This is a genomic window from Dechloromonas agitata is5 (genome assembly GCF_000519045.1).
In the GTDB taxonomy this organism is placed as follows: domain Bacteria; phylum Pseudomonadota; class Gammaproteobacteria; order Burkholderiales; family Rhodocyclaceae; genus Azonexus; species Azonexus agitatus.
Genome location: NZ_KI912532.1, coordinates 1,804,322 through 1,919,664, shown reverse-complemented (window position 1 = coordinate 1,919,664; position 115,343 = coordinate 1,804,322). Strand labels below are relative to the sequence as shown.

101 protein-coding genes, 2 tRNA genes and 1 other RNA gene (1 of these 104 cut by a window edge) are annotated in these 115,343 nt (G+C 61.0%); 37 read left to right on the top strand and 67 right to left on the bottom strand.

The window, feature by feature from the left end:
* From K420_RS0109465 to K420_RS18560, 7 genes are all read left to right on the top strand, one after another.
* Positions 1-410, top strand: the 3' portion of a protein-coding gene (locus K420_RS0109465; RefSeq protein ID WP_027457847.1) for a GTP-binding protein. It extends 235 nt beyond the left edge of the window; only the last 410 of its 645 coding nucleotides appear in the window; its start codon lies beyond the left edge, outside the window; its stop codon occupies positions 408-410.
* Positions 407-1,612: a sensor histidine kinase gene (locus K420_RS0109460; RefSeq protein WP_027457846.1), complete on the top strand. Its 1,206-nt coding sequence runs from the start codon at positions 407-409 to the stop codon at positions 1,610-1,612. The genes K420_RS0109465 and K420_RS0109460 overlap by 4 nt, the downstream gene beginning before the upstream one ends.
* Positions 1,609-3,849, top strand: coding sequence for an ATPase, T2SS/T4P/T4SS family (locus tag K420_RS0109455; RefSeq protein ID WP_027457845.1), 2,241 nt, complete (start codon positions 1,609-1,611; stop codon positions 3,847-3,849). The genes K420_RS0109460 and K420_RS0109455 overlap by 4 nt, the downstream gene beginning before the upstream one ends.
* A 5-nt stretch (positions 3,850-3,854) precedes the next feature.
* Positions 3,855-5,900 carry a bacteriohemerythrin gene (locus K420_RS0109450; protein ID WP_157275054.1) on the top strand — a complete coding sequence of 682 codons (2,046 nt, stop codon included), beginning with the start codon at positions 3,855-3,857 and terminating at the stop codon, positions 5,898-5,900.
* Positions 5,901-6,160: 260 nt separating this feature from the next.
* Positions 6,161-7,399, top strand: coding sequence for a tyrosine-type recombinase/integrase (locus K420_RS20135; RefSeq protein ID WP_084019753.1), 1,239 nt, complete (start codon positions 6,161-6,163; stop codon positions 7,397-7,399).
* A 301-nt stretch (positions 7,400-7,700) separates the two neighbouring features.
* Positions 7,701-7,961, top strand: coding sequence for a helix-turn-helix transcriptional regulator (locus tag K420_RS20130; RefSeq protein WP_084019609.1), 261 nt, complete (start codon positions 7,701-7,703; stop codon positions 7,959-7,961).
* Between the two features lie 2 nt (positions 7,962-7,963).
* Positions 7,964-9,922, top strand: a complete 1,959-nt coding sequence (locus tag K420_RS18560) for an AAA family ATPase (RefSeq protein ID WP_084019608.1) — start codon at positions 7,964-7,966, stop codon at positions 9,920-9,922.
* 142 nt (positions 9,923-10,064) lie between these two features.
* Here the strand turns inward: K420_RS18560 and K420_RS20470 are convergent, their stop codons facing one another.
* Positions 10,065-10,484 (bottom strand): hypothetical protein, encoded by a 420-nt coding sequence (locus K420_RS20470; protein WP_157275053.1) that lies wholly within the window; start codon positions 10,482-10,484, stop codon positions 10,065-10,067.
* Between the two features lie 264 nt (positions 10,485-10,748).
* Here K420_RS20470 and K420_RS0109430 point away from each other — a divergent pair, with 264 nt between their 5' ends.
* Positions 10,749-11,204, top strand: coding sequence for a DUF5681 domain-containing protein (locus tag K420_RS0109430; protein WP_027457842.1), 456 nt, complete (start codon positions 10,749-10,751; stop codon positions 11,202-11,204).
* A gap of 2 nt (positions 11,205-11,206) precedes the next feature.
* The gene (locus tag K420_RS20465) at positions 11,207-11,584 is read left to right on the top strand and encodes a hypothetical protein (protein ID WP_157275052.1); all 378 of its coding nucleotides are present in this window, start codon (positions 11,207-11,209) and stop codon (positions 11,582-11,584) included.
* Positions 11,585-11,792: 208 nt separating this feature from the next.
* On the opposite strand, the gene K420_RS20460 is transcribed toward K420_RS20465, so the two are convergent.
* Complete coding sequence (locus K420_RS20460) at positions 11,793-12,272, bottom strand: hypothetical protein (RefSeq protein WP_157275051.1); 480 nt, start codon at positions 12,270-12,272, stop codon at positions 11,793-11,795.
* A gap of 129 nt (positions 12,273-12,401) precedes the next feature.
* Here K420_RS20460 and K420_RS21160 point away from each other — a divergent pair, with 129 nt between their 5' ends.
* Both K420_RS21160 and K420_RS20125 read left to right on the top strand, forming a co-directional pair.
* Positions 12,402-12,656: a helix-turn-helix domain-containing protein gene (locus K420_RS21160; protein WP_051453040.1), complete on the top strand. Its 255-nt coding sequence runs from the start codon at positions 12,402-12,404 to the stop codon at positions 12,654-12,656.
* A 242-nt stretch (positions 12,657-12,898) separates the two neighbouring features.
* Positions 12,899-14,155, top strand: a complete 1,257-nt coding sequence (locus K420_RS20125; RefSeq protein WP_084019607.1) for an N-6 DNA methylase — start codon at positions 12,899-12,901, stop codon at positions 14,153-14,155.
* A gap of 5 nt (positions 14,156-14,160) precedes the next feature.
* Here the strand turns inward: K420_RS20125 and K420_RS20455 are convergent, their stop codons facing one another.
* The 5 genes from K420_RS20455 to K420_RS0109400 form a co-directional block, all read right to left on the bottom strand.
* Positions 14,161-15,075, bottom strand: a complete 915-nt coding sequence (locus K420_RS20455; RefSeq protein WP_157275050.1) for a hypothetical protein — start codon at positions 15,073-15,075, stop codon at positions 14,161-14,163.
* Entirely contained in the window at positions 15,072-17,030 is a 1,959-nt protein-coding gene (locus K420_RS0109415; RefSeq protein WP_035854670.1) for an ORC-CDC6 family AAA ATPase, read from the bottom strand. The genes K420_RS20455 and K420_RS0109415 overlap by 4 nt, the downstream gene beginning before the upstream one ends.
* Positions 17,031-17,033: 3 nt before the next feature.
* Entirely contained in the window at positions 17,034-17,834 is an 801-nt protein-coding gene (locus K420_RS20450) for a phosphoribosyltransferase-like protein (RefSeq protein WP_456297582.1), read from the bottom strand.
* Positions 17,835-18,114: 280 nt separating this feature from the next.
* Positions 18,115-18,402, bottom strand: coding sequence for a hypothetical protein (locus K420_RS20700; protein ID WP_198293825.1), 288 nt, complete (start codon positions 18,400-18,402; stop codon positions 18,115-18,117).
* Positions 18,403-18,834: 432 nt separating this feature from the next.
* A tRNA-Ser gene (locus K420_RS0109400) sits at positions 18,835-18,922 on the bottom strand.
* A 219-nt stretch (positions 18,923-19,141) separates the two neighbouring features.
* On the opposite strand from K420_RS0109400, the gene K420_RS0109395 reads away from it, so the two are divergent.
* On the top strand, positions 19,142-19,834 hold the full coding sequence (locus K420_RS0109395; protein ID WP_027457839.1) for a Bax inhibitor-1/YccA family protein: 693 nt from the start codon (positions 19,142-19,144) through the stop codon (positions 19,832-19,834).
* A 68-nt stretch (positions 19,835-19,902) separates the two neighbouring features.
* On the opposite strand, the gene rlmD is transcribed toward K420_RS0109395, so the two are convergent.
* Positions 19,903-21,201, bottom strand: coding sequence for a 23S rRNA (uracil(1939)-C(5))-methyltransferase RlmD (gene rlmD / locus K420_RS0109390; RefSeq protein ID WP_027457838.1), 1,299 nt, complete (start codon positions 21,199-21,201; stop codon positions 19,903-19,905).
* 52 nt (positions 21,202-21,253) lie between these two features.
* Here rlmD and K420_RS0109385 point away from each other — a divergent pair, with 52 nt between their 5' ends.
* Together K420_RS0109385 and K420_RS0109380 are read left to right on the top strand one after the other, a co-directional pair.
* Complete coding sequence (locus K420_RS0109385) at positions 21,254-21,730, top strand: DUF7931 domain-containing protein (RefSeq protein ID WP_027457837.1); 477 nt, start codon at positions 21,254-21,256, stop codon at positions 21,728-21,730.
* Between the two features lie 245 nt (positions 21,731-21,975).
* Positions 21,976-22,251: a hypothetical protein gene (locus K420_RS0109380; protein ID WP_027457836.1), complete on the top strand. Its 276-nt coding sequence runs from the start codon at positions 21,976-21,978 to the stop codon at positions 22,249-22,251.
* A 61-nt stretch (positions 22,252-22,312) separates the two neighbouring features.
* Here the strand turns inward: K420_RS0109380 and K420_RS0109375 are convergent, their stop codons facing one another.
* From K420_RS0109375 to K420_RS0109350, 6 genes are all read right to left on the bottom strand, one after another.
* Complete coding sequence (locus tag K420_RS0109375) at positions 22,313-23,077, bottom strand: MBL fold metallo-hydrolase (RefSeq protein WP_027457835.1); 765 nt, start codon at positions 23,075-23,077, stop codon at positions 22,313-22,315.
* On the bottom strand, positions 23,077-24,204 hold the full coding sequence (bamC, locus tag K420_RS0109370; RefSeq protein ID WP_027457834.1) for an outer membrane protein assembly factor BamC: 1,128 nt from the start codon (positions 24,202-24,204) through the stop codon (positions 23,077-23,079). Before bamC ends, K420_RS0109375 begins: the two co-directional genes overlap by 1 nt.
* A 17-nt stretch (positions 24,205-24,221) precedes the next feature.
* Positions 24,222-25,100 carry a 4-hydroxy-tetrahydrodipicolinate synthase gene (gene dapA / locus K420_RS0109365; protein ID WP_027457833.1) on the bottom strand — a complete coding sequence of 293 codons (879 nt, stop codon included), beginning with the start codon at positions 25,098-25,100 and terminating at the stop codon, positions 24,222-24,224.
* A gap of 78 nt (positions 25,101-25,178) precedes the next feature.
* A complete protein-coding gene (tilS, locus tag K420_RS18550; RefSeq protein WP_051453039.1) occupies positions 25,179-26,063 on the bottom strand; it encodes a tRNA lysidine(34) synthetase TilS in 885 nt (294 codons plus the stop codon).
* Between the two features lie 55 nt (positions 26,064-26,118).
* Positions 26,119-27,087, bottom strand: a complete 969-nt coding sequence (locus K420_RS0109355; protein WP_027457832.1) for an acetyl-CoA carboxylase carboxyltransferase subunit alpha — start codon at positions 27,085-27,087, stop codon at positions 26,119-26,121.
* Between the two features lie 59 nt (positions 27,088-27,146).
* Positions 27,147-27,764 (bottom strand): DNA-3-methyladenine glycosylase family protein, encoded by a 618-nt coding sequence (locus tag K420_RS0109350; protein WP_027457831.1) that lies wholly within the window; start codon positions 27,762-27,764, stop codon positions 27,147-27,149.
* Between the two features lie 133 nt (positions 27,765-27,897).
* Here K420_RS0109350 and K420_RS19690 point away from each other — a divergent pair, with 133 nt between their 5' ends.
* On the top strand, positions 27,898-29,076 hold the full coding sequence (locus tag K420_RS19690; RefSeq protein WP_051453038.1) for an EAL and HDOD domain-containing protein: 1,179 nt from the start codon (positions 27,898-27,900) through the stop codon (positions 29,074-29,076).
* Here the strand turns inward: K420_RS19690 and K420_RS0109340 are convergent, their stop codons facing one another.
* Complete coding sequence (locus K420_RS0109340; RefSeq protein ID WP_027457830.1) at positions 29,077-29,718, bottom strand: MBL fold metallo-hydrolase; 642 nt, start codon at positions 29,716-29,718, stop codon at positions 29,077-29,079.
* A gap of 118 nt (positions 29,719-29,836) precedes the next feature.
* Between K420_RS0109340 and K420_RS0109335 the strand changes: the two genes are divergently transcribed.
* Positions 29,837-30,691 carry an HDOD domain-containing protein gene (locus K420_RS0109335; RefSeq protein WP_027457829.1) on the top strand — a complete coding sequence of 285 codons (855 nt, stop codon included), beginning with the start codon at positions 29,837-29,839 and terminating at the stop codon, positions 30,689-30,691.
* On the opposite strand, the gene K420_RS0109330 is transcribed toward K420_RS0109335, so the two are convergent.
* Together K420_RS0109330 and K420_RS19685 are read right to left on the bottom strand one after the other, a co-directional pair.
* A complete protein-coding gene (locus K420_RS0109330) occupies positions 30,692-32,608 on the bottom strand; it encodes an ATP-binding cassette domain-containing protein (RefSeq protein ID WP_027457828.1) in 1,917 nt (638 codons plus the stop codon).
* Positions 32,609-32,680: 72 nt separating this feature from the next.
* Positions 32,681-34,723: a methyl-accepting chemotaxis protein gene (locus K420_RS19685; protein WP_051453037.1), complete on the bottom strand. Its 2,043-nt coding sequence runs from the start codon at positions 34,721-34,723 to the stop codon at positions 32,681-32,683.
* An 84-nt stretch (positions 34,724-34,807) separates the two neighbouring features.
* Between K420_RS19685 and K420_RS0109320 the strand changes: the two genes are divergently transcribed.
* Both K420_RS0109320 and K420_RS0109315 read left to right on the top strand, forming a co-directional pair.
* Positions 34,808-34,882 (top strand) — tRNA-Arg (locus K420_RS0109320).
* Positions 34,883-35,091: 209 nt separating this feature from the next.
* Positions 35,092-36,327, top strand: a complete 1,236-nt coding sequence (locus tag K420_RS0109315; RefSeq protein WP_027457827.1) for a tyrosine-type recombinase/integrase — start codon at positions 35,092-35,094, stop codon at positions 36,325-36,327.
* 150 nt (positions 36,328-36,477) lie between these two features.
* Here the strand turns inward: K420_RS0109315 and K420_RS0109310 are convergent, their stop codons facing one another.
* Positions 36,478-37,704 (bottom strand): IS256 family transposase, encoded by a 1,227-nt coding sequence (locus tag K420_RS0109310; RefSeq protein ID WP_027457826.1) that lies wholly within the window; start codon positions 37,702-37,704, stop codon positions 36,478-36,480.
* Between the two features lie 127 nt (positions 37,705-37,831).
* On the opposite strand from K420_RS0109310, the gene K420_RS0109305 reads away from it, so the two are divergent.
* From K420_RS0109305 to K420_RS0109290, 5 genes are all read left to right on the top strand, one after another.
* Positions 37,832-38,407 (top strand): hypothetical protein, encoded by a 576-nt coding sequence (locus K420_RS0109305; protein WP_027457825.1) that lies wholly within the window; start codon positions 37,832-37,834, stop codon positions 38,405-38,407.
* A 662-nt stretch (positions 38,408-39,069) separates the two neighbouring features.
* Complete coding sequence (locus tag K420_RS21060) at positions 39,070-39,195, top strand: hypothetical protein (RefSeq protein ID WP_269746426.1); 126 nt, start codon at positions 39,070-39,072, stop codon at positions 39,193-39,195.
* 2 nt (positions 39,196-39,197) lie between these two features.
* Positions 39,198-39,920 carry an MgtC/SapB family protein gene (locus K420_RS0109300; protein ID WP_027457824.1) on the top strand — a complete coding sequence of 241 codons (723 nt, stop codon included), beginning with the start codon at positions 39,198-39,200 and terminating at the stop codon, positions 39,918-39,920.
* 78 nt (positions 39,921-39,998) lie between these two features.
* The gene (mgtA, locus tag K420_RS0109295; RefSeq protein WP_027457823.1) at positions 39,999-42,764 is read left to right on the top strand and encodes a magnesium-translocating P-type ATPase; all 2,766 of its coding nucleotides are present in this window, start codon (positions 39,999-40,001) and stop codon (positions 42,762-42,764) included.
* Positions 42,765-42,774: 10 nt separating this feature from the next.
* Positions 42,775-43,677, top strand: coding sequence for a cation diffusion facilitator family transporter (locus tag K420_RS0109290; protein WP_027457822.1), 903 nt, complete (start codon positions 42,775-42,777; stop codon positions 43,675-43,677).
* Positions 43,678-43,679: 2 nt separating this feature from the next.
* Here the strand turns inward: K420_RS0109290 and K420_RS0109285 are convergent.
* A protein-coding gene (locus tag K420_RS0109285) for an IS3 family transposase (RefSeq protein ID WP_198293824.1) occupies positions 43,680-44,767 on the bottom strand; the annotation gives its coding sequence in 2 pieces (ribosomal slippage) (positions 43,680-44,515 and positions 44,515-44,767; 1,089 coding nt in all).
* Positions 44,768-44,879: 112 nt separating this feature from the next.
* On the opposite strand from K420_RS0109285, the gene K420_RS0109275 reads away from it, so the two are divergent.
* The 8 genes from K420_RS0109275 to K420_RS18530 all read left to right on the top strand — a co-directional run bounded on the left by K420_RS0109275 (position 44,880) and on the right by K420_RS18530 (position 52,108).
* The gene (locus K420_RS0109275; protein ID WP_198293823.1) at positions 44,880-45,875 is read left to right on the top strand and encodes a YagK/YfjJ domain-containing protein; all 996 of its coding nucleotides are present in this window, start codon (positions 44,880-44,882) and stop codon (positions 45,873-45,875) included.
* Positions 45,876-46,142: 267 nt separating this feature from the next.
* Positions 46,143-46,550 (top strand): DUF1924 domain-containing protein, encoded by a 408-nt coding sequence (locus tag K420_RS0109270; RefSeq protein ID WP_027457819.1) that lies wholly within the window; start codon positions 46,143-46,145, stop codon positions 46,548-46,550.
* An 11-nt stretch (positions 46,551-46,561) separates the two neighbouring features.
* Complete coding sequence (locus K420_RS0109265; RefSeq protein WP_027457818.1) at positions 46,562-47,056, top strand: diheme cytochrome c; 495 nt, start codon at positions 46,562-46,564, stop codon at positions 47,054-47,056.
* Positions 47,057-47,068: 12 nt separating this feature from the next.
* Positions 47,069-47,773, top strand: a complete 705-nt coding sequence (locus K420_RS18535) for a cytochrome b/b6 domain-containing protein (RefSeq protein ID WP_198293822.1) — start codon at positions 47,069-47,071, stop codon at positions 47,771-47,773.
* 11 nt (positions 47,774-47,784) lie between these two features.
* Positions 47,785-48,453 carry a response regulator gene (locus K420_RS0109255; RefSeq protein WP_027457817.1) on the top strand — a complete coding sequence of 223 codons (669 nt, stop codon included), beginning with the start codon at positions 47,785-47,787 and terminating at the stop codon, positions 48,451-48,453.
* A gap of 7 nt (positions 48,454-48,460) precedes the next feature.
* Positions 48,461-49,861 (top strand): ATP-binding protein, encoded by a 1,401-nt coding sequence (locus K420_RS0109250; RefSeq protein ID WP_027457816.1) that lies wholly within the window; start codon positions 48,461-48,463, stop codon positions 49,859-49,861.
* A 52-nt stretch (positions 49,862-49,913) separates the two neighbouring features.
* On the top strand, positions 49,914-51,164 hold the full coding sequence (locus tag K420_RS0109245) for an HD-GYP domain-containing protein (protein ID WP_027457815.1): 1,251 nt from the start codon (positions 49,914-49,916) through the stop codon (positions 51,162-51,164).
* Positions 51,164-52,108 carry a cation diffusion facilitator family transporter gene (locus tag K420_RS18530; protein ID WP_051453035.1) on the top strand — a complete coding sequence of 315 codons (945 nt, stop codon included), beginning with the start codon at positions 51,164-51,166 and terminating at the stop codon, positions 52,106-52,108. The genes K420_RS0109245 and K420_RS18530 overlap by 1 nt, the downstream gene beginning before the upstream one ends.
* 43 nt (positions 52,109-52,151) lie before the next feature.
* On the opposite strand, the gene K420_RS21155 is transcribed toward K420_RS18530, so the two are convergent.
* Entirely contained in the window at positions 52,152-53,012 is an 861-nt protein-coding gene (locus tag K420_RS21155; protein WP_084019605.1) for an AlpA family transcriptional regulator, read from the bottom strand.
* Between the two features lie 255 nt (positions 53,013-53,267).
* Here K420_RS21155 and K420_RS0109230 point away from each other — a divergent pair, with 255 nt between their 5' ends.
* Both K420_RS0109230 and K420_RS0109225 read left to right on the top strand, forming a co-directional pair.
* A complete protein-coding gene (locus tag K420_RS0109230; RefSeq protein WP_027457813.1) occupies positions 53,268-54,044 on the top strand; it encodes a spermine/spermidine synthase domain-containing protein in 777 nt (258 codons plus the stop codon).
* Positions 54,045-54,073: 29 nt separating this feature from the next.
* The gene (locus K420_RS0109225) at positions 54,074-54,469 is read left to right on the top strand and encodes a hypothetical protein (RefSeq protein WP_232422755.1); all 396 of its coding nucleotides are present in this window, start codon (positions 54,074-54,076) and stop codon (positions 54,467-54,469) included.
* Between the two features lie 88 nt (positions 54,470-54,557).
* On the opposite strand, the gene K420_RS0109220 is transcribed toward K420_RS0109225, so the two are convergent.
* The 32 genes from K420_RS0109220 to K420_RS18525 all read right to left on the bottom strand — a co-directional run bounded on the left by K420_RS0109220 (position 54,558) and on the right by K420_RS18525 (position 92,080).
* A complete protein-coding gene (locus K420_RS0109220; RefSeq protein WP_027457811.1) occupies positions 54,558-55,217 on the bottom strand; it encodes a response regulator in 660 nt (219 codons plus the stop codon).
* A gap of 1 nt (position 55,218) precedes the next feature.
* Positions 55,219-57,153 (bottom strand): type IV pili methyl-accepting chemotaxis transducer N-terminal domain-containing protein, encoded by a 1,935-nt coding sequence (locus tag K420_RS0109215; RefSeq protein WP_027457810.1) that lies wholly within the window; start codon positions 57,151-57,153, stop codon positions 55,219-55,221.
* 147 nt (positions 57,154-57,300) lie between these two features.
* The gene (locus K420_RS0109210) at positions 57,301-58,101 is read right to left on the bottom strand and encodes an ABC transporter ATP-binding protein (protein WP_027457809.1); all 801 of its coding nucleotides are present in this window, start codon (positions 58,099-58,101) and stop codon (positions 57,301-57,303) included.
* Between the two features lie 12 nt (positions 58,102-58,113).
* Positions 58,114-59,043: a nitrate ABC transporter permease gene (gene ntrB / locus K420_RS0109205; RefSeq protein ID WP_027457808.1), complete on the bottom strand. Its 930-nt coding sequence runs from the start codon at positions 59,041-59,043 to the stop codon at positions 58,114-58,116.
* 60 nt (positions 59,044-59,103) lie between these two features.
* Positions 59,104-60,285 carry a CmpA/NrtA family ABC transporter substrate-binding protein gene (locus K420_RS0109200; RefSeq protein WP_232422754.1) on the bottom strand — a complete coding sequence of 394 codons (1,182 nt, stop codon included), beginning with the start codon at positions 60,283-60,285 and terminating at the stop codon, positions 59,104-59,106.
* A 377-nt stretch (positions 60,286-60,662) separates the two neighbouring features.
* Entirely contained in the window at positions 60,663-61,238 is a 576-nt protein-coding gene (locus tag K420_RS0109195) for an ANTAR domain-containing response regulator (RefSeq protein ID WP_027457806.1), read from the bottom strand.
* Between the two features lie 17 nt (positions 61,239-61,255).
* Positions 61,256-61,627, bottom strand: coding sequence for a sirohydrochlorin chelatase (locus tag K420_RS0109190; RefSeq protein ID WP_027457805.1), 372 nt, complete (start codon positions 61,625-61,627; stop codon positions 61,256-61,258).
* 52 nt (positions 61,628-61,679) lie between these two features.
* Positions 61,680-62,876, bottom strand: a complete 1,197-nt coding sequence (locus K420_RS0109185; protein ID WP_027457804.1) for a PDDEXK-like family protein — start codon at positions 62,874-62,876, stop codon at positions 61,680-61,682.
* A complete protein-coding gene (locus K420_RS0109180) occupies positions 62,873-63,874 on the bottom strand; it encodes a helix-turn-helix transcriptional regulator (protein WP_027457803.1) in 1,002 nt (333 codons plus the stop codon). Before K420_RS0109180 ends, K420_RS0109185 begins: the two co-directional genes overlap by 4 nt.
* Positions 63,874-65,376, bottom strand: a complete 1,503-nt coding sequence (locus tag K420_RS0109175) for a DUF2779 domain-containing protein (protein ID WP_027457802.1) — start codon at positions 65,374-65,376, stop codon at positions 63,874-63,876. The genes K420_RS0109180 and K420_RS0109175 overlap by 1 nt, the downstream gene beginning before the upstream one ends.
* 78 nt (positions 65,377-65,454) lie before the next feature.
* Positions 65,455-66,516: an FtsZ/tubulin family protein gene (locus K420_RS0109170; protein WP_157275047.1), complete on the bottom strand. Its 1,062-nt coding sequence runs from the start codon at positions 66,514-66,516 to the stop codon at positions 65,455-65,457.
* A gap of 149 nt (positions 66,517-66,665) precedes the next feature.
* Positions 66,666-68,393: a bifunctional protein-serine/threonine kinase/phosphatase gene (locus tag K420_RS0109165; protein WP_027457800.1), complete on the bottom strand. Its 1,728-nt coding sequence runs from the start codon at positions 68,391-68,393 to the stop codon at positions 66,666-66,668.
* A 79-nt stretch (positions 68,394-68,472) separates the two neighbouring features.
* The gene (locus K420_RS0109160) at positions 68,473-69,285 is read right to left on the bottom strand and encodes a formate/nitrite transporter family protein (RefSeq protein WP_027457799.1); all 813 of its coding nucleotides are present in this window, start codon (positions 69,283-69,285) and stop codon (positions 68,473-68,475) included.
* A gap of 91 nt (positions 69,286-69,376) precedes the next feature.
* Complete coding sequence (nirD, locus tag K420_RS0109155) at positions 69,377-69,685, bottom strand: nitrite reductase small subunit NirD (protein ID WP_027457798.1); 309 nt, start codon at positions 69,683-69,685, stop codon at positions 69,377-69,379.
* Positions 69,686-69,771: 86 nt separating this feature from the next.
* The gene (nirB, locus tag K420_RS0109150) at positions 69,772-72,216 is read right to left on the bottom strand and encodes a nitrite reductase large subunit NirB (protein ID WP_027457797.1); all 2,445 of its coding nucleotides are present in this window, start codon (positions 72,214-72,216) and stop codon (positions 69,772-69,774) included.
* Between the two features lie 436 nt (positions 72,217-72,652).
* On the bottom strand, positions 72,653-73,642 hold the full coding sequence (gene ybiB, locus K420_RS0109145) for a DNA-binding protein YbiB (protein WP_027457796.1): 990 nt from the start codon (positions 73,640-73,642) through the stop codon (positions 72,653-72,655).
* Positions 73,643-73,660: 18 nt separating this feature from the next.
* Positions 73,661-76,381 (bottom strand): nitrate reductase, encoded by a 2,721-nt coding sequence (locus K420_RS0109140; RefSeq protein ID WP_027457795.1) that lies wholly within the window; start codon positions 76,379-76,381, stop codon positions 73,661-73,663.
* 128 nt (positions 76,382-76,509) lie between these two features.
* Positions 76,510-76,929 (bottom strand): ClpXP protease specificity-enhancing factor, encoded by a 420-nt coding sequence (locus K420_RS0109135; protein WP_027457794.1) that lies wholly within the window; start codon positions 76,927-76,929, stop codon positions 76,510-76,512.
* 2 nt (positions 76,930-76,931) lie between these two features.
* Entirely contained in the window at positions 76,932-77,528 is a 597-nt protein-coding gene (locus tag K420_RS0109130; RefSeq protein WP_027457793.1) for a glutathione S-transferase N-terminal domain-containing protein, read from the bottom strand.
* A gap of 83 nt (positions 77,529-77,611) precedes the next feature.
* Positions 77,612-78,331 (bottom strand): cytochrome c1, encoded by a 720-nt coding sequence (locus K420_RS0109125; RefSeq protein ID WP_027457792.1) that lies wholly within the window; start codon positions 78,329-78,331, stop codon positions 77,612-77,614.
* A gap of 13 nt (positions 78,332-78,344) precedes the next feature.
* Complete coding sequence (locus tag K420_RS0109120) at positions 78,345-79,646, bottom strand: cytochrome b (RefSeq protein WP_027457791.1); 1,302 nt, start codon at positions 79,644-79,646, stop codon at positions 78,345-78,347.
* A 3-nt stretch (positions 79,647-79,649) separates the two neighbouring features.
* Entirely contained in the window at positions 79,650-80,246 is a 597-nt protein-coding gene (gene petA / locus K420_RS0109115) for a ubiquinol-cytochrome c reductase iron-sulfur subunit (RefSeq protein ID WP_027457790.1), read from the bottom strand.
* Positions 80,247-80,331: 85 nt separating this feature from the next.
* A complete protein-coding gene (gene recR, locus K420_RS0109110; RefSeq protein WP_027457789.1) occupies positions 80,332-80,931 on the bottom strand; it encodes a recombination mediator RecR in 600 nt (199 codons plus the stop codon).
* Positions 80,932-80,935: 4 nt separating this feature from the next.
* The gene (locus K420_RS0109105; RefSeq protein ID WP_027457788.1) at positions 80,936-81,259 is read right to left on the bottom strand and encodes a YbaB/EbfC family nucleoid-associated protein; all 324 of its coding nucleotides are present in this window, start codon (positions 81,257-81,259) and stop codon (positions 80,936-80,938) included.
* Positions 81,260-81,272: 13 nt separating this feature from the next.
* Positions 81,273-82,910: a DNA polymerase III subunit gamma/tau gene (gene dnaX, locus K420_RS0109100; RefSeq protein ID WP_027457787.1), complete on the bottom strand. Its 1,638-nt coding sequence runs from the start codon at positions 82,908-82,910 to the stop codon at positions 81,273-81,275.
* 29 nt (positions 82,911-82,939) lie between these two features.
* Positions 82,940-83,038: signal recognition particle sRNA small type (ffs, locus tag K420_RS20115), an RNA gene on the bottom strand.
* Positions 83,039-83,127: 89 nt separating this feature from the next.
* Positions 83,128-84,231, bottom strand: coding sequence for a 3-deoxy-7-phosphoheptulonate synthase AroG (aroG, locus tag K420_RS0109095; protein ID WP_269746425.1), 1,104 nt, complete (start codon positions 84,229-84,231; stop codon positions 83,128-83,130).
* A 161-nt stretch (positions 84,232-84,392) separates the two neighbouring features.
* Positions 84,393-85,175, bottom strand: coding sequence for a type IV pili methyl-accepting chemotaxis transducer N-terminal domain-containing protein (locus K420_RS0109090; RefSeq protein ID WP_051453277.1), 783 nt, complete (start codon positions 85,173-85,175; stop codon positions 84,393-84,395).
* Between the two features lie 101 nt (positions 85,176-85,276).
* A complete protein-coding gene (locus tag K420_RS0109085) occupies positions 85,277-85,810 on the bottom strand; it encodes a c-type cytochrome (RefSeq protein ID WP_232422830.1) in 534 nt (177 codons plus the stop codon).
* Positions 85,811-85,925: 115 nt separating this feature from the next.
* Entirely contained in the window at positions 85,926-87,371 is a 1,446-nt protein-coding gene (gene tldD / locus K420_RS0109080; RefSeq protein WP_027457783.1) for a metalloprotease TldD, read from the bottom strand.
* Positions 87,372-87,380: 9 nt separating this feature from the next.
* Positions 87,381-88,190 (bottom strand): carbon-nitrogen hydrolase family protein, encoded by an 810-nt coding sequence (locus K420_RS0109075; protein ID WP_027457782.1) that lies wholly within the window; start codon positions 88,188-88,190, stop codon positions 87,381-87,383.
* Positions 88,187-92,080, bottom strand: a complete 3,894-nt coding sequence (locus K420_RS18525; protein WP_198293821.1) for a YhdP family protein — start codon at positions 92,078-92,080, stop codon at positions 88,187-88,189. The genes K420_RS0109075 and K420_RS18525 overlap by 4 nt, the downstream gene beginning before the upstream one ends.
* A 102-nt stretch (positions 92,081-92,182) precedes the next feature.
* Here K420_RS18525 and glnE point away from each other — a divergent pair, with 102 nt between their 5' ends.
* Positions 92,183-94,897 carry a bifunctional [glutamate--ammonia ligase]-adenylyl-L-tyrosine phosphorylase/[glutamate--ammonia-ligase] adenylyltransferase gene (gene glnE, locus K420_RS0109065; protein ID WP_027457781.1) on the top strand — a complete coding sequence of 905 codons (2,715 nt, stop codon included), beginning with the start codon at positions 92,183-92,185 and terminating at the stop codon, positions 94,895-94,897.
* A 6-nt stretch (positions 94,898-94,903) separates the two neighbouring features.
* Here glnE and K420_RS20110 read toward each other — a convergent pair whose 3' ends face one another.
* The 5 genes from K420_RS20110 to ybaL all read right to left on the bottom strand — a co-directional run bounded on the left by K420_RS20110 (position 94,904) and on the right by ybaL (position 100,059).
* Positions 94,904-95,524 carry a YXWGXW repeat-containing protein gene (locus K420_RS20110; protein ID WP_084019602.1) on the bottom strand — a complete coding sequence of 207 codons (621 nt, stop codon included), beginning with the start codon at positions 95,522-95,524 and terminating at the stop codon, positions 94,904-94,906.
* Positions 95,525-95,691: 167 nt separating this feature from the next.
* Entirely contained in the window at positions 95,692-96,123 is a 432-nt protein-coding gene (gene mscL / locus K420_RS0109055) for a large conductance mechanosensitive channel protein MscL (RefSeq protein ID WP_027457780.1), read from the bottom strand.
* Between the two features lie 97 nt (positions 96,124-96,220).
* A complete protein-coding gene (locus K420_RS0109050; RefSeq protein ID WP_027457779.1) occupies positions 96,221-97,378 on the bottom strand; it encodes a pyridoxal phosphate-dependent aminotransferase in 1,158 nt (385 codons plus the stop codon).
* Positions 97,379-97,427: 49 nt separating this feature from the next.
* Entirely contained in the window at positions 97,428-98,312 is an 885-nt protein-coding gene (locus K420_RS0109045) for a universal stress protein (protein WP_027457778.1), read from the bottom strand.
* 40 nt (positions 98,313-98,352) lie between these two features.
* Positions 98,353-100,059, bottom strand: coding sequence for a YbaL family putative K(+) efflux transporter (ybaL, locus tag K420_RS0109040; RefSeq protein WP_027457777.1), 1,707 nt, complete (start codon positions 100,057-100,059; stop codon positions 98,353-98,355).
* 212 nt (positions 100,060-100,271) lie between these two features.
* Here ybaL and mtnA point away from each other — a divergent pair, with 212 nt between their 5' ends.
* The 3 genes from mtnA to dmeF are packed head-to-tail and all read left to right on the top strand — an operon-like array spanning position 100,272 to position 102,929.
* On the top strand, positions 100,272-101,360 hold the full coding sequence (mtnA, locus tag K420_RS0109035; RefSeq protein ID WP_027457776.1) for an S-methyl-5-thioribose-1-phosphate isomerase: 1,089 nt from the start codon (positions 100,272-100,274) through the stop codon (positions 101,358-101,360).
* Complete coding sequence (locus tag K420_RS0109030; protein WP_027457775.1) at positions 101,353-101,982, top strand: class II aldolase/adducin family protein; 630 nt, start codon at positions 101,353-101,355, stop codon at positions 101,980-101,982. The genes mtnA and K420_RS0109030 overlap by 8 nt, the downstream gene beginning before the upstream one ends.
* A gap of 5 nt (positions 101,983-101,987) precedes the next feature.
* The gene (gene dmeF, locus K420_RS0109025) at positions 101,988-102,929 is read left to right on the top strand and encodes a CDF family Co(II)/Ni(II) efflux transporter DmeF (protein WP_027457774.1); all 942 of its coding nucleotides are present in this window, start codon (positions 101,988-101,990) and stop codon (positions 102,927-102,929) included.
* Between the two features lie 111 nt (positions 102,930-103,040).
* Here the strand turns inward: dmeF and K420_RS0109020 are convergent, their stop codons facing one another.
* From K420_RS0109020 to K420_RS0108970, 10 genes are all read right to left on the bottom strand, one after another.
* Positions 103,041-103,781: a flagellar brake protein gene (locus tag K420_RS0109020; protein WP_027457773.1), complete on the bottom strand. Its 741-nt coding sequence runs from the start codon at positions 103,779-103,781 to the stop codon at positions 103,041-103,043.
* Entirely contained in the window at positions 103,778-104,632 is an 855-nt protein-coding gene (locus tag K420_RS0109015) for an NAD(P)-dependent oxidoreductase (protein WP_027457772.1), read from the bottom strand. Before K420_RS0109015 ends, K420_RS0109020 begins: the two co-directional genes overlap by 4 nt.
* Positions 104,629-105,495, bottom strand: a complete 867-nt coding sequence (locus tag K420_RS0109010) for an NAD(P)-dependent oxidoreductase (protein WP_027457771.1) — start codon at positions 105,493-105,495, stop codon at positions 104,629-104,631. Before K420_RS0109010 ends, K420_RS0109015 begins: the two co-directional genes overlap by 4 nt.
* Before the next feature lie 104 nt (positions 105,496-105,599).
* Positions 105,600-107,525, bottom strand: a complete 1,926-nt coding sequence (locus K420_RS18515; RefSeq protein ID WP_051453031.1) for a putative bifunctional diguanylate cyclase/phosphodiesterase — start codon at positions 107,523-107,525, stop codon at positions 105,600-105,602.
* A 164-nt stretch (positions 107,526-107,689) separates the two neighbouring features.
* Positions 107,690-107,917: a YgaP family membrane protein gene (locus K420_RS0108995; RefSeq protein WP_027457770.1), complete on the bottom strand. Its 228-nt coding sequence runs from the start codon at positions 107,915-107,917 to the stop codon at positions 107,690-107,692.
* Complete coding sequence (locus tag K420_RS0108990; protein ID WP_027457769.1) at positions 107,914-111,129, bottom strand: efflux RND transporter permease subunit; 3,216 nt, start codon at positions 111,127-111,129, stop codon at positions 107,914-107,916. The genes K420_RS0108995 and K420_RS0108990 overlap by 4 nt, the downstream gene beginning before the upstream one ends.
* Positions 111,130-111,132: 3 nt before the next feature.
* Positions 111,133-112,131, bottom strand: a complete 999-nt coding sequence (locus tag K420_RS0108985) for an efflux RND transporter periplasmic adaptor subunit (RefSeq protein WP_035854654.1) — start codon at positions 112,129-112,131, stop codon at positions 111,133-111,135.
* Between the two features lie 92 nt (positions 112,132-112,223).
* On the bottom strand, positions 112,224-113,507 hold the full coding sequence (locus K420_RS0108980) for an MFS transporter (RefSeq protein WP_027457767.1): 1,284 nt from the start codon (positions 113,505-113,507) through the stop codon (positions 112,224-112,226).
* Between the two features lie 105 nt (positions 113,508-113,612).
* Positions 113,613-114,671 (bottom strand): potassium channel family protein, encoded by a 1,059-nt coding sequence (locus tag K420_RS0108975; protein ID WP_027457766.1) that lies wholly within the window; start codon positions 114,669-114,671, stop codon positions 113,613-113,615.
* Positions 114,668-115,165 carry a DUF3124 domain-containing protein gene (locus K420_RS0108970; protein ID WP_027457765.1) on the bottom strand — a complete coding sequence of 166 codons (498 nt, stop codon included), beginning with the start codon at positions 115,163-115,165 and terminating at the stop codon, positions 114,668-114,670. Before K420_RS0108970 ends, K420_RS0108975 begins: the two co-directional genes overlap by 4 nt.
* Positions 115,166-115,343: the final 178 nt, after the last annotated feature.

The window sequence follows — 115,343 nt, the reverse complement described above, 5'->3', positions numbered from 1 at the left end:
GCCAGGTCGCCCATGACGGCACCCGCAAGGCCGTGCTGTCGCGGGCCGACGGTGTCGTCTTCGTCGCCGATTCCGACCGCTCGCAGGAAACCAACAACGCCGAGTCGTTCAAGAGCATGACCGAGAACTGCCACCGCGTCGGCCTCGATTTCGAGCACCTGCCACTGGTCGTCCAGTTCAACAAGTGCGACCTGCCGGGCGCCGTGCCGGAAGCGGAAATCCGCCAGCGCTGGGGCGCCGCGCCCTGGCCGCTGGTCTTTGCCGTGGCGCTCGACGGGCGCGGTGTCGAGGACACCTTCCGCGCCCTGCTCGCCACCCTCTATCGCCGCCATGCCGACGATCTTGGCCTGGCGGCGGAACACGGCCTGGACGAGGCGGCCTTCATCGCCGGCGGCCTGGGGCGAGCATGAGCGACACCGGCTTCGACCGCGAGTGGCGCCTGGCCGAGTTGCTCGACCCGGCCCAGCTCGAACGACTCGGCCCGCCGCTGCGCCAACTGCTCGGCGGCGACGCAGCCATCCTCGATGCCGACGGGCATACCCTGTGGGGCCTGCTCGCCGGTGACGCCCGGCGCCAGGCACTGATTCTCGAACTGGAACCCCTCGGCTACCTGGCCAGCAACAGCGGCAGCGAACCGGCCCTGGCCGCGGCTACCCGGCTGCTGACCCAGCTGTTGCGCAGCCAGGCCCGTTTCAGGATGGCCTCCAGCCTGCATCTGGAAGCAGTGGCGGAGGATTTCGAAACCCTGAAGCGCGAGCATGCCCGCCTGGTCGAGTCCGAAAACCGCTACAAGAAACTGGCCGGCGAACTGGAAAGCCGCGTCCAGGCCCAGGTGGCGCAACTGGAGGAGCGCCAGCAGATGCTCTACCAAGCCGAAAAACTTGCCTCCGTCGGCCAGCTGGCGGCCGGCATGGCCCACGAGATCAACAATCCGCTCGGCTTCGCACGCAGCAACCTGAGCACCTTCGGCGCCTACCTGCAAAAGCTCGCGACGCTGAAAACCCGCCTGGCCGACGCCCCGGCCGCCTGGCACGAGCTGGACATGGATTTCGTACTCGAAGACGGCCTCGACCTGCTCGGCGAGACGGCCGTCGGTCTGGAGCGCATCGCCCGCATCGTCGCCGATCTCAAGAGCTTTTCCAACGTCGACCGCGCCACCGAGGAGCTGGCCGACCTCAACGACAGCATCCGTCAGGCAGCTGGCATCGTCGAGCGGCAGTTGCCACCAGACATCAGCCTGCATCTGGAACTAGGCGAACTACCCCGCCTCGTCTGCCTGCCCGGCCACCTGAACCAGCTGTTCCATAACCTGATCCGCAACGCGGTGCAGGCCATCCAGGATGCCGGCCGGCCCGGGGTGGTGCGGGTCACGAGCCAGGCCGGGCCGGAAGGGATCAGCGTCCGCATCGCCGACGACGGCGTCGGCATGACACCCGAGCAGCGCGAACGCGCTTTCGAGCCCTTCTTCACCACCCGCCCGGTCGGCAAGGGCGCCGGGCTGGGCCTGAGCACAGCGCGCAACATCGTCCTCGCCCACAGCGGCCGGATCGCCATCGACAGCGAACCGGGCCGCGGCACGACCCTCAACCTCAGTTTCCCGACCGCACCATGACCGACTATTCGGCGCTCTTCACCGGCCAAAGCAGCACGCCACAAGCTCCGGCCACCCACCTGACGCCGGCCAAATACCGCCTGCTCATCGTTGACGACGAGGTCGGCATCGTCAAGGCGCTGACCCGCGTCTTCCGTCAGGAAAACTACGACGTGGTGACCGCCGGCAGCGGCAGCGAAGGCTTGCAACGCCTGGCCGAAGGCACTTTCCACCTGGTCATCAGCGATTTCATGATGCCGGGCATGAACGGCGCCCAGTTCCTGCACGAGGTGAAACAGCGCTCGCCGGACACCATCCGCATCATGCTCACCGGCCATGCCAATACCGATGCCGTGATGGGCGCCATCAACGACGGGGCGGTCTACAAGTTCATCCTCAAGCCGTGGAACGACGACGACCTGCGCGTCACCGTCGCGCTGGCCCTTGAGCAATTCGACCTGATCGCCCGCAACCGCGCCCTGAAGACGGAAAACGAGAAGAAGTCCAAGGAAATTTCCGCCCTCAGCCGGCTGGCCGTCACCCACCGCAGCCGGCTGGGCATCATGCTGCACAAGAAGAACCTGCTCAACGCGGCGCAACTGCAGGAGCTGACCCTGCTCCAGGAGCGGCGCAAGGAGCCGCTGATCAGCGTGCTGCTCGAAAAGGGCTGGGTCGGCGAGCGGCAGATTCGCGACCTGCTCAAGTCGGAAATGCTGATCGACGAGGTACAGTTGCCGGAATTCCGCATCGATCCGGCGCTGGCCGAACTCATCCCGCACAGCTTCTGCCTGCGCCAGCTGGTCGTGCCGCTGCGCCTCGATGGCCGCCGCCTGCTGCTGGCCGTGGCCGACCCGCTCGACGAGGGCCTGATCGACGAGGTGCGGTTCACCGCCGGCCTCGACCTGAAGATCGTCACCGCCGATGCCGAGGCCATCCGCAAGAAGATCGCCGAACTGTACGGCGACGGCGGCGTCGATTTCAAGGAACTGGAAACCCTGGTTGGCGGCCCGGATCCCTACGAAGGGATCGAGATCGTCATCGAGGACGAGGATGCCGCCCAGCTCGAAGACCTGCTGCGCCAGACCGAGGCGCCGCCGGCCATCCGCCTGGCCAACGCAATCATCCTCGAAGCCATCCGTCTCGGCGCTTCCGACATCCACATCCAGCCCCGCATCAAGAGCGTCATCGTCCGCTACCGCATCGACGGCGTGCTGACCGACAAGATCCACATTCCTCACCACCTGCACCAGTCGCTGGTGTCGCGCCTGAAGATCATGTCCGAGCTCGACATTTCCGAGCGCCGTCGACCGCAGGATGGCCGCATCACGGTCAAGACACCGATGCGCATGGTCGACCTGCGCATCTCCACCCTGCCGACGATCAATGGCGAAAAGGTGGTGATGCGTATCCTCGACCGCAATTCGACGGTGCATACGCTCGACCACCTCGGCTTCTCGGCCGCCGACCTGCCGCGCGTCGCCGACATGGTCGCCAAACCGCAAGGTATCATCCTGGCCACCGGCCCGACCGGCAGCGGCAAGACGACGACGCTCTATTCGCTGCTCCAGCACGACGCGACGCCGGACAAGAACTACGTCACCATCGAAGACCCGGTCGAGTACTACCTCGACATGGCCGGCCAAGTGCTGATCCGCGAGAAGATCGGCCTGACCTTCCCCTCCGTGCTGCGCGCGCTGCTGCGCCAGGACCCGGACGTCATCCTGCTCGGCGAAATCCGCGATTTCGAAACCGCCGAAGTCGCTTTCCACGCCGCCCTGACCGGCCACCTGGTCTATTCGACCCTGCACACCAACTCGGCCATCGCCACCATTGCCCGCCTTTTCGACCTCGGCCTCAAGCCCTACGTCGTCGCCACTGCGCTGGAAGGCATCATCGCCCAGCGCCTGGTCCGCCAGGTCTGCCCCGTCTGCCGCGAGGAAGCGCCAGTCGACACACCGTTGCGCGACCGGCTCGGCCCGGTGTTCGCCAACGTCACCCGCGTCCATCGCGGCAAGGGCTGTCCGGCCTGCCATGGCAGCGGCTACAAGGGGCGGGTCGGGCTGTACGAGGTGCTGACGCTGGACGACGACCTGCGCGACCGCATCGGCGGCGGCGCGAGCATCCTCGAAATCCGCCGCGCCGTACGCCAGAAGGGGCTGCACAGCATCGCCCATCATGCCGCCGAGCGGGTCATGGCCGGCGCCACCAGTCTTGAAGAAATCCTGCGCGTACTCGGCCCGCAGGCCGGGGGGGAGTGAAACACATGGAAGCCTTTGTCTGGAACGAACGCTACATCACGGGCGAGGAGCAAGTCGATGCCGAGCACCAGGAACTGGTCCGCATCATCAACTGGATCATCGGCCACCGAAAATCGGCCGCCGAGAAACAGGAAATGGGCCAGATTCTCGATGATCTGGTCAATTACGCGGCCAATCATTTCGCCCACGAAACCCAACTGATGGTCGCCAGTGGCTGCGATCCCCGCTTTCTGCAGGCGCACGTCGCGGTACACCAGGATTTTGCGGAAAAGGTCACCAAGCTGCGCGACACGCCGGTCGATCAGGACGACATCGAACATCTGCTGCGCTTCCTGAGCGGCTGGCTTGCGCATCACATCCTCGGCATGGACCAGTCGATGGCACGCCAGTTGCGCCGGATTCGCGACGGCATATCGCCAGCCCAAGCGTATGAGGAGGAATTGCTGCTGCCGCATGACCCCTCGACCGACAGCCTGCTTGAAGCAATGGGTGCCCTCTACCGCCTGATTGCGAGCCGCAACGAAGCACTGGAGCGGTTGAACACCAGCCTTGAGGAACAGGTGCAGTTCCGCACACAGGAACTGACGGCCAGCAACGAGCAGCTCAAGGTTGAGCAGGGCCGCCTGCACCTTGCCATGCAGCAGCTGGAAATCACCCAGCGCAAGCTGCTCGAATCCGAACACCGGCGCGCCGCGACCACCCGGCGCAACATCGAGGGCATGCTTGCCCAAATCATCGACAACGACCCGGTGCCGACTTTCGTGATCGATGCCAATCATCGCATCACACACTGGAACAAGGCCTGCGAGAACATCACCGGATTGAAGGCGGCCGACATGATCGGCACCCAGAAACACCAGAGGATCTTCTATCCCCCGCAGGAAAGACCGATTATGGCTGACCTGATCCTCGATGGCAGTCTGGAGGAACGAGTCGCGCAGTTCTACCAGAGCAACTACCGACGTTCGCCGATCATCGATGGCGCCTTCGAGAGCGAAGCCTTCTTTCCGCATATCGGCCAGGGGTGCTGGCTGTTCTTCACTGCGGCGCCTTTATTGAACGCCGAAGGTGAGCGCGTCGGCGCCATCGAAACCCTGCAGGACGTCACCGAACGCCGGGTGGCCAAGGATCGCCTGCTGGCACAGCAAAACCAGCTGGAGCAGATGGTTTCGGAGCGTACCTCACAACTGGCCAGGGTCAATACCGAGCTGGAAGCCGACCGCAAGGCGCTGGAGGAACTGCTCGCCCGCGTCGAGGAAGCCCAGCAGCAATTGCTGCAGTCGGAGAAGATGGCCGCGATCGGCCAGTTGGCCGCCGGTGTCGCACACGAGATCAACAACCCGGTGGGGTTCGTCAATTCCAACCTCGGCACCCTGAAAACCTACATCGGCCAGCTGTTCGCCGTCATCGACGCCTACGAAGCAGCCAGCGCTGGCGGTGACCCGGGCCAGGTCGCAGCCGCTCGCCAGAAGGCCGATCTCGACTTCCTGCGCGAAGACCTGCCCTCGCTCCTCGCCGAGTCGCAGGAGGGCCTCGGCCGGGTCACCAAGATCGTGCAGGACCTCAAGGATTTCTCGCGGGTGGACCAGGCGGAGTACCAGCTGGCCGATCTCAATCACGCGCTGGAAAGCACGCTCAACGTCGTCTGGAACGAGCTGAAATACAAGGCGGAAATCGTCCGCGAACTGGGCGAGATCCCGGAAGTGGAATGCATCCCGGCGCAGATCAACCAAGTCTTCATGAATCTCCTGGTCAATGCCGCCCAGGCCATCGATACGCGCGGCCGCATCACCGTCCGCTCCGGCCAGGAAAACGGCCACGTCTGGTTCGAGGTAGCCGATACCGGCAAGGGCATGTCGCCCGAGGTCTGCAAGCGCGTTTTCGAGCCCTTCTTCACCACCAAGCCGGTCGGCCAGGGCACCGGCCTCGGCCTGTCGATCTCGTACGACATCATCGTCAAGAAGCACCACGGCCGCTTCGACGTCAGCAGCACGCCGGGAGAAGGCACCACCTTCCGCCTCTGGCTACCGCTCCGTGGCGACCGGGACTAAAAGGAAACGGCCCCGATCATGGGGCCGTTTCTCTTGCCAGGTCTGGCGGGGGCTGTGAGATTCGAACTCACGGACGCTTGCACGTCGGCAGTTTTCAAGTTCTTTGAAGGCTTACCATACGCAGCCTTACGCAGCAATAAATTTCCGATTGAATCAATGAAATCAACGGTTTGATCTAGAAAATCAGTTTTCTGTAGCCTGCTTCAACTTTGTCTGTGATGCTTACGGCGTGCTTACCGCAGGTCGAACAGGATCACATCATGACAAGGCTCACCAAATCATTTATCGACAAAATTACGCCACCTCCCACAGGCTATGCACTGCACTGGGATGAGCAGGATCGTGGGTTTGGCCTTCGTGTAACAAGCGATGGCAAGCGGACATACATCGTTCAAGGTCGCATCCATGGCAAAGAAGCCAGAATCACCGTTGGACCACATGGTGTATTCACTCCTGACCAAGCCCGTGAAACAGCTCGCGAACATCTCCGTAGCATGCGGCGCGGCATTGATCCACGCACGGTTGCAAAAGAGCGTGCTGCAACAGCGGTAACGCTGCGAACCGTGGCCGATTCCTACAAGCGTGACCGCCCCCTCAAAGAGAGCAGCAAGGCCGAAATTGAACGCCACGTAACCACGACCTTTGAAACATGGTTAAACAAGCCCGTTTCCGCCATCACGCGTGAAGCAGTAACCAAGCGCTTCAACGAAATTAAAACCAAGGGCCTTCGAGGAAACGGCCCCGCACCGGCACAGGCCAACCAAGCATTTGCGATCTTGCGAGCACTGATCAACTACGCCATTCGTGAATATCGAAAACCGGATGGCAGCGCGATCATTACCGACAACCCAATCGAGGTTCTGTACAAAAAATGGAACCCCATCAAACCTCGGACAAGTCGCATCCCTGACAACAAAGTCGGCACCGTCTGGTCTGCGCTGAAGGAATGGCGTGATGTCGCATACAACCGTGACACTCTGGCCAGCATTGATCTGGTCATGTTCCTGATACTCACGGGGGCAAGAATCGGCGAGGCCTCCGCACTCACATGGGACAGGGTCAATTTAGACGAAGGATGGTGGCACATTCCTGATCCAAAAAATTCCAATCCTGTTTGGCTTCCACTGTCTTCGCAGGCTCACGAGCTCTTGAGTACTCGCCAGAAAATTGAAGGTAGCCCCTACGTTTTCACGAGTTGGGGTAAATGCGGCCACATTCGTGATCCGCGGGACACCATGAAAAAGGTCAGCGTAGTCGCTGGAACAAAAATCACCCCGCACGACCTGAGACGAACCTTTACAACCGTAGGTGTCGCACAGTGTGGGATTGACTTACACAAAGTCGAATTACTGACAAACCATGTCCCAAAGGGCGTAACTGCACGCCACTACCTCGAAACATCGCATCTGAAATACTTGCAGCCGGAAGTACAACGAATCTCCGATTGGTTTGACAGCCAGCAGCCACAATCGACAATCAACGTCAATAAAAACACGTAGTTAGATACAACGCGACCTGAATATATCCAACTAGCAGGCCGCCGATATCCCCAAAGAAAATAATGCTACGCTAGCGGAAAGCTATGCAGGGCTAGCTTAATAGTCATGGCTTTTGTGCGCTGGGGCACCCCACGAGGAAAATCCAGAACCCGCAGCCGGTGGAGTAAGGGTGAAAGTCCCCCATGACCCGGACACTGAATCTCCGTCGAACTGGTGACCACAGAAATGACGGCAACAAGCATATGCCTTGTCGCCTTATTTCATCACCAGTGCGGCAAGGCAAATCCCGGAGATTTGCCAAATGAATTCAAACACCCGTCCGCAACTACTTTCAAATGTTGAGGCCGCAAACATGCTCGGCCTAAAGCCGACCACTCTCGAGATATGGCGAACACGGGGCAAAGGCCCCAAATTTGTCAAACTGGGAATCAGCAAACAGGCACCTATCCGCTATGAAATCGGGGAAATTCTTACCTGGCTTGAGGCGCAATGTTTTAACAGCACCAGCGCCTACCCGATTCCCATAACGGAACAAAATTTACCTCTTGGGCAAGGGGTATAACCATGAATAGCCCAGTTGAAAACCGTACCGAGACACGTTGGCGAAATATCCCCAAGGAACTGTGTGAGCGCCACCAATGGTGCGTTGCGGGGGAGGACAAAGCCCCTAGAATCGCGACGGAAGGCCTGCCATATGCGAAGAGCAACGACGCTTCGACGTGGAGAACTTTCGATGAAGCCTGTGCATTAGCCGCCCAACACGGCATGCACATCGGGTACATGCTGCACGAGTCGGACCCCTTCACCTGCATTGACTTGGACGTGAAGTCCGACACCACACCCGAGCAGTTGCAACGCTTCCAGAAGATTGTCGATACCTTCGACAGCTACACCGAGCATTCGCGCAGTGGGCGTGGCCTGCATGTGTGGGTCACGGGCAAGGTAGCCAAGGGCATGAGGCGCGATGGTGTAGAGGTATATTCACACGAGCGATTCATGATCTGCACCGGCAACACCCTGCACCAGAAGCCTATCGCACCTCGACCCGAATTTTTGGGCATGTTGGCGGCAGACATAGGGCGCTCCGAGGCGACGGAACCGCTGGCCGATGGGCCGGAAGTGGAAACCGATGAGGCCATTCTGCAACGTGCCACCAGCGCGGCGAACGGTGCCAAGTTTCAAGCCCTGTTCAAGAGCGACTGGCAAGCCATTGGACATGAAGACCACAGCAAGGCCGACGCGCAACTGGTGCAGATTCTGGCCGAGTACAGCGCGAACAATGAGCAGGTGAAGCGCCTGTTCCTAAAATCGGCACTCGGGCAGCGCGACAAGGCTACCAAGCGCAAAGATTACCTCGACAGGACGCTGGCGCAAGCGCGAGCACACCAAGCCAACGAACCCAATGCACGCCATGGAGAACAGATCGCCTTGCAACTGATGGCGGGAGAACTGGTCAAGCGCATGGCACCAAAGCGCCCAGAACGAACAATACCTGTCGGTGGGCTTCGGCTGGTCGCCGCGAACGAGATTGCAGCCCGCCCTCCAATGAAATGGCTGGTACGCGGAGTACTACCAGAAAAGGGGATCGGCGCGATCTTCGGTCAGCCCGGGTCGGGCAAGTCCTTCCTGGTCCTTGATTTGCTGGCGGCAGTTGCGGCCGGCTGTCACTGGTTCGGGATTCCAACAAAGGCTACACCTGTGGTCTATCTCACGCTGGAAGGCCAAGCCGGTATGCCGCAGAGAATCAACGCCTATCGCACCAAGAAAGGTCCGTTAGACCGCATTGCGTTCATTGAGCAGCCAATTGATCTGCGCGAACCCGACAACCTCAAGGAACTGGTCAACCTAATTCGGAGTGCTGGCTTGAATAGAGGTGTCGTGTGCATTGACACGCTGGCAGCCAGTGCCCCGGGAATAGACGAGAACACCAGCGCAGACATGGGCCAACTAATCGCCAACCTCCAAGACATTCAAACCGAGCTTGGCGGGTTCGTGCTGGTTGTGCATCACAGCGGCAAGGACGAAACACGGGGTCTGCGCGGCTGGTCAGGTCTGAATGGTGCGCTGGATTGTGCAATCGCTGTCTCCCGCGTTTCCGAGGACAAGCGGAACACGAACCGCCGTTGGGAAGTAACCAAGTCCAAGGATGGCAGTGACGGCATGAAAACCGATTTTGTGCTTGAGCAGGTGTTTCTCGGCCACGACGATGATTGCCAGCCGATTACCTCGTGCGTAATTTCCCACACTATGGAAGAGACAGTCAGCGCAACGGAAATCGACGCAGACGATGACAAATTCATTTGGCAATGGGTGCATCAGCAGGTTGTGGCCGGTAACTATCCAAGCAAAAACTCCCTCAAACATCAGCTCTCTGAAATGAAACCTCATCGGGCAATTACCCAAGGGCGAGTGGCCGCATCCGTTGAACGACTAATGGCCGAGAGCAAGCTGATGAAAGAAACCAATTCTCCTTCGCATAACGTGTGGTTGAGAGCTGTTGACTGGCCTGGGGGCGACGCATAACCAAGCAGGTTCGCTTGGGGAACCTCGGGTTCGCTAGCAATTCACTTAGCGAACCACGCCAGCCCCTAGCACCCCCTGCGAACAAGGGTTCGCTAGGGTGGGTGTAGCCCTATAGGGAAAACAACCCACCCCCAACACCCTACTAAGCAGTATTGCCAGCGGAAGATTCCGGTAGGGGGTCACTAGCTGCATAACCGATACCCAAGGACTTTCGGCACTCGTAGAACTGTCGAGCAACGGTGTTTTTGTTCCAGCCCATCTCTAACCCAACATTTTTTATATCACCAAATGTGGCTTGAGGATTTTTCGTAACCCATTCCCAAATGGCCGAACACACTCCGCCTGAACTTGGATGTCGAATAGCATCTTCATCAATCCGATTTTTGACGTGCGAGGCATTTACCGTATTCATCGGCTTATTGCTGAATGGAACCCTCTCCACAAAACCGAAACGTACCCCCTCTGGAAGCTTGTGAACCGTAATTTCAACCCGATCTCGCTCTATCCCGGCTTGTAAGGCAGCACGTCGTGCATTTGACCTGTTTGAGTATGTAAGCCCCATCAAATAACTCCCGTATTGATCAACCACGAGTATTTAAGCCCCGACCGATATAGACAATCAAGGGGGGCATAGGGGTGTCCGTTGCGGCGATGGAACCTACAGATTATTTGTTATTCTATGGAACCAGACAATTAACCTTATGTTTTATATATAGATAGATGAACCACCAACACAAGACAGTAAGCAAATAGTCAGCCAAATAAATTTTTTTACACCGAAAATACAAATACTGCTTTTAAATTGTTAAATACAGGAACTTCAGTCATGCAGCCTACCGAACCACCTAGTTGGCTTTCACAGCATAAGCCGCAATCCCGTGGTTGGAAATCCGGCGAGTCCGGAAATCCCAAAGGTCGCCCCAAAGGGGCCTTAAACAAGAAAACACTAATACAGGAGGAGTTTGAAAAAGAAGGCTCAAAAATTGCAAAGGCTGTTATTGAAGCCGCAAAAAATGGTGATATTCAAGCAGCAAATATTGCTCTCTTGCGCCTTGCACCGCCTCTCAAGCCTGAAACCCGGACTGTGCAAATCCATCTAGACACCAACTTATCTCTCACGCAGCAAGCCAAGCAGGTACTAGAAGCTATCGCTTGCGGCAGCATAGATCCGGAAAATGGGCGACTGCTTATTGATTGCATATCGCGGTTCGCCGGCCTCAAGCAGGTAGAAGAACTGGAAAATCGCATCATCAACATCGAAAACAAAATGAGTAGGAGATAACCATGCTTCCCCCTTTCAATTACTCTTCAATCGGAGAGCGAGAAGAATGCCCTCAACAGGTTATTGCAAGAGCATGGAGGACGGACAAAACGTCACCGGTCATACAATCAACAACAACGCGAAAAACTGGCGAGCCTGAAAGGGAATTTATTGACAGGCTTCGAGAAGCCCTTAGGGACTTAATTTTGCCCTATGGTTTCGCCCATCACATTACATTGTTTTGCCGATACAAAATAATTAACGACTCATTTTCAAATGACACCTACCAAAATTTATCCGCAAAACTCAGATACACAATCAAAAACAGTGACAATCACATGGAGAGAGTAAATGCAGCATCGCTTCTTGCCGATATAGTCTCCACCAAAGGCTGCCCATGAGAATCAGAGTTTCCACAAAACGTAGATTAGAACGTTTGGAACTAAATTTGGCAGTTGGCCGACCGATTGCCTTGTGGCCACCAATGCTTTCAATTGACGAATGGGAGTTTGTTGCATTACCAATGCAATTTAACCTTCGCGCTGAAACGCAGAATGAAAATTCAACTTTAGCCGATACAACAAATCCCACGCCGGTCAAATAAATGACCTATACTCCATTCTTACAGTCGGCAAGATAATTCTTCCACACCTTCACACCGAACATAATCTCCTCGGTATCGTATGATTTTACGATTTCGCCATTCCTTATAAAGAACCAATAATCATGGGCTCCTGTATAGCCTCCGTATGAATTTTTCGCATTTACCGAAACACATACAGCGTAGCCATAGACAACATCCCTCGCCTTTTCATCTCTTATAAAATACCGCTTAATTGGCTTGCTGAAATCGCCGTACCTAGCAGACTCCGGGTCTTTAAGGTTTTTCGAAAAATACTTTTTTAACAATAGTTCGGAATCACTTGGGTAAGAGCCATAGTCTGCATTCGCAACCGGCAAAGTTTTTTTCCAAGCTTTTGTCTCGTTGATTCTGGCATCGATTTCTTCTTGACTAAGGGATTTAGGGACATTGACGCATCCACCAAGGGTGAGTGCAGCAGTTAGCAAGGCGATAATTTTTGATTTCATTGGCAGGAATCTCCTTCATGGAATTACAGAATCCACACGCACCAAAAAATGCCGTTTGACTATACACGACGCACGACCCCGTGACTATAGGCCGTTGTCTATAGTCACACCCGAAGCGAGATTCCCTTCATGGCGAACTCGCAACATCCTGACATTGGTCCCATATTTGGCAACATTCTGAAGCGTCACCGGACGCTGGCGAATGTCTCGCAGGAAGAGCTCGCCTTTCGGGCGGGGGTAGATCGGACCTACATTTCTCGCCTCGAACGAGGTGTCCGACAACCGACTATTACCACGCTAATAGGATTGGGGGCCGCGCTGGGAATCCCAGCCGCAAATCTGGTTAGTGAAACGGAACGTGAGTTGCTGCAAGCTAGCTGCTAGCTAGCCCCTACGGCCCAACCAATGCCCACCAAGGCCACAGCAAGCAACGCAGCAGCGCGTAACATAACGTAATACGTGGGAAGGATAAGCTAAGCTTGCCGCGCTGCCGTTGACCACTCCCAACCATCCCAGCCCTCACGTAACATCTTGCAAAATGCTTATCGTGTAAGACTTTTTGTGCCATTGGCTCGACACTTAATGGATAATTGAAAAATTGTCTGAGTAATGCTGGAGATGCCTCAATGGAACCTGAAAGTCGCAAAACCACAGGTTCGGACTGGTTAGGCCGCTACTACACATTTGGAGACATTAGCCGAGTTCTGATCGACCAGATGCACGGCCAGACCCCCTCACGTATTTTAGACTTAGGGTCCGGTGCGGGAGCTCTATCAATTGCAGCACTGCAACGCTGGGAAGATGCAGAGATCCTGACTGTCGATGTCGACGAAAGTGCAGGAATCAAACTAGGGGCTAAGCTTAGCAACCTACCCAGTTGCGGAAAGCACCGTCACGTATGTGCAGATGCGCTCAGTGACCATCTGCCATCGCTTATAGCGTCACAAGCTCCCGAAATTGATGCGGCCGTTTGTAATCCACCATTTGTGGTTCCAAAATGGCGCGATGGCTTCGCAGAAATTCTAGAGGATGCGGGCTTCAATAGCTGCTTACCGTCTGTAAACAACGTTGATGCTGCCCTCTTGTTCCTCGCGCAAAACCTTAGACTCATTAAAGATGGCTCTACAGTAGGGATTATTCTCCCTGACACCTTGGTTTCCGGCGCGCGCTACCGTAACTTCCGTCGTCAACTTGTTGAGCGCTACTGCGTCGAGCGAGCGATTAGATTGCCGCGTCATTCATTTTCGAAGACTGATGCCCAAGCGCACATACTTATAATCAGCAAGCGAAAACCAACCACCGACCGGACTAGCCTCTTTCGGCTGGATGATAGCCATAAACTAAGCAATGGCTTACAAGTCAATCTCGACAAGGCAATTGATCGGCTTGACTACGAATATCACGCACAGTCAACAACAAGTCATAGCGTCGGATTCAAATACCAGCTACTGAGTGAGTTGGGAGTGACCTTAAAAAGAGGCTCCCATACTAGCGCCCAAGCAAAACACGCTGAAACACCAATCCTCCACACATCGAATATCCAGCTATCCGACTATGGCAAATGGTGTGACCTCAGCTGTTTCAGTTTTAAATCTGCTACACAAAACCTACCAGGCCGGGAACTTGCTATCGCAAGGCCTGGCGACATACTTATTGCGCGTGTTGGACGAAACCTTGAGCATAAAGTAATAGGGGTTAAAAATGGAAATCCTCTTATTACAGATTGCGTCCTACGGCTAAGAGCACCTGCTTTATATCGGAAAAAGATTCTTACCCAATTATCTAGCCCAATAGGAAGTGCGTGGCTAGCATCGAGAGCTCATGGAGTCGGAGCGAGGATCATAACTCATGATGATGTTCTATCATTCCCCTTGGCTCTATAATGTTTCTACGTTTGATTTTGAATTGAAACCACGTACCGGTGGCCAACGCTAACGCCTTTAGAACGCTCTTCTTTTTTCTTCGGGTGATCGTAAAGAACCCCAACCTGATCGGGAAATAAGCTAGCAAAAATTGCTGATGCTATTCCACAGGGCTTAGTTCCAATCGGGGCGACAAACATACGATTTCCCATTTGAAGCGAAAGCCGAGTTTCTTCGAGGCAATCAAAAGCGGAACCAGGATCATTTGCGGCACAGTAGGCTACCTGGAATGAACTTTTATCATTCAAGATCGACAGGTGGGGGACAATTGAATTTAACTCCCAGCCGGGTTTAAAAGCGGGGACGCCAAATACCACTTTAATTTCTTTCGACCCGATCATTTGATATTCTTCAAGAGCCCGCTCTAACCTTTCTGGCTCATATCCAAGAAAAAAAACACCGGCTTCGACGTCATCACTAGAAAGATCCACGACCGCATGAGGTATTGGGCGATAGCCAACTATCAATTCCGAAAGCGCAAATAGATCATTTCCATGATTGCTTCTGCTGTAGTCTTGAGGCTCCAAATAAAGTACTTGAAATCGAGAGACTCCAAGCTCAATTAGCGCTCTGATAGTACACAGCAACTCGGAAAAATCCATCGAGGTTGCCTCTAGCACTATGTTGGCATCTGAAATATATTTGCCAAACAATTCACAACAATCATCTGCGCCTACGTCGCCATCTCCGATTTTAAGAGTCATGGTTTGGCTATCGTAGGCAACCTTAACTCTCCTTACGACCGCATCACCACCGAGTTGTATCGCGGATTCCTCACGTTCATCGACAGCATGTCCGTGAAAAAGAACCGTGGGATGTGCGAATGGTATTTTTCCGGGATCGGAGTAAGCCTCTGACGAGAAAATCACTGGAGAAGTCATAACATGAGATCCAATTGCAGCCCTGACGATGATCGACCATCGGTTTTAACTAATTTCCCGGCCAATTCCCGATATTCGTTTTCAGTGCCAACTGCCAACACATGGAAATCTTCAACAGAAAGAGATATCTTGCGCTTTCTTCTGTAGCTAATCCAGAAATATGGCGCATAAATTGGGTTGAGTTGGTAATCAATAATATCGTCACCAATTTCCCCCTTTGCTTTTGTCTCGAGCTGTTCGATTAGTATTGCGTATTTCTTAGCCTCGCCAATAAACAACAACTCGCTTTCATCCAAAGGCCTGTTACCCGAGTTTATTGTAAATTGGTTCTGTTCTGGCTCGCTCATTGCCGGCTTTGCCTGAAGCGCCCTAAATAGGCTCCCCAATCGCAAGACAAACATTCTCAAGCGCTCGCCGAACTCCCCAAATGTTTTGATTTCACGGATTAACTGATCAGCTGCTTCATATGCAGCTCTCGCTTGAGTAGAAACAGGGAAGACATCGGCTTCCTCGTCTTTCAACTCAGAGATTTCAAGCGCTTTGTAACAAAGAATCAAAAAATGCCTGAGATTGTTATTGGCCATTGTACAAAATGTGTCGAACCCACTATATATGGGACACTCTTGTCGATACGGCCGATAGGCCTCCAGCAACGAGCCAACCAAATTATTATGAATCCAACTAGTACTAAACTTCCCAGTCCTAGCAGAATCATATAGCGCTAGCTCGGCGAGAACCTGCTCTGGCTGTAGGCGTTGCCGGTTTAATAGCGCGGGCACGACGATCAAAGCTTCGCCAATGTGAGAATATTTTAAAAAGGCGTCGGGCGAAATACTCGAATTTGCGTCATCTAGAGCCTTTTTAATACGCTCTTTGAGTATATTTAATATACGATCTTTTCCAACCGCCTCCTGCGCAAACTCCTTATCACCTAAGGTTGGGAATTTTGCTCTAATCTCATCAAGAATTCTTTTTCGATATTCATTGGACTGCCTGCCTGCCAAACAGTCTAAAGTCCTTACGGTGCGCAGCAACTCGCTGGCCTGATTAGCTTCGGCCAAGTCTAGATTTGCAAGAAATACTTCGGCAAAGAATATCTGGCGCTCCGTCTCATCCATTAACTCATCTAAGACAAGCAAACGAAAATCGTGGGTTGCATTGATGGACTCTGGACCAGTGGTTCTCGACTCACCAGAAAGCTCTTTCGATGTAAAGCTAATAATCAAAGGCCGCTGGCTATGCTTCAAAAACGAATTTAATACACGCCTTTGATAAGGAACCAGATTCTCAACCTCGTCAACGTAAATATAGAACGAGGCACCCTCCAATCCTGTCGATTCTTTTATATCACTTATCAGCGAATCAAGAAAGAATTTCCCTGGAGGTAGCAAAGGGCGCTCCATGGACGCCATATTGGATATCCATGTACTAAACGCCCTTCGCCGGCCTTCTAGATATCTTTCAAGGTCATTTGGCGAAACCGGAAAATCTGGATGGAAATCTTTGACCGAAGGAAATCTCAAAGAATTAAAATTATCTTCTGAAAAATCCGGATAACTACTAAGGGCAACAGCCCTAATTGATCTAATTAGTTCTACCGATATAACCAAGGCAAAGTAGTTTTCGAAAATCGAAATCCAATCCGCCTCACTTAATCCACGATGGTGTAGCGAATTGCAGAATTGGGTGTCGACGCGCCAATAGATACCGATATGCTGGATTTCATCTCGATCAATATCAGTACGCCTATTTGAGAAAGCCGTATGATAGTCGAGATATTTCAGAAGCATTGTCTTCCCGCAACCGCGCTTTCCCACAATATAGGTTGATTTGGTTGCCGTCTTTAGTGCGAGGCGAGTGAAATATGGCGGAATAAAAAACTTCCCCCAGACATCAGCATCGTGCTCCTCTGCTCTAGTTTTCGACAGGATAGTGTGATCAACGATTGGCAACATGATTTACCTACCGATCAAAGGGGTCCAAGTGGCTGACACCCCCCACAACAGTTCGACAGAGTCATCTGGAATACCGTGCTCATATGCAACAAGCAATCCCAAATTTCCGTACCCTAATGGGCTATTTTTCTCAAATGGCTCATGTCTTTCATATATTTTCATATACAAATCTTCCGGGCTGATATCAGTATATGGCCAAACACCGCTATCTACCCAAACGCGCGAAAGCGCCGAAAATCCGTCACTTTTCGTGAGCATTTCACCATAAAAAATAGGCAATTTTGGGAATTTTTCGGAAAATTTATTTATTGCGGTTTCGTGGGCAAGCGCAACAACTATTCCCGACTGATCACCATCTGCAAGAAAACCGCCTCGCTGAGAAATAAAATCCGACAGTTGATCGCCAGTATATACACCATCATCGACAAGCAAATAGCGCTCCTTCGGCGTCAGATTGGTTATTTGCACAGGATATTGAAGCTGGCCTTTTTTTATTCCAAGTTTTGACGTCAGAACTCTTACAATTAATTCCCCGCTTTTTCCCGGTGGAGTGTAGTCATGCGTCGGAGGCCCATAAATCATCTCTATGGAATCTACTCGCCCCTCGATTACATCCTTCCAGTTGGCTACTTCTGGATTCAGATCAGAAGGCAAAAAATATTTGCCGGCTCTACGTAACGCCTGCCGCAACGAAGAAACAAGCTGGTCATTGGTTCTAAAAACCAAATGACGGAGGATAAGCAAACCGAGTATCTTTTCTTGCTCAGTTAAAAACTGGTTTAGCCAAGTTTTAACCCGCTCCATAGTCAATGGGGAACGAATCCCCGTAGTGCAGAGCAACTTGCAAATTTGTCGCAGCTTTAATTCGTCTGCACGCCTACAATTCTCTATAGTCATTATGAATGAGCAGGAAGATGACTCGAAATATAGTACCTCTCACGGAGGCGCCTACTTGCATGATAATATCATGCTGCGCCGCTCTTAATGTCATGGGTATGTTGTCGCAAATATCCAAAGTCACGCTTCCCGAAAGGCCACAACTTGGCGCGACAATCCATCGACACTATGCTGGCCGACAGTGCGCCTAGCCAATATATCGGGACGCTGCTTTGAAGAGCAGTTCAGTTTCGCGCACTAAATGACTGAAGGGGTAGTACTTACAGTCCTGCACACAGGCAAATATTTCGATCAGTGTTGAATCAGTGGTTTCACTGCGACCACCAAGAACCTGCAAGATACGAACATGAGCGAACGTATCGTCGAGATGTAGGCCAAGTTCGGTGAAAGAAGAGCCATCACTGTCGATCTGACTAAGGCAGAACGAGTCTATGATGGTCTTGGCAATGTTATCAACATCAAGGGAACGTCCCATCCCTTACGCACGGAAATACGAAATGCCCACCAAAGCCTATTGGAAGGGATACCTAGCAACCTTCTTCCAGAAGCAGCATTTCGAAAGTTTTCCCGGCGTTCACGATCGGCCTTTCCGTGGCGCATGTCGGCGTACGAATGGGCCCATCGCACCTCCAACGCCAAGACCTTCCCAAACCGATTTGTATCATCAAAGCTAAACACATGTAGGCCTTGAAATAGATACAGAGCTGCCCAGCGCGGAACACACGTCGAAATCAATAGGAAAAGCCTGTTGGTACTGCATGGGCACGGCCTGTTCCTTGTGCGCTTACTATCTGCTTACCGCTCGCTGTTGCTTGTCAGTGATTGGCGCAGAATTTGACCCAGCGTGTGCTTTTTAACATCTGGCTTTTTCTTGGCTGCGCAACAAACACCAAGTCCTTGTTTTTATTGGCGGAGGCGGTGAGATTCGAACTCACGAAGGGTTTCCCCTTGCCGGTTTTCAAGACCGGTGCAATCGACCACTCTGCCACACCTCCGATGCACTACCCCCAACAAATTTCAAGACTGCTGGTTTAAACCACTCACCCAAACCCCCTGCAATCGGTCAGCGCGGCATCCTGCCTCAGCCGCCTGAGCCGCGCATGATAGCACAGTCACACCGACGCACCCGTGCCCGGCACCGGCGCTTCGTTGAAACTTCCAGCTCACTCGGCTAGTCTTAGCCTTTAACGAAACAACCGAAGGAGTATGCCCGAATGACCACCCAATACGAGTTTGCCCGCCAGACCTCTGCCGATGTCGCGCTCGGTCAGAATCGCGTCCTGCGCAACACCTACATGCTGCTCGGCCTGTCGATGATCCCGACGGTGCTCGGCGCCATGGCCGGCATCCAGATGGGGTTCAGCTTCTTCGCCGGTAGCCCGATGATCTCCTTCGTGCTCTTCCTCGGCATCGCCTGGGGCTTCATGTGGGGTATCGAGAAGAACAAGAACAGCGGCCTCGGCGTCGCCTTGCTGCTCGGCTTCACCTTCTTCATGGGGCTCATGCTGTCGCGCATCCTGCAGGTGGCACTGGGCTTTTCCAATGGCGGGTCGATGATCGCCCTGGCCGCTGGCGGCACGGGTGCCATCTTCTTCACGCTGTCATCGATCGCCGCCGTCAGCAAGCGCGATTTCACCGGCATGGGCAAGTTCCTGTTCGCCGGCATGATCCTGATCCTGCTCGCCGCCGTCGCCAACATCTTCTTCCAGGTGCCGGCTCTGTCACTGACCATCGCGGTAGCCGCCGTCGGCATCTTCTCGGCCTACATCCTGTACGACATCAGCCGCATCGTGCAGGGCGGCGAGACCAACTACGTCAGCGCCACGCTAGCCGTCTATCTCGACATCTACAACGTCTTCGTCAGCCTGCTGCAGCTGATCATGGCCTTCACCGGCGAACGCGACTGAGCAGGCACTGCTCCGGAGACGTCAAGGGCAGCCCGGGGCTGCCCTTTTTCTTGCCCGACGACCGCCCCTCAGGGCCGTTCGAAAACGGCGATGGATTCGACGTGCGCCGTATGCGGGAACATGTTCATGACCCCCGCCGAGATGAAACGATAGCCCTTGACCGAGACCAGCACCGCAGCGTCGCGGGCCAGCGTCGCCGGATTGCACGAGACATAGACGATGCGCCGCGGCGCATCCGCCCCCAGCGCCTTGATCAGCTCGATGGCCCCCTCGCGTGGCGGGTCGATCAGCATCTTGTCGAAACGCCCGAGCTTGGCCAGTGAAGCCTCCGTGCACTCGAACAGGTTGGCGACACCGAATTCCACACGCTGGCCCAACCCGTTGGCGACGGCACTTTCGCGCCCGCGCTTGACCAGCGCCGGGCTGCCTTCGACGCCGACGACACGGGCTCCGGAGCGGGCAATCGGCAAGGTGAAATTGCCCAGGCCGCAGAACATGTCGGCGATCCGCTCGCCCGGCTGCGGGTCGAGCAGCCCAAGCGCCCGGCGAACCAGGATGCGATTCACCGCATGATTGACCTGGGTGAAGTCGGTTGGCTTGAAATCGAGCTCCAGCCCGAATTCCGGCAGGGTGTAGGAAAGGCGCGGCCCGTCGACCGGATGGAAACGGTAGGCCGAATCCGGCCCCTTCGGCTGCAGGTAGAAAATGATCCGGTAGCGGTCGGCGAAATCGCGCAGCCGCTGTTCGTCCGCCGCAGTCAGCGGCTCAAGGATGCGCAGGACGAAGACCGTGCAATGCTCGCCAACAGCCAGTTCTAGCTGCGGCAGGCGCTCGGCGATGGACAGCGAACCGATCAGTTCGCGCAGCGGCATCAACAGTGCCGAGACATGCGGCGGCAGAATGGCGCAGGTTTCCATGTCGGCGATGTAGCTGCTGCGCTTTTCATGGAAACCGATCAGCATGCCCCCCTTGCGCTCGACTTTGCGCACCGAGAGACGCGCCCGGTGGCGATATCCCCACGCTTCGCCATGGATTGGCGGCAGGATGCTTTCCGGCCGCACGCGGCCGATGTGCCACAGGCTGTCTTCCAGCACGCGCTGCTTGGCGGCGACCTGAGCGCTCGGCTCGATATGCTGCATGGCGCAGCCGCCGCAGATGCCGAAATGCGGGCAGCGGGGCTGGACGCGGGCCGCCGACGGCTTCAGGACGCTGACCAGGTGGGCCAGTTCGTAATTCGGCTTGCGCCGGAAGCTGGCATATTCGACGGTTTCTCCGGGCAGGGCGCCATCGACGAAGATGGTCTTGCCCTCCTGGCGGGCAATGCCGCGCGCTTCGTGGTCCAGCGATACGATAGTCCCGATCGGCACGGTCTACTCCGCAAAAAAGCGCGAATTTTATCAATCGGTTACACTAAGCGCCATGGCTCGCGAACTGATCACCACCTGGGCGGAATACCAGACAGCAATCGACCGAATGCTGGCGATTGCCTGCCACCGCATCTGCATCTACGACGAGGACCTGACCAACCTGAAACTGGAATCGTCAGCCCGCCTCGATCACCTCAAGCGCCTGCTGGCCGGCCAGCCCGCCCCTGTCCTGCGCATCGCTGTGCGAAACGGCGGTCCGCTCCGGCACGCCCATCCGCGCCTGCAGAACCTGCTGACCACCTATGGCCACCTCGCCACGGCGCAGGAAACACCGTCCCAGATCGCCCATCTGCGCGACAGCATGCTGATTGTCGACGGCAAGCACGCCCTGATCCGTTTCGAACGCGATCTGCCGCGTAGTAAATTGCTGATCGACGAAGCCGACGAGTTGCGTCCTTATCTCACCCGTTTTGAGGAAATCTGGGCAGAAGGCGGCGAACGCATCACCAACTCGGTCGTCGGCCTGTAAGGCAACCAGCGCCCTGCCGCACAATGTCGCAATGCGACATCCGAGGCGCTGCGCGCCGCCCATCCGGGGTCGCGATGCCAGCCGATCGCTCGTGAACAATCGGCTTCGCTATTCGTCCGCCATTCCGCATTGCAACAAATGGCGCGCTCTCCCGGCAATTTTGTTGCTATAATCGTGTGCTGATCAGGTAGCTCCTGATCTCCCAAAATTCAGAATTTTTTGGTTCTTGTCGATAAGGAAATCCCATGAATAAGTCTATTCTCGTCGCCGCCCTGCTGGCTGTTGCCCTGACCGCCTGTGGCAAGAAGGAAGAGCCGGCTGCTGCTCCGGCCCCGGCCCCCGCTCCGGCTGCTGCCCCGGCTCCGGAAGCCAAGCCGGCTGAACAAGCTGGTATGGCTGGTATGGAAGCCGCCAAGCCGGCCGAGCAAGCTGGTATGGCTGGCATGGAAGCCGCCAAGCCGGCCGAGCAAGCTGGTATGGCTGGCATGGAAGCCGCCAAGCCGGCCGAAGAAAAGAAGTAATCCTTCTTTCTTCCGTAAAAACGGGGCTGCGGCCCCGTTTTTTATTGCCTGAAATCTTGTATCAGGCCAGGCAGCGCCAGTCGAATCCAGTTTCCTGGGTTGCCACCCCGAGTTCCACCGCTGCTCCGGCAAACACTTCGCCGAGCAGGCCGCGCACCGTTTCCGGCACGTTGTTGCGCTCACTGAGATGGGCCGCCACCAGATGCTGCAGCCCACGGCAATCGATCTGCCGCAAGAGGGCCGCGGCGGCGCCATTTTCGAGATGCCCCCGGCGCCCCGCGATGCGCCGCTTGAGCGAAGCCGGGTAGGTCGAGCGGGCGAGCATCTCGCCATCGTGATTGAATTCGAGGACCATCCCGTCACACCCCGACAACATGTCGCAAACATGCGGCGTTGTCTGACCGGCATCGGTCAACACACCCAGCTGTCTGCCATGGGCGGCAAAGACATACTGGACAGGCTCACGCGCATCGTGCGGCACAGGGAAAGGGGCCACTTCCAGTTCGCCGACGGCGAACGAACGATGGCTGTCGATGATGCGCAGGTCGAGCCCGGCATCATCGGCCGCGCAGGCCGCCCAGGTGCCGTGCGTCAGCCAGACGGGGAGCCCGTACTTGCGTGCCAAGCGGAAAACCCCGCCGACATGGTCGCCATGTTCGTGGGTCACGACGATGCCGGCGAGATCAGTCGCTTGCCGGCCAAGGCGTTGCAGCCGGGTCACGGTTTCCCGCAACCCGAAGCCGCAATCGAGCATCAGGCAGGTCGCCCCGGCTTCGACAAGCAGCGCATTACCCGCGCTGCCGCTGCCGAGCGAGGCGAAACGCATCACTGCAACTGCTGGAGGAGCAGTCCGAGGATTTTCTTTGCGGTTTCCGACTTGTCGGTACCGCCTTCAGCCGAGAGCACCTTGACGACGCTCTGCTGCCCATCCTCGCTGACATGGATGCGATACTGGGCATTGGTATTGACCGGCGCGTCGCTCTTCCAGAAAGCCAGCTTGGACAACAGGCCGGTATCCTTCTTGCTGCGATTGTCGGCGTCCGGATCGACATAGCGGACGAAATACAGGCCGCGCGTACGGTCGCGGTCTTCAACGGTGAAGCCGACGCGGTCAAGCGCCAGGCCGACACGACGCCAGGCGCGGTCGAAGCGCTCGAAGACCTCCAGAGTGCCCGCACCGTCGTCCGACTTGGCCAGCTTGGCGCGCGGCTCGGCCTTGACGGCGGCCAGCGAGGCTTCGGCCCGCTTTTCCTCGGAGCCCAGGCGCACCATCAGGCGGCGCAGCATTTCGGCTTCCAGTTCCGGGTCGGCGGCACGCGGCTGCCAGCGGGTGTCATCCTTGGCCGAGGAGGTGTAAACCTCTTCCATGCCGCGATGGCTGATGAAGATGTCGGTCGTTCCCGGCGTGGCACCCGGTTCGAAGCGGGTGCGGAACTTGTCGCGCTCGCCGGTCGAGTATAGCGAATCGAGCAGTCGGCCGAGCGTGTTGCGAATGAAATCCTGGCCGATCTTGGCACGGTTTTCCGCCCAGTCGGTTTCCATCACACCAGCCTCGGGACGCTCGACGTTGATGATGAAGCCGGTTTCCTGCCAGAAATCCTTGACCGTGTCCCACAGCTTGTCGGCCGGTGCGGCGACGACCAGCCAGCGCTGGTTGCCGGAACGCTCGACACGCACCTTGTCGACCTGCGGCAGGACAGCCGTGCTCTGCGCCTGGGCTTGCGGCGTGCGGTCGGCGCTGTAGGCCGAGAAGGTAGCGGTTCCCTTGCCGGCGGCGTCGGGTACCAGATATTTGTCGTCGCGGGCGATCTGCGACAGGTCGGGCGGGATTTCCAGGGTCGGCACCTTGCCGGCCGATTTGTATTCGATCTTGCGCGATTCGGGGAGCATGCTGCACCCGGCCAGCGCGACGGCAAGCAGGGAAAGGGTAAGGCCGGAAAGCCGACGGTTCATGTTGCTGTTACTCCGCATCAAGCGATCAGGCCGGCCTGGCGCAGAGCAGCCAGGACGCGAGGCTGGCTGGCCTCGGACAGGGTGGTCAGCGGCAGGCGGATGCCGTTCGGCGTCAGGCCGAGCTGGTGCACCGCCCACTTGACCGGAATCGGGTTGGCTTCGCAGAACAGGTCGCGATGCAGGCCAACCAGCTTGAAGTGGATTTCGCGGGCCTTGGCCATGTCGCCATGGCGAGCAGCGACGCACATCTCGTGCATCAGGCGGGGCGCGACGTTGGCCGTCACCGAAATATCGCCATGGAAGCCGAGGGCGATGGTCGCCACGGCCGTCATGTCGTCCCCGGTGTACAGGCCGAAATCCTTCGGTGCCCGAGCGATCAGGTCGCAGGCACGATCCAGGTTGCCGGTCGCATCCTTGACGCCGACGATGCCCGGCACCTGGGCCAGGCGGAGGATGGTGTCGTTGGACATGTCGGCCACGGTGCGGCCCGGCACGTTGTAGAGCAGGATGGGCAGTTCGACCGCTTCGGCAATGGCCTTGAAGTGGCGATACATGCCTTCCTGGGTCGGCCGGTTGTAGTAGGGCACGACGGACAGCGACATGTCGGCGCCGGCCTTCTTGGCGAATTCGGTCAGCTCGATGGCTTCGGCGGTGGAGTTGCCGCCGGTACCGGCGATCACCGGGATACGGCCGGCGACGTGCTCGACGGCGACCTTGATCAGTTCGCAATGCTCCTCGACATTGACCGTCGGCGATTCGCCGGTCGTTCCGACGACGACGACCGCGTCGGTGCCTTCCTGCACGTGCCAGTCGAGCAGCTTGCGGAAGGAATTCAGGTCGAGGCTGCCATCTTCCTGCATGGGAGTGACGATGGCGACAATGGATCCTGTAATCATGGCCTGTATATGAAAAAAGTAATTTCTCGATTGTAACTGATGGGGATTCGCGCCGGAAAGGCGCTTGGTAACAGAATGTTATTTTCCCGGACACCAGCGCAGGCAACGCTGGGCAACGACCATCCGGCCGTCCGGCAACTGCAATTCCGGGTGCCGGTCGGGAGCAGCGGTCAACAGTTGGTGGGCGAACTCCTCCAGCCGGCTGGCAACCGGAACCTGCCAGCCGAGCGCACGCAGGCGGTAGCGCAGCAGGTTCTTCAGACGGGGCAAGGAAAGCTGACGCAGGGCCGACATTGCCGCGCCATCGCCGTCGCTCGCCCGTTGCCAGTCAAGCGCAGCCAGTTCATCAAGCAATGCCCCGGCCTCGGCGAAATGGCCGGCCGCCTGGGCAAGCGCCGCTTCGGCTGCCGGAAAGCGCTGCCCCAGCGCGACCAACGCTTCGTGACGCAGGTAGTTGCGGGTCAGGCCGATATCCCGGTTGCTTTCATCTTCGACCCAGTCCAACCCTGCCTGGCGGGCATACACTTCGATCTCGCCCCGTGCCACACCAAGCAATGGCCGTAGCAGGCGCTTCTCGCCGAAACGCCGTTCGAGCGGCATGCCGGCTGCTCCGGTGACACCGGCACCCCGGAGCAGGTTGAAGAGCACCGTCTCGGCCTGGTCACCACGATGATGGGCCAGCAGCAGGATGTCGCCCGCCACTTCGGCAAAGACCTGGTAACGCGCCGCGCGCGCTGCTGCCTCGAGGCCACTGCCGCTGTCGGTATCGACGACGACTGGCCGCAGGACGAGCGGCACGCCGAGACGGCGGCAGTAATCCGTGCAGAAATTGGCCCAGGCATCGGCGTTGGGCGACAGGCCGTGGTGGACGTGGATCGCCTGCAGACGGTCGATCAGATCGAGGGCGCAGAGGACATGGAGCAGAACGACGGAATCGCAGCCGCCCGAAAGACCGACGGACAAGGTGTCCGAGGGCCCAATGCGGGCGGCGAGAAAGGCGCCGACCCGCGCCGGCAGGTCACTTGACCGGCTGTTCCTTGTAGCGGCCATAGCTCATCAGCCGCTCGTAGCGGGCCGCCAGCAGTTCGCTGGTGGACAGCCCGGAGAGCTGCTTGAGGGCTTCCTGCAGGGCCTTCTTGAGATTTTGTGCCATGGCGACGTGATCGCGATGGGCGCCGCCGAGCGGCTCGCTCACCACCTTGTCGACCAGGCCCAGGGTTTTCAGGCGATGCGCCGTGATACCCATGGTTTCGGCGGCTTCCGGCGCCTTCTCGGCGCTCTTCCAGAGGATGGAAGCGCAGCCTTCCGGCGAGATGACCGAATAGGTCGAATACTGCAGCATCTGCACGGTGTCACCGACGGCGATGGCCAGCGCGCCGCCGGAACCGCCCTCACCGATGATGGTGACGATGACCGGCACCTTCAGCTCGGCCATTACGTACAGGTTGCGGCCAATGGCCTCGGACTGGCCACGCTCCTCGGCGTCGATGCCGGGATAGGCGCCCGGCGTGTCGACGAAGGTCATCACCGGGATGCCGAATTTCTCGGCCAGCTTCATCAGGCGCAGCGCCTTGCGATAGCCTTCGGGGCGCGGCATGCCGAAGTTGCGGTAGATCTTTTCCTTGGTATCGCGCCCCTTCTGGTGACCGATGACCATCACCGGCTGGCCGTTGAAGCGGGCCAGGCCACCGACGATGGCATGATCGTCGGCAAAGGCGCGGTCGCCGTGCAGTTCTTCGAAATCGGTGAAGATGTGCTGCACGTAATCCAGCGTATACGGGCGCTGCGGATGGCGTGCGACCTGCGAAATCTGCCACGGCGTCAGCTTGGCGTAGATGTCCTTGGTCAGCTGGCCGCTTTTCTTTTCCAAGCGTTCGATCTCTTCCGAGATGTCGACGGCGGAATCATCCTGCACGAAGCGCAGTTCTTCGATCTTGGCTTCAAGGTCGGCAATGGATTGCTCGAAGTCGAGGAAACTTGTTTTCATGGACTGCTCGTTTTCAAAGTTGGGGCGCATTTTACCCCAAAGGCCGTTACGCCATCCGGTCAATACTCGACCGGCACCGGATCGAGGCTGCGCCACAAATACCAGGTCGCCACCGAGCGCCAGGGGCGCCAGCGCTCGCCGATTTCGGCCAGCACCCGGCGCGGTTGCTTCTCGCCGTTGAAATAGCGCAGGAAGACGGCGCGCTGCAGGCCGATGTCGTCGAGCGGATAGACATCCGGCCGCATCAGGTTGAAGATCAGGAACATCTCTGCCGTCCAGCGGCCGATGCCCCGCACGGCGACCAGTTCAGCGATGATCGCATCGTCGTCGAGATGCGACCAGGCCACCGGCTGCAGCTGGCCGTTCAGGAAATGCCGGGCCAGGTCGTTCAGGTATTCGATCTTGCGTTGGGAAAGCCCGCATCCGGCCAATCCCGCTAGCCCGAGTTCGGCGACGCGCCCCGGCGCAACCTCGCCCAGCACGGCGACCAGGCGCGCCCATACCGCATCGGCGGCCTTCACCGAAATCTGCTGGCCGACGATGGAGCGCGCCAGCGTACCAAAGGGGTCGCCCCGCGAAACCAGCGAAACACCGGGATAGCGGGCAACCAGTTCAGCCATCTGCGGATCGCGGCCAGCCAGGGCCTCGGCGGCCTGCGGCCAGTAATGTGGAACCATGGCGGAATTATAAAGGGCTGCCTTTTCGGGTCACGCACCCGGTTCTTTGGAAACATTTTGTCGCCGCACGAAGACGACGACTCTCAAGTTTGATAACATTGCCAAAAATAACGACTTACCCTGAGATCACGCCATGACCGAAACTGTCTACGCCTTCGTCCACCCCATGCTGGGGCCGGATGACGCCTGGTCAGCCTTCAATGTCGAATTGCCGACCGGCACCCATAGCCCGGAGCAACTGGCGCACCTGGCCGGCACACCGCAACTCGATACCTTCGATCACCGCCTTACCTGGTTCCTGCCCGCCGGCAGCTACTCTCCATCCCTGCAGAGCCTGGGGGAGCGCGCCGTCATCGTCTTTCCGGACGATGTGCCGGAAGCCGAAAAGGAAGCCCTGGCCGCCCTCGAAGGCAGCCTGCGCCAGGCCCGACAGAAGCTCGCCCTGGCCAGCAGCCCGGGCGCCAAGCTGCCGGCCAGCGGCACCTGGGATTACCTGATGCTGACCGCCAGCCACGCCCGCAGCCTGCCGCCCTATACGCTGCTCGGCATGGCCAGCCGCACCATCGTCGCCATCACTGCACCACACACCCAGAGCGACCGTGACTGGGCGCTGACCAATGCCTGCACACTGACCACCGGCGAATACCTGCTGGCCCGCACCCCGGGCCAGCACAAGGCCGACATGACGCGCCTCAAGCTGCTCAAGCTGCTCGGCCTGATCGAGGGCGATGCCAGTACCGACGAACTGGAAGAAATTTTCCGCGAGGAGTCGAAGCTGTCGTATAGCCTGCTGCGCCTGGTCAATTCGGCAGCCATGGCGCCACGCAGCCCGATCACCAGCTTCGGCCAGGCGATCAACCTGCTTGGCCGCCGGCAATTGCAGCGCTGGCTGCAATTGCTGGTCTATTCCGACCCGAACAACGGCCAGCATCCGACGCCGTTGCTACAGAAGGCCGCTGTGCGCGGCCGCCTGCTCGAACTGCTCGCCCCTGACCTGTCACTCGACCCGGCCTGGGAAAACGTCGGCGACCTGGCCTTCATGATCGGCACGTTCTCACTGCTCGACACGCTGCTCAACATGCCGATGGCAGACATCCTGCACCAGTTACCGTTGCCGGAAATCGCGCAACAGGCACTGGGCACGCGCACCGGCCCATTCGGGCCGGCCCTGGCAGCGATCGATGCTGCCGACAAGCGTGAGCTGACTGCCGCTGCCAGCCAGCTCGGCAAGCTGGGTATCGATCCGGTGAATTATCTCGACGCCCAACTGGCCGCGATCAGCTGGGCTGCCAGGATCTGCACCGCCGGCTGATCAGCCGAAACGCCCCGACAGGAAGGGGTTGTACTGGCGCTCTTCGCCAAAGGTCGACATCGGGCCATGGCCGGGGATGAAGGCAACATCATCGCCGAGCGGAAAGAGCTGTTCCTTGATCGAGCGGATCAGCGTCGCGTGGTCGCCGCGCGGGAAATCGGTGCGGCCGATCGAGCCCTGGAACAGCACGTCGCCAACCTGAGCCAGGCGGCTCGGGGCGTGGAAGAACACGACATGGCCCGGCGTATGACCCGGACAATGCAGCACATCGAGCTCAACCTCACCAAAGCGCACCTTGTCCCCACCCTGCAGCCAGCGGCTCGGCTCGAAGCTGCGCACATTGGGGAAGCCGAACATCTTGCTCTGCTGCGGCATGCCCTCGATCCAGAAGCGATCTTCCTCGTGCGGCCCTTCGACCGGCACGCCGGTTCGTTCGACCAGGGCGGCCACGCCGCCGGCGTGGTCGATGTGGCCATGCGTGACGAGTATCCTGGCCAGGGTCAGTTTTTCGTCCTCCAGCAGGCGCAGGATGCGCTCGATGTCGCCACCGGGGTCGATCACCGCCGCCTGACGGGTCTTTTCGCACCAGAGGACGGTGCAGTTCTGCTCGAAGGGGGTAACCGGGACGATCTGGTAGCGCATGGCGAAACGGGAATGGTTGAGGCGGCAGCGATTATCGCACGCTACCGTGCTTGCCCGCCGTTGCCGCCCCCCTTACACTCTGCCGCATAAACCCACCCCGCCCGAAGGCCTCCGGATCATGCTCGACCACGCCCTGCCCGATATCGATTCCTGGACCCTGTTATTCAGCAACAACGGGCTGCCCGTGCTGCGCATCACCAAACGCCGGCTTGACGAGATGCGGGCCGACCTCGACCGGGTCGATGCCCGCGAACTGGCCCACCTGATTCTGCAGGACCCGATCATGACGGTGCGCGTGCTGGCCTACATCCAGCCCCTGCGCGGCCGGGCGCTGCAACGCGACATCACGACCATCGCCAGCGCGGTGATGATGGCCGGCATCGAGCCCTTCTTCCACCGCTTTTCCGAACTGTTCACCGTCGAGGACCAGGTCAGGGAAGCCGGGCCGCAGGCCCTGCTCGGCGTACTGCAGGTCATCCGGCGGGCGCAGCGGGCAGCCGACTATGCCCAGGAATGGGCCATCTGGCGGCACGACATCAACATGGAGGAAGTGCGCATTGCCGCCCTGCTCCACGATCTGGCGGAAATCCTCGTCTGGTGCTCGGCGCCCAAGCTCGGCCTGGCCCTGCAGGAAAAGCTCAAGACCCACCCAGGCATGCGCAGCGCCGATGCCCAGCAGCAGTTGCTCGGCTTCACTTTCCTCGACATCCAGCGCGAACTCTGCCGCGTCTGGCACCTGCCCGAACTGCTGCGCACCCTGATCGACGACGACAACGCCGACCAGCCGCGTGTCAAGAACGTCGCACTGGCCGTCCGCCTGGCCCGCCATTCGTCGCACGACTGGGATGACCCGGCCCTGCCCGATGACTACGCGGAGATCGGCGAACTGCTGCACATCACGCCGGAAGCGGTGCGCCAGCGCCTCGGCCTGACCCCCATGCCAGCCCGCGAGGCCGACGGCCAGGAGCCCTGATCAGCCGGTGCGGGCCTCCAGCGCTTCCCAGCGTTCAAGCAGCGCCATCAGTTCGTCGTCAATGGCCGACAGCCGCTCGGCCGCCTTCTGCGCGGCGACCGGATCGGTCTGGTAGATGGCCGGATCTTCAAGGCGCTGCGTCAGTTGCGCCTGTTCCGCTTCGAGGTCGGCGATCTTGCCGGGCAGCGCTTCGAGTTCCCGCTGCTCCTTCCACGACAGCTTGTCGGCCTTCGGCTTGGCCACCTCGGCAGGTTTGGCCGCTGGTTTGGCCTCGGCCTTGACGCGGGTAGCCGGCTCCTTGGGCAGCGAGGCGCGGTAGGCCGCCCAGTCGCTGTAACCGCCGGCATATTCCTTCCACACGCCATCGCCCTCGGCGGCGATGGTCTGCGTCACCACGTTATCGAGGAAAGTTCGGTCGTGGCTGACCAGGAACAGCGTGCCGTCGTAGTTCTGCAGCAGCTCTTCGAGCAGTTCGAGGGTTTCGATATCGAGGTCGTTGGTCGGTTCGTCGAGTACCAGCACGTTGGCCGGCTTGGCGAACAGGCGGGCGAGCAGCAGGCGGTTGCGCTCACCACCGGACAGGGAGCTGACCGGCGAACGGGCCCGCTCCGGCGCGAACAGGAAGTCTTCCAGGTAGCCGATGACGTGCTTGCGGGCGCCGCCGATCTCGACGTAATCCGAACCCGGCGAAATCACATCGGCCAGGGTCGAATCCGGATTGAGCTGGGTACGGAACTGGTCGAAGTAGGCAATTTCCATCTTCGTCCCCTGGCGCACCTGGCCGGAATCCGGCTGCAGTTCGCCGAGGATGAGGCGGAGCAGCGTCGTCTTGCCGGCGCCGTTGGGGCCGATCAGGCCGATCTTGTCGCCACGCTGGATGCGGGCCGAGAAATCGCGCACCACCTGGCGGTTGCCGAATGCCTTGTTGACGTGCTCCAGTTCGGCGACCAGTTTGCCGCTCTTGTCGCCGGCATCGAGTTGCAGATTGACCTTGCCCAGCCGCTCACGCCGGGCCTGGCGCTCGGCGCGCAGCTTGTCGAGACGCTGGACGCGGAAGACGGCGCGCGTCCGGCGGGCCTCGACGCCCTTGCGGATCCACACTTCCTCTTCCTTGAGCAACTTGTCGGCGCGGGCATTGGCCAGCGACTCCTCGTGCAGCATGGCCTCCTTGCGCTCCTGGTATTTGCCGAAGCTGCCCGGAAAACTGGCCAGCTTGCCGCGATCAAGCTCGACGATCCGGGTACACACGCGGTCGAGGAAGGAACGGTCGTGGGTAATGAAGAACAGCGTGACGCCGGTTTCGATCAGCAGGTTTTCCAGCCACTCGATGGCGGCGATGTCGAGATGGTTGGTCGGTTCGTCGAGCAGCAGCACCTCGGGCGCCACGGCCAGGGCCTGGGCCAGCGCCAGGCGCTTTTTCTGGCCCCCGGACAGGGCGCCGACACGGGCTTCCGGATCGAGCCCGAAACGGTCGATCACCCGCTCGGCCTGAGCCTCGTAGGCCCAGGCACCGCGCGACTCCAGCTCATGCTGCAAGGTATCCATGCGGCTGAGCAGCGCATCGTGGTCACCCTGCCCTTCGGCCAGGTGATGCGAGATATCGTGGTATTCGGCGAGCAAGGCCGAGGTTTCACCCATGCCGGAGACAACCGCCTGAAAGACAGTCATCGTCGGATCGAAGGGCGGCTCCTGCGGCACGTAGCCGACCCGGATGCCGGGCTGCACCCAGACTTCGCCGTCATCCAGCCGGCCCTTGCCGGTGCCGGCCGCCAGAGCAGCGAGCAGCGAGGATTTGCCGGTCCCGTTACGGCCGATCAGGGCAACCCGTTCACCGGGATCGAGCTGGAAATCGGCATGGTCGAGCAGGGGAACGTGGCCATAGGCCAGGCAGGCATCGTTGAGCTTGAGATAGGGCATGGTCGGCAATGAAAACGGCGCCCCGCAGGGCGCCGCGTTGGGAAGAGGCTGATTTTACCGCCTGGCGGGCGATCAGGTGGTAAAGCGCGCCAGTTGCGCCCGCAGCTCGGCTGCCAGCCGCTGCAATTCCTGGGCCCGTTCGCTGTTGCGGACGGCCCGGCTGTTGCTGCCTTCGGCGGCCTGCGCGATGTTCTCGACGAGGCGGGCGATCTCCTGGCTGGCGCTGCTCTGTTCGCGGGTGCTGTCGGCGATGCCGTGCACCACTTCGACCGTCTGCTGCGCCCGCTGATCGATGGTTTCCAGCGAATCACCGGCCTGTCGCGCCATGTCCACGCTGCCGCTCATGTTGGTGCTGAGATCCTGCATGCGGGAAACCGCCCGGCCGGTTTCGTCGAGGATGGCCGAGACGGTGGTGGCGATCTCCTGGGTGGACAACGAAGTACGCTCGGCCAGCTTGCGCACCTCGTCGGCCACCACGGCAAAGCCGCGCCCCTGCTCGCCGGCGCGTGCCGCCTCGATGGCCGCATTGAGGGCGAGCAGATTGGTCTGGTCGGCGATCTCGCGAATGACGCCGACGACGCTGGAAATCTGCTTCGAGCGCTCGCCCAGCGATTCGATCAAGCTGGCCGACTCGGTAATGTCCTGCGCCACGCGCTCCAGTTCGTTCATCGCCCGATAGACCACGTCGCGCCCGGTGCTGGTGACCTGCTTGGCCTCTTCCGAAATCTCGGCAGCCTGGTTGGCATTGTCGGCGACATGGGTGATGCTGACCGACAACTCCTCGACCGAGGCGGCAATACCGGAGGCCGACGTCGAGGCCTGGCCTGAGGACTCGCGGGCGGCATGGGCCGCCGCCTGCAGCTCGTCGGCCGCCACGCCCACCTGGGCGGAGGTCGAGGCAACGCCCTGCACCAGGTTGCGCATGCTCTGGGCCATGTGGTTGAAGGCGTTGCCGATGACATGCACCTCGTTGCGACTGTCGGCTTCGGCACCATGGATCACGGTCCGCAGGTCGCCGGCGGCAATGCGCTCGACATCGGCCACCATCTGCTTCAGCGCCCGCAGGCGCGAGCTGATCAGCCCGTACACGATGAACGCCAGCAGCAATGCAGCCACCACGCAGGCCAGGATGAGCATGTTGCGCATCTCCCGGCTTTCCTCGAGGTACTCATCCAGCCAGCTACCGGTAGCGACCGTCCAGCCCCAGGTCGCCGAGGTCGCGGCAACGACGATCTTGTCGCGCATGACACCCGAAGCATCGGCGAAGGGATAGCGGAAGACGCCGTTCTTCTGCTGCAACACCTGGCGCAGGATGTCCTTGGTCTGGGCCGGGACATCCAACTCACCGATCTGCTTCTCCTGGAATTTCGGATGCATGACGAACTCGCCGATGCCCTTCTCGTCGGTCGGGCGGGCGATGTAGGCATAGCCGGTCTTGCCGGAAACGAGCGAACCGAACTGCTCGCGTATGCGCTTCAACTCGTTCTCGAGGGAAATGCGTACCGAGAAGGCCAGCCACGGCTTGCCATCGGCACCACGCAGGAACTTGACGGTGCTGAAGTTGTACTTGCCGCCCCGAATCGCCAGTCCCTGGTAGTCCTGGCCGGCCAGCAGCGCCTTGGCGACCGGATCGCCATCCGGTAGCGGCACGCCGTTCATCGGCTTGCCATCCTTGTCCTTGAGCAGCGTGGCGAGGCGATAGACCTTGTTGTCGCGCACCATCAGGAAGGCAGCATCGCTCCCCGTCAGATCGCGGAAACCCTTGATGTGGCGGTCGTTACCGTTGATGACCTCGTTGCCGAGCCGGATGACCGGCAACTCGACGTCACCCGTCTTGACCATGCCGGCGCCGGCCTCCGGCTCACCCCCCAGATACTTGCGGAAAAACTGGGCCTCGTTTTCACCCCGGATCTTGACCGACTGATAGATGGAGTCGAGCATGCCGGCCATCAGCTTGGCCTCGTGCTCCAGATTGCGCTCGCTGACGGCGATGGCGGCGCTCTCCGCCTTCTGCTGCATGACCACGATCAGCGCAGCGAAGACGACGACAAACGCTGAAATCGTCGCCATGATCAGCTGCTGGGCAATCGGGCGTCGGGCGAAATTGGCAAACATGGCCCCTCCTTGACTTTAGTTATTGTGCTGCCGGGCAATCTATCACATCGCCCTCATGCCCGGTACAATGCGCACCTCCGACGCGCCTCCATAGTTAAATGGATATAACACGCCCCTCCTAAGGGCGAATTGGTGGTTCGATTCCACCTGGGGGCGCCAACGAATCTACCGAAGAAGTCCAAGGAAGTCCGACAGATATTTTATAACCCAGCGTAAATGCTGGGTTTTTTGTTTAATTACCTTCCAAAAACATCCAATCGACCGCCACGATATTCCAAGCAGTTCCTATCGTTTTGTTGGTATATTTGTTGGTATCTAAAAGCCCATTCGCATACACCACAGCTAGATACCAACAAAGGCGACGTAACATGCTGACAGATAAAGAGATTTCCAGCTTAAAAGGCAGGGAAAAACCCTACCGAGTATCCGATGGGGAAGGCCTTTACCTTGAGGTCAAGACGGATGGCTCTAAGTACTGGCGTTTAGCGTACCGATACGCAGGCAAGCAGAAGACATTGGCTCTTGGCGTCTACCCGAAGGTAGGCGCTAAGAAAGCCCGTCAAGAAAAGGTAAACGCCAAGGCACTCCTCGAAAACAACATCGATCCCGGAATGCAACGCAAGGTCGAGAGACTGACCGCACACCTATCAGCAGCCAACACCTTCGAGGCAATCGCACGTGAGTGGCACGAAAAACGAGAGAATGGCTTGGCTGAAACTACTGCCAACAAAACCATCACGGCACTGGAGACACACGCCTTTCCACTGATCGGGGCTCTTCCAGTCAATAGCATCGAGCCTGCTCACATCCTCGCCGTCGTCACCAGCATCGACGCAAAAGGAAAAGGAGAAACCGCTCGCCGAGTTAGAGCCTGGATCGAAGCGGTTTTCCGCTACGCCATTGTGACTCAGCGCCTGAAAACCAATCCTGCATCCGAAATTCGTAGCGGAGAAGTACTCAAACCCAGCAAGGAAAAGCACCTTGAGAGCTTACCGATTGCACAGCTTCCAGTGTTTCTGCGCTCCCTTGATGACCCAGCCAAACGCGTCGACTACCGAACCCGCCTAGCGCTAAGACTCCTCGCACTGACTTTCGTACGCCCTGGCGAACTGAACTGGGCAATGTGGAACGAATTCAACCTCAGCTCGAAAGAATGGCGGATTCCACCCGAGCGAGTTGAAGGTAAAGGTCGAGGCATGAAAATGCGAGAAGAACACATTGTTCCCCTTTCAGAACAAGCTGTCGCCACACTTGAAAAGCTTCGTCCTCTGACGGGCAGTTATCGTTTTCTATTTCCGTGCAAAGGCGATCCCACAAAAGGGATGAGCGAAAACACCCTTCGCATGGCGATCCAGAAAGGCCTCGGATTTCCTGTAACAGCCCATGGCTTCCGCGCCACTGCCACATCGGCCTTACTTGAACTGGGCTGGGATGCTCACATTATCGACAGGCAACTTGCGCATCGTGAACGGAAAAAAGTATTTGGTGCCTACTCCCACCAAGCTGAGTACATGGTTGAACGCCGAAACATGATGCAGGCTTGGGCAAACCACCTCGACAAGTTGGAGAAAGGCGCAGAGATCATTTCGTTTCAAGCTGCCTAGCCTAGCCCCATCACCAATAAACAGAGGAAACACGAGGACACCCACGTCAATACATGATCCAGGGAGAAAAGGTCTCCGTCCAACGAAAGAAGCATTCATCTGGTGATTTTTTACGGGCGTGTCCGGAATTTTGTGTAAACGGGGTTTGAGTTAAACGTTGTTCATCCGGTCTTCGAACTGGATAGTAAATCGGGTCAGTGCAGCCTTCCAATCCCGAATGGGCAAGGTCCATTTCTGGCTGATGTTGCGGAGAGCCAGGTAGAACAGTTTCATCAGTGCCTCATCGCTCGGAAACGAACCGCGATTTTTGGTGATTTTTCTCAGGCTCATGTTCACCGACTCAATCGCATTGGTCGTGTAGATGACTTTCCGTATCTCGGGCGGGTAGTCAAAGAACGGCGTGATGCGTGACCAATTCCGGCGCCAGGACTGGCTGATGGGCAGGTAGGCATCGTCCCATTTGTCCTCGAATTCACCGAGCATCTGCTCGGCTTCATCGGCGGTGGCACTGGTGTATATCCGCCGCAGGTCAGCGGCAACGGCCTTGCGCATCTTCCACGAGACATAGTTCAGGCTGTGCCGGACCATATGGACGACGCACAGCTGAACGGCAGCACGCGGATAGACTGCTTCAATGGCCTCCGGAAATCCCTTCAAGCCATCGACGCAGGCAATGAAGACATCCTGTACGCCTCGATTCTTCAATTCCGTCACCACTTGCAGCCAGAATTTTGCGCCTTCCGTCTGGGCAATCCACAGGCCGAGCACTTCCTTCTCACCGGCCAGGTTGAGTCCAATCGCCAGATAGACGGCCTTGACGCGCACGCTGCCATCCCTGACTTTGACGTGGATACAGTCCAGATAGACGATGGGGTAAATGCTGTCCAGCGGCCGTGATTGCCAGGCCTTGGCTTCTTCAATCACGGCATCCGTGACCGATGAAATCAGCGTCGGCGACACCTCCGTGCCGTACATCTCTTCCAGGTGTGACTGGATTTCGCGGACCGTCATGCCTCGGGCGTAAAGCGACAGAATCTTGTCGTCAAAGCCCGTCCAGCGGGTCTGGTGCTTGGGAATCAACTGCGGCTCGAAGGTGCCGTGGCGGTCACGGGGAATTTCTATCGGCAGTTCGCCGAACTCCCCTTTGAGCGTCTTCCTGCTCTTCCCGTTGCGCGTATTGCCGGCAGGATTCTCTACCGGCTCATTCTTGCCGTGGCCGAGGTGGTCGGCCATCTCCGCTTCCAACGCCTTCTCGACCAGCAACTTGGTGAGCTGCTTGAGCAAGCCGTTCTCGCCAATCAGGTCTTCCGGTTTCCGATAGTCAGCCAGCAGGCTGTCCAGCAACTCCTTCGGTACTGCTTTCTTTGCTACGGCCATCATCGCTCCTTGGGGCGCGGCAGTTTCCTGCCAAATGACCGTTTACACAAAAATTCTTACACGCCCTTTTTTACAGCCAGTTCACATGCTCTGAAGAACACACCACCTTTCACTCTGGAGACTGATCATGAATACCGCCTTTTCCCCGATTGCCAATCGCCACAACCCGAAAGCAGCCTACACCAAGATTCATGAGTGGGTGCTACGCTTTGGTTCTCCGACATTGCTGTCATCGAGTTGCGAAAACCCAATCCTGTTGAACTATCAGACCTTGGCGCAGAGCAATTGCTGGGTAACGATTAGCTACAACCGTCTATTTGGCTCGTTCTTCCTGAGTGCATCGAATGGGATTGCGACACCGGCAGCCAAGATGACGGAGCTCAAGCTGTTCCTGGATGCTGTGACGCTTCGCCGATTGCCACAACTGGAGCTCGATCCTTCAGACAATGCGCTCTGGACGATGGAGCAGATCGAGCTAACCGATACAGAACTACAAGAATCGGAGATCGCGGCGGCTTTCAATCGTGTTTGCAAGGTGATTGACGATAGCAGTGTGCCGATACTGTTGATGATTTACGGAGGCCTTACAGTAGAAGAGGCAATTTCTGCCTACGAGAAGGCCCGGGCAGTTTCATTGGCTGATTGGCGTAGCTCAATATCACCTTGGCCAAACCAAGACATTGAGCAGGTAATCTGCCACTGATTTCCCGAGCCAAACAGGAGGGCATTGGCTGCCCTCCTTGTTCATTTGACAGTCTGAGTATCGACCAAAGCCGCCGTTGGGCCTCAGGTATGCATCGGGCTGCAATGTTCCAGTTACCGACCGCTCAGCCGCTGATGGCAGTCAGTGGCCGCTTTCGTCACCGACGTAGGACGGCACCCGACCCGTTGCTGTCATTCAAGTCGTATCGACCAAACGGCTGGAACCAGACGCTAAGAAGACAGATTTAGACTGCTTTAACATCGCGCTACAGTGACAAGCATAAACAAATTGTCACTTTACTTTCATATCCTACAGGTTCAGAATCCGCCCGTTTTCATTTTGCGGAGACCCCACGTGGGCCCTTGTTCGAGTGACAGTTATCGCTTCGTCTTGCAGACGAGCGCACGCTTGGCAAGATAACGCAGAGTTTACTGCCGCATCTCGCTAAGCGCGGGAAGCGGCATGAGAGCCACCTCTACGGCTCTCCTCCAATTTCCATCAAACAATTTGCAAAGTGCCGGTAACACGACCTTGCCGTCGTGTTGCTTGCTTATCCTGCTTCAGCTAGTTTGGCTTTGCTGGGAGCATGGTGGTTTTGGGCAAATTATGTCGTTCGCTTGGACTCTCCTGGGCAGGTTCCGCCTGCAACTTGGATGTATGCAATGCGTATTGGAATTTCCAAAACAAGCCGGGAACTTTTGTTTCCTTTTCTTGAAGTCAGCCGGGTAGCAGTCGCAATTGGCGACAGAACTGCCTCTGCTGTGATGGCCTTTGATGTGGAGCGCTGACCATGACTCTGGAAGCAATCCAAAACATCAATATCGAATCTATTTTCGACACCATTCTCAGCCTGGTTAGCGCTTTCATCCTGGGCGGTGTCATTGGCTTCGAGCGTCAATACCGACAGCGCACTGCCGGCCTACGAACCAATGTCCTGGTTGCGGTTGGCGCCGCAATTTTTGTGGACATGGCCAACCGTCTTGCTGGCCACGAAGGCGCTGTTCATGTCGTCGCCTATGTCGTTTCAGGCATTGGGTTCCTGGGGGCCGGCGTCATCATGCGTGAGGAAGGCAATGTCCGGGGGCTGAATACCGCCGCCACTCTGTGGGGGTCGGCCGCGGTAGGAGCCTGTGCTGGTGCTGACCTGCTGCCGGAGGCTGTGCTCGGGGCTATTTTTGTCTTGGCCTCTAATACCTTGCTGCGTCCGGTCGTCAATCGCATCAACCAGCAGCCTATGGACACTCTGGCGGTGGAGGTAACCAACACGGTCTACGTCATTGCCCAGCGTGACCACCAGAAGAAGGCGATGCGCCTACTGGAGGAAATCTTGGAAACGGCCGGCTACTCAACCCGCGACTTGGTCATCCACGCCTTCGGAGACGACGCAGTCGAAATTGAGGCAGTCCTTCTGGCTACTGGCGTCGATGGTGATGAACTTGACCGCATGGCTCAGCAATTAGCCGAACAACCCTACATCAGCCAGGCGTTCTGGAGCCCCAGTACGACCGAGTAACTGGACTCCTCTTCGCTTTTGTCGAATCTAATCCGCACATTTGCATCTTGAAACCTTAGTCTCTGAGGAGGCCGCAGCATGAACCTCAACTTCCTGAAGGAATTCTTCGCCAATTTCGTCCGCACCCGAGGGCTGGGCCATCACTTCAAACGTCTGGCGATGTTTGAAAGTATGGCGACCACGGAGGTGAGCCGAGAGATACCGAAGCAGCTTTCCCAGGAGTTGCTTGCGGCGGCAAACAGCGATGTGGATGGCCTGCTGCTGCGTCTGGAGTCGCACCCTGATGGCCTGTCGGAAGCCCATGCTGCCTTGATGCGTGAGCGCTTCGGTCATAACGAAGTTGAGCACGAGAAACCGCCAACCTGGTGGCAGCACCTTTGGAACTGCTACAAGACGCCGTTCGACATTCTGCTGACCCTGCTGGCCGCCATCTCCTATTTCACCGAGGACATGAAGGCCACCATTGTCATCTCGACGATGGTCGTGCTGTCAGTCGTCATTCGCTTCTGGCAGGAGCGCAAGTCGAACCTTGCGGCCGAAAAGCTGAAGGCCATGGTAACCAACACGGCCACCGTGCTACGGCGTGACCTAGCTGAGGACGCCATGGAGGATGCCAAGCGCTACTTTGAAGTGCAGTTGCATCCCCGTACTGCACAAAAGGCCGAAATCCCCATCCGCGACATAGTTCCAGGGGACATCGTCTTCCTCTCGGCCGGCGACATGATTCCGGCCGACTGCCGCATCCTGACCTCGAAGGACCTGTTTGTAAGCCAGGCTGCCATGACCGGCGAGTCGCTGCCAGTCGAGAAGCATGCCCAGCACAAGGGGCCGGACACCGTGAATGCTCTCGAATTAGACAATCTCGTGTTCATGGGCACCAACGTAGTGTCGGGTTCGGCTATGGTGGTCGTCCTGGCGACCGGCAGTCGAACCTATTTCGGGGCACTGACCCAACGGGTGACGGCCACCGACCGGACGACCACCCAGTTCCAGGCCGGGGTCAATCAGGTGGCCTGGTTGCTGATTCGCTTCATGTTGGTCATGTCACCCCTGGTGCTTATCATCAATGGCGTCACCAAAGATGACTGGCTGGAAGCCTTCCTGTTCGCCATGTCAATCGCGGTCGGCCTGACGCCCGAAATGCTGCCGATGATTGTGACCTCCACCCTGGCCAAGGGGGCCGTCATCCTGTCTCGGCACAAGGTCATCGTAAAGCGCCTCGATGCGATCCAGAACTTCGGCGCCATGGACGTGCTCTGCACCGACAAGACCGGCACCCTGACCCAGGACAAGATTTTTCTGGCTCGGCACACCGACATCTGGGGCGAAGAATCTGACGACGTGCTGGAGGCAGCCTACCTGAACAGCTACTACCAAACCGGCTTGAAGAACCTGCTCGATGTGGCGGTCCTGGAACATGCCGAAGTGCACCGCGAGTTGGACCCAGCTGCTAACTTCCGTAAGGTCGATGAGATTCCCTTCGATTTTCAGCGCCGCCGGATGTCCGTGGTCGTCGCAGAGCACGATGAACATCACCTCCTCATCTGTAAGGGGGCTGTCGAGGAAATCTTGAGCATCTGTCACCGGGTACGCCATGGCGAGGTGGATGAACCTCTGACCCCGGAGTTATTGGCGCAAATCCGCCAAGTTACTGCCGACCTCAACGAAGATGGCTTGCGAGTCGTCGCGGTAGCCTCCAAGGAATTGCTGCCGACCAAGGAGGTGTATGGCGTCGCCGATGAGGGAGCAATGAGCCTGATTGGTTATGTGGCTTTCCTCGACCCTCCGAAGGAAACCACGGCCCCGGCCCTGGAGGCTCTGGCTGCCCATGGCGTCGCGGTCAAGGTTCTAACCGGCGACAACGAGCTGGTGACCGCCAAAATTTGCCGGGGGGTCGGCCTATCGGACGAGCGTGTCATGGTAGGCGGTGATGTTGAGCGCCTGAGTGACGATGAACTGGCCAAGGCCGTGGAAGCGCACAACATCTTTGCCAAGCTGACGCCGGCCCACAAGGAGCGCATCGTGCGCATCCTCAAATCCAACGGTCATGTTGTGGGCTTCATGGGTGACGGCATCAACGATGCGCCGGCCTTACGCACGGCGGACATCGGTATCTCGGTAGATACGGCGGTTGACATTGCCAAGGAGGCAGCCGACATCATCCTGCTGGAGAAGAGCCTGATGGTGCTTGAGGAAGGCGTGGTCGAGGGGCGCAAGACCTTCGCCAACATGCTGAAGTACATCAAGATGACGGCCAGCTCCAACTTCGGCAATGTCTTCTCGGTTCTGGTGGCAAGCGCCTTCATTCCTTTCCTACCGATGCTGCCCATGCACCTGCTGGTGCAGAATCTGCTCTACGACTTCTCGCAGATTGCCATTCCATTCGATAACGTCGATGAGGAACTGGTTAAGTCGCCGCAGCGCTGGAATCCGGCGGACATCGGGCGCTTTATGCTGTTCTTCGGCCCGGTCAGTACAATCTTCGACATCCTGACCTACCTGATGATGTGGTTCGCCTTCGGAGCCAATACGCCAGAGCAGCAGACCCTGTTCCAGTCAGGCTGGTTCATTGAGGGGCTGATGACCCAGACGTTGGTAGTCCACATGATTCGGACCCGGAAGATTCCCTTCCTCCAGAGCCGGGCGGGCACACCTCTCCTGTTTATGACCGGCTTAATCATGGCTTGTGGCATCTTTATCCCGATGGGGCCGGTAGCGCATTACTTCAAACTGCAAGCCTTGCCGTTGACGTATTTCCCTTTGCTGGCGGCCTTGCTAGTCGGCTATATGTTACTGACCCAGGCGATGAAGAGTTTTTACACTCGTCGTTACGGATGGCAATGAGAGAGAGTTTATGAACGACCTTCGAAATCTGACTGAACTTGATACCGAGGATGCATCTCCCGAGCGAGAGGCAGCAACTAAACGCAGCACTTGGGTCAGTGTGGCTGTCAATATCGGGTTAACGCTGGCCCAGGTAATCGCTGGGATAGTTACCCATTCGCAAGGTCTCATCGCCGACGGTATCCATTCGCTGTCCGACCTAGTGGCAGATTTTGTGGTGCTTCTGGCAGTGCATCACAGCCAGAAAGCACCAGATGAAGACCATCACTATGGCCATCAGCGCTATGAAAACGCTGCTTCTCTGGTGCTGGGAGCCTTGCTGCTTTCGGTCGGTATCGGCATGGTCTGGTCGGCTGCTCATAAATTGCAGGCTCCAGAGGAAATTCCGACGGTTCATTTGACCGCATTGTGGGTCGCTCTGGGGGCCCTGGCGGCCAAGGAGATATTGTTCCGCTACATGCTGGCGGTAGCTGAACGGGTACGCTCCAGCATGCTGGTCGCCAATGCCTGGCACGCCCGTTCCGATGCGGCGTCTTCTCTGGTTGTTTCCATCGGTATCGGTGGCAACTTGTTGGGGTATCCGCTCCTCGACCCGATTGCTGCCCTGATTGTTGGATTCATGGTGGCCAGGATGGGCTGGTCCTTCAGTTGGGATGCGCTTCATGACCTGACTGACCGTGCAGCCACCGAGGAGCAGATTGCCGGAATCGAGGCAGATATTCGCGCCACACCTGGAGTGTTGGGATTTCATGAACTCCGTACCCGGAAAACGGGTGACATGATTTTGGTCGATGTGCATCTGGAAATTGATGGCAATTTGACAGTGGCCCAAGGGCATGAAATTGCCAAAGCGGCTCGCCTACGAGTGATGTCCAAGGGTAATCCCCCCAGAATTAGGGGCGATCAGAAGTAGAGCTACGCGGCCATGGCCAGCCGCTGTTTTGGCGTGATGCCGCCCAAGGCCATGTTTGGGCGGTCGTGATTGTAGTCGTACATCCACTGGGTGGCGAAGAGCTGGACTTCATCGAGGTCTGCCCAGCAATATTGCGATAGCCACTCGTAGCGCACTGTCCGGTTGAAGCGCTCGACGTAGGCGTTCTGCTGGGGCTTGCCCGGCTGGATGTAATCCATCTTGATCTGCCGCTTTTCTGCCCAGTTTTGCACCAGGCCGCTGATGTTCTCCGGGCCATTGTCACATCGAATGGCGGCTGGTTTCCCCCGCCATTCGATGATCTGCTCCAGGGCACGGATCACCCTCTCGGCCGGCAGCGAGAAATCGATCTCGATGCCCAGGGCTTCCCGGTTGAAGTCATCGATCACATTGAACAACCGGAAACAGCGCCCGTCTTCGAGCTGGTCATGCATGAAATCCATAGACCACACCTGGTTGATGGCAGTCGGCACGGCCAGCGGTTCCGGTTTCTCCCGCCCCAGCCGTTTCCTGGGCTTGATCCGCAGATTCAATTCCAACTCCCGGTAAATCCGATACACCCGCTTGTGATTCCAACCAAAGCCCTTCACGTTGCGCAGGTACAGGAAGCACAGCCCAAATCCCCAGTTGCGGTGGTTGTCGGTTAGCCGCATCAGCCAGTCGGCGATTTCCTCATTCTCGGCATTCTTCTTGGCCGAATACCGATAGCAGGTCTCGCTCACCTGGAAAATGTCGCAGGCCAAGCGGATCGAAATTCGCTTTCCGGCCACCACTTCCTTGGCCATCTCACGCCGGCGAGATGGCCGACCTACTTTTTTCCCAGGTACTCCTTCAGAATATCCGCCTTCAGGCGCTCCTCGGCGTACATCTTTTTGAGCCGCGCATTCTCGGCTTCCAACTCCTTCATCCGGGCCATCATGGACACGTCCAGGCCGCCGTATTTCGCCCGCCATTTGTAGAACGTCGCCGAGCTGATTCCCAACTCCCGGCACAACTCCGGCACCGATAGCCCACCCTCGACCCGCTTCAACGCCTCGATGATCTGGCTGTCCGAAAACTTCGACTTCTTCATGCAGAACTCTCCCTTTACGAGAAAATTCTACCTCTGACCGCCTTTATTGGCCGGGGGGATTACCGCAGCATTCGTTGAGGCAGCGGCCGGTACGGATGATCGGCCGTTTGTTTTGAAGATCAATCCGGATAGTTCCCACAGCTATCACGCGACACAACTTGCTAATCGATATTTCAAACCGATCCAAGAATTTGTGAGACTGATATCAATCCTCCCAACGAGTTACAGCTACAGCGAACACATCGAAATTTTTCGTGAGGCCTGCGCTGCACTCGCTCTGAACAATCCGTCGTTGATCCGCGAAGACAACTGGCACCCGCTGACCTTTTCTCACCCTAGCGGCATGGATGGTGCCATGTGCTTCAACGCGCTTTGTGCTCTACTTCGACGTGACTGGAGCGCAAAGGGGTACAAAGCCCGTTTTCAGCGGCGAGTCGTAGAAACGCGAAACCGAACCAAGGAGTATTGCAGCTACATTGATGGGTGGTTTGCCAAATTAGCAACACTGATCGTCCTGCGCATCGATCTGAGTTATCGGCCTGAACTTTGGGAAACCATCACGCTGGACGACCTGCGCACTGATTTCGATCACCTCTACAACAACGCTCGAAACAACAAGATTTTTAGGGGCAGGCGAGGCTATATCGCCAAGATTGAATACGGCTTGGGCAAAGGCTTCCACATGCACCTGATCCTCCTGTTCGACACTCAGCACAAGCAGGCACTCCGTCACATTCATCTCGGTGAACTGATCGGCGAATACTGGAAAAATGTGGTCACGAAAGGACGTGGGCAGTATTGGAACTGCAACGCCAACAGTAACAAGTACGATGCCTGGGGAAAACTCGGGATCGGCCTAGTGGATACTCGTGATACCAAGAAACTGGACAACCTCAAGGAACACGTGATCAGTTACCTCTGCAAGATGGATCAGTTCATCCGTCCGCTTGGTGTTCAAGGAGCGCAATTGATTCGCCGTGGAGAACGGCCAAAAGCTGAAGCAAAAAAGCGGGGAGCTCCACGTCAACGCACCATGCCCACCTCTCAACGCCGAAAACGCCCTGAGATCACCGGTTTTGCAGAGGCAGTGGATGCCCTTGGCTATTGAAGCAAAAGACTGAATTTCGGCCATAGCTGACCGTGGTTCGCTGGCCTAAATCCGGCGACAATGCTTCGGTTAGCTGCCGGCTTGAACACGTATTTTCGTCACTGGCTACCTGTGTTATCTACACAAGAGTGCAATTCTGCATCCAACGAATTTGGTTCATACCAACCTCAGTTGCGGCATGACTGAAAACTGCATGATTCCCGCTTAATTCAAGTTTAAGTTTCAGCTTCTAGCCTCTCATCTAAATCAAACCGGATGGAGAAGCTCATGAAGTTCCGTTTCCCTCTTTTAGTCAGTTTAGTCACTCTGGCCGCAGGAGCGGCCTACGCTGAAATTCCAGCAGATTTCCTACATAGCTACCAGGCCGAAGCGCGGCGCGCTGATCCCGGCTTTGCCGCATCGGCGCCGCGCGGCCAGCAGTTTTTCAAGCGAACGGGCAATCAGGATTGGAGTTGCTCTACCTGCCACACGGAAAACCCGCTCGCCATGGGCAAGCACGCCACGACCGGCAAGAGCATCGACCCCCTGGCGCCAGCTGCCAACGACAAGCGCTTCACTCGCCAGGAGAAGGTTGAGAAATGGTTCAAGCGGAATTGCAACGACGTCCTCGGCCGGCAATGCACGCCTGCAGAAAAGAGCGATGTCATTGCCTACCTGATCTCGGTGAAACGATAAGGACACTCATCATGAAACTACGTACGTTTGCCTTGACTGCGGTGATGACGGTGCTGGCGCTGCATTTCGGCGCTTCTCAGGCTGATGAACATAAGTACTCCTCCTTGAATGCAACCTACAAGGAGGAGTGCGGCAGTTGCCATGTTCCCTATCCGCTGCAGCTGCTTCCGGCCGACTCATGGCGCTCGCTGATGGGCGGGCTGGACAAGCATTTCGGCAGCAACGCCACGCTCAACGCGCCGGTGGCAAAGGAAATCACCCAGTACCTGGTGGCCAATGCCGGGCGCAGCGGGCAAAGCCTGGCTGCGGGCGCCAAGGGGCCGACGCTGCGCATTACCGAAACGGCCTGGTTCAAGCGCGAGCACCGAGACGGTCATGACGGCCTGTCGGCATCGGTCTGGCAGTCGGCGGCTGTGAAGTCTCCGGCCAATTGCGCGGCCTGCCACCGTGAGGCGGGCGAGGGCAACTACAGCGAGCGCGGGATTCGTATTCCTCGTGCGAAATAAGGAAGGAAGATCATGAACCACGACACCACCGCCTCTCAGGAGCTGTCCATTCGCCCGGTGAAGATTTGGGACATCCCGACCCGAATCTTCCATTGGCTGCTGGCCTTCTCGTTCACGGCGGCCTATCTCACTTCCGAGTCCGAACGTTACCGCGACTGGCACGTGATGTTCGGCTACACCGTGGCCGCCCTGATTGTCTTCCGGTTGATCTGGGGGATCGCCGGCACGCGCTATGCCCGGTTTTCTTCCTTCCTCTTCAGCCCATCCCGCCTGCTCGAGTATGTGCAGTCCTTGCTGACGCGCAGCCCGAAACACTACCTCGGCCATAACCCGGCCGGCGCCCTGGCCATCTTCCTCCTGCTTGGCCTGGCCTTGGTGACGGCGATCAGCGGCTTTGCCACCTATCAGGAGATCGGCGGGGAATGGCTGGAAGAACTCCATGAAGGCAGCGCCGCAACGATGCTGGCCGTGGTGGCGGTCCACGTCATGGGGGTCATGGTGAGCAGCCTATTGCATCGTGAAAACCTGGTCCGCTCGATGTTTTCAGGGAACAAATCCGGCCCGGCCGATCAGGCAATACGCAAAACCCGCCCGCTGGTAGGCATAATTCTTCTGGTGGCCGTTCTGGGTTTCTGGAGTGCTGACCGATTCGGCTGGTTGCCGCTGTCTTCCGGCGTCGCCGTGACGCAGCAGCATGATCGGCACGAACACGATTGAAGAAATAATCGATGCGACTATTGATTGTCGAAGATGACCGTCTGTTGGGAGATGCCATTCAGGCCGGCCTGACCCAGGCCGGCTTCGCGGTCGATTGGGTGTGCGACGGACTGGCCGCTGAAAATGCATTGGCCGGCCAGGCGGCCAGTGACTATGCGGCGATGGTGCTCGATCTTGGCCTGCCTCGCCGCGACGGCCTGACGGTTCTGAAAGGGATACGGCAACGTGGTAACCCCTTGCCGGTCCTGATCCTGACGGCCCGTGACACGATCGAGGATCGCATTCTCGGCCTCGATAGCGGCGCCGACGACTACCTCCTGAAGCCCTTCGACATGGGGGAATTGCTGGCCCGCCTGCGCGCCTTGATCCGGCGCGCCGAGGGCAAAGCGACGCCCAGGCTCGAAGTGTCGGGGATTGTGCTCGACCCGGCAGCCCATACGGTCAGCGTGGATGGAAGCCCCATCGATTTGACGGCCAAGGAGTTCGCGCTGCTCCATACCTTGATGCTGAATGCCGGGCGAGTCCTCTCGCGCCAGCAGCTCGAGCAGCATCTCTACAGTTGGAACGACGAGACAGGCAGCAATACCATCGAGGTGTATGTCCATCATCTGCGCCGGAAACTTGGCCGCGACCTCATTCGCAACATGCGCGGCATCGGCTATCTGATCGAGAAGGATTGAGCGCCGGATGCTGACCTCTTCCCTGAAAGCACGCCTTACCCTGGCCATCTGCGCCCTGATTGGCTTGCTGTGGTTGCTGGCGGCCGCGGCCACCTGGCTCGAGGCACGGCACGAAGCGGAAGAGTTGTTCGACGCGCATCTGATCCAGGCGGCCTCGCTGCTGATCGCTCAGACCAACGGCGAACTGGACGATGAGGACGACGACACTTTCGAGGAAAGCCACGCCCCCGAATTGCATCGCTACGCCCGTCGCGTCGCCTTTCAGGTCTGGCTCGGCGACCGTTTGCGCCTGCACTCGGCCAACGCCCCCGATAGTCCATTGAGCGGCAAACGCGAGGGGCTATCCGACAGCGTGGTCGATGGGGAACGCTGGCGGGTCTTCTCTGCATGGAACGAGCGGCGTCAGGTGCTCATACAAGTTGGCGAAAGGATCAGTGCGCGCGACCACATGGCGCGTACCGTGGCAGCCGGTCTGCTCAAGCCGCTGCTCATTGCGCTGCCCTTGGCGGCGTTGTTCATCTGGCTGGCGGTTCGTCATGGTGTGCGTCCGCTGGAGCGCATCGCCGCTGAAGTCGAACGGCGCTCGCCCGAACATCTGGCTGAACTGCCGACCAACGACCTGCCGACTGAAGTTCAGCCCTTGGTAGATAGGCTGAACGCCCTGTTTGGCCGCGTCGCCCGGAGTTTCAAGCAGGAGCGCCGCTTCACTGCGGATGCCGCCCACGAACTGCGCACGCCCTTGGCCGGATTGCGCGCTCAGGCCCAGGTTGCCCTGGGGGCGACGGAGGATGCGGCGCGTCGCCATGCGCTGAACGCCGTGTTGCAAGGCTGCGACCGCATGACCCATCTCGTCGAACAGCTGCTGTTGCTGGCCCGGGTCGATGCGGCCGGTTCGGGCGATTTCGTCGATGTGGATTTCGTCGAACTCGTGCGGGAGGTTGTCGGACAACTGGTGCCGCAGGCCATCAACAAGGAAATCGACATCGAATTGAAGGCCGATGCGGGGCTGTCGGTACGGGGCAATCCTGCCTGGCTCTCCATCCTGGTCCGCAACCTGGTGGATAACGCCATCCGCTATACGCCGAGAAATGGCCGGATTCGCGTCGCGATTGAGCCTGTTAATGCTGCGGTAAGCTTGGTGGTGGAAGATGACGGCCCGGGCGTTGCCGAGGAGGAGTTGTCCCGCCTTGGCCAACGATTCTGGCGTAGCCAGGAGTCAGTGCAGAATTCATTGGCCGCCGGGGGAAGTGGCCTGGGCTTGTCGATTGTGGGACGAATCGCTGAACTGCACGGTGGGCGGGTTGATTTTGCGAGCAACAAGACATCGGCGACCGGCAGCGGGATGAGGATTCAGGTCCGGCTGCCCAAGGATGGGGCCGCACAAGGAAAAGAAATGCCGCCGCGTTGATGGTCAGCAGTCTTCGGCCTGGCGTGCGAGGAATGAGTCAAGGGGGCCTTAATTGAATCAGTTTAATCGGCGGGCAGCGCTGCGTATTGCCTTCGTCAGCTTGTTACTGGCGGCCATTGCCACACCCATCGCCTGGCTCATCAGTACCGAAAGCGCCGAGGACGAGGTGGTGTCGCTGGCCATGGAAGAATCGAAGCGCTTTCTTCGCCATTCGGACGCACTCGAATTGACGGGGCTGGAGGCCACCGCCAAGGCGGAGAAAGCGGTGGCCACCTTGTCTGGCGGACTCTTCGATATCGCTGAACTCTACAACCATCGCGGGGAAAAACTGGCGGAGTCCCTGACCGAGGTCGGCGAGGAGATCGAAGGTCGGCTGCCGAAGCACAATAAGCCGGCCTACAGCGCCGCTTCGTACGAAAGCCTGCAGATCGGCGAACAGTGGGCGCTGCGGGTGTTCATCCCCTTGCGCAGCGCTGAGGCGGGGGCGATTACCGGCTATTTTGAAGGTGTGCGCATTGTTCCCGAGTGGCAGCGTCAGGAGATTCACTCGGCGGCGCTGAAAATGGCGCTGATTGCCTGTCTGGCGGCGCTCCTGTGCGGCGTTGCGATTTATCCGATTGTGGTCAAGCTGTCGGCCGAAAACACGCACAAGACGCTTGAGGTGCTCGACTCGCACATTTCGATGATGGAAGCGCTGGGCCGGGCGATCGCCAAGCGCGATTCCGATACCGGTGCCCATAACTACCGGGTCGCCTGGATAGCGGCGCGCATCGGCGAGGAACTGGGGCTGGCGGGCAGTACCATGCAGGCGCTGATTGCCGGGAGTTTTCTGCACGACGTCGGGAAGATCGGCATTCCCGATGCCATCCTGCTCAAACCGGGTCGTCTCGACGACGAGGAGATGCGCATCATGCGCACCCACGTCAGCCAGGGCGAGGAGATCGTCAAAGGCATGGGCTGGCTGGACGGTGCTCACGAGGTGGTGGGCGGGCACCATGAGAAGTGGGATGGCAGCGGTTATCCCCGGCGCTTGGCCGGCGACTCGATCCCGCTGGCCGCCCGAATCTTTGCGCTGGCCGACGTCTTCGATGCGCTATCCTCGAAACGTCCCTACAAGGAACCGATGCCGTTCGAGCGCGTCATGGAGATTCTGCGGAACGATAGCGGGAGCCATTTTGACCCGAAGGTGATGGCCGTATTCGAACAGATTGCCGACGAGGTGCGTGACACCCTGCAAGACGCCTCGGAACCGAAGGCGCGCGCACTCCTTGAAGCCCAAATTCGCAAGCACTTCACAAACTGATGACTTCGACCAGCCTGAAACGTTACGCCTACATCTCGATTGCTGCAGCAATAGCCACCATCTTGTTGAAAGGCGTGGCCTGGCAACTGACGGGTTCCGTCGGCTTGCTGTCGGATGCCATCGAGTCTTTCGTCAATCTTGCCGGCGCCTTGATGGCGCTCTGGATGCTGGCGCTGGCGGAGCAACCGGCCGACGACGATCATCCTTACGGACACAGCAAGGCAGAGTATTTCTCCAGTGCTTTTGAGGGCTTTCTGATCGTACTGGCGGCACTGAGTATCGGGTACGCCGCCATTGGTCGCTTGCTGAACCCTCAGCCGCTGGAGGCGGTTGGGCTGGGTCTGCTGGTTTCCGTCGCCGCCTCGGTGGTCAATCTGGTCGTTGCCAGAGTGCTGCTCAAGGCGGGCAAAGATCATCAATCGATCACACTGGAGGCAGATGCTCACCACTTGATGACCGATGTCTGGACATCGGTCGGCGTCATCCTCGGCGTGGGGCTGGTTGCGCTCACCGGGTGGATCTGGCTCGATCCGGTGATCGCCCTGCTGGTGGCCGGCAACATCGTGTGGACCGGGGCGCAACTCATGCGGCGCTCTGCCTCCGGGCTGATGGACGAGGCGCTGCCGGCGAGCGAGTTGGGCAAGATCGAGGCTGTTCTTCAAGGCTATGCGCAACACCAGATTGCCTACCACGCCCTGCGTACACGCCAGGCTGGGCGGCGAACCTTCATCAGTCTTCACGTCCTTGTTCCGGGCCAGTGGTCCGTCCAGTTGGCTCACGATTGGGTGGAAAAGGTGGAGAAGGATTTACGTGAAGTTGTGCCTGGCGCTCACATTACGGCGCATATCGAACCGATTGACGATCCTTGCTCGATGGAAGATCAGCTGCTGGATCGAGGCTCTTTCAAAATGGGCGATATTGATACGTCTGCAATAGTGCATTGAGCGGCCGTTCAACACTAAGGATGCAGGTGTCCGCTTTGGCCGATCAACTGACGTTTGTTTTGCTGACCACCTGTCGAGAAGCAACCCACGCATCAACTTCTGACTCTAGCCATCCCACCGCACTCGTTCCCAGACTGACCCGCTTGGGAAATGTGGCGTCATACCTTGGCGACTCTGGATCAAGCTTATCGTAAATAGTGGAGCGCTTCAGCCCTGTTCGCGCTTCGACTTCCGTTCTTCTTAAGATTGTTTGCGCAGCCACCGCAGCAGGAATTCCAGCGGGCTCTGATGACGAATCTATATTTCCATTGGGTATCGTTTCACTCGTATGCTCTTGCCCAGCGGACAACTGTATTTGAACCAACGGTGCAGTATCCTCTTCGTGCGACACCACTGACACCTGCTTTATGGTTTTTTCTTCCTGTTTTTTCGGTTTTGCTTTGACCTGAGACTTAGTCTGGGCCTCCAATAATCGCCGCACATCGTCACCAACGACGACTAAGCGCTCCGGAGTCAGTTCGATCTCTTTGACGTAAGGGCCTTTGCAGGTTCGCCAAAATGCCCAGGCATGTTCCAAGCGGCCGGCTTTGCCATAGCTAGGTTTGAGTAGTTGCAACGATCCACTTGGAGCGATCAGATAGCCCTGTCGGAAATCGCTCTGTTCTGTTCGCCCATTGAGCTGAATTTTCTGGCACTGCGTGGCAGAGAGCCTTAAAAGCTGAGGTTCAAGAAGCGCAGGAGCTTCGGTACGGTTCGCGTCTGCATCGAAGACCTGAAAACGAATACCGTCTGGCACTCCTATCAGAAAAGCGATCTCCTCGCTGGCCGCTAGGTGGATTAGGTCGGCGATCGTGTATCCAAGGAGAGTTGCTGATTCGCTAAGTGCGTAGAATGGTTTTTCCATTGGCAGAAAGCATAGGGGAATGGTTTGTGAATGACTATATCTCCCTCCTGCCTCATTGTCTTGGCCCATAGCAACCCACAGTGCCAAAATACGGCACCCCTCAAAACAGACCTACTATGAGTACTTGGAAGTAGCCTCTCAATTTGTTGGTACTTTTGTTGGTACCACCAAAAACAACCCAACACAGAACCATTAAAATACGCCGCAAACCGCCTCTAATGTGATTCCACCTGGGGCCACGCTTCCGGAGCCCCCGTGCGAAACACTCGAAAACCCCCGCGCCACCCTGTCGATATCAGCGAAGAGGCCGGCGTCCGCTACCTGCATTTCGGCTCGGACTGGGTGCAGGGCGCCATGCGCATCGCCCGCCCCTGGTCGCTGGAACTGGCCTATACCCGCGAGATGATGGCCGGCCTGCTGCTGCGTCCAGCTGCCGAATGGCCGCGTTCGACCCTGCTCATCGGCCTGGGCGCCGGCTCGCTGGCCAAGTTCATCTACCGCTACCTGCCGGAGTGCCGGACCACCGTCGTCGAGATCAACCCGCAGGTTGAATTCATCGCCCGCCAATTCTTCAAGTTGCCGAACGACCCGCAGCGGCTCGATGTCGTTATTGGTTGCGGCGCTGACTACGTGCTGGGCGGTGGGCGTGGTTTCGACCTGATCCTGGTCGATGGTTTCGACCCCGAGGCACGCACCGGGCCGCTCGACACCATACCGTTCTACCAGGGCTGCCGGGCGCGCCTGAGCGATGACGGCCTGTTCGGCGTCAACCTGCTCGGCCGCGACCGGAACTTCCCGGCCAGCGTCGACCGGCTGAACCAGGCCTTCGACGGGCGGGTCGCCGTGCTGCCCTCCTGCGACAGCGGCAACACCATCGCTTTCGCAACCGGCGGCAAGCAGGTCGATGTGACGCTCGACGCGATGCGGGTCCGGGCAACGGCGTTGAAGCAGGCAACGCGCCTCGACCTACTGCCGACCATTTCGCGGCTGCAACTCGCCAATCCCTTGCCAGATGGGCGTTTGCGCATCTGATTTGCTCTTTTTCTTGATTTTGAAGATTGGTGGGCTACAAAGAAACTAAGCTCTCCACCGAAAATAACGACAAGGCGGCTCATAAAAACTACAAGCTGGATGGGTTGGCAACGACCCGACTTCTTGTTCCCTCGTCAAAGGAGGCGCCGATGTTGTCTATTCAGGATGTGCTGGATTACTGCGATCTCGATCGCGGCGAAATCGAGGCGATTGCCGAGCACGAGCACATACCCATTACGCTGGCCGCTGAAATGAGCGAAGCCTTGCTCTGTTCGCCGGAAGGTGTCTGCAAGCTGCATGTGATGTTTCTGGAAAACATGCAGCATGCATTCGACTGCGGCAATTTCGAGCACGTGAATGAACTGGCGGCTGCCTACCAGCACCTGCAACGAACCCACCCGTTGCCAAGCCTGAGTTCTCACTGAGTTCGCTGACGGATTGCCGACGGCGGAAGCCGTCTGTCACCCCGCCGCGTGTCCGCAGGAAGCGGGCGGGGGGTGATGTACTGCGCGGTCAGCGCCCCTGCCCGTAGCCGTTCTCGACGGCGTAGAGGGCGACCTGGACGCGGCTGCTCATGTTCAGCTTCTTGAAGATGTTCTGGACATGGATTTTGACCGTGCTCTCGGCCAGGTCGAGCCTGCGGGCGATTTCCTTGTTGCTTTCGCCTTGCGCCAGCGAGGCCAGGATGTCGCGTTCGCGCGGCGAGAAGCGATCGCGCTCGACGGCGGCGGATTCGACCCGGGGAGGATTGCGCACGCCCTGGATCAGCTTGGCCGTCATCTGCTGCGAGACGACCGATTCCCCCTGTGCCGCCTTGCGGATGGCGTCGACCAGGGTGTCGGTTTCGATGTTCTTGAGCAGGTAGCCGCAGGCGCCGGCACGCAAGGCTTCCATCAGGTCCTGGGCGTCTTCCGACACGGTCAACATCAGCACGTTCACATCCGGCATTTCCTCGCTGATCACCTTGACCGCCTCCAGGCCGGAAATCCCCGGCATGTGCAGGTCGAGCAAGGCCACATCCGGTTTCAGCGAACGGACGCGCTTGATGCCCTCAAGGCCGTCACCCGCCTCGCCGACCACTTCGAAATCGTCGGTGCGCTGCAGCAGCGACTTGATGCCGCTACGGAACAAGGTGTGGTCATCGACCAGCAGCACACGAATTTTTTCACCCATTTCAGACAGTCTCCCTATTTTCTTTTGGCAGGGTGAGGGTCACGCAGGTGCCCTGCCCCGGTTGCGATGTTATCCGACATTCGCCTCCGATGCGGTGGGCGCGTTCGCGCATGATCTTCAGGCCGACGTGTCGATCCGACTGGCAGTTGGGGTCGGTTTGCGGGTCGAAGCCGACGCCGTCATCCACGACGGTAACCCGGCTGTTCGTCATGTCCTGGTCGACCACCACCTGCACATGGCCGGCCCGGGCGTGCTTGCGGATATTGGAGAGCGACTCCTGGACGATGTGCATGATCTGGATTTCGTCAGTCGCCGGCATGGGCACCGGCGAGCCGCATCGCTCGAAATCGGTCTTGATGCCGGTCTGCCCCTCGAATTTCTCGAGCGCGGCATTGATCGCCGAATCGAGATCGGACTGGTGCACCCGGGTCCGGAAATGCACCAGCAATTCACGCACATCGTCGTAGCTTTCCTGCACCCCCTCGCGCAACTGGCCGGCCGTCTGCAAGGCCTCGTCGACACGGCCCTTCTTCAACGAATCCTGCAGCAACTGGACCTGGATATTCAGGAAAGCCAAACCCTGGGCGATGGAATCGTGCAGTTCCTGGGCAAGCAGGTTGCGCTCCTCGGAAACCGCCAGCTCCTTCTCGCGCGATTTGAGACGCTGATTCTCGATGGCCACGCCGAGATGCTGGCCCAGGGTTTCGAGCAGCTGGACCTCCTGCTCGGAGAGCGCCTGCGGCCGGCGGAAATAGATGTTGTACACACCCAGGCGCTGCTTGTCGTAGAGGATGCTGAATGCCGTTGCCGTGGCGAAGCCTTCACGCACGCAGGTGCGCAAGCGCATGCCGGGCGGCGGATTGGCGGTGTCGAAGGCAACCGGGCTGGAAGTCTGAAAAACCTGGCCGCACAGGCAGTCGGCACAGTTCATCTGGCCCTCGCTGGCGACGAAATCGTCGGACAGGCCGTCATGCGTCATCAGGTAGAGCTTTTCGGACTGCGGCATGTAGAGCCGCACGGCACCGCCGTCCGCGCCGAGCGCCGTCTTGATGCGGTCGAGGAATCCCTCGCACAGGGTTTCCAGCGGTGCCGGTTCGCTGAGGAAGGAGGTCACGTCGTAAAGAATGCCGAGTTCCCGGTTGCGCTGCGCCAGCCGGTGGGTCTCTGCCTCGACCCGGTCTTCCAGCGTGGCATAGACCGATTGCAGGTGTTCGGCCATCAGGTTGAAGCCGGACGCCAGCCCGCCGAGTTCGTCGTCACTCGACACCGGCAGGCGGACGGTCAGGTCGTTGCCGGTCATGCGCTGCATGCCGGCATGCAGCACATTGACCGGCCGGATGACCAGGCGCAGCAGAAAGCTGATCAGGAGCGCCAAACCGGCGAAGGCGAGCAGGACGTGAGCCCCCTGCACGGTGCGCAGCAGGCTGGTGTCGTGGGCGTAGCTGCGCTCCATGGCCACCACGACATCGTTGATGGTGTTGACGAAGGGTTCGAGTTCGGCGTCGAAGCGCTCGACGATGGCTTCGCGCTCGGCTCCAGCGCTGCCGAGATACGCGACGACCAGCGGCCGCACGGTACCCAGCCAGGTTTGTTCAACCGCCTGCAGGCGTTGCAGCACTTCGCTGTTGCGCGCCGACGACAGGGGGCGCAAGGGATCGCCCTGCTCCAGATCGCGCAGCATCTTGTCGAAGCGCTGCATCTCCTCGCCGAGGGACTTTGCCGTCTCCGGCCCGGGAGCTTCCAGGCCGCGTGCCATCAGGTGGCCCATGCGGTAGGTTCGCATGCGCTGGCTGCCGGCATCGTTGATCGCTGCTGCCACGCCCTCCAGTTGCCAGGAGAGGAGCAGGGTCATGCCGATTGCCACGGTCGCGATGATAAAGAACACCACGAGCATGCCGACGATCTTGCGCGACAGCTTGCCTGGGTTGGCCTGCATTCCGGTTCTTCCTTCCATGAATGGGGGGAACATAGCGCCCGCCGGGCGAAAAGCAAAGAACCTGCATCAAGAAAAATGCCCGCCGGGTTGGCCGGCGGGCAAAAATCGCCGTGGAGCGCGCACAGCGACGATGAACCGGCAATCCGGTCAGGCCGCTTCTTTCTCGACGTGGGCTTGCTTCTCGTAGAGGAACTCCAGCACCGCCGCGCGATAGCCGATGTAGGCCGGATCGTGCGCCAGGGTCAGGCGGTCGCGCGGGCGCGGCAGATCGACATGCAACACTTCGCCGATGGTCGCGGCCGGGCCGTTGGTCATCATGACGATCTGGTCGGAGAGCAGCACGGCCTCGTCGACGTCGTGGGTGACCATGACGACGGTGGCCTGCGTCTTCTCGCAAATCTTCATCAGCTCATCCTGCAGCTTGGCGCGGGTCAATGCGTCGAGGGCACCGAAGGGCTCGTCCATCAGCAACACTTTCGGCTCCATGGACAGGGCGCGGGCGATGCCGACGCGCTGCTTCATGCCGCCGGAAATCTCGTGCGGGTACTTGTGCGCGGCATGGGCCAGGCCGACCAGTTCGATGGCCGCCTGCGTCCGCGCCCTCAGCTTCGGCTTGCCTTCCTTGCTGCCGAACACCCGCTCGACCGCCAGGTAGATGTTTTCGAAGCAGGTCAGCCAGGGCAGCAGGCTATGGTTCTGGAAGACCACGGCGCGCTCCGGGCCGGGGCCGGCGATTTCGCGGCCGTCACAGAGCAGCACGCCGGTGGTCGGCTTGGTCAGGCCGGCAATCAGGTTGAGCAAGGTCGATTTACCGCAACCGGAGTGGCCGATCAGCGCAATGAACTCCCCTTGGGCGATATTGAGATGGATATCGCGCAGGGCGACGAACTTGCCTTTCTTGGTGTCGAAAGTCTGGCCGACACGCTCGATTTGGACGAACTTTTCCATGATGTTGGCTCCTTACGACGATTCTTTGGTCAGCTTCTTGGCCAGCAGGATCAGCGCCTGCTCGAGGATCAGGCCGACGATGCCGATGACGAAGATGGCGATGATGATGTGCTCGACCTTCAGGTTGTTCCACTCGTCCCACACCCAGAAGCCGATGCCGACGCCGCCGGTGAGCATTTCGGCGGCGACGATGACCAGCCAGGCGGTGCCGATGGACAGACGGATACCGGTCAGCATGTAGGGCAGCACGGCCGGGAACAGGATCTTGGTGACGATCTTCCACTCCGACAGGGCCAGGACGCGAGCGACGTTCAGGTAATCCTGCGGCACGCGCTGGACGCCCTGGGCGGTGTTCATGATCATCGGCCAGATCGAGCAGATGAAGATGGTGTAGGTCGCGGCCGGGTCGGCCTTCTTGAAGACAAGCAGACCGATCGGCAGCCAGGCCAGCGGCGACACCGGACGCAGCAGGCTGATGATCGGATTGACCATGGCCGACAGGAAGGCCGAGCGACCGAGGATGAAGCCGAGCGGAATGCCGACCAACGCCGCGAAGCCAAAGCCGATGGCGACACGCTGCAGCGAGGACAGCACGTTCCAGCCGATGCCCTGGTCGTTCGGGCCGTTACGGTAGAACGGATCGCTGAACAGGGCGACTGCGGCATCCCAGACCTGGGCCGGACCGGGAATGCTGCCCCCCTTGTGGGTGGCGACGTGCCAGATGCCGACCAGCACCAGCAGGCCGAGCACCGGCGGCAGGGCGGCACGGAAGAAGGTGCCGAGTCTTTCGACGAGCGGCACGCCGGCCGGCAGGGTTGCAGTGGTTTCCATTTTTGTTTCCTTGGCCGGCTCGGCGACAGGCGTCGCGACCGGCTGGCTGTGGGTGGCGAGTTCGGCGGGCTTTTCCGCGCCGTACGCGTCGTTCATCGTCATTGCGCTCATGGGGTTCTCCTTGGCTAACCGTCATTCCCGGTCAAGCCGGGAATGACTTGTCTCGGGTGGTCAGGCCTTCACCTTGAAACCATCCGCGTACTTGGCCGGTTCCTTGCCATCCCACACCACCCCGTCGAGCAGCTTGTGGCTGCGCATCTCGCTCTTGGGCAGCGCGACACCGGCGGCGGCGGCACCCTGCTGGTAGATGTCGATGCGATTGACCTTCTTGGCGATCTCGAGGTAGTTCGGGTGATCCTTGAGCAAGCCCCAGCGCTTGTGCTGGGTCATGAACCACATGCCGTCGCTGAGGTAGGGGAAGTTCACCGCGCCGTCGTTGAAGAACTTCATGTGGTTCTTGTCGTCCCAGCTCTTGCCCAGGCCGTTCTGGTAGCGGCCGAGCATGCGGGCGACGATGACCTCGGTGTCGGTATTCACATAGGACTTGCTGGCGATGGTCTCGGCCGTCTTCTGCTTGTTGGCCAGCGAGGCGTCGATCCACTTGCCGGCATCGAGGATGGCGGCGACCACGGCACGGGCGGTGTTCGGATTCTGCTTGACCCAGTCGGCGGTGGTGCCGAGTACCTTTTCCGGGTGATCGGTCCAGATGTCCTGCGTCGTCGTCGCGGTGAAGCCGATGTTGTCCATGATGGCGCGGTTGTTCCACGGCTCGCCGACGCAGAAGCCATCCATGTTGCCGACGCGCATGTTGGCGACCATCTGCGGCGGCGGCACGGTGATGGTCTTGACGTCCTTGAGCGGGTTGATGCCCTGCGCCGCCAGCCAGTAGTACAGCCACATGGCGTGGGTGCCGGTCGGGAAGGTCTGGGCGAAGGTGTATTCGCGCTCCTTCCTGGCGACCAGCTTGGCCAGGCTCGGGCCGTCGATGGCGCCCTTGTCCTTCAACTGGTTCGACAGGGTGATGGCCTGGCCGTTGTTGTTCAGGTTCATCAGCACGTTCATGTCCTTCTTCGGCCCGCCGATGCCGAGCTGCACGCCGTAGATCAGCCCGTACAGCACGTGCGCGGCATCGAGTTCGCCGTTGACCAGCTTGTCGCGCACCGAAGCCCAGGAGGCTTCCTTGGATGGGATGATCTTGATGCCGTACTTCTCATCGAACTTCATCACCGAGGCCATCACGACGGAGGCGCAATCGGTCAGCGGGATGAAGCCGATCCTGACTTCCTTCTTTTCGGGGGCGTCGGAGCCAGCGGCCCAGGCACCGCTGCGGACGCCGGGGGGGACCATGGCCATCAGTGAGACTCCCAACGCTGTTGAAAAAAAATCACGACGTGAAACGCTTGGTGTGCGGGCATCGACAGTTCTTTTCGGTTCCATTGCTTGCTCCTTGATTAACAAAATCGAAAACAAAATGGGCGTCGCATCCTCGCCACCAGTCGGCAGCGCGGATGGACGCCCTTGTCCTTGAGCCGGATCTTCCGGCTACCGCCCGGCCGCCTTTGACCGTGCGCTTTGTCAGGACTATCGCAATGGCCATGCCAGCCCTAGTTATTTCGAGCTAACTCCAAATAACTATCTATTTTTCAATCACTTGGATTCCCGATCCGGGAAGAAAGGCCCGCCCTGGCGATGCACTATTGCAGTGCAGCAAGGGCGGGCGCCGCACCCGCTTAGAGCAGCACCCGGGCCATGTCGATGACGTCGCGCGCCACCTTGGCCATGGTCTGGCCACGCTCCATCGCCAGCTTGCGCATGGCGTGGTAGGCCGCCTCCTCATCGAGGCCACGCGCCTTCATCAGCACGCCCTTGGCCTTGTCGACCAGCTTGCGGTCGGAGAGCTTCTGCGAAATTTCGTCCAGTTCGCGGCGCAGGGCCTGCGTATCCTCGAAACGGGCGCGCGCCACCTCGACGATGGGCTTGATGCGCTTCGGGTCGAGGCCATCGACCACATAGGCCGAAACGCCCGCCCGGACGGCATCGCGAATGGTTTCACGGCCATCTTCCTGGGTAAAGATGACGACCGGGCGCGGCATGTCCTTGTTCATCGCCGCCAGGTTCTCCAGCGTGTCGCGGCTGGGCGAATCGGTGTCGATGAGGATCACGTCCGGCTGGCGTTTTTCAACTTCAGCGGTCAGGTTATCGGCGCCGGCCAGGATGGCGGCCACCTGGTAACCGGCGAGGGCGAGCCCGGCGCAGATTTCGCCGGCGCGGGCCCTGGATTCATCAATGACGAGTACGGTAAGCATGCCGCTTACCGAGCAAGTTACAGGCCAGCTTCTTGCAGCGCGGCCGCAGCCATCGCCTGAACCACGGTTTCATGCTCGCCGATGGCATCGCCCTGGATGAACTCGACATCCGGATGCGCCGCCCGCAGCACCGCCAGCATCTCCGGCAAATCCCGCTTGAGGTGGCCGCCGCGTGCGATGAACATCGGCATCACGACGATCTTGTTCACTCCATCGGCCAGCAGGCCGGCAATCGATTCGGACAAGGTCGGCGACATGAATTCGAGAAAGGCCAGCTCGACAGGAACGCCGGGCTGGCGCGCCTGAACGGCCGCCTGAACGCGACGCATGGGATTGGCCCATTCGGGGTCGCGGGCGCCATGGGCAAAGAGGATGAGTGCGGTTTTCATGAGGCGGACTTTACGGCAAGAGGGACAAGACAGGTTATAAGCTCGGTAAAAATCAGTTCAATTCGGCAAGCAGCCCCCGCGTCTCTAGCGCAACGTAGATTTCCTGAAACTCGGAGAATATTTTTTGAGAGAGGGCCCCTGACAGAACGCTACTCCACACATCCGCGTTATCTCCCCAACGACCCGGATCAAAATTTCGCCACCATGGCCAGTGGGGTTCTCCGCTTTGCCCCACAGCAAACGCTTCCAGCATCGCTTCTGTCACTTTGGGTCGACCGGTTAGCTTGTCACTCCCTTTTGCCTTGGCAATACCGATGGCGCAGTCGTTGCAATTCCCTTGGGCAAACTCCAAGCGGAGCAGGTAGTGACAACCAGGCATCACTGAAATGTTTATCCCTTGCCACTTGGAGCTTTCAGGGCGGGTAAAGTCGATTTCCATTTGCCAGGTCGGGTAGCTTTGCAAAATTTTTTCTCTTAGTTGCGCCCATAACATCGCGAGAAGCTTTGCTTTCACATCATTCAGCGCCCCACTGATCAAGAAGGCAGCTTCCACATTGGCTGCATTTTTAACTACCTCGCTGACCACTATGTCACGCTCATGCATTTGCTTTACTCCCTCAAACTCTTTTGCAATGTAGTCGGAAAATTCATCCAGGAAGGCAATGACCCGAAGTGACCGGCAGACGCCCTTGCAAGATGCCAACCAGGCAAGCAATTGCCCATAGCCGATAACCCGCAGCGATCCCTCCTTGACAAAGTCCCGGGCTTTTCCGGTGCTGTCCTCGCCGGGGCCATCGCCATTGGAAGACAAATAAATCAGCAGCCTGTTTTGTGGATGCTTCGCTTCGAGTTCAGCAATGTAATCCGCAACTTGCAGTTTCTGATCGGCGGCCCAAGGCTTGTTTTCGATCCCAATCACGCCATCCGCAAAATCAATGCGGATATCGATTCTTCGGCCGCCATGGGTTGCCACTTCGGTCGCCACCCTGGCCTCGCTGGGAATTGCCCACGAATCCGCAAGGCCCAAAGTCTTCAAAAACAAGGCCAGGAATGCGGCCTTTTGTCCATGGCTCCCTTGCGGCGACAGCAAGTCGGCCAAGACATTGGACAAGGTCAGCTCTGAAGGCCATAGCAAACGAAACACGTTAAAACCTGGTGCAAGCTGCTCAGAAAACTGCTCACTGGCATGTCGCAAACCTGACACCTGGCCGTAGATCGTGCTCAAAAAATGTGCTGTCGATGAGGTCATTGGTATAGCTCGATTGTTTTCCGAAGGTGTTCAGAAATGGCGGTTTTCAGTATCACCGGCTGCATGACGCGAATATTTTCGGCCTGGCTCAATACCCACCAAGTCAATTGCCAACTATTTTGAACCTTCGCGCTCAGCAAACAGCCCCCCTTCACAGGAATTAATTCCTGTTGGGCGCTGATCGGGGTCTCCCGCAGCACTCCCGCCAAATCGTCACTGACCCAAGCCTCAAGCTCAACCAGGCCAGGAGAGCCAAACTCCATTGCACCCGACGAAGCGTATTCCTCCAGCGAAAAAAGCGCCGGTCGGATGGCTTCATCCGCCAAACAGGCAACTTTTTTTATTCGATGGACCGCATACAGTCGCATATCCGCGTACTCGTAGGCTGTTGCGACAAGGTAGGTGATTTGCCCCCGCTGAACGAGACCAAGCGGATGCAACCGATAGGTTTGCTGTTCTCCGGATGCCTTTTGGTACTCAACCGCGATCTGATGCTCGGTCAGCAGTGCCTCATGGACGGCATCCAGCACCGCCGGATCAATTTTCGGTGGCACAAAAGGCAGGGTGGGCGATACATAGCGCACCTTGTCCGCCCACCGGGCATTGGGATTGTCGGCTGACAACTCGGCGAGCTTGGCCTTCGCCTGGCCGAATCGCGCCTCCAGTGATTCCAGGATGGCCGATGGCAGCAATGGCCTGAGCAAATCCTCCACCAACCTGAGCGATAGGGCATCCGACACACTCAAGCCCGGCAGATCGGCATATTCGCCCTTCATCCAGTGCCAGCCGTAAGGCATGCCTTTATCGTTGCAGGCAATGCCGAAAATGGTCGACAACTCGGCCAGGTCACGCTCGACGGTGCGCTTCGTGACGGAGAACCCCTCTCGTTCCAGCTTATCGACCAATTCCCGGCTGGTCATACCCGGGGGTTTTGTCGGCAACAGGCGAAGAATCTGCCACTGTCGCGCCAGTGCGTGATGTTGGGCCGCCTTGGGCATTACGCTTCCTTCGCGAAAAATTCGACCAGCTGCAGCAAGGCATAGGTGTCCATCGTGCAGTAATCAAACAACGATTCACGCAACTGACAGTGTCGATCAAACGGGGTTTGCGGATCGATCATCTCCAGATAGGCTTCCTGAGCCATGCGGCCGTTGGCGACTGCCATGCCGTCATAACCGAGGTCAGCCCCAATGGTGGGCAATACCGCTTTCAGCGACCAGGAGCCGCGCATTTCCGGATGGTAGTAATGCTCGCGGGCAATCGGCAACAGATCGACCATCCGCGCGTTGATCGCCAAGAGTTGCTCAGCCAGGTCGGGGAAGCAGTCAGCTAGCTCCTTGATCCGGCTGCGCTCGAAGGATGCGTTATAGACCAGCACCGGCCCCATCGGATCGAGATCCACACCCTGCTCGGTGAATGCGGTGGCATTGACCGCCTTGATGAGCGCCTCGGCAAACGGACGACGGGGGTCTTGTCCATCGCTGCTCAAGAACCCGGTTGGCGCGACAATGCCGGGGGCCAGTTCAATGTGACAGGAAAACTGAAACGGCACCTGCTGATAAGGCCGTGTGCCCGCCCAGCGCGGAACGGGAAAGTTGATTGTCTCGAAATCGAGGTAATACCGTGGATAAGGCAGGGAGCGGGCTATCTGGCGCCCGGCCGCACTCAACTCGGCTTGCCCCGACCGGGTGACGCGCCACACCTTCTGGTGAATGGCGCGCTCCAGCCGATCATCCGGCACGCTGCAAAGATCGTCGTAGCCTTCCGCCTTCAGCGCCGCAACGAGCCGATGGCTCCTGGGCAGGATGTCCACCGGATATTCCGGGCCATCAACCAGCGGAGCGCAGTAGGCTAGGAAGGGGCAAGCAAATGGCTCGTGGCACTGGTGGCCGGTGTCGATGCTCGGCTCGTCACCGGCCACCATGGCCTGCGCATCGCGAACCCAGTGCATGATTTGCGGTAGCCGCTCAGCGACCTGTTGATCGATGCTCTCCTCGACAAACAAGCCCTGATATTGGCGCTCCCCCGGATAGATGAAGCTGTTATCAATGTGGGCAATCGCCGTTCGCGTCACCGCAATACTGGCCGCTTGCGCAACCCAGGTTTGAATTGCCGCATCGTCCAGGTGGTAGTTCTTCACGCTGGTCGAGGATTTGACTTCGACCAGGTGATAGCCATCCGGGTTCGGGGCCAGCATGTCGACACGTACCAGCACATCGTTGGCTTCAAAGGTGGCTTCGAAAATCGGGCGATCAGGTACGTTGATGAGCGCTTCGCGCGTTGACGCCAGCGCATCCCGAAGGCTTTCATCGTCAATCAATACCCCATTGCCGTACAGGGAGCGAAATACTTCGCCAACGGCCGTACCGCTCGCCATGACGGCCGACGCGGTCGCATCGAGCTCAGCCAGTTCTGGCCGATAAGTCTGCAGCCACAAACGCTTCGGGCATTGCCGGAAAGCAAGCAGCCTGGACTTGGAAAGTTTGATTGGACGGGACATGGCAAGCTCATCGCTGATCGGATGTTAACAGCTTACGAACCATTGAGTCAGAATACGTCGCACACCCTCCCGTCGGATTCACAGTGCTGCCATGATGGAAATCCGGACATCGCTCGGCAAATCGGGCTCGACCGCCAGCCCGTAGATCAACAGGGCAGCGGGATCGTTGACCGCCAAGCCCATGGCCTGCATGAGTTGGCCGACGCTGCTCATGGCCCCCCGGTCGGACTTCAACTCGACCGCAACGAATGCGCCTTTGGCCTGGAGCAGGCGATCCTCACCGAGAAGGCGGTGATTCGCTGCCGCAGAACAGGCCGCACGCAAGGCTTCCGGTCCGCTGGCAGCACCGTGGCCGACGGCCAGCGCCCCCTGAGCACGCGCCGTCACGGCCCGGACATCCGCCAAATCGACACCGATCAGGCCTTGCGGCCCGAGTACCAAGGTCGTCGCGCGATAGAGCTGCTCGAGATCGCTGGTGACTCGCCCCAATACCGTCTCGAGCGTTTCATCGTCATCGTCCGTGACGTAGGCTTCATTGGGCAGTTCAATCGAGGCCATGACGCGGCGCGTGATGGCATTCAGCCCGGCGCGGGCGACCTGACTTCTTCGCTCGCCCTCAAAGGCAAAGGGGGTCACCGACACGGCGATCACCGGAATAGCCAACGCCCTGGCCACCTCCGCCACGATCGGTGCAATCCCGGTACCGGCGTTCCCCCCCTGGCTGCTGAGCAGCCAGATCAGATCGAGTCCCGCCAGAGCATCACGGATTTCTGCTTGCGCCGCCCTGGCCTGCAGGCGCAGTGTCTTGGGGTCGGAAATTTTTTCAGCGGCCTGCCCCACCCTGACCGAACGATCGGCCTGCGTACGATGGAGAACGAAGGGGCTGGTGTCGATGGCCACACGGCGCTGAAGCGCAGGCGAATTCCCCGGCCAGTTCCGCAACATGCCGCATGCCCCACTCCCCACCGCCACCATGCCAATCGCCGGAGCGCTTCCGTTGACCATGAGATGGCCGGCATACGACGGGGCCTTGAGCGGAAATGCCTCGACACCGAACTTATCCCAAACCGCTGCGGCCGGCAGCGCGACGGACGCCCCGGCCGACAGCGCCAGCCTTTTCAAGAATTCTCGACGATTCACTCTTACCTCCGGACGTGGTTGTTACGGCATCCACTATCCCGGACAAGCCAGACCGAATACGTCGCACAGCCTCTGCCTTGCGCTAGCCCCCATTTCCCCCGCCGATTCAATCGCCTTGCCTGCGCTCCTTCTGGCGGACGAACCACAATTCAGTGAAAACGCCCCACGCCGAGCACCATCACCAGGAGCAACAGCACGAACGACACGCTCTTCCAGAACAGCACCGGATGCCGTTCGATCAGCGGCGGCCGGGTCTTGCTGAGGAAGGCTTGGTTCGGGTGATGCAGGTCGAAGATGAATTCCGAGATTTCCTCGTAGCGCTGGTAGGGATCGGGGTGTACCGCCTTGGCGATGGCGTCGTCCACCCAGGCGGGGATTTCGCGGTCTTCGCGGAGCACGCTCTTGTAGGCCAGTTTTTTCTGCGCTGCCCGGGTACGCGACTTGGGCACCTGGGTGCCGTAGGGAAAATCACCGGACAGCATCTGGTAGGCGATGACGCCGAGCGAATAGAGATCGGCACGCGCGCTGCCCGCTTCGCCGAGGAAGTACTCCGGCGCAGCATAGAGGGCGGCGCCGAGCAGGTTGATCTGGGCGATAGGCGAGGCGATTTCCTCGATGCCGGCGACGCGGGTGGCGCCGAAATCGATGATCTTCACGGTGCCCGTGGCGTCGATCATGATGTTGTCCGGCTTCAGGTCCTGATAAACCATCTCCAGCCGGTGGAAGGCCTGCAGACCCTTGGCGATCTGCTCGAGGAGGCCGCGCACGACGGGCAGGTCGGGCCGCGGGTTGTCGATCAGCCACTGGGCCAGGGTCTGTCCCTCAATGTATTCGGTGACGACGTAGATGTAGTGGCGCTGCCGGGTCTGCGAACAGGGCTTCAGCACGTGCGGGCTGTTGATGCGGCGGGCGATCCACTCCTCCAGCAGGAAACGTTCGAGGGCTGCCGGGCTGGCCTGCATGTCGACCGACGGGGCCTTGATCACCACCCGCTCGCCACTCGCCGAATCGACCGCCAGGTAAATGTGGCTGCGACTGCCCCGCTTGATGACGCGGACGATCTGGTAGCCGTCGAAGCTGTCGCGCGCTTCGAGCAGTGGCGGGCAGGGCAGCTCGGAAAGCTGGCGATAAACCTCGTTGGCCTCCGGCGCGGCCAGGCCGTCGATGCGCACCAGTTGCACCGTCAGGTTGTCGCCACTGCCCCGGCGGAGTGCCTGCTCGCCGATCGCCCGAGCCGCGGCATCGAGATCGGGCGCGCTGTCGAGCGCCGAGCGGACGCACAGCGCGTCGGTATGTTCATAGACGCCATCGGTCGCCAGCAGGAAGAGATCGCCGATTTCCAGTTGCAACGACAGGTAATCGATCTCCACCTTGCGATCCATGCCCAATGCCCGCGCCAAGTAGCTCTGCTGCGACGACACGCGGACCCGGTGATCCTCGGTCAGTTGCTCCAGGCTACCACCGCGCAGCCGGTAGATGCGGGCATCGCCGACATGGAACAGGTGTGCCGTGGTGGACTTGATGACCAGGGCGCTGAAGGTGCACACGTAGCCGCGCTCCCGGTTGTAGCGGTGCTGGCTCTGCTGGGTCTGGGCGTGCAGCCAGGAGTTGACTGCCGTCAGCACATGCTCGCCGGATTTCTTGACCGACCAGGCGTCCGAGGTGCAGTAGTAATCCTCAAGAAAGCCGGTCACCGCCGACTGGGCGGCCTCCTGGCTGACCTCGCTGCTGCTGATGCCGTCGGCCAGCGCCACGGCGATGCCCTTGGCACCGAGCTGCGGCTCGCGCGGCAGGCAGGCGCCGTGAAAATCCTGATTACACGGCTTGCGTCCCTTGTCGGAATACTGGCCGAGGGAGATGTTCAGATGGTGTGCCATGGCAGATCGAGTGGGCTGCGCGGATTCAATGCGGGCGGCCCTCGCCAAACGGCCGGGCCGCCCGGGTCGCCCGGCGAAATCAGGCCGGCTTGCGCTTCGGTGCGGTGCGCACGTGGGTCGAATACATCGTCAGGCCGACGAAGAGCAGGCCACCGACGAGATTACCCAGCACGGTCGGAATCTCGTTCCAGATCAGGTAATCCATGATCGTGAAGTTGCCACCGAGCATCAGGCCGGACGGGAACAGGAACATGTTGACGATGGAGTGCTCGAAACCCATGTAGAAGAAGAGCATGATCGGCATCCACATGGCCACGACCTTGCCGGTGACGTTGGTGCAGATCATGGCGCAGACGACGCCGGTCGACACCATCCAGTTGCACAGCACGCCGCGGATGAACAGCGTCAGCATGCCGGCCGCGCCGTGCGCCGAATAACCGACCGTGCGGCCTTCGCCAATCGTACCGATCTTCTGGGCAACGGCATTCGGCGCTTCGGTAAAACCGAAAGTCCAGATGATGGCCATCATGACCGCCACGGTCAGCGCACCAGCGAAGTTGCCGGTGAAGACCAGGCCCCAGTTGCGCAGGATGCCGTTCATCGTCACGCCCGGACGTTTGTCGATCAAGGCCAGCGGGCACAGCGTAAACACCCCGGTCAGGAGGTCGAAGCCGAGCAGGTAGAGGAGGATGAAGCCGACCGGGAAAAGCATCGCGCCCACCAGCGGCTGGCCGGTCTGGACGGTGACGGTGACCGCGAAGGCGGCGGCGAGCGACAGGATGGCACCGGCCATGTAGGCACGGATCAGGGTATCGCGGGTGGACATGAAGATTTTCGACTCGCCGGCGTCGATCATCTTGGTGACGAACTCGGTAGGGGCAAGATAGGCCATGATGGTTTCCTTGATGAATTGAATTGTTCCTTGGGCGGCCCCGCCCTGCTCTGCAGGGCGGAACAACCGACGCATTGCTTTCCGCCAGGCGTCAAACGGCCAGGTAGACGTCGCCGTGCTCGACCTTGACCTTGAAGGTGTCGCAGCGGCCAATATCCGGTGCGACGGCATGACCGTCGTCGAGGCCGATGTTCCAGCCGTGCAGCGGGCAGGTGACGCGCCGGCCATGGACGATGCCCTGCGACAGCGGGCCGCCCTTGTGCGGGCACTTGTCGTGCATGGCGAAGACCTCGTCGTCCGCAGTGCGGAAGACGGCGATGTCGCCCCCCGTAGCGCGCTGCACGACGCGGGAGCCAAGTTGCGGGATGTCGTCGAGTTTGCAGATCAGTTTCCAGTTCATGGTTCAGTACCTAGTCGTTAGTTGCTAGCTGTTGGTCGTGAGGGGTTGGTTGCTAGCGAAGCATGGCGAGCAACCCACCCTGCTGTTTAAGCTTCCAGCTTGATCGGGATGAATTGCTTGATCGGTTCTGCCTCGCGCGAGGTCTGCCACGGGTCCCTGGCGTCCTTCAGCGAATCGAGCAGGCGGAAGTAATAGGCCTTGCGCCCTTCCTCGTCTTCCAGGATCCTGCCCTTGACGTAGTCGAGACCGACACGGTCGAGGTAGTGGCAGGTGCGCTCCAGGTACCAGCCCTCCTCGCGGTAAAGCTGCAGGAAGGCGCCGGCATATTCCATGACCTCCTCGTCGCTCTTCACCTTGCACAGGAACTGCGCGACCTCGGTCTTGATGCCGCCGTTGCCGCCGATGTAGAGCTCGTAGCCGGAATCGACGCCGATCACGCCGACGTCCTTGATGCCGGCTTCGGCGCAGTTGCGCGGGCAGCCGGAGACGGCCAGCTTGACCTTGTGCGGGGCGTACATGTCGAACAACATCTTCTCCAGCTTGACGCCCATGTCCATGGCCAATTGCGTGCCGAAGCGGCAGTGCTCGGCGCCGACGCAGGTTTTCACGGTGCGGATCGACTTGCCGTAGGCGTGGCCGGAGACCATCCCCGCGGCGTTGAGGTCGGCCCACATGGCGGGCAGGTCTTCCTTCTTGACGCCGAGCAGGTCGATCCGCTGGCCGCCGGTCACCTTGACGGTGGGCACGTTGTATTTCTCGGCCGCATCGGCGATGGCGCGCAGTTCGGCCGGTGTGGTCAGGCCGCCCCACATGCGCGGCACGACGGAGTAGGTGCCGTCCTTCTGGATGTTGGCGTGGGCCCGCTCATTGATGAAGCGCGACTGCGCATCGTCCTTCGCCTCATGCGGCCAGCTCGAGATCAGGTAGTAATTGATGGCCGGGCGACACTTGTCGCAGCCGTTCGGCGTCTTCCAGTTGAGGATCTCGAACACCGCTTCCTTGCGGGTCAGGTGCTCCTTGAAGATCGCCTCGCGCACCACCTTGTGCGAATGGTCGGTGCAGCCGCAAACCGGCTTGCTGTCGAGCGCCGCCGGCGTGTAGGCGCCGCCGATGGTCGACGCCAGGATCTGCTCGACCAGGCCGGCGCAGGAGCCGCAGGACGAAGCCGCCTTGGTGTGTTTCTTGACCTCGTCCAGCGTAAAGAGGCCCTTTTCCTTGATCGCCTTGACGATGCAGCCCTTGGTCACGCCGTTGCAACCGCAGACCTCGGCCGAATCCGGCATGTCGGCCGCCTTGCTGTTGCCGGCGTGGCCGACGTCGCCGACCAGGCTCTGGCCGAAAATCAGCGAATCGCGAATGTCGTGGATATCCCGCTGGTCCTTGAGCAACTGGAAGTACCACGGGCCGTCCGCCGTATCGCCGTACATGACGCCGCCGACGAGCTTGTTTTCCTTGAGTACCAGCTTCTTGTACACGCCGCCGTAGGGGTCGTTGAGGACGATTTCCTCGGTGCCCTCGCCGCCCATGAAATTGCCGGCCGAGAAGAGATCGATGCCGGTGACCTTGAGTTTGGTCGAGGTCACCGAGCCGGTGTAACGGCCGATGCCGTAGCCAGCCAGATGGTTGGCGGCGACCTTGGCCTGCTCGAAGAGCGGGGCGACCAGGCCGTAGGCGATGCCGCGGTGGCTGACGCATTCGCCGACGGCATAGATTTTCGGATCGTAGGTCTGCATCGTGTCGTTCACCACGACGCCGCGGTTGCAGTAGATGCCCGCAGCCTCGGCCAGTGCGTAGTTGGGGCGGATGCCGGCAGCCATCACCACCAGGTCGGCCGGAATCTGCATGCCGCCCTTGAAGCGGACCGCGGCGACGCGACCGCTCTCGCCCTGGATCAGTGCTTCCGTCTGGGTAGACAGCAGGAACTTGAGGCCCTTGTCCTCCAACGATTTCTGCAGCATCTGGCCGGCCACCTCGTCGAGCTGGCGTTCGAGCAACCACGGGCCGAGATGGACCACCGTCACATCCATGCCGCGCAGCTTGAGGCCGTTGGCCGCCTCCAGGCCGAGCAGGCCGCCGCCGATGACTACCGCGTGCTTGTGCCTGGCCGCCGTGGCGATCATCTCGTCGGTGTCCTTGATATCGCGGTAGCCGATGACACCGGGCAGATCATTGCCCGGGATGGGCAGCATGAAGGGGGTCGAACCGGTGGCGATGAGCAGGCGGTCGTAGGGCACCTCCAAGCCGTCGGCGGCGATGACCTTGCGCTTGACGCGATCGATGCGGACCACCTCCTTACCGGTATGCAGCGTGATGTTGTTGGCGGCGTACCAGTCGAGTTCGTTGAGGATGATGTCCTTGATCTGCATTTCGCCGGCCAGGACCGGGGAAAGCAGGATGCGGTTGTAGTTCGGGTGCGGCTCGGCACCGAAGATGGTGATGTCGTAGTGATCCGGCTTGATCTTCAGCAGTTCTTCGACGGTACGGACACCGGCCATGCCGTTACCGATCAGGACGAGACGGGGTTTGCTCATGTTTGGGCTCCAACGTTGCGCGCACCTGGCGGTGCAAATTGTTTCCAGCGCATGGCGTCGTTGCCATCGGACCGCCCCCGTTGGCGGTTGATTCGCTGCTTCGGGGGAGTTATCGCAATCCGCGTGCCAGCCCGCCAAACCCTTGATTTATCGGGGTCGGCAGCGCATCGCCCGGGCGTTGCCCGGACTTCGCCGCACCAGTGCGGTGCATGCTGGGCTATGGCGGTGCAGGTTTGAGCCGGGAAGCGGAAGCAGAGAAACTGGCTGGGCCGGTGAAACTCAGCCTCAAACGAACGATTTCAACGCACCGGCAGCGGGCGCGGAGGGACGCCAAAGGGGGCTGCACCGACAAGCAGGCAAGCGGGCTGTTTTTGCCCCGCGCGGCGGTCCTCCGGTTTGCCCTCTGGCCCTTTGCGTCGTGTCGCGGCTGTGCGGCTTAGTTGCCGCCGACCAGCAGGCCGGTCGCCTCGACCGCAACGATGGCCTTGGCCTGGTTCAGGTCGGCCGCATAGCCCGAGGCGAAGAGCAGGCAGGCCAGCTGGTTGGCGATGGGCGTGGGCAGCGGAATCTGCTTGTCGAGGACGCGGCGTATCCAGCGTGCGGTGCTCGCCGCATCGGCCGCTTCCGGCAGGTTGGGCAAGGTGCGCAGGCTTTCGTGCTCGGCTTCGAACAGCACTTCGGCAACCCCGTCATGCACATGCTCGAGGCGCGGCCGGCGCTTGGCATTGGCGTAGGGTTCGCCCTCGGTGCCGCGCAGCAGCAGGCCGTGCTGGCCGCGCACCAGCATGATGTTGCGCATCAGGTCGATGAAGTCCGGATGCGTTGCCGGCGCGACCAGGACAGCATCGCCATGGAAGGGATCGAGCAGCTTGACCAGGCTGTGCGCGCTGTTGCGGACGCCCATCCGGGCGCGCAGCGACAGCAGGTTATGGATGCCGGGGCAGAGGGCGCTCAAGGGCATGAAGGCCAGCCCCTTGTCGTCGAGCGCTGCCTGCGCCTGATGGGGCGAGGCGACGGGGAGCACACCCAGTTCGCGAAAAATGTGCGCCGAGGTCACCCGCCCGTAGCCCTCGATCAGGCCATGGACCAGGACGGGCACGCCAAAGCGCTGCAGCAGCAGGGCAAGCAGCGGCGTCAGGTTGGCTTCCTTGCGCGCTCCGTTGTAGGTCGGCAGGACGACCGGCCGGCCGCGCCCCGGGGGCATTTCGAGCGGGTGTGTGCGTTCGTCGGTCGCCGCCAGGAAGCCGAGCATTTCGTCGAGCGACTCGCCCTTGACGCGCAGGGCGACGATGATGGCGCCCAGTTCAAGATCCGGTACGCCACCGTCGAGCATCGCCGCATAGAGCTGGCGGGCGTCTTCCTGGGTGAGATCGCGGGCGCCTTGGGCGCCCCGCCCGATCTCCTTGATGTAATGTCCGTAGCTCACCTTGTCTCCTTTGTCTTGTCAGGCAGCAACCGCCTCGGCAGGGGGATGTTCGGCCACCATGCGGCGGATGTCCGGCACGCAGGAACCGCAGAATGTGCCACAACGCAGCTTTTCCTGCAGCATCGAAAAATCGGCGCCGGCAGTCAGTTCCTGGCGAATCTGCACATCACTGGCATCGGCGCACTTGCAAACGATATGGCGGGGCGCCACGCGGACCGGTGCCCGGCGGGTCGGCGCCAGGGCCATGCTCAGTAAACCGGCATCGAGTTCGTCTTCGGCCATCGCCTGTTTCAGCCAGCTTTGGGCCAGCGTCTCGCCACACAGGCGGACAGCCTGCAGGCACCCATCACGCGCCACCGCCTTCTTGGCGATGCGCTTCGAGACATCGACATACAGCATCGCATCGTCCGCCTGGTCAATGCCGAACAGTTGATCCAGCCCGGCGATCGCCCCGTCGTCGATCGGCTCGGCTGTCGCCGCCCGCAACACCACGAGCGGCGTCCGGTGGCCGTAGAGGCTGAGCGCCGCATACGGATAACGCCCCAACAACGGTCGCACGGACTGCAGCAGCGCCAGTGCCTCGGCCTGGCTGGCGCAACGGCGCACGACGGCAATCGGATAGGGCAGATCGGCCTTGGCGATCTGCACGGCCGCATGCTTCAGTTCCGGCTGTTTCGAGTAGGGATCGGTCGCTTCACAGGCCACGGCATTGACGCCCGGCGTATTCATGAACTGGCTACCCCAGTGCATCGGCATCCAGGCCCTGCCCTTCTTCAGCCCCGTCCTTTCCTCGACACGCACGACGGTAAAACCGCGCCCGTTGCTGACCTGGGCCAGATCGCCGCTGCTCAGGCCACGGTGACGCATGTCGCAAGGATGCATGGCGAGCACCGGCTCGTCTTCCAGATTGAACAGGCGCGGCACCGTTCCGGTCCGGCTCATGCCATGCCAGTGGTCGCGCATACGGCCGGAGAGCAGGCTGACCGGATGGGCGGCATCCGGCAGGTCGGCCGTCTTCAGGTGCTGTACCGGAACGAAACGCGCCTTGCCGTCAGCCGTCGGGAAAACGCCGTCACCATAGAGGCGCACCTGGCCGCCGCTCGCCCCTTCCGGATACGGCCACTGCTGCGGGCCGGCGGCATCGAGCAGGGCATAGCTCAAGCCGGTAATGTCCAGATCGCGACCGCGCGTGCTCTCGCGGTGTTCGTTGAAAATCGACTCGGCGTCGACGTACGGAAACAGGCGTTCGCCATCGACACCGAGGCGGCGTCCCAGACGACGTGCGAAATCGACGACGATAGCCCAATCATGGCGCGCTTCGCCCGGCGGCGGTACCGCGCCGTTCACATGCGTGATGCGCCGCTCGGAATTGGTCACCGTGCCATGCTTCTCGCCCCACGCGCTGGCCGGTAGCAGCAGGTCGGCATAGGCTGCCGTATCGGTGTTGCCGTAGGCTTCCTGCAACACCACGTACTCCGCCGTCTGCAAGGCTTCGCGCACCGCCGCCTGATGGGGCAACGACTGCGCCGGGTTGGTGCAGGCGATCCACACCGCCTTGACCTCGCCACGCTTCAGCGCCTTGAACAGGTCGATGGCCGACTTGCCCGGTTTCTCCGGCACGGCGGGGATGCCCCACAGGGCAGCCACTTCGGCCCGATGCGCCGGATTGGCCAGATCACGGTGGGCCGACAGCAGGTTGGACAAGCCGCCGACCTCGCGCCCTCCCATCGCATTCGGCTGGCCGGTCAGCGAGAAGGGGCCGGCTCCCGGCCGGCCGATCTGACCCGTCGCCAGATGCAGGTGAATCAGCGCCGCGTTATTGTGGGTACCGTGTGCCGATTGGTTGAGCCCCTGGCAATACAATGACAAGGCTGCCCCCCCCTGCCCGAACCAGCGGGCTGCCTGCTCGATGTCCGTGGCCGGCACGCCACATAGCTCGGCAACGGCCTGCGGCGTGTAGCCTGCCACGATCCCCGTGAGTTCGTCGAATCCCGCGGTGTGGCGGGCGATATAGGCGCGGTCGACCAGGCCGTCGCGGATCAGCACGTGCAGCATGCCGTTGAACAAGGCGATATCGCTACCCGGCCGGATCGGCAGGTGCAGGTCGGCAATCTCCGCACTCTCGCTGCGCCGCGGGTCGACCACAACGATCTTCAGCGCGGGATTGGCGGCCTTCGCGTCCTCGATGGCGCGAAAGACGATGGGGTGCGCTACGGCAGGGTTTGCCCCGGCCATCAAAATCATTCTGGCTTGCCCGATATCCGCGTAGCTGCAAGGCGGTGCATCCACCCCAAGGGTGAGCTTGTAGCCGGCGACGGCCGAGGACATGCAGAGCCGTGAATTGGTGTCGATGTTGTTAGTGCCGATCAGCCCCTTGGCCAGTTTGTTAAAGACGTAGTAATCCTCTGTCAACAACTGGCCAGAAACATAGAAAGCCACCGAATCCGGACCATATTGCCTGATCGTCGCGGCGAATCGCTCGGCGGCCTGATCCAGTGCCTCATCCCAGCCGATGCGCTGGCCGGCCTGGCCTCGTGCCGGACGCTGCTCCGGGTAATGCAGCCGACTGGCCGGATGAAGGGTCTGATCGAGCGTCGCTCCCTTGGTGCACAGACGGCCTCGGTTGGCCGGATGCGTCGGATCGCCCCGCACCCCGACAATACGACTGCCCTCGGTACGGATCAGGACGCCGCAGCCGACGCCGCAATAGCAACAGGTGGATTTGACTTCGGTTTGCATGATTTCCCTTTCGGCCTGTTAATGAGCAACAGGCATGCCACGACGGAAAATCAGGGACTTGGCATGGAAAAAGGGAAATTCCCGTTGGAAATTTCCCTTCTTTGGTGCATCCGCCGCAGCGGCCGGCCCTATTTGATGCGTTGCAACTTGGGGCGCGGCGGCTCGGGTGGCGGTTCGTCGGACGGCAATTCCGGCGCGTCCGGGACAGCAGCATCCACATCGGCCACGCTGCTCTCGCCCTCCACTTCGAAGGCCATGCCGGCGCCGTTTTCGCGGGCATAGATCGCCGTCACACGACCGACCGGCACCGACAAATCGCGCGCGACGCCGTTGAAACGGGCCTGGAACTCGATCAGCTCATTGCCCATCTGCAGTTTGTTGGTTGCCGTCGGCCCGAGATTGAGCACGATCTGGCCACCGCGCACGTACTCGCGCGGTACACGGGTGCGCTCGTCGACCTCGACGGCAATATGCGGCGTGAAGCCGTTATCGCAGCACCACTCCCAGAGGGCACGCAACAGGTAAGGCTTGGTGGACGGCAGTTCCATGCTTACTTGCGCATCGCCTTTTCCGACGGCGTCAGCGCGTCGATGAAGCCCTGGCGGCTGAAGATGCGCTCGGCGTACTTCATCAGGGGCGCAGCAGCCTTGCCCAGGTCGATGCCATAGTGATCCAGACGCCACAGCAGCGGCGCGATGGCCACGTCGAGCATGGAGAATTCGTCACCCAGCATGAACTTCTGCTTGTTGAAAATGGGCACGATCTCGGTCAGGCGCGCCTTGATTTCCTGGCGTGCCTTGTCGGCGGTCTTGCCGTTCTTCTCGATCACTTCCATGAACGAAAATATCTCGCGCTCCATACCGACCAGCAACTGGCGGGCGCGGGCACGCATGATCGGGTCGGCCGGCATCAATTGCGGATGCGGGAAGCGTTCATCGATGTACTCGTTGATGATGTTCGGCTCGAACAACACGAGATCGCGCTCGACGAGGACCGGTACACGGTTGTGCGGATTGACCGCCGCCATTTCTTCCGGCTTGTTGAACATGTCGACATCGATGACCTGGAAATCCATGCCCTTTTCGAACAGGACGATGCGGCAGCGATGGCTGAAGGGGCAAGTAGTGCCCGAGTAAAGGTTCATCATTTGTGGTAACCCTCAAAATGAGATTCGGCATCGGGGGCTGACCGAAGCCGAACCCGCGATGCCGTTAGCTAACCCGTGACGGATTAGTGAATGTCTTTCCAGTATTCCTTCTTCAAAGCGTAGGACACCACGAAGAGGACAGCCAGGAAGGCCAGAACATAAAAGCCCAGCGTACGGCGGAACTCCTGCTGCGGCTCGCCCATCCAGACCATGAAGCCGACCAGATCGGAAACCGCCTTGTCGAATTCGGCCGGCGCCAGTTGCCCCGGCACAGCCAGCTCCAGCTTGTGGGTTTCATGGTTCAGCACTTGCTGGCCCTGCAGGCCGTACAGGACATGCGGCATACCGACGTTTTCGAACACCACGTTGTTCCAGCCGGTCGGACGGTTTTCGTCACGATAGAAGGAACGCAGATAGGTGTACAGCCAGTCGGCACCAGCGCCGGCGTTGCCGGCTTCGCCGCGGGCACGGGCGATGATGGTCAGGTCCGGCGGGGTGGCACCGAACCACTGCTTCTGCTCGTCGGAACGTGCGGCAACCGCCATCAGGCCACCGATCTTGTCGGAGGTGAACATCAGGTTGTCCTTGACCTGCTGCTCGGTCAGGCCGAGGTCCATCAGGTTCTTGTAGCGCATGTAGGACGCACCGTGGCAGTTCAGGCAGTAATTGACGAACAGTTTGGCGCCGTTCTGCAAGGCTGCCTTGTCGCTCACCGAACCCGGCCACTTGTCGAGGTGCACGTTGCCGCCGCTGGCCAGGGCCAGCATCGGGGCGAAGAGCAATGCGATCAGGAATTTTTTCATTTTAGGCAACCTCTCACTTCATCGTCACGCGGTCAGGGACCGGCTTGAACTTGTCCATGCGGGACCACCACGGCATGCCGAGGAAGAAGCCGAAGTAGAAGACCGTACACACCTGGGAAACCAGTTCGCCCATCGGAGACGGGGACAGGGTGCCCAGATAGCCCAGGATGAAGAAGCAAATCACGAAAATGGTGATCATCACCTTGGTGATCGGACCGCGATAGCGGATCGACTTGACCGGGCTGCGATCCAGCCAGGGCAGGAAGGCGAAGATCACGACCGAGGCACCCATCGCCACTACCCCCCAGAACTTGGCGTCGAGACCGAAGAAGTTCCAGACCATGGCACGCAGGATGGAGTAGAACGGCGTGAAGTACCAGACCGGTGCAATGTGCGGCGGGGTCTTCAGCGGGTCGGCCGGGTAGAAGTTCGGCGTTTCCAGGAAGTAGCCGCCGCCTTCCGGTGCCCAGAACATCACGGCGGAGAAGACCATCAGGAAGACGACAACGCCGACGATATCCTTGACCGTGTAGTACGGGTGGAACGGGATGCCATCGCGCGGAATGCCGTTTTCATCCTTGTTGGCCTTGATTTCGACACCGTCCGGGTTGTTCGAACCGGTTTCGTGCAGGGCCAGCACGTGCGCCGCAACCAGCCCGATGAGAACCAGCGGGAAAGCGATGACGTGGAAGGAGAAGAAGCGGTTCAGCGTGGCGTCACCGACGACGAAATCACCGCGGATGATCAGGGACAGGTCGCTGCCAATGACCGGAATGGCGGAGAACAGGTTAACGATAACCTGGGCGCCCCAGTACGACATCTGGCCCCACGGCAGCAGGTAGCCGAAGAAGGCTTCGCCCATCAGGCACAGGAAGATGCCGACACCGAACAGCCAGGTGAGTTCACGCGGCTTGCGGTAGGAACCGTAGATCAGGCCGCGGAACATGTGCAGGTAGACCACGATGAAGAAGGCCGAGGCACCGGTCGAGTGCATGTAGCGGATCAACCAGCCACCCGGCACGTCGCGCATGATGTACTCGACGGAGGCGAAGGCAACCGGCACGCCGTTGGCGTTCAGCGCGGCATCCGGCTTGTAGTGCATGACCAGGAAGATGCCGGTGACGATCTGGATGACCAGGACCAGCAGGGCCAGGGAGCCAAAGAAGTACCAGAAGTTGAAATTCTTCGGTGCGTAGTATTCCGACAGGTGGCCCCGCCACATGGCGGTCGCCGGGAAGCGGGCGTCCACCCACTCCAGCAAGTTGCCGCCGAGGGAACCGTCAGACTTGTATTTCTCGAAATTGCCAGCAGCCATTTCTTATGCTCCCTTCTTGTCTTCGCCGATCAGGATGCGGGTATCGGCCATGTAGTAGTGCGGCGGCACTTCGAGATTGGTCGGGGCCGGCTTGGCCTTGAAGACGCGACCAGCGAAGTCGAAGGTGGAACCATGGCACGGGCACAGGAAGCCGCCCAGCCAGTCCGCGCCCATGCCTTCTTCGGCACCCTTCTTGAACTTGGAGGACGGCGAGCAACCGAGGTGGGTGCAAATACCGACCACGACCAGGATTTCCGGCTTGATCGAACGGGTATCGTTCTTTGCGTAATCCGGCTGCTGGTTCTTTTCCGACTTGGGATCAGCCACCGCATCGGCCAGTTTGGGCAGTGTGTCCAACATGTCCTTCGTGCGGTTGATGATCCACACCGGCTTACCCCGCCACTCGACCGTAATCATCTGACCGGACTCGAGTTTGCTAATATCGACTTCGACCGGAGCACCTGCTGCCTTGGCGCGCTCGGAAGGAAGCAAGCTGGAGACGAACGGCACAAGCGCGGCGACCGCGCCCACCCCGCCCACGGCTGCGGTCGCAACGACCAGACGCCGCCGTCCGCAGTCCACTTTTCCTTGATTGCTCATAACGCTGACCCCTAAAGGTATTGGATGGGTTTAGAAACAAACGCTAAATTATACGACAAGCAGCCCCGTCGGTAATAGCCGCAGATTAGTCTGAACAGGACTTGCGTTCGCGCAAGGCCTGCGCCAGCGTGCCGCTATCGACATATTCGAGCTCGCCCCCGACCGGCACACCACGCGCAATACGCGTCACGCTGATACCCTTCGCCTTGAGCATCGCGGTGATGTAATGCGCCGTCGCTTCGCCTTCATTGGTGTAGTTGGTAGCCAGAATGACTTCCTTCACCTCGCCGTCGAGTACCCGTGCCATCAGGCGCTCCAGCCCCAGCTCTCGCGGCCCGACACCGTCAAGCGGCGAAATGCGCCCCATCAGGACATAGTAGAGCCCCTGGTAGCTCAGGGTCTGCTCCATCATGTTCATGTCGACAGGCGTCTCGACCACGCAGAGGAGGCTGCGATCGCGGCGCGGCGACAGGCAGCGCTCGCAAATATCACTTTCGGAAAACGTATTGCAACGCTGGCAATGGCGCACCGCCTGCAGCGCATGCAGGACGCTTTCACCCAAACGCCGGGCACCGGCGCGGTCACGCTGCAGCAGGTGGTAGGCCATGCGCTGCGCCGACTTGGGGCCAACCCCGGGCAGGCAACGCAAAGCCTCGATCAGGGCTTCGAGACCCGACGGATTCACGATCTCAGAAGGGGAGCTTGAAACCCGGGGGCAGATTGAGCCCGGCGGTGAAACCGGACATCTTTTCCTTGCTCAGATCCTCGCCGCGTCGAACGGCATCGTTCATGGCTGCAGCAACCAGGTCTTCCAGCATCTCCCGGTCATCCATCACCGACGGATCAATGCTGACACGGCGCACCTCGTGCGCGCAGGTCATCACGACCTTGACCATGCCGGCTCCGGCCTGCCCCTCGACTTCCATCTGGGCGAGTTGCTCCTGGGCCTTCTTCATGTTGTCCTGCATTGCCTGGGCCTGCTTCATCAGGCCAGCCAAGCCACCTTTCATCATATTCACTTCTCCGTTAGGCGATGGGTTTGATTGAGGAATCGACGACAGACGCATCGAGCGTATCGATCATGTCGCGCACGAAGCCATCCTGGGCAATCGCCGATGCCGCACGCTCCTGCAACTCCTGACGTTGCCGGCCGGCGGTTGCGGCAGGGGTATCGACTTCGATGTCACCGACCTCGATGCGTAGCTGCACCGGTCTGCCGAGATATTCAGCCAGCGCCTGCTGCAAGCGCTCGGGACTCGGCTTCATCTGCAGATGTCCCTGCTTCGGCGACAGACGCAAGAGGCACAGCCCCTCGTCCAGGCCGCGCAACTCGCAATTCTGGGCCAATTCCCTGGCCAGCCCGCTGACCGACAAGGCGGCGACGATCTGGTGCCAGTCACCGGCCGGTCCCGCGGCCGGTGCCGCAGGCGCTGACAGCGGAACATCCGTGTACGGGGTCGGCGATGCCGAAACCACCGAAGGCGCCGCTACCGTAGCAGGCGCCGGCCTTACCGCCGGCGCACTGGCGGCGACCGCTGCGGCACGGCGCGGCGCAACCGTGCCCACCACATCGGCGACACTGCTCGGGCGGAAGGTGTGCAAGCGCAGCAAGGTCATCACGAAGCCGGAATATTCATCCGGCGCACTGGCCAGTTCAACTCGTCCGATATTGACGATCTGATAGGCCAACTGGACGAATTCCGGTGAAAACGTGCGCGCCAGCGCAACCAGACGCTCCTTCTCCGGCTCGTCATCATCGACGGCGGACGGTACGCACTGGATGATTTGCAGGCGGGTCAACAGAGCACCCAGCTCCTGCAGCGCGGCGGAAAACGACAGGCTGCGCACGCCCATGTCGGCAGCGACCTGTAGCAGCGCAGCCGCATCACCGGCCTGCAGCGATTCCAGAATGGCGAGCAGGAAATCCTGATCGACCGTGCCGAGCATGCCACGCACCTGCGCCTCTTCGACCTTGCCCGCGCCATGGGCGATGGCCTGATCGAGCAGTGACAGGGCGTCGCGCATGCTGCCGGCCGCCGAACGGGCAATCAGGGCGAGGGCCGGCATGTCGTAGGACACCCCCTCGGCATCGAGAATATGCGCCAGGTGCCCGGTGATGGCGACCGCCGGCATCTGCTTCAGATTGAACTGCAGGCAGCGCGACAGGACGGTGACCGGAATCTTCTGCGGGTCAGTCGTCGCCAGGATGAATTTGACGTGTTCGGGCGGCTCTTCCAGCGTCTTCAACATGGCGTTGAAGGCGGAATTGGAGAGCATGTGCACTTCGTCGATCACATAGACCTTGAAGCGGCCACGGGTCGGGGCATAGACGGCGTTTTCGAGCAACTGCCGCATTTCGTCGACACGGGTATTGGTTGCCGCATCGACTTCAAGCAGATCGACGAAGCGACCGCTATCGATTTCCTGGCAGGCGGAACATTGGCCGCATGGTGTGGCGGTGATACCGGTTTCGCAGTTCAGCGACTTGGCCAGGATGCGCGCAATGGTTGTCTTGCCGACACCGCGGGTACCGGTGAACAGGTAGGCATGATGCAGGCGCTGTTCGGCCAGGGCGTGCGACAGGGCACGCACGACATGCTCCTGCCCAACCAGCGTCGAAAAATTGCGCGGCCGCCATTTTCGCGCAAGAACCTGATAACTCATGCGCCCCATACCCACGAAAAGAAAATGAAATTGGCGAGCCTAACCCCCGGCACTTGCAGTCAATGGCTGTGGCTGCTTCCTTCCGGACCTGACCAGGTTCACCACCCTGCAATGCGGGGAGACCCGCCGGGGCGAATTCTAGCACAGCCCTCGCCCCGGCAAGGGGCAAAAGCCGGAATTTAGTTGATCAAACCCCGGAAGGGAACGCCAGCACGGCTCACTCGGCGGCTTCGGCGACGCGACGCGCCCGCACGGCGGCGGCCAGGCGGTCAAGAACCACCATGCTGTCCTCCCAGCCGATGCAGGCATCGGTAATGCTCTGCCCGTAAGTCAGCGGCTTGTCCGGTGACAGATCCTGGCGCCCCTCGACCAGATGCGATTCGACCATGACACCGACGATGCGCTCATCACCGGCTGCCAACTGATCAGCGACGCTGTCGCAGACTTCCATCTGCAGCTTGTACTGCTTGCGGCTGTTGCCATGCGAGAAGTCGACCATCAGACGGGCAGCGAGACCGGCCTTGGCGACCTCCTGGCTGGCTGCCTCGACGCTGGCCGCATCGAAATTGGGCTCCTTGCCGCCGCGCAGGATGACGTGACAGTCCTCGTTGCCCATGGTGGACACGATGGCCGTATGCCCGGATTTGGTCACCGACAGGAAATGGTGTGGCGAGTTGGCGGCACGGATGGCATCGACCGCGATGCGCATGTTGCCGTCGGTACCGTTCTTGAAGCCTACCGGGCAAGAGAGGCCGGAGGCCAGTTCGCGGTGCACCTGCGACTCGGTGGTGCGCGCCCCGATGGCACCCCAGGCGATCAGGTCGGCGGTGTATTGCGGCGTGATGGTATCGAGGAATTCGGTCGCACACGGCAGGTCGAGTTCGTTGATTTCGAGCAGGATGCGACGCGCCAGGCGAAGGCCTTCGTTGATGCGGAAGGTGTTGTCCAGGCGCGGATCGTTGATCAGGCCCTTCCAGCCGACCGTGGTGCGCGGCTTCTCGAAATAGACCCGCATGACGACGATCAGGTCATCCTGGTATTTTTCGGCCTCCCTGGCCAGTTTCTTCGCGTAATCCATCGCCACGTCGTAATCGTGGATCGAGCAGGGACCGATGACGACGAGCAGGCGATCGTCCGCACCATGCAAGACACGATGGATGGCCTGCCGGGCATTGTAGGTGGTCTGCGCCGCACGATTGGACAGCGGATACTCGCGGAAGACGTGGGCCGGCGGAACCAGCTCCTTGATCTCGCGGATGCGGACGTCGTCGGTATTCGGTTTACTCGTTTGCGTGCTGTGCGGCGTCATGGCCAGACCCATTCAGGAATTGCAGAAAGGCCTGCATTCTACCGGATCAGTCCGGGCGATTCGACCTCATCCACCACCCCAAGCGCCACAGCAGCGCCGCGCCCCAGGCCACCGAGATATCGCGCCAACCGGAAAATCGGGCGCCCTCGACGATTGTCGCTGCGCCCCGATTGTTATTTCGGCAGCTTCTCGTAAAGGCCGACGACGAGTTCCATTTCTTCCAGGATGCGCTCACTGGTTGTCGCCACGGCCAGCTGCGGACGCTTGTCGGTGCCACCCTTCTGGCTGAGGGCATTTTCGAAGAAGAACCACTGCTGCTTGACCAGCTCCAGGCCATCCTTGATCTGCGCGGTATTGCTAGGAGCAGCACCGAGCTCCTTGAGGGCCTGGTTGAACTCCTTGCGCGCCGTCTCCAGATTTGTCGCCCCGTTGGTGTCGCCAACGCCCCAGGCTGCCGCCTGGTAGAACTTGGCCATCCGTTGCGACAGCATGCGCTGGCGACCCGACAGGTTGACCAGGCGTCCAGCCGACGAGGCACCATGCTTCTCGAGCTGTACCGTTCCCTGCTGGGCAAGGGCCAGGACATCCTCGGAGAGCGCCAGCACCTTACGGCCATTTTCCGGCGAAGGGGACTTGCCGATCAGGTAGTCCTTGTAGTCGAGCCAGGCTTTTTCCAGATTGACGTAGGTCGTCTTGATCTCGGGAGTCGGTGCGTAATTCTTCAACTCGACCAACTGGCGGTCGAAGGCCGTGACGGAAGCATCGAGCACCTTCTTGCTGCGCTCGACATCGACACCCTGGCCAATCTGGAAATAAGCCTTGGCCATGCGCTGTGACAACATGCGCTCGCGACCGGCCTTATTGATCGCCGAATTGATGTCATTGATCTGGGCCACGGCGTTGCCGCCGGACAGCCCAAGAATGAAGACAAGAAAAACACCCAGAATGGTCTTCAAGAAGGCCTCCGCTCGCCACATTGTCGAATTCGGGAATTATTCTCCACGCAGCAGGGGCAGCCATGATTTGTATCAACAATGTCACACAAACCCGCAACATTTCATGGCATTTGCGTAAGGTACTGAGCGATCGCCGCGATATCGTCGTTCTTCAGCGGGGCGGTCGCAATGGCCATCAATTGGTTGTTGCGGATGCCCGTGCCATCTCGGTAGCGAGCAACCGAAGTCTGCAGATAAACGGCATTCTGCCCGGCCAGGCGGGGGTAAAGATCGTTGCCGCGCGCCAGTTCACCATGGCAGCGGACACACAATTTGGCGTACAGATCCTTGCCGCGGGCGGCCTGCGCCGCGTTGGCCTTTGTCGGCGGAGCGGCCTGCGCCGCATAGAACAGCGCCATCTGGACGCGCTCCTCGTCCTTCAGCACCTTGATCAAACCCTGCATGAACGCATCCTGGCGTTCGCCGCTGCCAAACTTGCGAATCTGCTCGAGCAGGTAGGCCGGATTCTGTCCTGCCAGGTTGGGTACTTCCGGCGTCTTGCTGATGCCGGTTTCGCCGTGACAGTTGGCGCAGAAGAAGGATGCCTTGCGCCCGGCCTCGATGGCTGCCTTGAGGGCAACCGGATCACCCTGCACAGCGTTCAATCGCTCCACAGCAGCCGGCTGAGCCGAGGCCGAAACACTTGTTACCAGAAAACCGATTGCCCAGAGCAGCGTCCGCACAGGTCACCTCCAACTAAATGACTAGTCATTATGCAGTACCCCCCACGGTCAGTCCATCGATTCGCAGCGTGGGCTGGCCGACACCAACCGGTACGCTCTGACCATCCTTGCCGCAAGTGCCAACTCCCGGATCGAGCTTGAGATCGTTACCGATCATACTGACGCGGGTCAGCGCATCCGGGCCGTTGCCAATCAGCGTCGCCCCCTTGATCGGCCGCGTCACCTTGCCATCCTCGATCAGGTAGGCCTCGCTCATCGAGAAAACGAACTTGCCGCTGGTGATATCGACCTGGCCGCCACCGAAATTGGCCGCGTAGATGCCCTTCTTGACCGAGGCGATGATCTCCTGCGGATCGTGCTCGCCGGCCAGCATCATGGTGTTGGTCATGCGCGGCAGCGGCAGGTGGGCGAAGGATTCGCGGCGGCCGTTGCCGGTCGGCGCAACACCCATCAGGCGGGCATTCAGGCTGTCCTGCATGTAGCCCTTGAGGATGCCGTCCTCGATCAGCACATTGCGCTGGGTCGGGTTACCTTCGTCGTCGAAATTGAGCGAACCGCGCCGGTCAGCGATTGTGCCGTCGTCGATCACGGTGACGCCCTTGGCCGCGACGCGCTGGCCGATGCGGCCGCTGAAGGCGGAACTGCCCTTGCGGTTGAAATCGCCCTCCAGGCCGTGGCCGACTGCTTCGTGGAGCAGGATGCCGGGCCAACCGGAACCGAGGACGACGGTCATCTGTCCGGCCGGCGCCGGCGCGGCGTGCAGGTTGACCACCGCCTGATGCACGGCTTCCTTGGCGTAGCGTTGCAGGATTTCGTCATCGAAATAAGCGAAGTCGAAACGGCCGCCGCCGCCCGCCCCACCCTGCTCCCGCTTGCCGTTTTCTTCGACGATGACCGATACCGAGCAGCGCACCAGCGGCCGGATGTCGGCCGCCAAGCGGCCATCGGAACCGGCGACAAGAACCACCTCGTATTCGCCGGCCAGCGAGGCCATGACCTGCACGACGCGCGAATCGATGGCCCGGGCATAGCCTTCCAGACGCTCAAGCAGCCTGACCTTGGCGTCGGCCGGCAGTGACGCGATGGGGTCGTTCGGCACGTACAGCGAATGCGCCGCCTTGACTGCCTGCAGGGCCGGCAGGGTTCCCGCCTGCCCGGCTGCGGCGATGGCGCGCACGGCATGGGCGGCATCGCCCAGGGCACGGGCGCTGATGTCGTCGGAGTAGGCGAAGGCTGTCTTCTCGCCGGAAATGGCGCGCACGCCAACGCCCTGGTCGATGTTGAAGCTACCCGACTTGACGATGCCTTCGTCCAGGCTCCAGGCCTCGGAGCGGGAATACTGGAAATAGAGGTCGGCGTAATCGACCTGGTTCTTGAGAATCTGGCCAAAGGTGCGCGACAGGTCCGCTTCGCTCAGCGAAAAGGGGGTCAGCAGCAGGGATTCGGCTTGCGCCAGGGCGCTCGGTTGGGTCATGGAACTTCCTTACAGTTTGCGATGGGCGAGGGCGGGCAGGCTCTCGCGGATTTCGGCGATACGCTGGTGGTCGAGGTCGGCGATCACGACGCCCGGCCCTTTCAGCTTGCGGTCGAGGATTTCACCCCAGGGGTCGACAATCATGCTGTTGCCGTGGGTCAGGCGGCCGCTTTCGTGCTTGCCGCCTTGTCCGACCGCCAGCAGATAGCATTGGTTCTCGATCGCCCGCGCCCGGAGCAGGATTTCCCAGTGCGCCCGGCCGGTGGTCTCGGTGAAGGCGGCCGGCACCAGGATCAGATCGACCGGCGCGAGCGACCGGTACAACTCGGGAAAACGCAGGTCGTAACATATCGACAGGGCGACCCGGCCGTAGGGGGTATCGACGGCGACAACCTGCTCGCCGGCTTCGATGAAGGCGGCTTCGTCATAGGCTTCGGCGCCCTTGCGGAAGCCGAACAGGTGAATCTTGTCGTAGCGCGCCACGCATTCGCCGGCCGGGTTGTAAACCAGGCTGCTGTTGCGCATCTTGTCCGGCACCGAGGCGACCAGCGGCAGGGAACCGGCGAACAGCCAGACGTTATGCCGCTGCGCCGTTTCGGCCAGCCAGGCCTGGATCGGCCCGTTGCCATGGGGTTCGCAGGCCCGCACCCGGTCGGCATCGACGGCGCCGATGATCGGGAAGTACTCGGGCAACACGACCAACTGGGCGCCCTGCGCCACGGCGTCTTCGATCAGGCGACCGGCCGTCGCCAGGTTGTCGCCAACACGCGGCCCGGAAACCATCTGGATGGCGGCGATCCGGCAATTCTGCTTGCTCACGGTTTATTGTCCTCGTCTGGATTCGGTTGGGTACCAGCCGGCGTCTCGGCGGCCTTGCCGACCTGCGGATCGGCCCAGGTGCCGGTGACATGATAGCGGTAGCTGAACAGGCGGTTGAGCGGTTTCTGCAGCACCGTGTTGGCAACCAGTGCCGCGGCGCCGACCACCGGGTTGACCAGTGCCGCCGTGCCGACCGCGGCCAGGCCGCCCAGTTCGGGGCGCACCGTGACGTGCAGGTCCTGCGTTTCGTTCTTCAGATCCGTCTCGCCGGTCATTTCGATTTGTGCCGCCGGCCCGGAGATGCGCAGCGGATCGGTGGTGCGCATGATGCCGCGACGGATGGCCAGCTTGCCCTCGATGCTGTCGAAGGCCAGGCCGTCGCTGAAGATGTCGCGAAAATCGAGGGTCAGGCGGCGCGGCAGCGACTGCAGCGAGATCAGACCGAGCAACTTGCCGACGCCGGGCTCCAGCTTGTTGAACTGGCCTTTGTCGACGGCCACGTTGAGCTGGCCACTCAGGGTCGGATAGTGGATTCCGGTCAGCGGGCCGCTCCATTGCAGGTCGCCGGTCAGCTTCGCGCTGCCCCGCCGCACGGCATCGACGTAACCAAGACGGTCGAGCAGCTTGCCGACATCCTTCGCCGTCAGTTCGAAATCGAGCCGGGTCAGGTGGCGGCCGGTGTTGTTCCAGATCCCCTTGCCCTTCAGGATGCCATCCGGATTCTGCAGGCTCAGCGCATCGAGGTTCCACGCTCCCTTGTCGTTGCGCGCTTTCAATTCCAGCTTGCCCAGCGCCCGCTCGCCGATCTGCAGGTCATCGACGCTCAGGCTCATCCCGGGCAGCGCATTGATCAGGGTCGTGCTGCCCTCGGCCACTTCGGCGGCCGGCCGCAGGACCAAGCGCTTGAAATTGCCCTCGACCCAGCCTTCGCCGGCACTTTTCCAGAACACGTCGCCGATCGCCTCACGGGTATTCAGCCCGATCTGCCAGCCGCCATCACGCGGCCGCAGGCTGGTTTCGACCTGATTGAAATCGCGCTCGAAAATGCGCAGCAGCGGCGTCTTCAAGGTCAGTACATTGAGCGCCAGCCCCCCCGAATCGGTTCCATTGGCCGCACCGCCGTTCTCCGGCAGGTAATTCTTCCAGGCATCGGCATCGATACGCGGTGTCGCGACACGAATGGCCAGCCCCTTGTCGGGCAGGCGCGGCTCGGCTTCGCCAACGGCGAAAACACCCCGCTCCCAGGCGCCCTGCCGCTTGACCATGATGCCCTGGCCAACCTTGCCGAGCACGATGCGGTACTGCTCGCGCAGGGCATCCGGCATGGTCTGCTCAATACGCAGGGGCAGTGGCGTGTTCGCCGTCTTGTTCAGCGGTTCGGGCAGGGGTGAGCTGATGCCGACCAGGTCGGATTCGACAACCACCTCGGCCATCCGCTGGCGGATGCCGATGTCGGCCTTCCAGGCCGCCCCCCCGGTCAGATGATTGATCAGCGGCCAGCCGAAGTGACTGCTCACCTCCTTGATCTGGGCCGTGCCGCTGGCCTGGATACCGACCTTGCCGCCGACGCTGCGGACCTGCACCTTGAGCGGCCCGCCGAATACCCGGCCGACGATGTCCTGCGCCGTCGCCGTACTTTCCGTCAGCTGCAGGCGCCCATTGACCTGGGCGATGGGTGGCAGCCCGGCCAGCGGCTGCAACTGGTTGTTCTGGAAGCGGTAGTCGCCGCGCATCTTGGTATCGTGGGCGTGGCGCAGCGGGATATCGAGTTCCAGGTTCAGGCTGCCATTCCCGGCTGCCTTCATGTCGCGGGTGAAATGGTCGAGCGTCTCGCCGAGCGGGCTCTGTTCGATGAAGCGCAGGAACTCGCTGGTCGGCCCCTGGGCCAGGCCGCGCACCAGCAGCATTTCCTCATGCGACTCAAAATCGGGGATGCGCACCGTCACATCCGAGAGCGAAGCGCCCAGGATGCGGCCCTGGCTGGCGGCAATCTTCATCCCGGTGTCGAAACTCATGTCCGCCGCGATCCCGTCGATGGCCGGCCAGCCCGGCACGTAATCCACCCGGGCATCGGCCGCCTTGGCGGTGACCAGAAACTTGCCTCCCTTGCCGTCACGGAAAGGAAAATCGCGCAGATTGCCCTTGAGGACGAGGCGCCCGTCGTAGCCGCGCCCGCCGACCAGGCCGCGCCGCAACCAGGCACGCGCCTCACCGTTGACGACGTGCGGCATGTAGCGCCACACCGCCCGCGCATCGGCCCGGTCGACGCGCGCCGTCAGATCGATCTCGCCGGGACCATCACCGGTGTAGCGGTAATGCCCCTGCGCCGCCCCGGCTGCATCCGGCCCGGCGAATTCGAGTTTGTCGAGGCGGATGTCGGTCCCGTCCCGGCCATTCTTCCAGCTCGCCCGAGCCTTGAGTGCGGTCAGCGCAATGTCCGGCTCGGGAAAGACCGCCGGCAGGGAAAGGCCGGACTCGGCGGAGTCGATGATCAGGTCTCCGCCTTTCTCGGTCAGGTCGATGTTGCCAGACAGTCCGGCGGCACCGGGGAAGTAACCGCCCGCCCGCAGGCCCAGGTCGCGGAAACCGGCCCGCAAGCTGTAGCGGCTCAGGGTGTCGCCGGCCAACGTCCAGCCGGCACGCAATTCGACAATATGGCCCTGCGGCTGGTGGGTTTCGAGCAGCTGCCGGCTGCGGGCATCGAGCGGCATGTAGGCTGCCAGCCGGGCCAGAATGGCCAGATCGAGGAAACTGGCGCTGGCATTGCCGTTGACGGCGCCCGATTGCGCCGCCTGCCGCCATTCGAGCTTGAAATCGGTCGGCGCGACACGTACACCGTCCTGCGTCAGCAACTCCACCTTGTGCCCGGAAACCGCCCATTCGTCGGCCTTGTAGCGCCCCGCCAGACGGCCGCGCAGGCTGGCCAAATCGAGTTCCGGCAGCTTCTGGCCGAGGCGGATGCGCACTTCCTCCAGGGCGACATCGGCCGTCAGCTGCCCGGCCCCGTCGGCCAGATCGCCCCAGACGCGCAAGGCCCCGCGGCCCTGCGGCAAGGCCACCGGGTAATCGACCCAGGCCCGCCAGCCCGCCAGGTCGGCATAGTCCAGTTCAACGAAAACCTTGCCGGTCAGGTGTTCCAGTGCGTCACCCAGGTCGCCCCGGATTTCGCCCCGGATGTCGAGACGTGCCGCCAGATTCTCCGGCGGGGCGGCGGAGAGGCCGAAACGATGACGCCGGCCGCTGTTGTCGAGGGCCAGCTGGAGATCTTCGAGGACGAGCGGCGGCGCCTGGCGCAGGCGGTCCTCCCAGACGATGGTCGCATCGTGGATGCGGATGCGCTTCTGCTCCAGCACCCACTCGGCAAAGGCGGGATCGCTCTCGCCCTCGGAGGTCAGGCCGGCGATGGTCAGCTTGCCATTCGTTTCGCGCCGCACATGCAGCACCGGGCCGTCGAAGGCGAGCAGCGCCAGGGTTGGCCGACCACGCCATAGACTGTGCCAGGACAGCACGCCTTCGACGCGGGTCAGCGAAAAGGCCGCCCCCCCCTGATGGTCGGCGACGACCACGTCATCGAGCACGAGATCGGGATTCAGCCCCTGCCAGCGGGCTTCGATGCGGCCGATGCGCACCGGCTGGCCGACCGCCTGGCTCGCCGCCTGCTCGATGGCCACCCGGTAGTCGGCCACCCGCGGCAGCACAACATGGCGCAGGACGAGGATCAGCCCGGTGAAAGCCAGCCAGGCAGCAAAGAGCAGCCAGCCTGTCCAGCGCAGGGCGCGCGCGAAACCCGGCCGGGCCAGCAAGGGCCACAGCCAGTACAGACGGCGATAGGCCGCCCGGCGAACTTCCTGCCGGGTCAGGCCGGAATCGTGAAGCAAAGGCTCATTCACCGGCAAAACCGCTTTGCCATGGGGGGTAATAGCTCACTACAATCGGGTGATCGCGAAAACCATCATTCTATCCTTTCCGGATACACCGCCGCCCCCGATCCCATGACACCCCCTCTCGACCCCCGCTGGCAGCGCGCCCTCGACCACAGCCGCTACTTGAGCAACCTGTTCTATGCCCGGCCGGACCTGATCCCGGAGCTGGCCGCCACCTGGGAGGCGCCGCTCTCCGAGGAATTGCTGCAGGCACCGCTGCGCCGCGACTTCGCCGACGACGATGCGGTGCGCAGCACATTGCGCCGCCTGCGCCAGCGGGCGATGGCCCATATCGAGCTGCGCGACCTGTGCGGCCTGGCGCCGCTCGCCGAAGTGGTCGAAAGCATGACCCTGCTGGCCGACGTGACAACCAATTTCGCACTCGACCATTACCACCGCCAGCTGGTCGAGATGTTCGGCGAACCGCTCGACAGGCAGGGCCGGCCGCAGCGTCTGATGGTCGTCGGCATGGGCAAGCTCGGCGGACGCGAACTGAACGTCTCGTCCGACGTCGATTACATCTTCATCTACCCGGAGGATGGCGATACCGCCGGCGCCAAGAAGAGCATCGAGAATTTCGACTTCTTCAACCGCCTCGGCAAGCGCGTCATCCAGGCGCTCGGCGATGTCACTGCCGACGGCCAGGTCTTCCGCGTCGACATGCGCCTGCGGCCAAACGGTGATTCCGGCCCCCTGGTCTGCTCGCTCGACGGACTGGAAAACTATTTCGTTACCCAGGGCCGCGAATGGGAGCGCTACGCCTGGATCAAGGCGCGGGTCATGAACAGCGGCCCGAACGCCGCCGGCGAGGCGATGGCGGGCTGGATCGACGCCTTGCAGCGTTGCGCCCGCCCTTTCATCTTCCGCAAGTACCTCGATTTCGGTGCAATCAACGCCATGCGCGACCTGCATGCCCAGATTCGTCGCGAAGTGGCGCGCAAGGACATGGCCGAGCACGTCAAGCTCGGCCCCGGCGGCATCCGCGAAGTCGAGTTCATCGCCCAGGTTTTCCAGCTCATCCGCGGCGGCCGCGACCCGGCGCTGCAGATCCGCCCGACGCTGGCCGTCCTTGCCCTGCTGGCCGAACGCAAGCTGATCCCGGTCGAAACCGAACAGGAACTGCGTGAGGCCTACGTCTTCCTGCGCCGGCTGGAACATCGCCTGCAGTATGTCGAGGACAAGCAGACGCATATGCTGCCGGAGGACCCGGCCGAGCGGGAGAAGATCGCCCGCAGCATGGATTTCGCCGACTGGAATGCGTTGCTCGCCGTGCTCAACCAGCACCGGGAAATCGTCAGTCGCCATTTCGAGGCCGTCTTTTCCGACCCCGAAGCGGGCGAGCACCCCCTGACCGGACTGTGGCTGGGGCAACTGGACGAGGAGACCGCCCTCGAAGGCTTCGGCAATCTCGGCTTCCGCCACCCGAAGGACGCCATTGCCCGCCTCGCCGACCTGCGCGCTTCCAGCCGCTACCAGCAACTCCCCGCCGCCAACCGCTCGCGCCTCGACGCCGTCGGCCCGCGCCTGATCGAGGCGGCGGGCGCCACCACCGACCCGGACACGACCCTGGCCCGCGGCATCGGCTTCCTTGAACACATCGCCCGGCGCGGTGCCTATCTGGCGCTGCTCCAGCAGTATCCGATGGCCTTGCGCCGCGTCGCCGACATGATGTGCGCCTCGCACTGGGCAGCCGACTACCTGAACCGCTACCCGCTGCTCCTCGACGAGCTGCTCGATCCGCGCCTGTACGAAATCGCCACCGACTGGACCGGCTTCCGCGAGAACCTGCGCGCCACACTGGCCCAGAACGTCGGCGACACCGAGCGGGAAATGGACATCCTGCGCGAAATGCACCACGCCCAGGTCTTCCGCCTGCTGGCCCAGGACCTCGCCGGTCTGCAGACCATCGAACACCTGTCCGATCACCTGACCGAACTGGCCGATACCCTGGTCCAGGAAACCCTGCCACTGGTCTGGGGGACGATCAAGAAGCGGCATTGCGACACGCCGAAATTCGCCGTCATCGGCTACGGCAAGATGGGCGGCAAGGAACTCGGTTACGCCTCGGACCTCGATCTCGTCTACCTGTTCGACGATGACGCAATGGACGCCGAGGAAAACTACACCCGCCTTGGTCAGCGCCTGAACAGCTGGCTGTCCAACCAGACGCCGGCCGGCATCCTGTTCGAGACCGACTTGCGCCTGCGCCCGAACGGCGACTCGGGGCTGCTCGCAGTCTCGGTGGATGCCTTCCGCGATTACCAGCTCAAGAACGCCTGGACCTGGGAACACCAGGCGCTGACCAGGGCACGCTTCTGCGCCGGCGACCCGGCCGTTGGCCAGCGTTTCGAGGCGATCCGCACCGAAATCCTGCGCCTGCCGCGCGACCTGGCAAAGCTGAAGGAAGACGTCGTCGCCATGCGGCAAAAGATGTATGCCGCCCACGCCCTGAACAGCGAGACCGACTTTGCCCTGAAGCACGATCCGGGCGGCATCATCGACGTCGAATTCATCGTCCAGTATCTGATCCTCGGCCATGCCCACCAATACGCCGAACTGACCGGCAACCTCGGCAACATCGCGCTGCTGCGCATTGCCGGCGAACTGGGGCTGATCGATCCGGCACAGGCCCAGACGGCCGGCAACGCCTATCGCGAATACCGCCGCCTGCAGCACGCCCGACGCCTGTCGGCCACGCCCAAAGCGCCGATTCCGCGCGAAGAGGTGGAAACGCACATCGCTGCCGTCAGTACGCTTTGGCAGGCGGTATTCGGCAACGCCTGAGGTTGCTCAGCGGTCGTCGTCCTTGTTGCGGCGGCCTCTTCCGTCGCCGCGCTCACCCCGGTCGCGGTCATCCCGCTTGATGTCCGGGCCGCGTGGCGGTGGCGGCGTCGCCGGGCGCAGATCGGGCTGACCGCGCGTCTCGCGGTTGATCTCCCGGCCGGGCGGCGGACCGTCCATGTCGCGTCGCGGCAACGGGGCCGGCGCCTGCTGCGGCGGCTGGTAATTACGCTCCTGGCGGTATTGCGGCATCGGCTCCGGGCGCGGTGGTTCGTAACGCGGCGGCGGTGGCGGCGGATTCCCGCGTGGGGCCCGGTCATCGCGATCCCAACGTCCTTCATGCTGCCGCCAGTGGTTGCCCTCGCGCTCCCAGCGGGGCGCAACCCAGCGATAACCAGGTCTCGGCGCCTCCCAGCGCCCCGGCACCCACTCGTAGCGCTGGCCGATCCATGTCCAGAAACCACCGATCCAGATGTAGCCGACGATAGGCGGATAACCGGGATATTCAACACGCGGCGGTGGCGGCTCGATATAGACCGGTTCGCGATAAACCGGGGCCGGCGCCACGACACAGCCGGAGAGCATCGCCATGCCGGCCAGCAGCGCTGTAATCAGTGTCTTGCTCTTCATGATGGATACCCCGCTCAGCAAATGGTCATGTTGAGCATAACGCCCCGCCCGGACCTTGGATAGACGAAGCACCGCCGATTTTACGATTTGTTGCAGACCTGACGGCAGCCCGTGATGTAAACAAGCAAGGCCGCCCGCAGGCGGCCTTGCAGCGGGGCTCGGATGCCTTACTTCTTCAGCGAATCGCGGATCTCGCGCAGCAGCACGATGTCTTCCGGCGTCACCGGCGGCGCTTCCGGAGCCGGCGCCGGCTCCTCGGCCTTGCGCAGGCGGTTCATCTGCTTGACCATCATGAAGATGATGAAGGCCAGGATGACGAAATTGACCACGATGGTCAGGAAGGAACCGTAGGCGAAGACGGCGATACCGGCCTTCTTGAGATCGGCCAGCGTGGTCAGGTTGTTCGGGTTGTCGCCGAGCACGACGAACAGGTTGGAGAAGTCGAGCTTGCCGACAACACGGCTGACCAGCGGCATGATCAGGTCACCGACGATCGAGTCGACGATCTTGCCGAAGGCGCCGCCGATGATGACACCCACCGCGAGGTCCATGGCATTGCCCTTGACAGCAAATTCCTTGAATTCCTGAATCATTCCCATACTGTTTTCTCCGTCGATTGCAATGAAGTTATTGGTGGATTGATTATTTGCCCCGCCCGCAACGCGGGTCAAGCATTTTTCATAATGCCGGGTTTCCTTACCAGGCTTTGCAAAGCCGCTCGACAGCGGCTTCCAGCGTTGCTTCGCGCTTGGCGAAGCAGAAGCGGACCACCTGGTCGTCGCGCCCGTCGGCATTGAATACGGAAACCGGAATCACCGCCACGCCGACCTCGCGCGTCAGCCACTCGGCGAAGGCACGGTCGGGCAGGTCGGACATGCCGGCATAACGCGCCAGTTGAAAATAGGTACCGCGACAGGGCAGCAACGTAAAGGGCGTCGCCGCCATCAACTGCCGGAAATGGTCGCGCTTAGCCTGGTAGAAGGCGGCCAGACCGAGATGACGGGAAGCGTCCTGCATGTATTCGGCGATGGCCAGTTGCGACGGTGCATGTACGGTGAACACGTTGAATTGGTGCACCTTGCGGAATTCCGCCATCAGCGCGGCGGGGCCGACAACGTAGCCGATCTTCCAGCCGGTGATGTGATAGGTCTTGCCGAAGCTCGACACGACAATGCTGCGCACCGCCAGTTCGGCATGCGCGCACAGGCTGGCGTGCCGCTCACCGTCGAAGACGATGTGCTCGTACACCTCGTCGGACAGGATCACGATGTCGGTGCCACGCACCAGGCCGGCCAGCCGATCGAGATCGGCGGCGGTGAGCAGGCTGCCGGTCGGGTTGTGCGGCGAATTGACGATGATCATCCGCGTCCGCTCATTGATCAGGCCGCGCACCTGGTCCCAGTCCGGCGCATAGTCCGGGAATCTCAGCTGGGCGAAGACGGCCTGGCCGCCGACCGTTTCGATGGCCGGCACGTAGCTGTCGTATACCGGCTCGAAGACGATGACCTCGTCGCCCGGCCGGACGAAGGCGGCGATGGCGGTGAAGATCGCCTGCGTCGCCCCCGCTGTCACCGTCACCTCGGACTCGACATCGAAGCGCGGGCCGTACAACGTCGCCACCTTGTCCACGATGGCCTGGCGCAGTTCCGGCAGGCCGCCCATCGGGGCGTACTGGTTGCGGCCGGCCAGCATGTGGCGATGCACGGCGTCGAACAGGGCCGGCTCAGCCTGGAAATCGGGGAAACCCTGCGACAGGTTGACGGCGCCGCACTCGGTGGCGAGGCGGGACATGACGGTGAAGATGGTCGTCCCCATGGCGGGGAAGCGGGAATCGATGCGGATCGGCGTTTCCATGATGCGGCTCGGGCAAGGCTGGACAAGGGTCCCACTATGCCACAGCGGCTCAGACGGCAACGAGGACGTCGTTCTGCGATTCGGCCAGGATGTGCTTGGTCGTGCTGCCGAGGAGGAGTTCCTCGAATACCCCTTCGCCATGCTTGCCGACCACGATCAGGTCGCAGTCGGATTCCTGCTCCTGTTCCAGGATGCGCTGGGAAACGTCGCCCTGTACGACCAGGCTGTTGATTCGCGAACGATCGATGCCGCTCTCCTCGACCAGGCGATCGAGCCGGGTACGCGCCTGGCTGGCGGCCAGGCTGCGGTAGTGGGCGATCTTCGCATCATCCACGCCGGCATAGCGCAATTGTCCCTCGAACGGCACGTCGTAGGCGTGCATCACGGTCAGGCTGGCGTTCGGGACCAATGCGGCGGCCAGGCGGAGGGTTCGGGCCGCGATGGGAGAAAAATCGACCGGCACCAGCAGGTGGCGGTAGGGTTCGTGCGGCGGCTGCTTGACCACCAGCACCGGGCAGCGCGCCGAACTGAGCAGGCGTTCAGCGGTGGAACCGAGCAGGATGTGGCGCAGGAAACTGGCGCCGCGGGCGCCGAGGACCAGCAGATCGGCCGGCAGCGCATCGGCCTCGGCCAGCAGACTAGGCAGCAGGTCGCCGATACCGACCGACAGCGCAGGCGCCACGCCGTAGCGCTGGTGGATCACCTCGCCCAGTCCGCGCAGGTCAAGACGCAAGCGATCGAGCAACTCCTGCTCGACATCGTCGTCACCAGCCGAAAGCAGCTGCCGCAACTGGTCGAGCGGCGCCCGGCTGGCGACATGCACCAGGGCGAGGCTGGCACCAATGCTCCCGGCCAGGGCCGCCGCCCGCTCTGCAGCATGGCGGGCCGGTGCCGACAGGTCGGTTGCCGCCAGGAAGTTGTTCAGTGTCGCCATCACGCGCTCCTTTCCGTTCGCCAAACCAGTCGCCCGGGCATCAGGCCCGGCCGGTGATCTCTCCGATCCGGCGCAAGACATGGCCAGCCATGCCACGCGCCAGTTCCTCCTCGCCGAAGAACACGATGCCGAGGTTTTCCTTGCGCCACAAGGCCGATTCCGCTTCGCTGTGCGTGCGCAGCACAATGTCGATGCCAGGATTGAGTGTACGGGCCGTCTCGACCATTTGCCGTACATTGACCGGATCGGGCGTGGCGACGACCAGCATGGCGGCATCGGCAATGTGCGCCTGGATCAGCACCGAGGGCTCGGCGGCATCGCCTGACACGGCCGGGATGCCCTGCTGGCGAAGATTCTCGACCAGTTCGCGGTTCTGTTCGGCGACGACGAAGGGGATCTCCTGCCGGCGCAGATCCTCCGCAATACGCTGGCCAACCCGGCCATAACCCACCAGCACCACTTGCCGCTCCAGGAACTTGCGCTCGGTGCTCATCGGCAGTTCGGCATAGGGATCCTCGCGCTGCTCGAGCTGGCGGGCGATGGCCGACTTGGCCAGCACCCAGCGGCGAAGTGGATCGATGGCCGAGAACATCAGCGGATTGAAGGCGATCGAAATCAGCGCTCCGGCCAGGACCAGGCTCATGCCTTCGGCCGACATCAGGCCGAGCGCTTGGCCGAGGCCGGCCAGAATGAAGGAGAACTCGCCGATCTGGGCCAGGCTGGCGGCGACGACCAGCGCCGTATTGAGCGGATAGCGGAAGGCGAGGACCAGGGCCAGCGCGGCAAGTGTCTTGCCGAGCATGATGATGGCGACGACACCGAGGACGCGCAACGGCTGCTCGACCAGGATCGCCGGCTGGAAGAGCATGCCGACCGAAACGAAGAAGAGCACCGAGAATGCGTCGCGCAGGGGCAGCGACTCCTCGGCGGCGCGATGGCTGAAGGACGATTCCCGCATCACCATGCCGGCAAAGAAGGCGCCCAGCGCGAACGAAACGCTGAACAGATGGGCCGCACCGTAGGCAATGCCGATCGCCGCGGCTACCACGGCCAGCGTGAACAGTTCGCGCGACCCCGTGCCGGCCACCTGCCAGAGCAGCCAGGGAATTACCTTGCGCCCGACCAGCATCATCAGGCCGATGAAGGCGCCGACCTGAAGCAGGGTCCAGGCTACCGTCATCCCCACCGAGCCGCCCGCCACGCCAGTGGCTGCCGCACCGCCCAGCATGCCGGCCAGCGGCGGCAGCAGGACGAGGACCAGTACGGTAGCCAGATCCTCGACCACCAGCCAGCCGACCGCGATGCGCCCGTTCATGCTGTCGAGCACGCCGCGTGCTTCCAGTGCCTTGAGCAGCACGACGGTACTGGCGCAGGAGAGCGACAGGCCGAACAACAGGCCATGCCCCCACTCCCAGCCCCAGAGCGTCGCCACCCCCAGGCCGAGCAGTGTCGCGCAACTCATCTGCACCACCGCACCGGGCACGGCGATGCGCTTGACGGCGAGCAGGTCGCCCATCGAGAAGTGCAGGCCGACACCGAACATCAACAACATCACGCCGATTTCGGAGAGCTGCGCGGCGAGGTGCACATCGGCGACAAAACCGGGCGTCGCCGGCCCGATCAGGATGCCGGCCACGAGATAGCCGACCAGGGCCGGCAGCTTGATCCGTTCGGCGATGAAGCCGAGTATCAGCGCTGTACCGAAGCCGGCGGCAAGGGTGGTGATGAGGGTGATATTGTGTTCCATGCGGCCTTTCTGCTTAACCCATAGTCTTTTAACATCGATTGCCGCCCCTGGCCACCCATCGGGGCGAAACGTCACTCAGCAAAAACCAGAGAATCACTTCGGCACCCTCCAGTACGCCTTGTTATTTTGATTGACCAGCGGAAGGCATCCCGGGTTTCATCTGGCGGCCGCCAGGCTGCCCCGATGGCAGCCGCTATGCCACAATTCGCCCCATGAACATCGACGGCATCCCCACTCGCACCCTGCGCGCCCATCCCGATCAGCGCGCCATCGACATCATCGACCAGACCCGCCTGCCGCACGCCCTGCACTGGGTGCGCGTCGCGACGCTGGACGAGGCGGCCCACGCCATTCGCGCCATGCAGGTGCGCGGCGCCCCGCTGATCGGCGCCACCGCCGCCTACGGCCTGGCCATCGCACTCGATTTCGAGGCCTCCGACACGCGGCTGGACGAAGCCATCGCCGTCCTCGGCGCGACGCGGCCGACGGCGGTCAACCTGCACTGGGCGCTGGCCCGCATGGCAAAAGTGCTGCGCCCGCTGGCACCGGCCATGCGTTGCGACGCCGCCTGGGCCGAAGCGGCCGCCATCGCCGAGGAAGACGTGGCGCAGAACGCCGCCATCGGCCAGCACGGCTTGAAGCTCTGGAAGGATCTGATCGTCGCCGACGGCCAGACCCTGAACGTGATGACCCACTGCAATGCCGGCTGGCTGGCTACTGTCGATTGGGGCACCGCCCTGTCGCCGATCTACGCCGCGCACGATGCCGGCGTGCCGGTGCATGTCTGGGTCTCCGAGACCCGGCCGCGCAACCAGGGGCTGCTCACCGCCTGGGAACTGGAGCAGCACGGGGTGCCGCACACGTTGATCGCCGACAACGCGGCCGGCCTGCTCATGCGCCAAGGCAAGGTCGATGCGGTGATCGTCGGCGCCGACCGCATCGCGGCCAACGGCGATGTCGCCAACAAGGTCGGTACCTACCTCAAGGCGCTGGCCTGCGCCGACAACGGCATTCCCTTCTACGTCGCGGCACCCCGCTCGACGCTCGATTTCGCCTGCCCGGAGGGTGCCGACATACCGATCGAGGAGCGCGACGGCGATGAGTTCCGCCTGGTGCACGGCCTCGACCGCCACGCCCAGCCCAGCGCCCTGCGCCAGTTGCCGGCCGGCGAGGACGTCGCCAATCCGGCCTTCGACGTCACGCCGAACTGGCTGGTCAAGGCCATCATCACCGAGCGCGGTGTCTGCGCCGCCAGCCGAGAAGGCCTGCTGACGCTGTACCCGGAGGAAGCCGGTGGCTGACGTGCGCGATGCGTTGATCGCCACCGCCCGCGCCCTGCAGCCGGCCGGGCTGAACAAGGGTACTTCGGGCAATGTCAGCGTGCGCCACGGCGACGGCTTCTACATCACGCCGACCGGCATGCCGTACGACCGGCTGGTCGCCGATGACATCCCGCTCATGGCGCTCGACGGCTCGCATGTCGGCGCCCGCAAGCCCTCATCCGAATGGCGCTTCCACCGCGACCTCTACGCCGCCCGCCCGGAAGTCGGCGCCGTGCTGCACGCCCATTCGCCCTTCGCCGTCAGCCTGGCCTGCCTGCGCCGCGATATTCCGCCTTTCCACTACATGATCGCCCGCTTCGGCGGCGACACCGTCCGCTGCGCCGACTACGCCCTCTTCGGCTCGCAGGCGCTGTCGGATGCCGCCCTGCTCGCCATGCGGGAGCGCAAGGCCTGCCTGCTCGCCAACCACGGCCTGCTCGTCGCCGGCCGCGATCTCGACGAAGCCCTGGCCTTGGCCATTGAGCTTGAAGAACTGTGCGAACAGTACTGGCGCGCCTGCCAGTTGGGCGCCCCGGTGCTGTTGTCAGACGACGAAATGACCGAGGTGATAGCCAAATTCGCCGGCTACGGACAGCAATGAACCCGATGCACGACCTTTCCCGCTGGGCGCACCGGCATGAATACGGCGCGGGCAATGCCGCGGCCGAACGCGGTACCCGCCTGGTGCTGTGGATCACCATCGTTACCATGTTGGTCGAGATCGTCGCCGGCTGGTGGTTCAACTCGATGGCGGTGCTCGCCGACGGCTGGCACATGAGTTCGCACGCCCTGGCCATCGGCCTCTCGGCCTTCGCCTATGCCGCCGCCCGCAAGTACGCCACCGACCCGAGCTTTGCCTTCGGCACCTGGAAAATCGAAGTGCTGGCCAGCTACACCAGCGCCATCGTCCTGCTTGGCGTCGCCGGCGCGATGGTCTTCGGCTCACTGGAACGCCTGTGGTCGCCGCAGCCGATCCATTACGCCGAGGCGATGATCGTTGCCATCGGCGGCCTGGCGGTCAATCTGGTCTGTGCACTGATCCTCGGCCAGGCGCACGATCATCACCACGATCATGATCACCCCCCTCATCATGGACATGCGCATCACCACGACTTGAACCTGAAGGCGGCCTACATCCACGTCGTCACTGATGCGCTGACCTCGCTGCTCGCCATCGCCGCGCTGGCCGGCGGTTGGCTGTGGGGCTGGGCCTGGCTCGATCCGGCGACTGGCCTGGTCGGTGCCGTCCTGGTCGCGCTGTGGGCGAAGAACCTGATCGTGCAGAGCGGCCGCGTCCTGCTCGATCGCGAGATGGACCATCCGGTCGTCGCCGAAATCCGCGAGGTCATCGCAGCCCTGCCCGAATCCGGCAATACGCAGATCACCGACCTGCATGTCTGGCGCGTCGGCAACGGGGCTTACGCCTGCGCCATCAGCCTGCTCACCCATGACCCGGCACTGACCCCGCTGCAGATTCGCGAAGCGCTCGGCATCCACGAGGAAATCGTGCACGTCACGGTGGAAATCCACCTCTGCGACATCTGCTGAGGTAACGGCGCTTCGCCGAAGCCGGGACGGGGCCGCGAAGGAGCCCAGCGGACAATGCCCCCTTTTTGCCTTTCTCTACCCTCTCCGAACCAGCCTGGTCGGCAATAACCATCAAGCCAGCTGGCGACCGCGCTCGATCTGCGTGATATAGCGCTGGATGCGGTTTTCGTCGCCGAGCGGCAAATCCCTGAACTGCAGGCCGATACGCCAGAAAACGGCGCCGCTGCGGCTGGTGTGCTGATGAAAATTGCGCACCGTCGCGCTGAAGAACAATTCGCGACTCTCGCCGGGCAGCGCAAAATGGCAGTTGGGCAGGACCAATCCGACCTCGAGCCCCGCCGGCAGTTCCGGTGCGTCGAGGCCGATGCCCGATACCGAGATGTCGTGCGCCGGCAGTTTGAGCAAGCCGCCATCCGGCATGCGGGCAAAGAGGATCAGCGGATTGACCCGCGGCGTTTCGATACGGAAATACTCGCGCCGCTGCAGGCGAACGACATATTCCGGCAGCGCAACGGCCAAGGCCTTGCCGCCCTCGAAGGTGGTCTCGCTGACCGCACCGGACGAAAACTGCACCGGCACACCGCCCGGCCGCCCGCTGAACCTGACCTTTTCAGCCGCCAGAATGCGACGGTTGGCTTCCTGGCTGCCGCTGCAATCGAAAACCAGACGTTTCTGGTCGACCTGCACATCGAGCAGGGTGGTTAGGAACATCTCCTCGCCGTGCAGGAAATGGACCGAAAACGGCTCGCGTGCCTTGGCATAGCCGGCGAGCAGAAAGGCCACCGGCTTGCCGCCACTGATCCGGAACCGATCGTCGATTTCCGCATCGCTCATCTGGTCAAACTGGCTCACAGCAACTCCAGTACGCGCAGCAAGGAGGCGGTGTCGTCGCGCCCCCAGCCCTGCGCCATCAGCGCATTCAATTGTTGATCGACGACAGCGGCCAGCGGCACCGGCACGCCGCTCTGCCGCGCTGCGGCGAGAACCAGTCCGAAATCCTTGTGATGCAGGCGGGCCTCGATGCCGGCCGCGAAATCGCGGCGCACCATGCGCTCCCCCATCACATCAAGCACCCGCGAGGCGGCCGAACCGCCGGCCAGCGCGTCCCTCACCTTGCCGCAGTCGACGCCGGAAGCGGCCGCCAGGCGCATCGCCTCGGCCGCAGCCTGGATGGCGGCGACCATGATCATCTGGTTGCACGCCTTGGCCACCTGGCCGGCGCCGCTCGGACCGATATGCACGATGCGCTGGCCGAGGCATTCCAGCAGCGGCCTGACGCGCGCCAGCACCTCGGCCTTGCCCCCGGCCATGATGGCCAGCGTGGCATCAATGGCGCCCTGCGCCCCACCAGACACCGGCGCATCCAGCATGGCGATGCCCTTTTCGCCGAGCCGTGCCGCGATGTGGCGGGCCGCCTCCGGCGCGATGGTCGAGCAATCGACCAGCACGGAACCGGGCACCATGCCTTCGATCAGGCCATCCGGGCCCAGTGCAACATGTTCGACATCGGCGCTCGACGTGATGATGGTGAACACCACCTCGCACTGCCGCCCCAGTTCGGCCGGCGTCTGGCACACCGTGGCCGGCAAGCCGGCAACGCTCGCCGGGCGGCGCGCCCAGACATGCAGGTCGTGGCCGGCCCGCTGCAGATGCAGGGCCATCGGGCGCCCCATGACGCCCAGACCAATGAAACCGACTTTCATGCCTGCCCCGACAGCCTTTCCAGCAATTTGAGCACGGCGATGGAGTCCTCCTCGCCGAGGCCGGAGCCGACCATGGCGTTGAACATCTGTGCCGTCGCCGCCGAACCCGGCAGGCAAAGGCCGAGCTGGTGGGCCGTCTGCATCACGATGTTGAGATCCTTCTCGTGCATCCAGCTCTTGAAACCCGGCTTGAAATTGCGGTCCAGCATGCGCTGGCCGTGGTTTTCGAGAATCTTCGAGTAGGCGAAACCGCCGAGCAGCGCCTCGCGCACCTTGCCGGCATCGACGCCGTTCTTGGTAGCGAAGGCGAAAGCCTCAGCCACCGCCAGCACGCCCATGCCGGTGACGATCTGGTTGGCCGCCTTGGCCACCTGCCCGGCACCGGACTCGCCGACATGCACGATATTCCGGCCCAGGCATTCGAACGCCGGCTTGGCCCGGGCAAAGCCAGCCTCGCTGCCACCGGCCATGATCGACAGGGTGCCGGCGATGGCGCCGACCTCACCGCCGGAAACCGGTGCGTCGACGAAATCGACCCCGGCCGCCGCCAGGTCACGACCGATCTGGCGTGCCGCCGCCGGCGCAATGGTACTCATATCGACGGCGACCAGACCCGGTTCGGCACCGCTGGCCACACCGCGCATGACTTCGGCCACATCCGGCGCATCGGCCACCATGGAGATCACCAGTTCATTGCCCTGCGCCGCATCGGCCGGGCTGACCGCGGCTCGCGCCCCGGCTTCGAGCAGGGGGCGCATCGATTCGGCGCGGCGCGCCCAGACGGTCACCTCATGCCCCCCCTTGACGAGGTTGAGCGCCATGGGACGCCCCATGATGCCGAGGCCAATGAATCCGATTTTCATGCAGAACTCCGTGTCGTTAAGCCTGAAATTCTAGCGCGAATGGCACCCGATGGGCCTCGGCAGAATGCCAGGGGCTGGGCCGGACACGCCGCCAGCCGTCGGTTTCAGGCCGCTGCGGCAGCGAACAGGCCAAAACCGCCGAAACCGACCACTTCCTCGGCCGACACTGGCTGGTAGAAATGGTAGCCCTGCACCCGCTCGCACTCCAGGGTGCGCAGGAACTCGGCCTGGGCAAAACGCTCAACCCCCTCGGCGACCAGTTGCAGGCCAAGCGAGCGGCCGAGCAGGACGATCGAGGTGAGCAGCGAGGCGGCATCGCGGTCGGTATCGACATCAGCCAGGAAGGAACGGTCGATCTTCAGGCGGTCGAGCGGGAAGCGGCGCAGGTAGGCGAGCGACGAGTAGCCGGTGCCGAAATCGTCGATCGCCAGGCGGATACCCATGCCGCGCAGTTCGCCCAGCGTCACGATCGCCTCGTCGACGCCATGCATGATCGTGCTCTCGGTGATTTCCAGTTCCAGCCGGCTGGCCGGCAGGCCGGTTTCGGCCAGGATGCGGCGCACCGACTGGACGAATTCCGGCTGGCGGAACTGGTGGGCGGAAATATTGACCGCCATTTCCCCCATGTCGATGCCCTGGTCCAGCCAGGCCTTGACCTGCCGGCAGGCGGTGAGCAGCACCCAGTGGCCAAGCGGCAGGATCAGGCCGCATTCCTCGGCGACCGGGATAAACTCGGCCGGCCCGATCAGGCCACGCTGCGGATGCCGCCAGCGGACCAGCGCCTCGACGCCGACCACCTTGCCGGCGAGCAGGTCGATCTGCGGCTGGTAGTGCAGGACCAGCTGGTTCTCGGCCAGGGCGCGCCACAACTCGCTCTCCAGGTGCAGGCGCTTGGTGGCCGCAGCATTCATCGGCTCGGTGAAGAACTTGTAATTGGCCCGGCCATTGGCCTTGGCGTAATACATCGCCGTGTCGGCGTTGCGGATCAGGGCCTGCGCATCGCGGCCATCCTCCGGATAGAGGCTGATCCCGATGGACGGCGTGACATGCAGCACATGACCGTCGATCTCCAGCGGCTCGCCGGTGATCCGGATCAGGCGGCTGGACAGTTCGATCAGCGCCTCCTCGCCATCCAGTTGTTCGACGAAGACGACGAACTCGTCGCCGCCCAGCCGGAACAGGCGCTGCGCCGGCCCCATCTGCACCGCCAGCCGGCGCGACAGTTCGCCGAGCAGCCGGTCGCCGGCCGCATGGCCCAGCGAATCGTTGATCGTCTTGAAATTATCGAGATCAATCACCAGCAAGGCCAGGCGGTCGATGCCCGGCACGCTGCCGTCGATTACCTTGGCCAGTTGGGCATCGAGCGCCAGTCGGTTCGGCAGATTGGTCAGGGGGTCATGACGCGCCAGGTACTCCAGCCGTTGCGCCTGCGCCTTGCTCTCGCTGATGTCATTGAAGACCGCCACGTAATGCGACACTTCCGTCCCGTTCTCGCAGATGGCGGAGATGCGCATTTGCCGCGGATAGAGCGTGCCATCCTTGCGCCGGTCCCACAATTCGCCTTCCCAGTAGCCATGCTCGGCAACGTGATCCCAGACCGTGCGGTGGCCGGCCAGGCCATGGTGTCCGGCGCTCAGTCGGGTCGGCGTGTTGCCGATGACTTCCCGCGCCGGGTAGCCGGTGATTGTCTCGAAAGCGGCATTGACCGACAGGATGCGCTGCGCCCGGTCGGTCAGCATCATCGCCTCGGAAGCATGGTCGGCAATCAGGCTCTGCAGGGCGACGCGGGCCTCGGCCACCCGTCCCACCCGATCCATCTGGCGCAGGACCAACCAGACGAGGCCGCTGAGCAAGGCACCGAGCGCGACGACCAGCCCGACAGTCGACCAGGCGGCCGGCCGCTCGAACCCGCTGGCCACCGGGTGGCGCATCAGCCACAGGCAACGGCCGATGGCGCACCAGAGCAGGCTGACCGTCGCCAGGGCGACCAGTCTGAATTTTCGGCCGGCGACGGCCGGGCTTGAACTCAAGATTCGACTACCGGAACACGAAGATGTAGCGCAGTGTAGCCGAGTCGTCTATAACTTTCAGCCTAATTTTCTGACATAGCAGAAAAAAGACTTTCTGCAACTGGAACAAGCGCTTGGAGCAGATTCTTAATACCTGATCTGAAAGCGCTTTTAACGACTTTAGCTTAGCCGCAACACGAGCCGCCGTTGCCGCGCTTGAAACCCATTTTGGCGAGCAGCTTTTCCGGTGGGCAGAAGCCGGTGAAACCACTTTGCATCAGGTTCAGGCCAACGAAGGCAGTAAAGGCCAGGAACCACTCGGAAACGAAAATCGGGCTGCCTTGCCAGCCGAGGGCGAGGGAGAGGACGACGAAGAAGCCGGCCATGATGCGGATTGCACGTTCGATGGTCATTGATGTTCCTTTCTGAAAGCGGAGAAATACAGCACCGGGATGACAACCAGCGTGAGCAGGGTGGACACCAGGATGCCAAAAATGAGGGCCAGGGCGAGGCCGTTGAAGATCGGGTCGTCGAGGATGAACAGCGCGCCGAGCATGGCGGCCAGCGCGGTCAGGGCGATCGGCTTGGCACGCACGGCGGCGGACTGGATCACCGCGTCGTGGAAGTTCATGCCGGCAGCGACCTGCTGCTTGATGAAATCGACGAGCAGGATGGAGTTGCGGACGATGATGCCGGCCAGCGCGATCATGCCGATCATCGAGGTGGCGGTGAATTGCGCGCCGAACAGCGCATGGCCGGGCATCACGCCGATGATGGTTAGCGGAATCGGCGCCATGATGATCAGCGGCACCAGGTAGCTGCCGAAGTGCGCCACCACCAGCAGGTAGATCAGGATTAGACCGACGGCGTAGGCAATCCCCATGTCGCGGAAGGTTTCGTAGGTCACCTGCCATTCGCCATCCCACTTCAGGCTGTAGCCGGCATAGGGGTCGGACGGCTGGCGGATGAACCATTCGCCGAGCGTGCCGCCTTCCTTGAGCGCCATGCCGTTGACCTTGCTGCGGATGTCGAACATGCCATAGAGCGGTGAATCGAGCTTGCCCCCCATGTCGCCCACGACATACACCACCGGCAGCAGATCCTTGTGGTAGATCGCCTTTTCGCGCGCCACGTCGCGCACCTCGACCAATTCCGAAACCGGCACCAGCAGGCCGTCGCGCGAGCGGACACGGAGCTTGAGCAGGGCGTCGAGCGAGGATTGCTTCTCGGCGGGCAAGGCAATGCGTACCGGAATCTCGAATTTGGATTCGGTGTTGCGCGCCGGCGTCACGTCCATGCCGGCCAGCCCCATGGTCACCACCTCGACGATGTCGCTCTGCGCCACGCCGAGCTGGGCCGCCTTGCTCTGCAGCACGTGCAGCACGAACTTGCGGGCATCGGCCTCGATGTAGTCGTCGATGGCGACGATATCCGCCGTCTGTTCGAAGGCCGCGCGCACCTGCTTGCCGACGGCCATCTGCCCGGTGTAATCGGGGCCATAGATCTCGGCAACGATGGGCGACATGACCGGCGGGCCGGGCGGTACTTCAACCACCTTGGCGACACCGCCATTCTTCCGGCCGATCGCCTCGATGCGGTCGCGCACCGAGACGGCGATTTCGTGGCTCTGCCGCGAACGGTGCTTCTTGTCGGCCAGGTTGACCTGGATGTCGCCCTTCTCCGGCGCGGCACGCAGATAGTACTGGCGGACCAGGCCGTTGAAATTGATCGGGCTGGCCGTGCCGGCATAGGCCTGGTAATTGACGACGTCGGTCTCCTTGGCCAGTTCGGCGCCGATTTCATGCAGCACGCGGGCGGTTTCCTCGACCGGCGTGCCGACCGGCAGATCGAGCACGACCTGGAATTCGCTCTTGTTGTCGAACGGCAGCATCTTCAGCACGACGAGCTGGAACCAGGCCAGCGACACCGAACCGGCGATCAGCAACACGACGGCGATGGCCAGCTTGACGCGCGCTGCGCCGCCTTTCAGCGGATCGAGGAAGGGCGTCAACAGCGTGCGGAACGTGGAATCGAGCTTGGCATCGAGCTTCGACTGCACCGGCTCACCGTGCCCGCCGCCATGCGACTTCATCAGCCGGGCGGCCAGCCAGGGGGTCACGACAAAGGCGATGGCCAGCGACAGCGCCATGCCCATTGATGAGTTGATCGGGATCGGACTCATGTACGGCCCCATCAGGCCGGACACGAAGGCCATCGGTAGCAGCGCGGCGATGACGGTCAACGTCGCCAGGATGGTCGGCCCGCCGACTTCATCGACGGCACCGGGAATGATCTCCAGCAGCGTCTTGTCCGGATGCAGCCCCTGCCAGCGGTGGATGTTCTCGACGACGACGATGGCGTCATCGACCAGGATGCCGATCGAGAAAATCAGCGCGAACAGCGACACGCGGTTCAGCGTGAAGCCCCAGGCCCAGGACGCGAACAGCGTCGCAGCCAGGGTCAACGTCACGGCGACGCCGACGATCACCGCCTCGCGCCGGCCGAGCGCGAAAAAGACCAGCGCGACGACGAAGGCCGTGGCGAAGATCAGCTTGCCGATCAGCTTTTGGGCCTTCTCGGTGGCCGTTTCGCCGTAGTTGCGGGTCACCGTGACCTCGACGCCCTCCGGAATCACCGTATTCTTCAGCGCCGCGATACGCGCGATGGCGCCCTCCGCCACGTCGGCCGCATTGACACCCGGCTGCTTCGAGAGCTGGATGGTCACCGCCGGGAATTCCCCTTCCCTGGTGCCGAACCAGGCATAGCGTTTCGGCTGGTCCGGGCCGTCCTCGACGGTCGCCACATCGGCCAGGTAGACCGGCTTGCGCGCCTTTGCGTCACCCCGTACGGCGACAACCAGGCGCTTCACGTCGGCCGCCGATTCGAGATAGGTGCCGGTCTGCACCAGCACCTCGCGGTTACCGGCCGTCAGGCTGCCCGAGCTTTGCAGGGCATTCGAAATCTTCAGCGCACCGGCGATATCCTGCGGCGTGACGCCGTAGGCATTCATCCGTTCAGCATCCATCAGCACGCGGATGGCGTGGTCGGGGCCACCCAGCGTCGAGACGTCGCGGGTACCCTTGATGCGCTTGAGTTCGATCTCGACGGCCCGCGCCACCTGCTGCAGGTCGTAGGCTGAACGCGCCGGATCGGCCGTCCAGAAGGTCAGGCCGAGGATGGGCACATCGTCGATGCCGCGCGGCTTGATCACCGGTTCCATGACGCCCAGGTTGGGCGCCAGCCAGTCACGGTGCGCCATCACCGTATCGTGCAGGCGGAGCACCGCATCGTTGTACTTGACGCCGACTTCGAATTGCACGGTGATCACCGCCATGCCGGGGCGCGACATGGAATAGACATGCTCGACGCCATGCATGCGCGACAGCACCTGCTCGCCGGGCCGGGCCACCAGGTTCTCGACATCCTTGGCCGAGGCGCCCGGGAAGGCGACCAGCACGTCGGCCATGGTCACGTCGATCTGCGGCTCTTCCTCGCGCGGCGTGACCAGCGTGGCGAAGATGCCCATCAGCAGGGCGACCAGCGCCAGCAGCGGCGTCATCCGCGAAGCCTGGAAAGCGGCGGCGATGCGCCCGGAAATACCGAGGGAGGTGCGTTCAGCGCTCATCGCTTACTTGCCCGATTGCGATTGCAAATTTTTCACGGCGATAGCGGCCTTGACCGGTTCGGTCACCACCTGGTCTCCGGTCGCCAGCCCGGCCAGCACCTCGATCTCGCCCTGTCCGACGACATCGCCCAGGCGCAGCTGGCGCAGGCTCAGGCGGCCGTCGGCGGCCTGCACGTAAACCGCCGCCACCTCGCCGCGGCGCAGCACGGCCTTGGCCGGCACGGTCAGCTTCTCGGCCTGGCCGGTGATGAAGTGGACGCGCGAGAACATGCCCGGGGTCGCTTCCGGCACCGCCGGCAGATTGACACGCACGGGCGTGACGTGGGTGGCTGCATCGGCAGTCGGCAACACCTGGACCGAGGTCGCCTCGACCCATTTGCCCAACTCAGGAAACTCGACGCGGGCCGCTTTCACATTGCGCATCTCCTTCAGACGGTACTGCGGAATGCTCGCCGTGACGCGCAGGCCGCCCGGCTGGTAAATGGTGAATAGCGGCGCGCCCGGCATGGCCATGTCACCCAGTTCAGCGTGGCGGCGGGCGACAACGCCGGCAATCGGCGCAACGATGGTGGCGTGGCTCTGGCTGGCACTCGCTGCGGCGCGATTGGCCGAGGCCGCATCGAGATCGGCCTTCGCCTTGTCGAGTGCGGCGGCGCTCATGAACTTCTGGGCCACCAGGCTCTTCGTCCGCTCGTAATGCACCCGGGCATTGGCGTACAGGGCTTCGGCCGCCCGTGCTGTTTCCGCCGCCTCGCGGGCGTCGATCCGCATCAGCACGTCGCCCTTCTTCACTGCCTGGCCGGCATCCGCCTTTACTTCCAGTACCCGGCCAGGCACCTGCGCGCCGACCGTGGCCTGCTGGATGGCCTCGACCACGGCTTCGGCCGGAAAAAGCAGATCCACAGCGTGCGGCTTGACCGCGACGACGGGAAGCGATTCGGCAACGACCGGCGCCGACAGCGCCAATCCCAAGACAAGGGCGGGGAAAATATTCGTCTTCATGAATATAAGAATACTCTAATTTATGTAAACAGGGCAAGCCAGCCCGGCATGACTGCCTTGATTCTTATCGCTTTTTCAGGCGAGCAAGGGCCTCAGGCCGGCTTCCAGATATTCCTGCAACGCGTCTCGACGATCCACCAGCTGCAAACGATACCAACCAGCGCCAAGGCTGTCGCCACCCCGACGCCCCCCCGCCAGGCCGCCAGGTCGTAAACGCGCGCCCCGGCGACCATGTCGCCTTTCCAGCCGAGATCCATCACCCAGCCGACCACCGGCTGAAAGATCGCTGCCGCCAGGAAGCTGCCCATGTTCGTCACGCTGGTCGACATGCCGGACAGCATCGGCGGATTGACCTCCTTGGCGCAGGCCCAGGTCAGCGAGAAACTCGCCGTCGCCAGGCCCTGCAGGGCGAACAAGGCATAAGAAAATTCCAGGGGCATGCGCACGCCTGATAGCAGGATCAGCCAGACAGCACCGTACACATGGCTGGCGACGATGATTACCGGCTTGCGCCGGCCCAGGCGGTCGGACAGGGAGCCCAGCGCCAGGCAGCCAACCGCGAAACCGCCAAACCACAGCGACAGGTGATTAGCAGCGACCGGACGCGTCATCTCATGCACCTGCATCAGATAGGGCACCGTCCACAAGCCGGCAAAGGTGAAGAAGGCGCCGCACAGACCGGTATTGACCAGGATGGCCGGCCAGGTGGCCCGGTTGCGCACCACCGACAGCAGGCTGTTGAACAGCACCGTGCGGTCGAAGCGGGGCGCCGCCATCGGGGCAGCCCCCTCCGCCTCCGGGCGATCGCGTACGATCAGCCAGCAGAGCACCGCCAGGACTAGCGACAATACGCCAACGCCGACGAAGACGCCGCGCCACCCCGTCGCCTGGGCAACAGCGGAAAGGGGCGCCCCGGCCAGCACCGAACCGAGATTGCCGATCAGCATGGAAAGACCGACCAACGTGGCGAAACGGCTCTCCTCGAACCACACGGCGATCAGCTTGAGCATGGCGATGAAGACCACCGACACGCCAAGACCGATCAGGGTCCGCCCGACCAGTGCGATGTCGAGCGAGGGTGCCAGACCGAACAGGAAGCTGCCGACACCGCCAATCACGCCCCCCAGCATCAGGATGCGACGCGGCCCGAGGGTATCGGCCAGCATGCCGGTCGGCACCTGCATCACCGTGTACACATAGAAATAGGTCGCCGCCAGCACGCCGAGCGAGGCAGCTGATGTCTCGAAAGCTGCCGCCAGGTCATTGGCAATGCCGGCCGGGGCGAAGCGCTGGAAGAAGGACAGCACGTAGGCCAGGGCGACGATGCCAAGCGCCAGCCAGCGACGCTTCATTTGTTCCGGGGTCAGGTGCTGCATGGGTTCTCCGTCTGGTTTATCGTTATTTCGGGGCCTTTGAGCAGGCGACCCCGATTCTAGCTGACGTTAACGTCAACTGCCGCACTGGAAAACCCCGTCGATCGCTCAGGAAGCCATCTCGATCAGCAAGGTTTCGATCTCGGTACGCCCAACCGGGCTGGCCATGGCGATCAGCGTAAAGCCCGGCTTGAGCTGGAAATCCTTGTCCGGATTGAACTGCCAGCTGCCGTTGCGTTCCCGCACGGCGAGCAGCACGTAGTTGGCGCTGCGCAGCTCCAGGGTGCCCAGCGGCTTGGGAATGAAGCCGGCCGGCACCGGCACCTCCTCGACCCGCAGGTTCTTTTCCGACTTCAGCATCTCGTCGAGAAAGGACACCACGTGCGGCCGGATCATCGCCGAGGCGATGCGCATGCCGCCGGTAAAATCGGGCGAGACGATCGCATCCGCGCCTGCCTTGCGCATCTTTTCGATGTTGCGCGTTTCGGTGCAGCGGACAACGACGCGGAGTTCCGGCTTTAACTGCTTGGCGGTGATGACGATCATCAGATTGCGCGAATCGTCGCCAGTCACCGCGAACAGACCCTTGGCATCCTCCAGATCAGCCGCCACCAGCACATCGTCGTCGCTGGCATCGCCATGCAGATACAGGAACCCCGGGTTCCTTTCCTTGTAATCCTCGAGATGCTGCAACTCTTCATCCACCCCGACAAAATGGCGGTTGGTCGCCTCCAGTTCGTGCGCGATGTTGCGCCCCACCCGACCGAAGCCACACAGGATGTAATGGCCTTTAAGTTTCCTGATTGCTTTTTCCATGCGTTTTCTCCGCAAGGTTCCATTGAGGTCGGTTTCGAGCAGCGCCACGGTGACGACCGAAAAGAGCAGCGACAGGTTGCCGGCACCGAGGATGCCGATCACCACGGTCAGCATCCGGGCTGGCTGGTTGCTCGACATGTCGATAATCTCGCCGTAACCGATGGTCGCCACGGTAATGAAGGTCATGTAGAAGGCATCGAACCACGAATATTTGCCCTCGGTCAGGATCATGTAGCCGACCGTGCCGAAGACGTGAACAAAGACCAGCAGCCCGATCGCGACATAGACCAGACGGACGATGTAGCCGGTCTGCGCGGTGTTGATGGTGGGCATGCCCCGGGCGTCGCTCATTCAGCGAGCGGCACCGATTGCGTCATGAAGATCACCGCCTTGCCACCATCCATGTTGGCGTGCAGCGATTCAACCAGCGGCGGGCTGACCGGCTGCTCGGCATCCCATTTGATGATGAAATTGGCCCCGGAGCCACCAGAGGCGTCATTCAGTTCGACGAACAACTCCAGGGTGCCAAACGGCGGAATCAGCATCGGCGTCGGCACACGCTCGGCCAGCAGCTTGCCGTTGGTGTCGAAATAACGCGCCGACAGCACGCGCAACGGCCGCTTAGCGTCGGTGTTGCGAATGCTGACCAGCGCCGACAGCAGTACGTAGGACGCCTTGCCGCTCTTGCCCAGGTTGCCATACAGCATGTGTGAATAAATCGGCAGATACAGGGTCTGCCCCTTGCTCGGCGCTCGCACCTCCTGCGCATGCGCCACGAAGCCCGACGTACAGACGGCCATGACCACGCCGCACAGCAAATTCCGTGTCACCCCTTGCCACCCCATGATCCCTCCCCTGCCAGCGCCGAATGCGCATAGCGATTCGATTATCCTGTTCGATTCTGCCACAAGGCAAGGAACCGGCTGAAGGCGGCAGCAGACCCAGCCGACAAGGGCGCCCCCTTCGGGAAAAGGCTTCGCCATCAAAAATTCTTCAAGCATATCCGACCCAAGGCAATCGATT

Bases quoted from the DNA above. Each gene is read 5' to 3' on its own strand.
- K420_RS0109460 (WP_027457846.1), top strand. From the start codon at position 407: ATGAGCGACACCGGCTTCGACCGCGAGTGGCGCCTGGCCGAGTTGCTC.
- K420_RS0109455 (WP_027457845.1), top strand. From the start codon at position 1,609: ATGACCGACTATTCGGCGCTCTTCACCGGCCAAAGCAGCACGCCACAA.
- K420_RS0109450 (WP_157275054.1), top strand. From the start codon at position 3,855: ATGGAAGCCTTTGTCTGGAACGAACGCTACATCACGGGCGAGGAGCAA.
- K420_RS20135 (WP_084019753.1), top strand. From the start codon at position 6,161: ATGACAAGGCTCACCAAATCATTTATCGACAAAATTACGCCACCTCCC.
- K420_RS20130 (WP_084019609.1), top strand. From the start codon at position 7,701: ATGAATTCAAACACCCGTCCGCAACTACTTTCAAATGTTGAGGCCGCA.
- K420_RS18560 (WP_084019608.1), top strand. From the start codon at position 7,964: ATGAATAGCCCAGTTGAAAACCGTACCGAGACACGTTGGCGAAATATC.
- K420_RS20470 (WP_157275053.1), bottom strand. From the start codon at position 10,484: ATGGGGCTTACATACTCAAACAGGTCAAATGCACGACGTGCTGCCTTA.
- K420_RS0109430 (WP_027457842.1), top strand. From the start codon at position 10,749: ATGCAGCCTACCGAACCACCTAGTTGGCTTTCACAGCATAAGCCGCAA.
- K420_RS20465 (WP_157275052.1), top strand. From the start codon at position 11,207: ATGCTTCCCCCTTTCAATTACTCTTCAATCGGAGAGCGAGAAGAATGC.
- K420_RS20460 (WP_157275051.1), bottom strand. From the start codon at position 12,272: ATGAAATCAAAAATTATCGCCTTGCTAACTGCTGCACTCACCCTTGGT.
- K420_RS21160 (WP_051453040.1), top strand. From the start codon at position 12,402: ATGGCGAACTCGCAACATCCTGACATTGGTCCCATATTTGGCAACATT.
- K420_RS20125 (WP_084019607.1), top strand. From the start codon at position 12,899: ATGGAACCTGAAAGTCGCAAAACCACAGGTTCGGACTGGTTAGGCCGC.
- K420_RS20455 (WP_157275050.1), bottom strand. From the start codon at position 15,075: ATGACTTCTCCAGTGATTTTCTCGTCAGAGGCTTACTCCGATCCCGGA.
- K420_RS0109415 (WP_035854670.1), bottom strand. From the start codon at position 17,030: ATGTTGCCAATCGTTGATCACACTATCCTGTCGAAAACTAGAGCAGAG.
- K420_RS20450 (WP_456297582.1), bottom strand. From the start codon at position 17,834: ATGGAGCGGGTTAAAACTTGGCTAAACCAGTTTTTAACTGAGCAAGAA.
- K420_RS20700 (WP_198293825.1), bottom strand. From the start codon at position 18,402: ATGGGACGTTCCCTTGATGTTGATAACATTGCCAAGACCATCATAGAC.
- K420_RS0109395 (WP_027457839.1), top strand. From the start codon at position 19,142: ATGACCACCCAATACGAGTTTGCCCGCCAGACCTCTGCCGATGTCGCG.
- K420_RS0109385 (WP_027457837.1), top strand. From the start codon at position 21,254: ATGGCTCGCGAACTGATCACCACCTGGGCGGAATACCAGACAGCAATC.
- K420_RS0109380 (WP_027457836.1), top strand. From the start codon at position 21,976: ATGAATAAGTCTATTCTCGTCGCCGCCCTGCTGGCTGTTGCCCTGACC.
- K420_RS0109375 (WP_027457835.1), bottom strand. From the start codon at position 23,077: ATGCGTTTCGCCTCGCTCGGCAGCGGCAGCGCGGGTAATGCGCTGCTT.
- bamC (WP_027457834.1), bottom strand. From the start codon at position 24,204: ATGAACCGTCGGCTTTCCGGCCTTACCCTTTCCCTGCTTGCCGTCGCG.
- dapA (WP_027457833.1), bottom strand. From the start codon at position 25,100: ATGATTACAGGATCCATTGTCGCCATCGTCACTCCCATGCAGGAAGAT.
- K420_RS0109355 (WP_027457832.1), bottom strand. From the start codon at position 27,087: ATGAAAACAAGTTTCCTCGACTTCGAGCAATCCATTGCCGACCTTGAA.
- K420_RS0109350 (WP_027457831.1), bottom strand. From the start codon at position 27,764: ATGGTTCCACATTACTGGCCGCAGGCCGCCGAGGCCCTGGCTGGCCGC.
- K420_RS19690 (WP_051453038.1), top strand. From the start codon at position 27,898: ATGACCGAAACTGTCTACGCCTTCGTCCACCCCATGCTGGGGCCGGAT.
- K420_RS0109340 (WP_027457830.1), bottom strand. From the start codon at position 29,718: ATGCGCTACCAGATCGTCCCGGTTACCCCCTTCGAGCAGAACTGCACC.
- K420_RS0109335 (WP_027457829.1), top strand. From the start codon at position 29,837: ATGCTCGACCACGCCCTGCCCGATATCGATTCCTGGACCCTGTTATTC.
- K420_RS0109330 (WP_027457828.1), bottom strand. From the start codon at position 32,608: ATGCCCTATCTCAAGCTCAACGATGCCTGCCTGGCCTATGGCCACGTT.
- K420_RS19685 (WP_051453037.1), bottom strand. From the start codon at position 34,723: ATGTTTGCCAATTTCGCCCGACGCCCGATTGCCCAGCAGCTGATCATG.
- K420_RS0109315 (WP_027457827.1), top strand. From the start codon at position 35,092: ATGCTGACAGATAAAGAGATTTCCAGCTTAAAAGGCAGGGAAAAACCC.
- K420_RS0109310 (WP_027457826.1), bottom strand. From the start codon at position 37,704: ATGGCCGTAGCAAAGAAAGCAGTACCGAAGGAGTTGCTGGACAGCCTG.
- K420_RS0109305 (WP_027457825.1), top strand. From the start codon at position 37,832: ATGAATACCGCCTTTTCCCCGATTGCCAATCGCCACAACCCGAAAGCA.
- K420_RS21060 (WP_269746426.1), top strand. From the start codon at position 39,070: ATGCGTATTGGAATTTCCAAAACAAGCCGGGAACTTTTGTTTCCTTTT.
- K420_RS0109300 (WP_027457824.1), top strand. From the start codon at position 39,198: ATGACTCTGGAAGCAATCCAAAACATCAATATCGAATCTATTTTCGAC.
- mgtA (WP_027457823.1), top strand. From the start codon at position 39,999: ATGAACCTCAACTTCCTGAAGGAATTCTTCGCCAATTTCGTCCGCACC.
- K420_RS0109290 (WP_027457822.1), top strand. From the start codon at position 42,775: ATGAACGACCTTCGAAATCTGACTGAACTTGATACCGAGGATGCATCT.
- K420_RS0109270 (WP_027457819.1), top strand. From the start codon at position 46,143: ATGAAGTTCCGTTTCCCTCTTTTAGTCAGTTTAGTCACTCTGGCCGCA.
- K420_RS0109265 (WP_027457818.1), top strand. From the start codon at position 46,562: ATGAAACTACGTACGTTTGCCTTGACTGCGGTGATGACGGTGCTGGCG.
- K420_RS18535 (WP_198293822.1), top strand. From the start codon at position 47,069: ATGAACCACGACACCACCGCCTCTCAGGAGCTGTCCATTCGCCCGGTG.
- K420_RS0109255 (WP_027457817.1), top strand. From the start codon at position 47,785: ATGCGACTATTGATTGTCGAAGATGACCGTCTGTTGGGAGATGCCATT.
- K420_RS0109250 (WP_027457816.1), top strand. From the start codon at position 48,461: ATGCTGACCTCTTCCCTGAAAGCACGCCTTACCCTGGCCATCTGCGCC.
- K420_RS18530 (WP_051453035.1), top strand. From the start codon at position 51,164: ATGACTTCGACCAGCCTGAAACGTTACGCCTACATCTCGATTGCTGCA.
- K420_RS21155 (WP_084019605.1), bottom strand. From the start codon at position 53,012: ATGGAAAAACCATTCTACGCACTTAGCGAATCAGCAACTCTCCTTGGA.
- K420_RS0109220 (WP_027457811.1), bottom strand. From the start codon at position 55,217: ATGGGTGAAAAAATTCGTGTGCTGCTGGTCGATGACCACACCTTGTTC.
- K420_RS0109215 (WP_027457810.1), bottom strand. From the start codon at position 57,153: ATGCAGGCCAACCCAGGCAAGCTGTCGCGCAAGATCGTCGGCATGCTC.
- K420_RS0109210 (WP_027457809.1), bottom strand. From the start codon at position 58,101: ATGGAAAAGTTCGTCCAAATCGAGCGTGTCGGCCAGACTTTCGACACC.
- ntrB (WP_027457808.1), bottom strand. From the start codon at position 59,043: ATGAGCGCAATGACGATGAACGACGCGTACGGCGCGGAAAAGCCCGCC.
- K420_RS0109200 (WP_232422754.1), bottom strand. From the start codon at position 60,285: ATGGCCATGGTCCCCCCCGGCGTCCGCAGCGGTGCCTGGGCCGCTGGC.
- K420_RS0109195 (WP_027457806.1), bottom strand. From the start codon at position 61,238: ATGCTTACCGTACTCGTCATTGATGAATCCAGGGCCCGCGCCGGCGAA.
- K420_RS0109190 (WP_027457805.1), bottom strand. From the start codon at position 61,627: ATGAAAACCGCACTCATCCTCTTTGCCCATGGCGCCCGCGACCCCGAA.
- K420_RS0109185 (WP_027457804.1), bottom strand. From the start codon at position 62,876: ATGACCTCATCGACAGCACATTTTTTGAGCACGATCTACGGCCAGGTG.
- K420_RS0109180 (WP_027457803.1), bottom strand. From the start codon at position 63,874: ATGCCCAAGGCGGCCCAACATCACGCACTGGCGCGACAGTGGCAGATT.
- K420_RS0109175 (WP_027457802.1), bottom strand. From the start codon at position 65,376: ATGTCCCGTCCAATCAAACTTTCCAAGTCCAGGCTGCTTGCTTTCCGG.
- K420_RS0109165 (WP_027457800.1), bottom strand. From the start codon at position 68,393: ATGGCACACCATCTGAACATCTCCCTCGGCCAGTATTCCGACAAGGGA.
- K420_RS0109160 (WP_027457799.1), bottom strand. From the start codon at position 69,285: ATGGCCTATCTTGCCCCTACCGAGTTCGTCACCAAGATGATCGACGCC.
- nirD (WP_027457798.1), bottom strand. From the start codon at position 69,685: ATGAACTGGAAACTGATCTGCAAACTCGACGACATCCCGCAACTTGGC.
- nirB (WP_027457797.1), bottom strand. From the start codon at position 72,216: ATGAGCAAACCCCGTCTCGTCCTGATCGGTAACGGCATGGCCGGTGTC.
- K420_RS0109140 (WP_027457795.1), bottom strand. From the start codon at position 76,381: ATGCAAACCGAAGTCAAATCCACCTGTTGCTATTGCGGCGTCGGCTGC.
- K420_RS0109135 (WP_027457794.1), bottom strand. From the start codon at position 76,929: ATGGAACTGCCGTCCACCAAGCCTTACCTGTTGCGTGCCCTCTGGGAG.
- K420_RS0109130 (WP_027457793.1), bottom strand. From the start codon at position 77,528: ATGATGAACCTTTACTCGGGCACTACTTGCCCCTTCAGCCATCGCTGC.
- K420_RS0109125 (WP_027457792.1), bottom strand. From the start codon at position 78,331: ATGAAAAAATTCCTGATCGCATTGCTCTTCGCCCCGATGCTGGCCCTG.
- K420_RS0109120 (WP_027457791.1), bottom strand. From the start codon at position 79,646: ATGGCTGCTGGCAATTTCGAGAAATACAAGTCTGACGGTTCCCTCGGC.
- petA (WP_027457790.1), bottom strand. From the start codon at position 80,246: ATGAGCAATCAAGGAAAAGTGGACTGCGGACGGCGGCGTCTGGTCGTT.
- K420_RS0109105 (WP_027457788.1), bottom strand. From the start codon at position 81,259: ATGATGAAAGGTGGCTTGGCTGGCCTGATGAAGCAGGCCCAGGCAATG.
- dnaX (WP_027457787.1), bottom strand. From the start codon at position 82,910: ATGAGTTATCAGGTTCTTGCGCGAAAATGGCGGCCGCGCAATTTTTCG.
- aroG (WP_269746425.1), bottom strand. From the start codon at position 84,231: ATGGGTCTGGCCATGACGCCGCACAGCACGCAAACGAGTAAACCGAAT.
- tldD (WP_027457783.1), bottom strand. From the start codon at position 87,371: ATGACCCAACCGAGCGCCCTGGCGCAAGCCGAATCCCTGCTGCTGACC.
- glnE (WP_027457781.1), top strand. From the start codon at position 92,183: ATGACACCCCCTCTCGACCCCCGCTGGCAGCGCGCCCTCGACCACAGC.
- K420_RS20110 (WP_084019602.1), bottom strand. From the start codon at position 95,524: ATGAAGAGCAAGACACTGATTACAGCGCTGCTGGCCGGCATGGCGATG.
- mscL (WP_027457780.1), bottom strand. From the start codon at position 96,123: ATGGGAATGATTCAGGAATTCAAGGAATTTGCTGTCAAGGGCAATGCC.
- K420_RS0109050 (WP_027457779.1), bottom strand. From the start codon at position 97,378: ATGGAAACGCCGATCCGCATCGATTCCCGCTTCCCCGCCATGGGGACG.
- K420_RS0109045 (WP_027457778.1), bottom strand. From the start codon at position 98,312: ATGGCGACACTGAACAACTTCCTGGCGGCAACCGACCTGTCGGCACCG.
- ybaL (WP_027457777.1), bottom strand. From the start codon at position 100,059: ATGGAACACAATATCACCCTCATCACCACCCTTGCCGCCGGCTTCGGT.
- mtnA (WP_027457776.1), top strand. From the start codon at position 100,272: ATGAACATCGACGGCATCCCCACTCGCACCCTGCGCGCCCATCCCGAT.
- dmeF (WP_027457774.1), top strand. From the start codon at position 101,988: ATGCACGACCTTTCCCGCTGGGCGCACCGGCATGAATACGGCGCGGGC.
- K420_RS0109015 (WP_027457772.1), bottom strand. From the start codon at position 104,632: ATGAAAGTCGGTTTCATTGGTCTGGGCGTCATGGGGCGCCCGATGGCC.
- K420_RS0109010 (WP_027457771.1), bottom strand. From the start codon at position 105,495: ATGAAAATCGGATTCATTGGCCTCGGCATCATGGGGCGTCCCATGGCG.
- K420_RS0108995 (WP_027457770.1), bottom strand. From the start codon at position 107,917: ATGACCATCGAACGTGCAATCCGCATCATGGCCGGCTTCTTCGTCGTC.
- K420_RS0108990 (WP_027457769.1), bottom strand. From the start codon at position 111,129: ATGAGCGCTGAACGCACCTCCCTCGGTATTTCCGGGCGCATCGCCGCC.
- K420_RS0108985 (WP_035854654.1), bottom strand. From the start codon at position 112,131: ATGAAGACGAATATTTTCCCCGCCCTTGTCTTGGGATTGGCGCTGTCG.
- K420_RS0108980 (WP_027457767.1), bottom strand. From the start codon at position 113,507: ATGCAGCACCTGACCCCGGAACAAATGAAGCGTCGCTGGCTGGCGCTT.
- K420_RS0108975 (WP_027457766.1), bottom strand. From the start codon at position 114,671: ATGAGCGACGCCCGGGGCATGCCCACCATCAACACCGCGCAGACCGGC.
- K420_RS0108970 (WP_027457765.1), bottom strand. From the start codon at position 115,165: ATGGGGTGGCAAGGGGTGACACGGAATTTGCTGTGCGGCGTGGTCATG.